We start from the raw sequence: 115,343 nt of genomic DNA, 5'->3' as shown, positions 1-115,343 counted from the left end.
GATGTTGTTGTATTTGTGGCAATAATTCCATCAATTTGGGTTTGTGCAACAATTTCAATTACTTCATCTAATTGAGAGTCGTTTAAATCTGGAGCAATTTTTAGTAAAATTGGCTTGGGTTTATTTTTGGCTGCATTTATCTTTTTCAATTCACCTAACAAAGAAAGTAGGAAAGGAGTGTCTTGTAGTTTTGTTAAATCCTTCACGTTAGGACAACTAACGTTTACCACAAAATAATCAACATAATCGTGAAGTGTATTGAAGTTGAACATATAGTCTTCTAAGGCTTCTTCATTAGGTGTAGCGGTGTTTTTACCAATGTTTCCACCAATAATGATGTTGGTTTTTCTATTTTTTAAGCGTTTTATAGCATCTTCTGCACCAAGGTTGTTGAATCCCATTCTGTTAATTAAGCCTTCGTCTTCAGGTATTCTAAATAAGCGGGGTTTAGGATTTCCTATTTGTCCTTTTGGAGTAAGTGTTCCTATTTCAATAAATCCAAAACCTAAGTTACTTAATTGATTAAACCAGCGAGCGTCTTTATCGAATCCGGCTGCTAAACCAACTGGATTTTTAAATTTTAAGCCAAATAACTCTCTTTCTAATTTAGGGTTGCTATAATCGAACAATCCTTTTAGTAAAGAATTTCCTCCAGGAATTTTAGATAAAAATGTTAAGCAATCAGTAGCAAAATAATGAGCTTTTTCAGGCTCCATCATAAATAGTAAAGGTTTAATTAACAGCTTATACATATTACCTTAAATTTTATGCAAAAGTAACAATACTTTAATTTTTTTATGGAATTATCGTCTCTATAAATTATCTTTAAGCTGTTTTTATTTATCCTTCTATGATAAAAAGAGAATTATATTCAGCATCTATTACCTTTGATTCCAATCAAATTTTGTTGGTTACATTTAAGGATAAGGTAGATGTTGACTTGGTAGAAATGATTAAGTTGGTTGATGTTTCTCTCGAAATAGTTAATAATACTCCATTTTATTTAATTGTTGATGCTAGAAATATATTAGGCAATATTAACCATGAGGCAAGAGATTATATTACTAAGCATGAAGCTTATAGCAAGTTAAATATTGCTCAAGCTATTATTGTAAATAATATGCCTATTAAAATTTTGGCTAACTTTTATATTAAATTTTATGCTCAACCCAACCCAGTGAGAATGTTTTCTGATTTTGAAGAGGGAAGAGAATGGTTGATGTCTCAGTAAATTATGTAGGTTTTGTCTTAAGCCAAGTTTTAAATCTTAAGGTCACCAATATTTCTTTTGTTTTTTTATAATAATCATGTTGAGCAATTTTGTGATAAACAGTTTTTAAACTCTTTTTTACAACTTTTAAGTTTTTAGTTATCTTTTTTCCAATAAGTTTTTGATAGATTATAAATAGAACGTTAAATACACTTATTATCCATGATGGTGTAAACTCAATTATTTTTCGATCAAAATCGCTATCAATTTCTTTTTCCTTTCTAGTACTTATATGATCTAGTTCTAGCTGGTTTTGATCTTTAAAAATAGGATTAAATACTTTATAAGTTTTATCCAAAATATTTTCTAAAACCTTATCTGTTTTGTTAAGTACTATTTTGCTTGAATTTAAGTTTTTTTCTTCATTTTTTAAACTAGAATAATATTCTCTTGAAGAGGTGTATTGAGTCTTTTGCTGGTAGTTTCTCATGATTAATAGTATTTATTATTACAAATAAACTAGCAATATCAATACGTGTTGTTCCGTTTAAGTTTAAGTTTTTCTTGAATTTAAATTTAAGTTTATATATTTTTGCTTAACTTAAATTTAAGTTTTATATTTAAGTCAATTCTATTTAAGTAATGATTAAACGGTACTCATTTTTAAATCATCCTTTTTATTTTGTGTTAGCCAATGCAAATCAAATGGTTGCGGGTATTGACAAGGTTGTTGCTGTATATTATAATCAAACCCAAAAGCAATTAGAAGTGCTTGAATATACTGATAAGTTAGATTCGCTGACTTTTGATGATGATTATATAAATGATTTAAGAAAAGCGAAAGAAAAGTATAATTGGATAAATCAAAGTCAGGTGCCTTTTGAAACTTCTAAAGTAGATTTTGGGCAATTAACATTTGATGATGAAAAGAATAATTCTGTTTTGGAGTTAAGATTCAAAAATAAGTACGACAATCGATATGATGTGTTGTACCTTTATTTTAAATCGAATATTGGAAATTTTAAACTGTCTAGTATTGATGAAGCTATGGCTGTTGCGGTAAAAGAGGTTATTCAGCGGTTATTGCATCAGCAAATAGAATTGATAATTAAGGATAATGATTTGAATTCGGAGATACATGAAAAAATCTCCGCTTCTTTTAATCATGTTGATTTACAATTAGAGATAGATCGAGTAAAAAAAGAAAAGTTTAATCAGTCTAAGGCTATATATAGTTATATTTTAAATAAGCTTATTCATAAAGAGGCGTTTGAAATGGTGTTATCTAATAATGCTATTGAAAAATTATTGCATTTAAATGTGTCGCTAGAGAGTGTTGAGCAAATTTTATTAGATAGTATAGAGGTTGTAGTAAATAAGCATCGATTTTTTGACTTCTTTGAAATCACTGCAGAAGATATATTTATTAACTCGGCTGTTGAAAGAAAAACAACAACATCAATTAAACAAGAGCAATTACTTAAAACAGTTCAATTTTTAGATAAATATGAGTCTGCTGCAAAACTTTTAATTTCTAAAAACGAAAAAATAACGGGTTTAAATATTGGAGCTTACTGTTCTCCAGAGGTTTCTCCTGCAGCAATTTCAGATGTTTTAAAAAAGCATAGTAAGAAAATAATTGTATTGCTTAATGCTCATCCCGAAAAGTGGCTTACCATTCGTAAGCAATTTAAGCCATTACGAAATATATATGAAAAACAAGCCCAGTCTTATCATGGTTTAATGGGGGCTTAGATTTATTACTTAATAATTTCTTCAAAAGTATTATCAGTATAAAAAATCACAATCTTTTTTATTTGTTTATCACTATTGGTGGTTGGAGTAGGAGTGTGTTCGATTTTAATCTTAGAGTTGTTTGATTTTGGAGGATTCTCTTCTAGTGTTTGTTGTATAACTTCTTTTTTCCCGTTTATAAGCCAATCTGCACTTGTTTTAGGGAAAGCTACTAAAACTTTATTTACAAATTCTAAACTTGGTTTATTTCTGCCAGAAAGCAAATGTGACATACTAGATCTTTGTACGTCAATTTTATCAGCAAAAGCTGATGCTGATAAATTATTTATTTTCATTAAATATTGAATTCTATCAAGTAAATCCATTAGAAAGAAATTGTTTACAAACGTAAATGTTAAATCTATTTACAAATGTAAATATAATGTTTTAGATTTGATGTTTACAAATGTAAAAATATGCAATATCAACACAAAATTGATAAACTTAAGCTTTAAATAAATATTATAAATTACTCATAATCATCATTTTATTTGACAACTGTTTAGATATAGCTCTTTTGTTATGTAAAACTATTGCAATTTGATTACAAATGTAAATTTCAAAATGAAATTACATTTGTTTATAATGGTAAGTGTAGTTTACTTTTGTAATATCATGTGTTTGTGAGGTCTAATTATTTTAAAAATTTTGAGACCAATTATTATTCTTTTTAGTGTGAAAAAATGTAGCGCTGAAATGGGTTAAATATATTTTATTGAATATAAAGTCAGATTAATAATTATTATCCCGAAAACTATTCTACTTTTGCAGGCTTAAAATATTAATATGGAATCGATTAGAAATATTGCAATTATTGCTCACGTTGACCACGGTAAAACAACCTTAGTTGACAAAATTATTGACCAATGTAAAACATTGGATGACAGAGTTGAAAGAACAGAGTTATTATTAGATAACAATGATTTAGAGCGTGAGAGAGGAATTACAATACTTTCTAAAAATGTAAGTGTTACTTATAAAGGTGTAAAAATTAATGTTATTGACACTCCTGGTCACGCCGATTTTGGTGGTGAAGTAGAGCGTGTACTTAAAATGGCTGATGGTGTTTTGCTTTTGGTTGATGCTTTCGAGGGAGCAATGCCGCAAACTCGTTTTGTATTAGGTAAAGCAATTGAATTAGGTTTAAAACCAATTGTTGTAGTAAATAAAGTAGATAAAGAAAACTGTACTCCTGATATCGTTCAAGATTCAGTATTTGACTTAATGTTTAGCCTAGATGCTTCAGAAGAGCAATTAGACTTCGTAACAATTTTTGGTTCATCTAAACAAGGTTGGATGAGTCACGATTATAAAAAACCAACTACAGATATTATTCCTTTATTGGATACTATTTTAGAAGTTATTCCAGAGGCTCCTTATCATGAAGGAACCCCACAAATGCAGATTACTTCTTTAGATTACTCTAAGTTTGTTGGTAGAATTGCTATTGGTAGAATTTTTAGAGGTGATTTAGAAGAAAATAAAGACTACATGCTTTGTAAAAAAGATGGAGTTAAGAAAAAGGTAAGAATTAAAGAGCTTTATGTTTTTGAAGGAATGGGTAAAATTCGTGTTCAAAAAGCAAGAAGTGGAGATATTTGTTCTATCGTAGGTATTGAAGGTTTTGAAATTGGTGATACGCTTGCTGATGTTGAAAACCCAGAAGAATTACCAAGAATTTCAATTGATGAGCCAACAATGAGTATGTTGTTCACAATTAACAACTCTCCTTTTTTTGGTAAAGAAGGTAAGTTTGTTACATCTCGTCACTTAAGAGATAGATTATATCAAGAATTAGAGAAAAACTTAGCTTTAAGAGTTGAGGATACAGATACAGAAGATAAGTTTAATGTTTTTGGTAGAGGTATTCTTCATTTATCGGTTTTAATTGAAACCATGAGAAGAGAAGGATATGAATTACAAGTGGGTAAACCTCAAGTGTTATTTAAAGAAATTGACGGAAAGAAACATGAACCAATGGAAACATTAGTAATTGATGTTCCTGAAGAGTTTTCTGGCAAAGCAATTGAATTAGTAACTCAACGTAAAGGTGATATGTTGATAATGGAACCTAAAGGTGAATTACAACATTTAGAGTTTGATATTCCTTCAAGAGGATTAATTGGATTGAGAAATAATATTTTAACGGCTACTTCTGGAAATGCTGTAATGACACACCGTTTTAGAGAGTACGGTGAGTATAAAGGAGAAATTGCCGAAAGAAATAAAGGTTCATTAATTTCAATGGATGCTGGTCAATCTACTGCCTTTGCTATTAATAGATTACAAGATAGAGGAAGATTCTTTGTTGCTCCTGGAGATGTAATTTACAAAGGACAAGTTGTTGGTGAGCACACTAGAGATAATGACTTAGAAATTAACCTTGTAAAAGGTAAGCAATTAACTAACATGCGTAAGTCAGGAAGTGATGAAGCTGTTAAGATTGCTCCTAAGACGGTATTCTCTTTAGAAGAGGCAATGGAATATATACAAGCCGATGAGTACTTAGAAGTAACTCCAGAAAGCTTAAGAATGAGAAAAATCTAAGATTAGATTTTTAATGATAACAAAAAAAAGGCTCAGTTAATCTGAGCCTTTTTTATTGAGTAATGTTTTTTTTGACTAGAAGTCAACTTTTCCTTTTGCTCGAATACCTAAACCTTTAACTCCAAAGGTAGAACCAATATCTTGGTTATCTAAATAGGTAACACGCTGAAGCAATTCAATTCTTAATATTTTAAAGATGTTAGCAACACCAGCACTAGCTTCGATATAAGGTACAGCGTTTTCAAACTTATATGTAATTGGTACACCATCATCATTTGCAGGAAAACGGAATAAATCTGGGTTTTGTGCAGGATCATTCCTGTCAGTTAGTCTTCCGTATAAAACTTTACAAGAAACAACTTCTCTAAGCTTTAAATGCTTAAATAATGGTATTCTATTAAATATTGCTCCATTAAAGTTGTGTGTTACTTTTAAACTAACATACTCGTCACTCATAAATTCCATAAAGTTCATCATGTTAAACGAAGCTTCTTGTAAAAAGAATGATTGATTGGCTTGAGGCATATTTAAAAGAGGAAAAGGAACTTTTCCGAATATTTTACCACCTTCTAATTCAGTATCAGTAAAGCCAAGTTGAGCTAAGTAAAAACGTTTAAAAATATTACCTGATAGTCTGTAGTATTCAATGTCTCCTTGAATTACATCTTTTAACCCTTGCGTATACCGCAATTGGAAAATAGGGTATTTATTGTAAAGCGGTAGCCTAAAGTTTTTTCCTTGATAAAACTGCTCGTTAGGCGCAAAACGTAAATTAACACTTACATTGTCAGTTTGAATATTATTTGAGTATTGCGTGTTTGCAGTATCACCAGAAGCAAATTCAAGAATACCAACAGGTCGTTGTAATTTATTTTCGTAAACAAAATTGTAAGAAAAACCACTTTGAGACTCATGTATGTAGTCTAGTTTGTACGAATCATAAAACAGCATACGATTAGAGTTACCTCTTCTAAATGATAATAAAAAGTTGTCATCGTTTAAGAATTGTAAATCTTGCCCCGGGAAATTAGTTTCCCGCTGATAAGTAGCTGTAATTTTATGTTGTGGATTGGTGAGGTACTCTTTGTTAAAAGAATAGGTATATGCGAGAAGGTATTTAAACTCTTTATCTTTAAAACCATAAGCTAAATAGGTATCAAAGAACATGTTTTTCTTTAAACCTGGAGTTGTTCTAAATCCACCTCTTAATCGAAATCCTTCAACGTCATTAAAGCTATAAAAAGCGGTAATCGGACCAACTTCTAAGTAAGGTCCAACTTTTTGCCATCCAGAAACTAAAAGCATTGTGATGTCCATAAAACGTCTAAAAGCTTTAATGTTTTGAACACTATCAATCATTACATAAACATCCTTCTCCGATTGAGTAAGTGTGTCTGGACGTGCGGTATCCCAAAATTCATCATCTTTTTCTTTAGCGTCTTCTTCTTTAATAATTTTCTCTACACGGTTATAGGTAGAGTCGGGTTGTGGCTTGTTAAACTCATAATCAGAAAAAGTAACATCTTTTTTACCATAAAAACCTCTACCTTTTCTAGAGAAGTTGTAATCAATTATCAATTTATCTCTAGTTAACATCCAAACGCTATCGTTGTATTGCGTAAATTCTTGTTCTAAACTAAGATCTTTTACAAAGTTGATGTTGATTTGCTTAGGAACTCCAAGGCTAACTTTAATAACGTTGTAAGATGAATCGTTAATAATAAAAAGGTTACCAGTAAAAGCAAAATCTAACTTATTACGAGGAGTAAAGCCAAGGTTTATGCATTCGTGCCCATTTACCTCAGTAGTATCAATAATAAAAAACTTGTAAATAGTTGGAGCCAATGTAGATATTGGACTAGTAAATTGGTTAGATAATAAGTTAATATTATTGTCATAAATATCAATGTCTTGATAGAGCTTATCCATTAAAAAAGACATACCATCTTCATCTACATAACCTTCAAAACCAGTTTGTTTTACGCCAGATTGGTATTCTTTTTCCGACTTAGGATTTTTACGGTAATATACATTACTTGCAGTTTCTCTTAAGTAAATAGGAAGGAAAGGTTTTCCATTAACCTCAGAAGTATCTATGTTATCAATTACAATTTGGAAATGCTTTTTTAACCAACCTTTTTCTAAAAAGTCTTCAGTAATATTGTTAAGGTCAATCTCAATTTTCTCGTATTTTTTATACTCATAAAAATCCAAAGCTTCTTTACGGTTTTGGTCTTTATGGTCAATAACCTGTTTAATTAAATCAACAGCTGGGTTGTCTTTGTTTCTGTATCTTTCCTTTGTGGCTACAATATCTACAGCCTCCATAGTAATTCCAGCAGGATTTAACTTGAAATTGATAGTTTGTGTTTTTCCAGAAGTTACTCTAACGGTATCTGTTTTGTAGCCAATAAATGAAGCTAATAGTTTCGGTTTAGCCCATTGTGTTTCAAGAAAATAATTACCATCAAAATCTGTAGTAGTACCAATATTGGCTCCAACAAAAGTAATGTTAACAAATGGTAAGGGTTCGCCAGTTACTTCGTCTGTTACATTACCTTTAACAATTGTAATGTCTTGAGCCATTGCAAACACTGATGTTAGTGCGAGCAAAAACGAAAGCATTATATGTTTAAATTGTATTGGCAACATTTTTGAAAGATTGCAAAAGTAGCTATTTACACTTTATTTAAAGGGTTTTAAAACTTATATATTATAAACGAATTAATAATTTTATTCACAAAAAAGAAAAAATATGAAGAAGTTGATTTTAACAGTGTTTTCGGTATTTACAATTGGTATTGGATTTTCGCAAAATGATTTAGGTTTTGGTATTGATATGGAAGGGAATATTCCAAAAGGTTTAAATGTAGGTGATAAAGCTCCTGCCTTTGTTTTAAAAGATGTAGATGGTAATGAAGTTAGTTCTGAAAAACTTTTAGCTGAACAAGAAATCGTGGTTATTTTTTACCGTGGCGAATGGTGTCCGGTTTGTACCAAATACCTTAGCAATTTAAACGACTCGTTAAAATACATTACCGATAAAGGCGCTAAAGTTTTGGCAATAGGTCCAGAAACACTAGAAAATTCAGCAAAAACAAAAGAAAAGACTGATGCCGATTTTACAATATTATCTGATTCGGATCAAAAAGTTGCTGTAGCTTACGAAGTGTTATTTGATGTAACTGATAAATACGCCAAGAAGGTAAAAACCTTTTTAAGAACAAGTATTGCTGAAAATAACAACAGTGATAAAGCACAATTACCTGTTCCAGCTACTTTTATTATTGGTAAAGATGGAGTAATTAAGTTTAAGCAGTTTGATTACAACTATAAAAATAGAGCTTCAATAAAAGCAATTATTGATAATTTAAACTAATCTACAACCATAAAGTGGTATAAAGAAAATGGCGAGACAACCTTGAGTTGCTCGCCATTTTTAATTGTACTAAATGATATTCGAAACTATTTCCCTTCCATCATCAATTTTTTAATATATCTCACAGGCGAACTACCATAACTTAAAAATTCTTCGTGGAATTTCTTTAAACTAAATTGGTCGCCTTGTTTTGCTTTAAGTTCCGAACGTAAATCGTAAATCTCTGTAAAACCAGTAAAGTAAGAACACAGCTGAACTTGCGATAACGTAGCACGTTTCCATTTACCATCAGCTTCGGCTTGTTCCTGAAAAGCTTGGTTCATTAATAAGTCCATAGCATCTTCTTTGCTCATATCAAGTGAGTGAACCGAATAATCCAAAATGGTATTGCAAACCACTCTTAAATGCCATTTGCTGTACATCAACCACATTTCTGGTGAGTTGTTGTAACCTTCTTCCAACATCATTAGTTCGGTGTAAACTGCCCAACCTTCAATCATGGCACCATTACCCAATAAGCTTTTAATTAACGATGGCGATTCGTTAGAATAAACCAACTGCGTGTAATGTCCAGGAATAGCTTCGTGAATGTTTAATACTTGCAACACGTAATGGTTGTATTCTCTTAAATAACTTTCTGCTTGCTCGTCGGTGTAATCATCTAAAGGTGTTACATTATAATAAGTATCTGCATCTTTATCGTAAGGACCAGGAGCAGAAACCGATGCTCCAGCACCGCCACCACGCATGTATAATGGTGTTTCACGAACTACCAATGGTTTGTCAGGGTTTTGCGTTAGCAAGTCTTTTTCGTTTACAAAAGCTACCAATTCAGGCAATTGCTTTCTAATTTCTGGAATAAACTCATCACGAGCAACGTGCTTTTTAGAAATCTCTGTAATCAACGCACTCACCATTTTTAGTTTATCTTCTGGTTTTGGTGTAGCAGCCAAATAAGTATTCCAAAGTGTATCGGCAATGGTAATCATTTGCTGATGCAATTCTTCTTTACGTTTTAGGGCTTTGTTGTAAATTTCTTCGGCAGTGTAATCAGAGTTAATGTCTAACTCAAACTTTTTAGCAAACACTTCTTTTCCAATTCTAAAACTTTTAGCCGTACCAGTAGTTTCTAGCATGTCTTTTTTGTTTTCTAAAAAAGCAATGTAATCGTTTAGTGCCGTTTTCGATTCTTCAATGCGAGTCATAAACAACGCTTTTTCATCATCGGTTAGGGTAGAAGCATTTACCGAATCAATTAGGTTTTGCCCAAAACTATACAAACCACCTTTACTTTGCCCAATGGCTAACGTAGTATGCTCTAAAGTTGGCGTAGTAATGTTTTGTTGTGCTTGTTCGTAATAAGCTTTTGTATGTGCTAAACGAGCCAAGATAGCACGCAAACGAACTTCTAACACATCGTATCTGCCATTTAACAAACGAGAAACCGAACCCGCCACACCATAATTAGCAGGATTCCACTCGCCAGATTTAAACTCGCTATCGTACCAAAGGGTAGAAGCCAACTGATTTTCGATTAAGTAATAATCGGTTACGTTGGTGGTGTTTAAGTTTGCCACATCAAAAGCAGCCAACTCAGTTTGTAAAGCTTTAAAAGCGGCTACTGTTTTTTGCTGATTGGCTTCGTTGGGGATAACCACTATGCTATCGTACTCGTGCAAACCTGCATACGAAGCCCAACCTGGGCTAGTTTCCCACAATTTGGCTATAAAATGTTCTTTATAGGTTTCAAACTCCGCATCTTGCGATACTGGTGTTGCTACTTGTTTTTCTTCGTTGTTACCACAAGCCATCATAAAGGCTAGGGGAATAATGTATAGGATGTTTTTCATTGGTTTGTTTTATCTTTTTCGTTTAACGCTGTTCTTGGAAACGTTTTAATGTTTCTTAAAACTGTTGTTAAACGAAGGTAGCTGATTTTTGAATAAAAACAACCGCTTGTTGAAAAGTGTTTAAAAGTTTAATAAGCGTCATTGCGGAAGTAGCGGAGCGGATATCCGCAATCTCAGTTTGTTTTGGGAGATTGCGGGTCAAGCCCGCAATGACGTACTCATTTTTGAGAGATTGTGGGTCAGGCCCGCAATGACGTGTTTATTTTTTGGAAGATTACGGATAAAATTTCATTCTTCAATTTTTCCGCAAAGACGATAGGTTGAAAAAGATTAAGGTTAACACCTGCAATGACTTAAGAATTACTACCTTTGCAGCCGTTAAAAAAACACAAGAATTATGATAGCAGCACACAATGTATCGTTACAATATGGTAAACGAATTTTATTTGATGAAGTAAACATTAAGTTTAACCATGGCGAGTGCTACGGAGTTATTGGTGCCAATGGTGCTGGTAAATCTACCTTTTTAAAAATATTAAGTGGCGAAATAGCACCAAACTCTGGTAACGTAACCATAGAGCCAGGCAAGCGTATGGCGGTTTTAAGCCAAGACCACAACAAATACAACGACCAAACCGTGTTAAATACCATTATGATGGGGCACGAAAAGTTGTGGAAAATAATGCAAGAGAAAGATGCTATTTACATGAAAGAAGATTTTAGCGAAGCTGATGGTATTAAAGCCTCAGAACTAGAGGCTGAATTTGCTGAAATGGATGGTTGGAATGCAGAATCAGACGCAGCTAGTATTTTAAGTGGTTTGGGCATAGGAGAGGAGTTTCATTATACCTTAATGGCTGATATGAATGGTAGCCAGAAAGTAAGAATATTATTAGCGCAAGCTGTTTTTGGTAATCCTGATATTTTAATACTAGATGAGCCTACTAATGATTTGGACATTCATACCATTGGTTGGTTAGAAAACTTTTTATTGGATTTTAAAAACACTGTAATTGTGGTTTCTCACGATAGACACTTTTTAGATACTGTTTGTACGGTAATTGCTGATATCGATTTTAATAAAATTAGCTTGTTTACGGGTAACTATACCTTTTGGTACCAAAGTAGCCAGTTAGCATTGCGTCAAAAACAATCGGCTAACAAAAAAGCTGACGAAAAGAAAAAAGAATTACAAGAGTTTATTGCTCGTTTTAGTGCTAATGCTTCTAAATCGAAACAAGCAACTGGTCGTAAAAAAATGTTGGAGAAAATTAACGTGGAAGACATTAAACCTTCATCACGTCGTTATCCGGCAATTATATTTAACCAAGTGCGTGAGGCTGGAGATCAAATTTTACACATTACTGGTATGAGTAAAGCTGGTTTGTTTTCTGGCTTAGATTTAAATGTAAACAAAGGCGATAAAATTGCTATAGTTTCTAAAAACAGTATGGCGGTTACGGCTTTGTTCGAAATATTAAACGGCAACATGAAAGCCGATAGTGGTGAGTTTAACTACGGACAAACAATACACACCTCTTATTTACCAACCAACAACGATGGTTTCTTTAATGGCGATGATAATCTAATTGATTGGTTACGTCAGTACTCTGAAGAGAAAGACGAGGTTTACATTAGAGGGTTTTTAGGTAAAATGTTGTTTTCTGGTGAGGAAGTTTTCAAAAAATCTGATGTATTATCGGGTGGAGAAAAAGTACGTTGTATGACATCTAGAATGATGTTGGCTGAAGGTAACTTATTAATGTTAGATGAGCCAACCAATCACCTTGATTTAGAGTCGATTACTGCTTTTAATAATTCGCTAATCGATTTTAAAGGAACAATATTGTTTACCTCTCATGACCACGAGTTTACACAAACGGTTGCAAATAGAATAGTGGAGCTTACACCAAATGGTTGTATTGATAAGTTAATGACTTATGATGAGTATTTGGAAAACGAAAAAGTAGCAGAGCAACAAACAAGCTTATATGCTTAAAACCGAAAGCACTATAGATTTAGGAAAACTCACCAAAAAACTTAGAAGAGAAGTTTGGCGAGCAATTACTGATTTTAAGATGCTTGAGAATGGCGACAAAATTATGGTTTGCCTTTCGGGAGGTAAAGACAGTTATACGATGTTGGATGTTATGATGCATTACCAACAAACTTCTGATATAGATTTTGAGATTATTGCAGTAAACATGGACCAGAAACAACCTGGTTTCCCTGAAGAAGTATTGCCAAATTACTTATCAAAACTAGGAGTTCCTTATCAAATTGTTAGTCAAGATACTTATTCTGTGGTAAAAGATAAAACACCCGAAGGAAAATCGACTTGTAGCTTGTGTTCACGTATGCGAAGAGGTAAGTTGTACGCAACTGCTGCCGAATTGGGTTGTAATAAGCTGGCTTTAGGCCATCATCGAGATGATATTATTGAAACCTTTTTGTTGAATGTATTTTTTGGTGGTAAGCTAGAAGCAATGCCTCCTAAATATAGAACCGACGATGAACAATTTGTGGTTATTCGTCCGTTAGCGTATTGCAAAGAAGAAGATATAGAAGTATTTGCAGAGGAAATGCAATATCCAATAATACCATGTAATTTGTGTGGTTCTCAACCTAATTTACAGCGTCAAAACATGAAAAAAATGCTTAAAGATTGGGAGCAAATTTATCCTGATCGCTCTGCGGTAATTTTTAATGCGTTGAAAAATGCATCGCCATCGCACTTACTCGACCCTAAGTTGTTTGATTTTACGGCTATTTAGCAAATAAGCTATCTAAATTATTAAAGGCTTTAAATTCGAGTGCATTTCCACTAGGGTCTAGAAAAAACATGGTAGCTTGTTCTCCAGGCAGTCCTTCAAACCGAATGTAAGGTTTAATAATAAATTCAATATGTTGGTTTTCTAGCTTTTTAGCCAATTGTTTCCAATCTTCCATTGTTAGCACAACACCAAAATGAGGAATAGGTACTGCGTGTTCGTCAACACTATTGCAATAATTTTCTGGTTTATAATTGGGATTTAGATGCGTTACAAACTGATGTCCGTAAAAATTCCAATCTATCCATTGTTTATCGCTACGGCCTTCTTCAAAACCTAAAAAATTACCGTAAAACTCTCGTGCTTTAACTAAATCGTTAACTGGCACAGCCAAATGAAAAGGTCTTAAGTTGCTCATTTATAAATCTTTTAATGTTTCTCCGTTTTCATCGGTAGTTAACACATAACTCATATAATCAAAAAATGGACGCATAGCTTTAAATGTATCACTAGCAACCTTATAAAAATCGGGAGCCATTACTTCTTTATCGGTAAACGATTTAGAAATTAAAAATTGTTTGTATTGTAACAAATCCAACGCAGGGTCTTCTTTATCAAAGCCTTTAGGGCAAGTTTTTAGTTTTTCTCCTTGTAAAGTTCCAAATACGCTTTTAAAGGCTTTGCTATTTATAATGTTTCTCAATTCGTCAGGGTTACTAGAAATGTCTTTTCTAATTTTTAGTAAGTCTGCCGATTCGGGTGACCAAAATCCACCACCAACAAAACAAGCTCCTGGTTGTATGTGAAAGTAATAACCGCCTCTTAATAGTTTGGTAGCTCTTTTAAATCCGCCTCCCCAGTTGGTTTTGTATGGCGATTTATCTTTACTAAAACGTACATCTTTATAAATGCGCATTAGGCTTTTTTTACCAGTAGGAGTTTCTATATTATCATGCTTTTGCATTTCACTTAATACTGCATCGGCAAAGGCTATTGTTTCTTGATGTTGAGTTAAATAAAGGTCTTTGTTTTCGTTAAACCATTCTCTGTTATTGTTCTTTTGAAGTGTTTTTAAAAAGTCAAAATTTGCCTTGGTAATTGCTGCCATATTATTGTTTTGTGTTAAGTTCAACTAAATTAAATAAATTTTGAACGAGAACTAAGTTATTGCGTTAAGATTAAAGTTACTTTTGCCTCATGGCAAAAAAAGATCCCTATCAAGCATTAAGGTTTCGTGAGTTCAACTTGTTTTTAATCATTCGTTTTGCAATGGTTTTTGCTTGGACAATGCAATTTATTGTAATAGAATGGGAAGTTTATAGTCTTACCAAAGACCCATTATCATTAGGTTTAATTGGGTTGATGGAAGTGATTCCTGCAGTTTCCCTAGCCTTATTTGCTGGCCATATAGTTGATCAAAAAGAAAAAAGAGGTTTATTGATGAAATGCTTATTGGCATTTTTTACAATTAGCAGTTTATTGTTTATTGTTTGTTTACCAGAGTTTCAAGAATCTGTAGCAACTAATTTGGTGGTATGGTCTATTTACGGATTGGTGTTTTTAGGAGGAATTGTTCGTTCATTTATAAGTCCAACAATATTCTCTCTATTTTCATTAGTTGTTCCTAAAGAAGCGTATGTAAACGGGGCTACTTGGAGTAGTTCGGTTTGGCAAATCGGTTCTGTTGTTGGGCCTGCTTTTGCTGGGTTCTCTATTTTATGGTTTGGAGTGCATTGGTCTATGTTTGTAATTGTTGGGTTTACCATTTTTGCATTTTTAATGCTTACCCAAATAGAGAAGAAACCAATTTTAAACAAAAAAATAGGAGAGAAGGTTAGTGATAGCTTAAAAGAAGGTTTACGTTTTGTATTTAAAACCAAGGAGGTATTAGGAGCAATTACCTTAGATATGGTTGCTGTTTTATTTGGTGGAGCTGTTGCATTATTACCTGTTTTTGCGCAAGATATTTTAAAAGTTGGACCAACTGGATTTGGTTTTTTAAGAGCAGCGCCAGCAATCGGTTCTTTCTTAACTATTATTACAATTGCTTATTTTCCAATTACAGTAAAAGCTGGAGTTAAGTTATTACTTTCCATTTTTGGATTTGGGCTAAGTATTATTGTTTTTGGATATTCAGAATGGTTTATATTATCATTAATTGCCTTGTTCTTTAGTGGCGTTTTTGATGGTGTTTCTGTTGTTATTCGTCAAACCATATTGCAATTAAAAACACCAGACAACATGAGAGGTAGAGTAGCTTCAGTAAACTCGATGTTTGTTGGCTCATCAAACGAATTAGGAGCTTTTGAAAGTGGATTAACTGCTAAAATAATGGGTTCAGTAAATGCGGTAATATTTGGTGGAGTTATGACCTGTATAATCGTCGCTTCTTCTGGTTTTGTTTTTCCAAAGTTGAGAGATTTAGATTTGTCTAAGTCTGATGAGAATGAATAAAACTATTTAATTACAACTACAGAATCAATAAAAATATCTGTTCTTGGCCATTCTCTTGAATCTGTTTCTACAACTGTAATTTTTGGAACCACATTATACCCACTAATTATTTCTCCAAAAACAGTGTGCTCTCCATCAATATGGGCAGCACCAGGATTTTTAGTGTAGTAATCAATTTGTTTTTGATTGTAAGTGTAATTGTTTTGCATTTCGTAATGCTTCAATAATTCCTTTTTGTATTTCATGCCTTCAACAAAATAAAAAGCATATGGATCGGATCGTTTATCAGGATTACTTAAATAACTTCTGGCTGCACCTAAAGTTCCTCTTTTGTGCGTTCTGTTTCGTTTAATTTCATTAGGTATAGTGTAGCTTCCAATTCCTTTTTTAACTTCAACTTGCTCTTTTCGAGAAGTTCCGCCACCTTGAGCAATAAAATGCTGAACAGCACGAGTAAAAACTGAACCTTTAAAAAATCCTTTTTTAGCTAACATAACAAAGTTTGCTCTGTGCAATGGAGTATCTTTATATAATTTAACTCTTAGCTTTCCGTAAGTAGTGTATATGTCTAATATGGTTTCTGGGTTTTCCTCACCATAAGCTAATAGCTTTTCGGTTACATTATCGTTGTTTATTAAATCTGGTTTTACAATGGGCTCAATATCAGTTTTTTTAGGAGCTACTTTTTGGATTATTTTTTTAATAGGGGCTTTTTTTTGTTCTTCAGAGCAAGCCAACAGTAGAAGTGAGAGCGATAAAATAAGTGTTATTCTTTTTTGCATACCTCAAAAATAGTAAAATCAAAATAGCTAAAAATACATGAGAAAGATTATGTTCTATAAAATCATAATTGCCTAACCTTGCTTTTAAAAAAGAAGATTGTTGCAATGAAATCAATAAATTTAAAACAAGAATTGTTAAACTATTTGTTTATTATTTCGGGGAGTTTTGCCTTGGCTTTTGGAGTTGTTGGGTTTTTATCTCCTAATAAAATTGCTACTGGTGGTACTGCTGGTTTGGCTATCGTTTTTCATTACTTAACTAATTTACCTACAGGTACTTTGTTGGCTTTAATTAATATCCCACTATTGCTAGTTAGTGTTAAATACTTGGGTAAGTATTTTGCTATTAAAACAATTGTGGCCATTATTTTAATAGGTGTTTTTATTGACTTGCTAGCTGAATTTATTGGCTTACCTGCTTTAAGTAATGAACCATTATTAGCAACACTTTATGGAGGAGTAATTATTGGAATAGGCTTAGGGTTAATTTTTAAAGGCGGGGCATCAGCAGGAGGAGGAACTATTATTGCAAAAATTGTTACTTCTAAAACAAATATGAAAACAGGAAATGTAATCTTGTTTTTAGATGTAATTGTTGTTGTGCTAGCAGGTATTGTGTTTAAAAGTGTTGAGTTAGCCTTGTGGAGTATGATAAGTATTTTTGCAGCATCTAAGCTTATTGATACGGTTTTAACGGGGCGTCAAAGTGAAAAAATAGTTCACATTTCATCATCAAAAAACCTTTCTGATTTAAGTACCTTAATTGATGAAGCCTTACACATTTCTGGTACAATTGTTAAAGGAAATGACCTGGCCTTAAATGAGAATAAAGACATCATTTTTATAGTTGTACCTAATAATAGATTAAATACTTTAAAGAATTTAGTTTTTGTTTACGACAACAATGCTAAGATGATTGTAATGGAAGCAACAGAAATGTTAAGTCCAACTAGGAAATAAAAAAAGCCACTTTAAAAGTGGCTTTCATTTTATTAATTTTCGTCTTCTTCAATTTCTTCTTTTATCACCACTTTTGTTTCGACTGACATGTGTTGTTTACCATCTTCACCAATGATAACTGTTTTAGTTGTTCCTGATTTTTCTTTAGCAAATTCAGCAATTTTAGTTTCAGCTTCATCTCCAGTATAAACTTCAGTAGTCGTATTTCCATCAATGGTATTTGTAATGGTTAACGTTTTTACGCCATTTTCTTCTTCAATACTTACTTCTTTACTAACTGATTTCGATTTTTGAGCTTGAGCAAAGGTTTCGTTTGAAATTGCAATTAATGCAAGTATTGCAATTGATAAAGTAATTTTTTTCATAAGATATAGTTTTTTAGATTACAAGGTAAAACTAAAAAATAGTTTGCCTAATTAATGTTACTTGCTGTTAATGTTAGTTAATAAAAGTTAATCTTCTTTTTACAGCTTTTAAAATATTATTTAGAAAGTTAATCATTTAAATTTGTAGATATATTAAAACTTAACATGAATAATAGTAAGGTGATGTTAAAAATCAGGATAAAAGATAAGATAGACCTTTTTACGAAGGAGTTATTTTATTATTTATTTGAAAACGATAAAGTTCAGTTCAAAAAGATAAAACGACTATATGATGAGTTTACAGCTACTTTAAGCATTGCTAATAGTGATGAAATATGGGATCAATTTATTTTACAAATTGAGACTATTAGAACAAAAATAAACTTAGACGCAAAAGCAATTGAAGAAAATGATCCAGCAGCTAAAAGCATAGAAGAAGTTTATTATGCTTACCCTGGATTTTATGCAATTGTTATTTATAGATTAAGCCACGAATTTCACAAATTAAACTTACCTATAGTACCAAGAATTATGTCTGAATATGCGCACAGCAAAACAGGTACAGATATTCATTCTGGGGCACAAATCGGAGATTCTTTTTTTATTGATCACGCTACAGGAACTGTAATTGGTGAAACTGTGATAATTAATAATAATGTTAAAATATATCAAGGAGTAACTTTAGGGGCATTCCATATTTCAAAGAATTTAAAAACCAAAAAGAGACATCCAACAATTGGAGATAATGTTATAATTTACGCAAATGCAACTATCCTTGGAGGAGAAACTATTATTGGAAAAAACTCTACTATAGGTGCAAATGTTTGGATAACAGAATCTATACCAGAAAATTCTTTCGTTTACCACGAATTCAAATCAATAGTAAAACCTAAAAACAAATAAGTATGAAATCAATAATTGACTTAATAGGAAATACTTCGCTAATTGAGGTGTCTCATCTTTATAAGAAAGAAGGGGTTAAAATTTACTTAAAGTTGGAAGGTAATAATCCAGGAGGAAGTGTTAAGGATAGAGCTGCTTTTAATATGATAAAATCTGCTTTAGATAGAGGTGAAATTAAACCTGGAAGCAAATTGGTTGAAGCTACTAGTGGTAATACTGGAATTGCATTGGCATTAATTGCTCAACTTTTAGGTGTTGATATGACTTTGATAATGCCTGAAAACTCAACTGAGGAAAGAATAAAAACAATGAAAGCTTATGGTGCTAAAGTAATTTTAACATCATCTGATTTGGGGATAGAAGGAGCAAGAGATTTAGCTGAAAAAATGGAGAAGGAAGAAGGATATTACATGTTAAATCAATTTGCAAATGAAGATAACTGGAAAGCTCACTATAAAACCACAGGTCCAGAAATATGGAGAGATACGAACCAAGAAGTTACTCACTTTGTATCTGCTATGGGAACAACAGGTACTATAATGGGAGTGTCTACATTTTTAAAAGAAAAAAACAAAAACATACAAATAGTAGGTGTTCAACCAACAGATGGTTCTAAAATTCCGGGGATAAGAAAATGGGAAAAAGAATACCTACCAAAGATTTTTGACTCAACAAAAGTTAATCAAGTTATAGAGGTTTCTGAAGGTGAAGCTAGAGAAACTGCAAGCTTAATGGCAAAGAAAGAAGGTGTTTTTGCTGGAATGAGCAGCGGAGGTGCTTTTTATGCAGCTATGAAGTTAGCATCAACAATAGATAAAGGAGTAATTGTTTCTATAGTTTGTGATCGAGGTGATCGTTATTTGTCTTCAGATTTGTTTGAATAGGGCTTAATTTTGATGATTAAGTCTAATAATGAGGCATAAATAGTATATTTTAAAATGTAAAAACTATCTTTGCAAAAATATTCTAATAACTTAATTACCGAATGGCTAAATCACAACAAACCTACAACAAAAAAGAAAAAGAAAAAAAACGTTTAAAAAAGCGTAAAGATAAATTAGAGAAAAAAGAAGAGCGTAAAGCAAATTCAACAGGAGGAGATTTTGACAGCATGATTGCTTATGTTGATGAAAATGGAATGATTACAGATACTCCACCAGATCCAACAAAAAAGAAAAGAGTAATTAAAGCTGAAAACATTGAAATTGGTGTTCCTAAAAGAGAAGAGGAAGCTGAAGAAGATAAAATTAGACAAGGTAAAGTCTCTTTCTTTGATGGATCTAAAGGGTTCGGTTTTATTTTAGATATGAAATCTCAAGAGAAATTCTTTGTGCATGTTAGTGGATTGATTGATGAAGTTGGTGAAGATGATAAAGTTACTTTTGAATTAGAAAAAGGAATGAAGGGAATGAATGCCGTAAAAGTAAAATTGATGTCTTAATTTATTAAGCCACAAATAGATATTAAAAAGAGATGTAAGCTGCATCTCTTTTTTTATGAAATATATTTAAGGTGAAGTATCAGAAATATATGCCTTACCTTTACAAAAAAAAATAAACGAATGGAATATAGTTTTGAGCAGTTGAATTTATCTAAACATTTGCGCTATGCAATTGAAGATTTGGGCTTTGAAAAACCAACACCCATTCAAGCTGAAGCATTTCCTGTCATCTTATCTGGTAAAGATGTAGTAGGTATTTCTCAGACAGGAACAGGAAAAACATTAGCTTTTATGCTTCCTTTATTGGACGAATTAAAGTTTTCAAAACAAACAACTCCAAGAATTGTCGTTTTAGTACCTACTCGCGAATTGGTAATTCAGTTAGTTGAGCAAATTCAAGAATTCTCTAAATATATGGACTTACGTGTAGTAGGTGTATATGGTGGAGTTAATATGAACCCTCAACGTGAAGCAGTTGCTCAAGGATGTGATATAGTAGTAGGAACACCAGGTAGGTTGTATGATTTAACATTAACTAGAGCTTTACAATTAAAAGCTGTAAAAAAGTTAGTAATTGATGAAGTTGATATTATGCTTGACTTAGGGTTTAGGGTTCAGTTAACTAATATTTTTGAACTCTTGCCAGAAAGAAGGCAAAACATCATGTTTTCGGCAACAATGACAGAAGAAGTTGATGCTTTAATTGATGACTTTTTTATTGCACCACATAAAATAGCAATAGCCTTAAGTGGAACACCTCTTGAAAATATCTCTCAACAATGTTATGCTGTTGAAAATTTTTATACCAAAGTAAATTTATTGGCTCATCTTTTAGAAGATAAAGAGGAGTTTAGAAAGGTATTGGTTTTTACATCAAACAAAAAAACTGCAGATAGGTTATTTAGCAAACTTGAAGAAGATTTCAGTTCTGAGATGAGTATTATTCATTCTAATAAAACTCAAAATTACAGGATAAAATCAATTGAGGCTTTTGATGAAGGAACACATCGGGTATTGATAGCTACCGATATAATTGCCAGAGGGTTAGATTTTGATAAAGTATCGCATGTTATTAATTTCGATACACCAACTTATCCTGAAAACTACATGCACCGAATTGGTAGAACTGGTCGTGCAGAAGAAGAAGGAAAAACTATTCTTTTTTACACAGAGAAAGAAGCTAGTGCTAAATTGGAAATTGAAGATTTGATGGATTATAAAATTCCTCAGATGGATTTTCCTAGTGATGTTGAAATTTCAAAAGATTTATTGCCTGAGGAACAGCCGGATGATTTTGAAGGAAATCATAACCGAAATTTAAAGAAGCGAAATTTAAATCCTGGCTTTCATGAAAAGAAAGAAAAGAATAAGAAAACCAATCAAGGCGGTTCTTATTATAGAGAACTAGCCAAAAAATATAAAAAGCCTAAAACTAAAGGCGATAAAAATTTCAATAGAAGAAATAAGAAAAAATAGTAGTTGAGTTTCGATTATCAATCAATAGACTTACCAGTTAAAGAGGTTATTCCTAATATTCAAAAAGGATTAGCTAATTCTTCTACGCTTATAGTAAAAGCACCTCCAGGAGCAGGAAAAAGTACATTAGTCCCTTTAGCATTACTAAATGATACTTGGCTAAAAGGTCAAAAAATTATAATGCTTGAACCAAGGAGATTGGCAGCAAAAACAATAGCAAACCGAATGGCTGATTTACTAGGAGAAAATGTAGGTGAGACTGTTGGTTACCGTATTCGTTTTGAAAATAGAATTAGTGATAAAACTAAATTAGAAGTTGTTACAGAAGGAATTTTAACCAGAATGATTCATCAAGATAATGGGTTAGAAGGTGTTGGGTTGGTTGTTTTTGATGAGTTTCACGAGCGTAGCATACATGCTGATGTTGCAATGGCTTTATGCAGAGAGGCTCAGGAAGTATTAAGGCCTGACTTAAGAATATTAGTAATGTCGGCAACATTAGATATGCCTGAATTAGCTAAAATGCTAACAGCAGAAGTTGTTGAAAGTAAAGGGAGGCAATACCCTGTAGAAATAAAATATACGGGAGATAGCGACTCTTTTTTACTACCTGAATTAGCTGCAAGAGCAATTAAAAATGCTTTGACTGAACAAAAAGGGGATGTATTGGTTTTTTTACCTGGGCAAGGAGAGATTAAAAAATGTGAGCAGATTTTAAAACAAAGTTTAAGTGGAGTTATGATTCACCCGCTTTATGGACAATTACCTCCATACCAACAAATGGCAGCCATTATGCCAAACAAAGAAGGTAAAAGAAAAGTAGTTTTAGCTACCAATATTGCAGAAACTAGTTTAACTATAGAAGGAATTAAAATTGTGATTGACTCCGGTTTTGAACGAGTTGCTAAATTCAATCCTAATTCTGGTTTATCAAGATTGGAAACGGTACAAATTTCAAAAGATTCAGCCGACCAACGTGCTGGTAGAGCAGGAAGATTAAGTGAAGGAACTTGTTATAGAATGTGGACTACAGCAACTCAATCTCGATTAGATGAGCATGGAATACCTGAAATTGAACAAGCTGATTTAAGTTCTTTGGTTTTAGATATGGCTCAATGGGGAATAAGTGATCCGCAACAGCTAACATGGTTATCACCTCCTCCAAAAGGACATGTCGCTAAAGCATCTGATTTGCTTCATGAATTAGAGGCTTTAGAAGAGGGGAGAATTACACAGCATGGAAAGCAGCTTCATAACTTACCAACTCACCCAAGGATTGCACAAATGTTAGTTAAAGCACAAGAAAACAATCAATTAGCTTTAGCTACAGATATAGCTGCAATATTAGAAGAACGAGATCCTTTGCCAAAAGAATCAGGTATAGACATCAATTTAAGAATTGAAGCTTTAAGAAGATTTAGAAGAGATAAAATAGGTGGAAAACAATTTTCAAGAATAGAAAAGATTGCTAATCAATACCGACAATTATTTAAAATCGAAGCAAATAATAACTCTATTGACGATTTTGAGACAGGTTTATTATTAGCTTATGCTTATCCGGAAAGAATTGCATGCGCTCGACCTGGAAATAATGGGCAATTCCAAATGGCAAATGGAAGATTGGCTTCTGCTGGTCATAAGGATGATTTAGCACACGAACCCTGGTTGGCTATTGCTAATGTAAATGATAAGTCTGGAATGGGTAAAATATTTATGGCTTCACCTATCGACCCTAAAGATTTAGTAAGTTTAGTAAAGACTAAAGAAGTTATAACTTGGGATACTCGCTTAGGTGGATTAATAGCAAGTAAAGATTTAAGAATAGGAAGTATTATTTTAAAAAGTACGCCTTTAGCAGCACCGGATGAAAGTCAGTTAATAAAAGCTATTACAGAAGCCATAAAAAAAGAAGGCAAAACATTATTAAATTGGGATGAAGACATTGAGCAATGGCAAAATAGAATATTATCGCTTAGTCAATGGGATAAATCTGAACAATGGCCAGATGTTTCTGTAGAGAAATTATTAGAAAACAATGAAGTTTGGTTAAGTCCCTATTTAAATAAAGTTAAAAAACCAGAAGATTTAAAGAAAATTAATCTAAAAGAAGTTTTGCAATATAGTTTAGATCAAAAATTACAAGAAAAGCTAAATTTATTAGCTCCTTCAAAAGTTGAAGTTCCTAGTGGTTCTATGATAAAGTTAAATTATCAAGCAAATGCTTCTGCACCTGTGTTAGCTGTTCGTTTGCAAGAGTGCTTTGGATTAACTGAAACACCTACAGTTAATAATGGTAAAACAAGTGTTTTGATGCATTTGTTGTCACCCGGATTTAAAATTGTGCAAATTACAAGCGATTTAAAGAGCTTTTGGAAAACTGGTTACTTTGATGTTAGAAAAGATCTTAGAATGAAGTATAAAAGACATTATTGGCCTGAAAATCCATTAGAGGTAGAAGCTATTAAAGGTTCAAGAAAAAGAAATAACAATTAAGAAATATGAGTAAAAATAAAGTATCTATTGCAAGTGTATTCAAAACTATTATTTGGCCACGTAAAAAATTACTTTTTGTAGGGTTATTACTTATTGTAATAAGTCGTTTGGCAAGTTTGGTATTGCCTGGAGCATCAAAGTACTTAATGGATGACGTAATTGTAAACAAAGATTTTGATAAACTCTACACCATTATTTTATGGGTTGCAGGCGCAATTGTGGTTCAGGCTATTACTTCATTTGCTTTAACTCGGTTACTAAGTGTTGAAGCACAACATTTAATAGCTCAATTAAGAGTTAAAGTTCAGCAAAAGGTATTGAGCTTGCCAATTAACTTCTTTGATAATAGTAAATCTGGTGAATTAGTTTCTCGAATTATGAGTGATGTAGAAGGAGTGAGAAATTTAGTAGGAACAGGATTGGTTCAATTAGTTGGAGGGTCATTAACTTCTATTATTTCACTTATTTTATTAATTAAAATAAGTCCAATGATGACGGCTTACGTGCTAATTCCTGTAGCTATTTTTGGTTTTGTAGCTATGAAAGCTTTTGGTTTTATTCGTCCAATATTTAGAGAGCGTGGTAAAATAAATGCAGAAGTTACAGGCCGATTAACGGAAACATTAAACGGTGTAAGAGTTGTAAAGGGCTTTAATGCAGAACAACAAGAAATTAAAGCCTTTGAAACAGGAGTGAATAAATTGTATAACAATGTAAAAACCAGTTTAACATCTACTGCAATTGTAACTAGTTCAGCTACTTTATTGCTAGGTTTAGCTTCTGCTGGAATTATGGGGATAGGTGGTTATATGATTATGAATGATGAATTAACTTTTGGAGACTTTTTAGCATTTACCTTGTATTTAGGATTTATGATTGCTCCAATAGTACAAATGAGCAATATTGGTAGTCAGTTAACAGAAGGCTTTGCAGGATTGGATAGAACGGAAGAAATTATGAATATGGAATCTGAACATGATTTAGCGCAACGTGTCCATGAGTTAAAAGACTTGAAAGGAGATATTAAATTTGAGAATGTTTCTTTTGCTTACGAAGAAGATAAAGAGGTAATTAAAAATATTTCTATAGACGCGCCTCAAGGTTCAGTAACAGCTTTGGTTGGCTCTTCTGGTTCGGGCAAAAGTACTATTGCAAGCTTAGTTTCCTCTTTTTTAATTCCAGATTCAGGAAAAATTACAATAGATGGACATGATTTAGCTACAGCTACTTTAAATAGTTACAGACAACATTTGGGAGTGGTGTTGCAAGACGACTTTTTATTTGAAGGAACTATCCGAGAGAATATAACTTTTCCAAGACCAAATTCTACTGAGGAAGCAATACAGGAAGCTGTAAAAGTTGCTTATGTAAATGAATTTACAGACCGTTTTGAGTTAGGTTTAGAAACCGTAATTGGAGAAAGAGGTGTTAAACTTTCTGGTGGGCAACGCCAACGTATTGCTATTGCTAGAGCTGTTTTAGCAAATCCAAAAATATTAATATTAGATGAAGCGACTTCTAATTTAGATACCGAAAGTGAAGCATTAATTCAAGAGAGCTTGTCTAAATTAATGGAGGGTAGAACCACTTTTGTAATTGCTCACCGATTAAGTACTATTCGTAAAGCTGACCAAATTTTGGTTGTTGAAAATGGCGAGATTAAAGAGAAAGGAAATCATAATGAGTTGATAAAGTTGAAAGGTAGATACCATGAGCTATTTACTTATCAAGCAAGGATTTAATGAATAAAAAGTTTGAAGAAATAGTTGAGAAGTTATTTAATGCTTCATCAATAAAAGAACTTGAAGTTGTACAATCGCTTTGGAGTGGTTATGGTAAACTTTCAAGACTTGAATTAATAGGTAGTCAAACTAAAACGGTAATTGCTAAAAACATTATTCTTCCAATTCAAGCTAACCACCCTCGTGGATGGAATACAAATAACTCACATCAACGAAAAGTAAAATCTTATAAAGTAGAATCCTATTGGTATACTAATTATGCAAACAACAGCAATGAAGATTGTCGTATTGCAAAGCACTATTATTCTGCTGAAGAAAACAATGAACTGCTCATCCTTTTAGAGGACTTAGATGCTTCTGGATTTCCTATCAGAAAGTCAAGTTTAAACAAAAATGAAATAAAGATTTGTTTAAAGTGGCTGGCTAATTTTCATGCCATATTTATGAATACAAAACCAACTAATTTATGGGAGGTTGGAACGTATTGGAATTTAGCAACTCGTCCAGATGAGTTAGAGGTGATGAAGAATATTGAACTAAAAGAAGCAGCGCATTTAATTGATGAAAAATTAAACAGCTGTAAGTTTCAAACCTTTGTTCATGGCGATGCTAAAGTTGCCAACTTTTGTTTTAGTAAAGATTTGAAGTATGTTGCAGTAGTTGATTTTCAGTATGTAGGTGGTGGTTGCGGAATAAAAGATGTCATCTATTTAATGGGAAGTTGTTTAAGTGATGATGAGTGTGAAAAACATGAATCTGAATTACTTGATTTCTATTTTAAAGAATTAAAACAAGCTTTACTAAAAAATAATAGCTCAATAAATTTTAGTGAACTAGAAAAGGAATGGAGGTATTTATATCCAATTGCTTGGACTGATTTTACACGGTTTTTGTTAGGTTGGATGCCAACTCACCAGAAATTAAACCGTTATAGTTATCAATTACTAACTAAAACGCTTGAGTTAATTTAGTTTTTCTTCTAAATCGAACAGAGTACACAATTAATCCTAATAAAATAAGGCTTGCCCCAAAGTATTCTCTATCAGTAAATCCTTCAGCTAAAACAAAGTAATTGGTAATTGAAGCAAAAAGAGGTTCTAAAGAAAATATTAAAGCCGTATAAACCGTGCTGACATATTTTTGAGCCCAAACAGTTACAAAAAAGCAAAATGTTGTACCTAAAATACCTAGATACAAAACATTAAATATTGCTTCTTGTTTTAATAAAATTGGAGGGAAATTTTGAAAAGATTGGCTGATAATTAATCCGATAAGTGAAGCTAAAAATGCAAAGAAAAATTGGTAAAATATTAATCCCATAAAATCGACCTTACGCACATAATGACCAGATAAAACAAGATGAAAAGCACAAATAATTGCTGCTACAAAAGTAATTATGTCTCCAATATTAATTTCTCCAAAAGTTGATTTTATAGTTAAATAAAATAACCCAACAGTCACAATAGAAATTGAGACAACTTGCTTCTTGGTAAACTTTTGCCATCCTAAAAAATACATTAAAATAGGAGCCATAATTACAGCTGAACAACTAATAAAAGCACTATGGTTTGATGAAGTGAAAATTAAGCCTGTTGTTTGAATTACATAAATTGCTCCCAATAATACTCCTAAAATAAAGCCATATATAAGTGAAGTTTTATTAAGAAAAGGTTTGTAATCTTTTTTTAAAAATAGATAAACTCCTAAAATTAAAACGGCAATTAAGTTTCTTAAAATAGAGAGTAAATAGGGGTCAATTATAGTTGAAGCTCCTTTAACAATACTAAAGGTTGTACCCCATATTAAACAGCATAAAAATATGGCTCCAATGGGTAAAAAATTCGTATGTTTTTTAAGCAATTCCATTTTGCTGCGAAAGTAAACATATCCGGATTTGATTTATCATTAAATAAAAAATATAATTATAAAGAAGGATATAGTTTTTTGTGTCGTCTAAATAATTATAAATAAAAATAATTATGAAAAAAACTTTGTTAAAGGGACTGTTGATTGGCTTAATATCAATTTCTTCCAATTTAAAAGCACAAGATTTATATGATCTAGATAATGTAACTTCAATTGAATTAACTTTTTGGGATGCAAATTGGAATTCAACTTTAGATACTTATTACAATAATGATCTTGGTGAACGACTATTAGCAACAGCAATTATAAATGGAATTACGTTTGACAGTGTAGGTGTAAAATATAAGGGAAACAGTACTTATAGTTCATCAAATTTTAAAAACCCTCTAAATATTGATTTAGAATATACCATTAAACAAGATTATGATGGATTTACAACATTAAAATTGTCCAATATAGGTAAAGATCCATCTTATGTTAGAGAAGTCTTATCATATAAGATAGGAAGACAATATATGGATATGCCTTTGTCCAATTTTGCTACAGTTACAATAAATGGAACTTATTATGGTGTTTATAGTAGTTCAGAATCTATTAACAGTGATTATCAAAAAAGATATGTACATGCAGGTAAAAATAATACTCGTTTTAAATGTAATCCTCCAGCAGGGGCAGGACCAGGTGTGACAACATTACCTACATTAGAATATTTAGGAACAGATAGTAGTTTGTATTATGATAGCTATGAATTAAAATCTGATTTTGGTTGGGCTGAAATGCCAACTTTTACTAATAACCTACTAAATAATACTTCAAATTTAGAATCCTTTCTTGATTTAGATCGAGCAATTTGGATGTTAGCTTTTGATAATGTAATGGTAAACTTAGATAGTTATATTGGTGCATTTCAACAAAACTATTACTTAATAAAAGATGATAACGATAGAATGCTTCCAATAATTTGGGATTTAAATGAAAGCATAGGTGGATTTACAATGATTTCTAGCGGAGTTGGTCCTGGAGGAGGAGGTGTTACTTCTTTAACTCAAATGGATATGTTTTTAAGAGATGGTGATACTCAATTCCCACTAGTAAAAGCTATTCTTGATAATCCATCTTACAAAAAAATGTATGTTGCGCATGTTAAGACTATAGTTGAAGAAAACATAACAACTAACAACTATTTTACAGATGGGCAAGCACTGCAAGCATTGATTGATGTTGATGTTCAAAATGAACCATCTCCATTTTATAGTTATTCTTACTTTAATACAAATCTTACTTCGGCTGTTGGAACAGGGCCAAATGCTAAATATGGTATTTCTCAAATTTTAGATGGGAGAAAAAGCTATTTACAAGGATTAACGACATACAATTATGTTGCACCAACAATCTCAAACATAACTACACCAGCTACAGTAAATGGAAATTCAACAATAACAATTACTGCAGAAGTTAATAATACGCCAACTTATGTTTATTTAGGATACAGATTAACAAATCCTGATGTTTTTCAAAAGGTAGAAATGTTTGATGATGGAGCTCACAATGATGGTGCTGCTGGTGATGGTGTTTTTGGAGCAGATATTACAATTGGAGCGTCAGAAGTTGAATACTATATTTATGCAGAAAATAGTCAAGCAGGAATGTTTTCTCCAGAAAGAGCTGAGTTTGAATTTTATACTTTAGCGGTAGGTTCTGATGTTGTAATAAATGAATTATCCGCTTCAAATGCTACAATTCATGCAGATGATAATGGAGAGTTTGATGATTGGATTGAGTTTTTTAACAATACAACATCAAGTATTGATATTAGTGGTTATTATTTATCAGATGATGCATCTAATTTGACACAATGGACTTTCCCTACAGGAACAGTAATTAGTGCAAATGATTATCTAATTGTTTGGGCTGATAAAGACACTTTACAAACAGGATTACATGCTAATTTTAAATTATCGGGGAGTGGAGAATCTCTTTATTTATCTGATGCTACTGGGAATGTGATAGATGAAATTTCATTCTCAACTCAAACAACTGACGTAACTTATGGTCGATTTCCAAATGGAACAGGTCCTTTTACACAAATGAATCCAACCTTTAGTTCTTTTAATAACAATAATCCGATAGGGATAATTGAAAATGAAGTTATGAAAAATGATTTTGAAATATACCCTAATCCAACAAATGATATTTTAAATATTGTTTTTGAAAATAACGAAGATACTGAATTTGAAATATACAATTTATTAGGAACAAAAGTTTATACTTCAAAATCTATAAGTCAACAATATCAAATTAATATTGCAACATGGGGTAAAGGTATTTACCTAGTTAAAACAAAAACTAAAGTTGGAAAGGTAATGGTTAATTAAACTTAACTTTTAGTTAGTAATAAAAAAGACGCACAATTGAGTGCGTCTTTTTTATTTTATGATAAATATTTTATCAAAAGTTTGATTGTAAACCGTTTTTGGTTTCTTCAAAAAGTATAATCGATATTCACTAATATCTTTTTGTAAGAAATGATCTTCAAATAATTGTTCTTCTTTTTTCTTAAAATAATTACCTCTTCCTACAAACTTTAATTTCTCAAAAGTAACTACGTATTCTTTTTCTTTAGCTAGATAAACAATTGAAACATCTCCTTTAAAATCGTTATCGTTCACAATTTTATGAACTCCAGCAACACCCGTAATTTTAGGGTTTGTAGCATGTGGTTTTAAAACTGCAAAAATTTGATCGTTTATTATTTTGAATTCGTTAAACAATTCAGAATCTTCAAAATATTTAAACACTTGCTCTTTAGTTTTATCTGTTTTATAAGCTTTACTCCAGCTAATTTTACTGTCTGCTAAATAAAAGTTTTCATCTTGAGCTTGACTAAGTAACGATAACGTTAAAAATAATAGGGTAGACGTTAAAATAAATTTCATAATGTGAGTTTGAATATAAACGAAGTTAACAAAAAAACTTCTTGTTCAAATTTTAGATAGTATATCTAAGAATATCTCTAAATTCGCAAAATTGAACAATCAACAGACCTGAAAAGGCAAAATAATATCTATGAAAAGTTCATTTTTTAAGCTATTAGCAAAACTAAACAAAGCTTTGCTGCCTAGTTTTACTAAACAACGTCTTGATTTAAGTAAAGCATCTAAAATTCAACTTGCTATTTTTGGATGGAGACTTTATGTTACAAAAAGAGCTTTAGATTAATTTTTCTTTAAAATATAAAATATGATTTCAGTTGACGGGCTATGCGTAGAATTTAGTGGAGATACTTTATTTAAAGATGTTTCTTTTGTTGTAAATGAAACAGATAAAATTGCCTTAATGGGTAAGAATGGTGCTGGAAAATCTACAATGATGAAAATTATTGCTGGAGAACAAACCCCTACAAAAGGTAAAGTAAATTGTCCAAAAGATGCAGTAATTGCTTATTTGCCTCAGCATTTATTAACAGAGGATAATTGTACTGTTTTTGAGGAAGCTTCCAAAGCCTTTAAGCACATTTTTAAAATGCGCGACGAGATGGATGAATTGAACAAGCAACTTGAAACCAGAACCGATTATGAGTCTGATGAATATATGTCGCTTATTGAAAAAGTAAGTGACTTAGGAGAAAAGTATTATGCCATTGAAGATATAAATTACGATGCTGAAGTTGAAAAAGCTTTACAAGGATTAGGTTTTAAACGTGAAGATTTTCAAAGACAAACTAAAGAATTTAGTGGGGGTTGGAGAATGAGAATTGAATTAGCAAAAATACTTCTTCAAAAACCTGACTTAATACTTTTAGATGAGCCAACTAACCATATTGATATTGAATCAGTTATATGGCTTGAACAATTTTTAATTAATAAAGCAAAAGCTGTAATTGTAATCTCTCACGATAGAGCATTTATAGATAATATAACTAATAGAACAATTGAAGTAACAATGGGTAGAATTTATGATTATAAAGCAAATTATAGCCATTATTTACAATTGAGAGAAGATAGAAGAGCTCATCAAATTAAAGCTTACGAAGAACAGCAAAAAATGATTGCTGAAAACATGGCTTTTATTGAGCGTTTTAAAGGAACCTACTCAAAAACTAATCAAGTAAACTCTAGAGAAAGGATGCTGGAGAAATTGGAGATTATAAAGGTTGATGAAATAGATACTTCAGCTTTAAGATTAAGATTTCCTCCTTCAATAAGATCTGGTGATTATCCAGTAAAAGTTGAAGGATTATCTAAAAAATATGAAGATCATGTAGTTTTTAATGATGCCAATTTTTCTATTTCTAGAGGAGAAAAAGTTTCGTTTGTAGGGCGAAACGGTGAAGGAAAATCAACAATGATTAAAGCCATATTAGGGGAGATAGATTATGATGGAAAATGTGAGTTGGGTTATAATGTTAAGGTTGGTTATTTTGCTCAAAACCAAGCATCTTTATTAGATCCTGATTTAACTATATTTCAAACAATAGATCAAATTGCAGAAGGAGATATAAGAACACAAATAAAAAACATATTAGGTGGTTTTATGTTTGGAGGTGATGATATTGATAAAAAAGTAAGTGTGCTATCGGGCGGTGAAAAAACAAGGTTGGCAATGGTTAAATTATTATTAGAACCAGTTAACTTGTTAATACTTGATGAGCCTACAAATCATTTAGATTTAAAATCGAAGGATGTACTAAAAGAAGCATTAAAAGCTTTTGATGGTACGTTAATATTAGTTTCGCACGATAGAGATTTCCTTAAAGGATTGTCAGAAAAAGTGTTTGAATTTAAAGATCAACGTGTTATAGAACATTTTGAAACTATAGATGCTTTCCTGCATCGAAATAGAATTGAAAGTTTAAAACAAATTGATTTAAAATAGTTTTCTAGACTAATTCATTGTCTTTTTTCGATTTTCTATAAACAAACGAATTAAAAATGTTTCTTTTAGCAAATCTAAATTGCTTATCAGAATTTATTAGCTTGGTGTAAAGATTTTTTGAGATACCAAAATACTCATATGTAGTTCCATCTAAAAAAGAAACCTCCAAAACTTGACCTTTAAGTTTAAAGTCAGCAATACCAGAAGTGGATAGTGTTGTGTTGTATGAATCTAAATTACTAGCAATAGTTTCAGGAGCAATGCTTATTAAAAAATGGTAACCATCAATAATTTGACGACTTTTTGTTTCAGCTTCAATTGCTTTTTCATCCCCTTCCTGAAACTTGTCAGGATGCCATTCCTTTACTAAATTTCTATAGGTTTTCTTTATTTCAGCTAACTCTATAGCTCCTTCAACTTGAAATAATTTTTTATATTCAGTAATACGTTTCATCGCAATTTTTTTATGGTCGGTAAAACTAGTGTTTTTAATTACTATAATCGTATATATCCTTTATAATAGTAACAACCTTTATTTTAAAGTTAAAGCATTGTCTTGATTTATTATTTTTGATACATGAAAATGCAGAAATCTACTTTAGCTCACTTAGAGGCCATCATGTCAATTATCGATGATGCTCAGAAGCATTTAGCTAGCTTAAATATTGATCAATGGCAAGATGGGTACCCTAGTGAAGAACAAATAAAACTTGATATTGAAAATAATGACAGTTATATTGTGATTGATGAAGCTGAAAAAATAATAGGCACAACTGTTTTTACTACTACATTAGAACCAACTTACAATAAAATAGAAGGTAAGTGGTTGACAGAAGGTAACACAAAATATGGTGTAATTCATCGACTAGCAGTTAGTGATGATTATAGAAAATCTGGATTTGCAAGATTTGTATTTGATTATTGTGAAAAAAAATTAATCGAACAAAGAATAACTAGTATGCGAATTGATACCCATAAAGACAATATAGGAATGCAGGGATTATTGAAGAAAATGGGGTACAAGTATTGTGGAGTTATTATCTTAACAAGTGGTGCTGAACGATTGGCATTTGAAAAAGTGTTTTAAATAGTTTATTTCAACTAAATTGTATAAGCCATACTTGTTTTTATAGTGTTATTACTAATCAATCTATATAAATAGGTTAAAGTTTGAAAGTGTTTGTTTACAAACTTAATAAAGCAAGAGATGTATAATAAAAAACATCCTATTACTTCTAGTAAAGCTCTTTAAAACAACTTCATATAATGAAATTGTTCGGTATAAGTTTATTAAATTTGAAATATGTCTGAAATTCAAGATCTCATATCGAAAAACAATGATTTAATAAAAACCAATCAAAGGTTAAATGAACAAATTAAATCCCTAATTCTTAAAAATGATGAATTAACTGTATCTGTTAATGAACTAGAAAAGCAACTTAAAAAAGGAAAAAAGAATGAAGACGAGAATAACTTTAAGGTAAAAGGAATTACAGCTTTATTTATCGAAATTCAAGGGCATAAAGATATTATTGATGATGCATCATCATCAGAATCGCTATACGACAAATTGGATGAAATTTATATTAAATTCAATGAAATTGCCCAAAAACATAAAGCAGAAAGAGTTAAAGTAATTGGTGATTATTATGTTTGTGCTGGTGGAATTGCAGAGAAAAACTCAACTAATTCTATTGACATTGCGCTAATTGCATTAGAGATTAGTGATTATTTAAATACGATTTATCAATCTTATGAAGAACAAGGCAAGGCCTTTTGGAACTTAAGAATAGGTATTCATTCAGGCAATGGAATTGTAAATGTAAAAGGGCAAAACAATAAATCTTATACCTTAACAGGAGAGGTTATAAATACTTTGCCAAGAATTGCATCAATGAGCGAACCGGGTGAAATTTATATTTCAGACTATACTTATGAGTTAATTAAAAGTTATTTTAATTGCGATTATGTAGCCGAATTACCAGCTAAATATAGAGGTAGTTTAGGTTTGTATAAATTGAAAAGAATTAAAAAAATATATTCAGAAGACCGTAAGGTTGGTATTATTCCAAATAGGGATTTTATGTTAAAATACCTTATGCGTCAGTTTACTGATATTGAACGAAAAGTGTTGGATTTTTTACAAGAGAAACTACCAGAACATTTACATTATCATAATTACTGTCACACTATTGATGTAGTTAATCAAACCGAGTTAATTGGCATAGGAGAGGGGGTTTCTGATGAACATTTATTATTATTAAAAACTGCTGCTCTTTTCCATGATAGTGGTCATGTAATACAAAGTCCTAATCATGAGTTTTATAGTACAGAAATAGCTAGAGAATGGTTGCCAAAATATGGGTATTTACCCAACCAAATAGATACCATATGTGAAATAATTATGGCAACTCAATTACCACCAGAGCCTAATAACTTATTAGAAATGATTATCTGCGATTCTGATTTAGATTATTTAGGAAGAGCTGATTTTATTCCAGGTTCTAATGCTTTATTTGAAGAATTAAAAGCACAAAACATTCTATCAGATTTAAACGAATGGAATAAACTTCAAGTAAAATTTTTGAGTAATCATCAATTTTTTACTGCAACCTCACAACGATTAAGAGAGGTAAATAAACAAAGTCAAATAGAAAGAATTGAAAAATTAATTGTTTAAAACAACATAAGCATTTAGAGAAGTAGCAATTAATAGCCAAATAAAGTAGGGGAGTATAAGTAAGGATTTAAGCTCTATAGTAGACCAGTAATTGATAAGAAAATAGGTTATAACTAAAGTAAGACTTATTATAATTACTAATCCAAGAATTGCATTATGGAAATAAAAGAATGTTGGATTCCATCCAACGTTAAGCAACCATTGAATAATAAAAATTCCAATTAATAAGTTTTGATTGTCTACAGCTTTCCATAAATAAGCCATATAAAAAGAAAAAAGGATCATAATTAAAGTCCAAGCAGCTCCAAATGCCCAGCCTGGAGGAGTCCATGGTGCTTTATTTAGTTCTTGATACCAATCAGAGGGAACACCTTTACCAGTAAACAAACCTCCTAAACCCAATGCTGCAAAATTAATTACCAAAAAAATTAATATTCTTATAGCCATATTTCAAATCTAATTATTATAATTTATTTAAAAAACTACTTATATTACTAATTAAATATATTGAATTATCATTAATATATATTTATGTCAAAAAAAATTAATTTAATATTAAATGAAGGCGAAACGCTATTAAACACTTCTAAGGCTTCTTTAAATAAAGCACTTCCTTTTATAGCGAATACTATTTTTTCATCTGCAAAATTTGTAGCAACAGGTATACCTTCTCATTCTAAAAGAAAAAAAATTGATAGATCATTGTTAGAAATCTATTTAAGTCTTACAAATAAAAGACTATTAATATGGAAAACTACTTGGTATGGTCAACCAAAAGAATTATGGTTATCTATTGATTTAAATCAAATCAAAAAAGTTGAGTTAAAATTCACAAAAATATTTTGGGAATTACCATCTATAAAAATTGAGTTATATTCTGGAGAAAAAATTAATTTTTGGAGTGCTAAGATTTATAAAAGAAGGACAACTAATTTAATTACCAAATTAAAAGAATTGATAAGTAATTCTTAGTCTTGTATTAAAAATAAAAGATGATATAATAGTTTAATTTATAGTTATTTACCAATAAATTTTAGCAATAAAATAACTACGGCTAACATTCCAATAGCCATAAAGATTAGCAACACAAAAGTACGTCGCTGGTTCCATAATAATTTTCGATTAATTTTCCGCCCTATATAATACCAAACTCTCATTCTACTAATTTACATAAATCATTTGTCATTTTTTGATTAAATGTCTAGCTATAAGTTAGTAGGGGAGTGTAGTTAATTTATTACCTTAGCTACATCAAAAACTTAATCTACATATTTCTCTTTCTAATCTCCTTTAATGGGTTTAGCCAAAATGATTCGTTAATCAATGAGTTATTTAACAAAAATATTAATAAAATTGAAGAGGCAAGTGCGACAAAGAATAAAGAGTTAATAAATGAAGTACTAAAAACTCCGCTTTATGGAAGTGAGAAAAACGATTTTATTGACTTCACTAAAAAGCAGTTACAAAAACCTAACTTAAGTTTTACTCAAGAGGTTTATTTAAATCATCAATTAATGAGGTTTTATGTAGCGGTAGAAGCTGATTTTGATGAGTCATTTACCTATTTAGTTCATATATTAAAAATATTAGAGAACAAAGAAGATCATATTTTATACCCTTTAATTATTGGAGATGCTTACTTTATAGCTTATTGGATTAATCAAATACAGTACGACCTTGTTAAGGCTGAAGATTACATTACAAAATTGATAAAGCATGCCACTAAATTTGATATGAAAAAGTTGTTGATTAAGGCAAAAATGGGGGATGCTGAATTAACACAACATAAAGGTAATTTAGAGCAAGCGATAAAAAAGTTTAAAGCCATTGAAAAGGATATTATTTCAGCAAATGATTCAATTCAATTAAATAGGCTTTATTTACTATTATCTAACTCATATACAGTAAAAGAAGATAATGATTCTGCATTTGTTTTCGCTAGAAAAGCATACGATGCTGTACCTACAGATAACATTCAATTAAAAGCTTTTAGCACTATCCATTTAGCTCGTGGATATTTAAAAAACAATAAAATTGAGCAAGCAATAGAATTAGGAAAAGAAGCCTTAAATGTTGTAGAAGATTTAGAAGCTAAAAAAGAAATAAAGGATATAAATTACTTTTTAGCTGAAGCTTATAAAAACAATACCAACTACAAGTTGGCTTTAATGCATTTAGAAAAATACATGGAATTAGATAAAGAGCAAGCTTCTTTATTATCGGCAGCTAATATATCTAATTTAGAGGCTCAATTATCTAACGAAAGGCATGGCTACGAACTTGAAATTAAACAAGTAGAATTAGACAAGCAAGAGCTAGAAATTGAAACCAAGAACAAACAATCCCTTATTTTAATCGTTATCTTAATTCTAGCTGCAGGATTTATTATTGCAATTGTTCGTAGTTATGTTTTAAAGAAAAGAGATGCTGAAATTATTTATCAGCAAAAAATAATAGTAGAAGAAAAAAACAGAGAAATAACCGATAGTATAGCTTATGCAAAGCGAATTCAATCGGCAATTTTGCCCCCTGTAAAACTAGTAAAAGAATACCTCGAAGAATCATTTATCTTGTACAAACCTAAGGATGTAGTGGCGGGAGATTTTTACTGGATGGAGCATACTAATGGAAAAGTTTTATTTGCCGCTGCAGATTGCACTGGACATGGTGTTCCGGGAGCTATGGTCAGTGTTGTTTGTAACAATGCTTTAAATAGAAGTGTTAGAGAATATGGATTAACAGATCCGGGTGAAATTCTTACCAAAACAAGAGAAATTGTAATTCAAGAATTTGAAAAGTCGGAAGAAGATGTAAAGGATGGTATGGATATCGCTTTGTGTAGTTTGAAGCAAGAATTTAGTGGATGGAAGCTTCAATATGCAGGGGCTCATAATCCGTTATGGATTATTAGGAACAATGAGATAATCGAAACCAAAGCAAATAAACAACCTATAGGGAAGTTTGATAATCCAGAACCCTATACAACCCATATTTTTGATTTGCAAGAAGGAGATACCATTTATATCTTCTCGGATGGATACGTAGATCAATTTGGTGGAGAGAAAGGTAAGAAATTTAAAGCTAAAGCTTTTAGAGAGTTACTGCTAGGTATTCAAGATAAAACTATGGAGCAACAGAAAACCATTATTGATGAAACCTTTGAAGAATGGAGAGGTGCTATAGAACAGATTGATGATGTTTGTGTGATAGGAGTTAGAATATAATTATTTTAAAAAATGTCGATTTTAGAATTATTTAAAGTCCTTTATTTGAAGGATGCTCAACTTGGGATGGAAGAGAAGGTATTGTTGGAAGTAGATAAAACAAGGGTTGAATCTTACGGTAATGGACCTCAAACAACTGTATTTAATAACTGTAAAATTATTGTAACAACAGAGCGCCTAATAATTGCACAAAAAATGCTTTGGAGCAAGAAGTACAGAGTACATTATTTTGTAGAGCGCCTAATAATTGCACAAAAAATGCTTTGGAGCAAGAAGTACAGAGTACATTATTTTGTATGGTTTAACCTTGCTGAACAAAATAATGGAGTTAAAAAAGGCATGGTCAATTTAAGTTGTGCAAAAGAAAAATGTATTTCTGAAAATAACTCCATTACAATAATACCTATCGATACTTCGATAATAACTAAACTACAGATTTTGAACTTCAACACTAAGTTGCCCTAATCTTAATGGGTTACTTCATTAAAGTAGAAGCTTGTTGGTAAAGATCAAGGTCTTTCATTAGTGGTTGTAATTGTTTAATATAAGCACCTAGTTCACTTAGTTTTTTCTGATCTTTTTTACTAGGAGCATTGATGTTAGGCACAACAATTTCGCCCATTTGAGAAACCAACCCTAAAATAATTTCGGGAGCTTTAGCAGTTACTTTAAAAGTAGATGCTTTAGTATCCTGGTCTTTTACAATTTTAATTCCTTTAGCTTCAGCAGCCAATTTGCTCATTTTTGTAAAAGAAACACCACATCTTGGTATTTCATAAACTTGAGCTTTCTTGAACCTAGTTTTAAACTGAACCAGTAATAATTTTGAAAATATTTTAAGCTTTCCCAATGTGTTGTTTTTATAGATAGTTTACAAAAATATAAGAAATTGAATTATTACAACTTATTTTATAAGGTATTTGAGTTTTTTTAAATTAATAGTTTAAAAACATATTAATGAGATTAATAATATAGATTCATTCTTAGCATAATGAAACTTAAATTTATAAAAAATGATAAATTATGTTAAAGATATTTATTCCAACAATATTAGTTTGTATACTAACAATTTCATGCAATAAAAATAATTGTAAAGAATGTACAGGATGTAAAGACTTGCCAAATGCAACTTTATGTGAGGATGATTTTGAAAAATCATCTGATTATAATGACCAAGTAGATAATTATGTATCTAATGGTTGTAATTGTAAAGACAAGTAAAATTCACTTTAAATAAACTGTTGTAATATTTTGATATTTTATATCAGGCAGTTAATTATGTTTAAGATTTAAGCTTTATCTTAGAAGTACTTATTGTATTTTATGTCTAATTATTAAGAGTAAGTATAATATCCTCTAAAATTATTATATTAGCTATATTATACGCTTCATCTCCATATTATTAATATTCATCTCTTTTAATGGAGTATGTCAAAATTTTACTAAAGAAGAACAATACCAAATAGATAGCTTAAATTCTGTTATAGCAAATCCTAATAGTTTGGATACATCATTAGTAACAGCTTATGTTAACCTAAGTGAATATTTATATATTTCTAATTTAGATACAATTATTCCTTTATGCAAAAAAGCTGTTCAAATTGGTGAAGATGCCTTGAAGAAAAACTATTCTTTAACAACAAAAAAAAATCTTAAAATAAGTATAGCAGGAGCGTTAAACAACTTAGGTTTTATTAATAATAGAAAAGGTAAAGTATCAGAAGCTTTAAAGTTTTATCATCAATCACTTAAAATTAAGGAGGAAATAGATGATAAATTTGGTATGGCTGCCACATATAATAATATTGGAGTAATTCATAATACGTTAGACAACCTAGACTTGGCTCTTAAATACTTCTCTAAATCTGTGGAGCAATTAAGTATTATTGGAGAAAAAAAAGGAATTGCATCTACCTATAACAACATGGGCTACATATATAAAGTGAAGAAAAAGAATGAACTTTCACTTAGCTACTACCAAAAAGCGCTTGAAATTAGAATTGAAATTGATGATAAAAAAGGAAGTGGCTATTCTTATAATAATATTGGTACGTTTTATTATGAGCAAGGCGATATAGAAAAAGCTAAACTAAACTACCAAAAAGCCTTTAAACTTTACCAAGAAGTTGACTATTCTAAAGGTATTGTTTTAAGCTTATGTAATTTAGGTAGAATTAATATTATTGATGATAATATTTTAGGAGCAAAACAAAAAGGACTTGAAGCTTTAGAATTGTCAAACAAAATTGGGTCTCCTGAATTAATTGAAAAATCTGCATCTATTTTAAGGCAAGTTGCTCAAAAACAAAAGGACTGGCTAAATGCTTTTGAAATGCATATGCTTGAAATTGAAATGCGTGACAGCTTAAACAATTTGAGTGCTTTGAAAACTAGCGCAAACTTACAAGCCAAATATGAGTATGAAAAAAGTAAAGAAATAGATGATATTCAATATGAGAAAAATTTAGCTTTAGAGAAAGAGAAAAAAGAAAAGCAACGAATTATTAGTATTGCTATAACTATTGTTTTAGGATTGTTAGCAATCTTTTTAATCATTGTTTTAAATAGGCTTAAAGTAACTAAAAAGCAAAAACAAGTTATTCAACAGCAAAAAGAAATTGTAGAAGAAGCACACCAAGACATTAAAGATAGTATTGTTTATGCTAAGCGTATTCAATCTGCAATTTTACCATCTAACAAAGTTGTAAAAGAATATTTACAAGAATCTTTTATCTTGTACAAACCTAAAGATGTTGTTGCAGGAGACTTCTATTGGATGGAACATAAAAATGGCAAAGTATTATTTGCAGCTGCAGATTGTACAGGGCATGGAGTTCCAGGAGCTATGGTTTCTGTTGTTTGTAATAATGGTCTTAATAGAGCGGTTAGAGAACATGGTCTTACAGACCCAGGACAAATTCTAGATAAAGCTAGAGAAATTGTTATTCAAGAGTTTGATAAATCCGAAGAAGATGTTAAAGATGGGATGGATATTGCTTTATGCTCTTTAGAAGGAAAAAAACTACAATACGCAGGAGCACATAATCCGTTATGGATTATTCGAAATGGAGAATTAATTGAAACTAAAGCTAACAAACAACCTATTGGTAAATTTGAATACCCAGAACCTTATATAACGCATAGTTTTGATTTAGAGCAAGGAGATTCAATCTATATCTTCTCAGATGGGTATGTAGACCAATTTGGTGGTGAGAAAGGAAAGAAATTTAAAGTAAAAGCGTTTAGAGACTTATTATTAAGCATTCAGGATAAATCTATGGAAGAACAAAAAACTATCATAAATGAAGCGTTTGAAACTTGGAGAGGCTCTTTAGAACAGATTGATGATGTCTGTGTAATTGGAGTTAAGATTTAATAATACACTTAAAAAAATAACTGCATCAAACACATAATCTGCATATCATTATTTCTAATCTCAATAAAGGGAATTGCTCAATTTAATAATGAGGAGCAGCATCTTGTTGATAGTTTAAGCAATGTAATAAATAACAAAAATAGCCCCGACACCTCAATAGCAGCTTCATATTTGCAATTGTCAGAATTGTTTTACTCTATTAATCAAGATACTGTAATAAATTTGTGTAAACAAGCTATTTTAATCTCTTATAATTCTTTTAAAAAAACTTCTTTACCTGACAAGTTAAATCCTAAAACACTTAACTTATTGAATGTAGTAGCAAATTCATTTAACAACATTGGAGCTGTATATAATAGTAAAGGCAGTGCTTCTGAAGCTATAAAATATTTTTTGAAAAGCTTAGCTATAAAAGAAAAAATTAAAGATAAGGAAGGAATAGCCGTAGCTTTAATTAATCTAGGATATATTTATGTAAATCAAGGAGATATACCTTTAGCAATAAAATCATACCACCGAAGCTTAGTTATTAACGAAGAAATAAACGATAAAAATGGGATTGCATATTCACTCAATAATTTAGGTTTTATTTATAATAGTCAAGGAGATTTTGAAAAAGCATTAGAGTATTTCCAGCAAAGTTTGGCTATTAGAGAAGAATTTGGAAATAAGAAAATGATAGCTGTTAGTCTTAATAATATTGGGGTTTTTTATGATGATCAAGGAAATTTATCTGCAGCGTTAGATTATTTTAAAAGGAGTTTAGTTATAAGAGAGGAGATTAAGGATAGGAAAGGAATAGCTGTCTCTTTAAATAATATAGCTGGAGTATATAAAAAATGGGAAGATTATGATAAAGCGTTAGTTACTTATAAAAAAAGTTTAAAAATTAAAGAGGAAATTGGAGATTGGCAAGGAATGGCAACATCTATGAATAATATTGGAGGGGTTTTATTAATTAAAAATAATTTACACGATGCACAAGGTTACATAACACAAAGTTTAAAAATAGCAAGAGAAATTGGGTCCCCTAAAAAAATTAAAGCCTCGGCCTTCATTTTAAGTGAATTATATGAGAAAAAAGGGAGTGCGTTAAAAGCATTAGAAATGTACAAGCTTTATATTCAAATGCGAGATAGTTTAAACAATGAAGAAACCCAAAAAGCATCAGCACAACAACAAGCAAAATACGAATATGAAAAACAAAAAGTTGTTGATGATGCAGAACATGTTAAACTCATAGCTATAGAAAAAGAAGAAAAAGAAAAGCAACAAATAATAACATTAGCTACTACAGGGGGGTTAGGTTTGGTAGTTATTTTTTTAATCTTTGTATTTAATAGACTTAGAATTACCAAACAACAAAAACTGGTAATTGAAACTCAAAAACAAGAGGTTGAAATGCAAAAGGTAGTTGTTGAAGAAGCTCATGCTGAGTTAGAAGAAAAGAATCAAGAAATTATGGATTCTATTACCTATGCTAAGCGTATTCAAAATGCTATATTACCACCAACTAAACTGGTTAAAAAATACCTAAAAGAATCATTTATCCTATACAAGCCTAAAGATGTAGTTGCAGGAGATTTTTATTGGATGGAGCATAACAATAATAAAATACTTTTCGCAGCAGCAGATTGTACAGGACATGGAGTTCCTGGAGCTATGGTAAGTGTTGTTTGTAACAATGGTTTAAATAGGTCAGTTAGAGAATATGGATTAACAGACCCTGGACAGATATTAAATAAAACAAGAGAGATTGTTATTCAGGAGTTTGATAAATCCGAAGAAGATATTAAAGATGGGATGGATATAGCATTATGTAGCTTAGAAGGAAATAAACTACAATATGCAGGAGCACACAATCCTTTATGGATTATACGTAATGGTGAGATAATAGAAACTAAAGCTAATAAACAACCTATTGGAAGATTTGATAATCCTGAGCCTTATATAACACATAGTTTTGATTTAGAGCAAGGAGATTCAATCTACATCTTTTCTGATGGTTATGTAGACCAGTTTGGTGGAGAAAAAGGAAAGAAATTCAAGGCTAAAGCTTTTAGAGATTTATTACTCAGTATTCAGTATAAATCTATGGAGAAACAAAAAGCAATTATTGATGATGCTTTTGAAGCTTGGAAAGGAAATCTAGAACAAATTGATGATGTCTGTGTTATTGGTGTTAGAATTTAACCAATAGTCAATTATAATAATCAAAACAAAAGTTCATTTGGATTTACTATATTAGCTGTATCAAACACTTTATTTACATAATATTAATGCTTTCATGCTTAAAGAGCTTTACTCAAAGTTATAGTGTGAAAAGCAATAATAAATTAGATTCTCTTTATGATATTGTATACAATAAGAATAGTCATGATACTTCATTAGCTGGAGCATGGCTTAGTTTAAGTGAAATATTATATGTAAGTAATCTTGATACCATTATTCCTCTATGTGAAAATTCAAAACTAATCGCAGAGAAAGCTTTATTAAAAAATAATTCCTCAAAAGTAAAAAAAAGCTTACTTAAATCTCTAGCTGGTTCAATTAACAATATTGGTTATGTATACTCTAAACATGGAGAGATTTCAATAGCTTTAGAATATTATAATCAAAGCTTACAGCTTTTAGTTGAAGCCGGAGATCAAAAGGGTATTGCAAGTGCCTTAAATAATATGGCAGCCATTTATGAAGATCAAGGGGATATTTTAAAAGCTTTAGAGTTTTATCATTTAAGTTTAAGGAAAAGAGAAAAACTTAATGATAAAAAGGGAAAAGCTACCTCTCTCAATAATATAGGTATGATTTATATAAATCAAGATAATATAAATCAAGCTTTAGATTATTATCAAAAAAGTATAGAAATTTATACGGAAATCAATGATTTAAAAGGTCAAGCACATGCTTTGAATAATATAGGTACAGCCTATGAGAAAAAAGGAGATATAGATCAGGCTTTGAGTTATTATAGTAAAAGTTTAAAAATTAAAGAGGAATTAGAACATCAAGCAGGTATATCAATATCACTTACTAATATTGGTAGGATTTACTTAAGGAAAGAAGATACTATAAGTAGCCTAAAATATAATATGAAAAGCTTAGAAATTAGCAATAAAATAGGAAATTCTAAAGGGCTTGTAACTTCATTAACTAATATTAGTAAAATTTATCTTTCTCAAGGGAAATTAAATATTGCAAAAGAATATGCATTAAAAGCTTTTAAAATTGCTAAAGAAATCGGACAACCCGATAAACTGAAAACAGCAGCAGAGATTTGTAGTGATATTTATAAAAAACAGGGAGAAGGAATGAAAGCTTTAGACATGTTTAAGCTACATATTCAAATGCGTGATAGTATCAATAATAAAGAAAATCAAAAAGTAACTATTCAACAACAAGCAAAATATGAATATGAAAAACAAAAGACAATTGATGATGCTTTCAATGAAAAACAATTAGAAGTAGAAAAAGAAGCTAAAGCAAAACAACAAGTAATTACTTATGCTACAGGTTGTTTACTAGGTTTGGTTGCTATCTTTTCAATTTTTGTAATGAACAGATTAAAAGTTACCAGAAAGCAAAAAAAAGTTATTGAACAACAAAAAGAAGTTGTAGAGATGGCTCACCAAGAAATTAAAGATTCTATAACTTATGCAAAACGTATTCAAAATGCGATATTACCATCATCTAAACTAGTAAAAGAATATTTGCAAGAATCTTTTATTTTTTATAAACCTAAAGATGTTGTAGCAGGAGATTTTTATTGGATGGAGCATAAAAATAATAAAATACTGTTTGCAGCTGCAGATTGTACAGGGCATGGAGTTCCAGGAGCTATGGTTTCTGTAGTTTGTAATAATGGTCTTAATAGAGCCGTTAGAGAATATGGCTTAACAGATCCTGGGGAAATCCTAGATAAAGCAAGGGATATTGTAATTCAAGAGTTTGAGAAGTCTGAAGAAGATGTAAAGGACGGTATGGATATAGCATTATGTAGTCTTGAAGGAAATAAACTACAATATGCTGGAGCACACAATCCTTTATGGATTATACGTAATGGTGAGATAATAGAAACTAAAGCTAACAAACAGCCAATAGGTAAATTTGATAATCCAGAACCTTATACAACGCATAGTTTTGATTTACAGCAAGGAGACAGCTTGTATATCTTCTCAGATGGTTATATAGACCAATTTGGTGGTGAGAAAGGAAAGAAATTTAAAGTAAAAGCTTTTAGAGATTTATTACTGAGCATTCAGGATAAAACTATGGAAGAACAAAAGACTATCATAGATGAAGCATTTGAAACTTGGAGAGGCTCTTTAGCACAAATTGATGATGTTTGTGTAATTGGAGTTAAAATTTAATAATACACTTAAAATTAACTTATAGCTATAATGCAATTAAGATTATATATAGGTAAATTTGAATTCACTTTAATCAAATTATTATGAAAAAAATTATATCACTGATTTTCCTTATTACAATATGCTCATTAACTTTTGCTCAGGGAAAAGGAAAAGGTAAAACAAAAGAGAAGCAAGAGAAGATTGATAAAGATAAGGGTAAAGCTTACGGAAAAAATAAAAATGGGCTATCAGGCAAAGAGTTTGGCCAGCAGAGATCAATTGATGCAAAATCAAAAAAACAAGAAAAAGAAGCTTCTATATTAGAACATGAAAAAGAAATAGCTGAAAAAGAAGAAGAAATAAAACAAGCCGAACAAGTTTTAAATAATACTGATATTAAAGATAAAAGTAATATTGATAAAGCTAAAGAGACCGTTAAGAATGCCTCTGTAAAAATAAAAGAAACTAAAGCAATCATAGAAAAAGAAAAAGAAGAGTTGAAAGAGTTAATTAAAATTATTTCAGATAGTTCTTCAAGTAAAAAAGAATAATTATAGTTTTCCCTTTAAATACCCTATAATAGCAAAAATATCGTTTTGTCTTATAATGCTCTCAGCGTTATGTTAAATAAGTTTTGTAGGAGGGGATGTGTATCTGATTAAGAATTAGCAATATAATAAACTCATACATATAAAAAATAAAAAAAATATGATAATAAATGTTTTGAAACCACTTGAAGCATCCTCAGTTTTTTTTATAGGGGCAACTTTATTCTGATTACTTTTAATGGCCTTGGTATTCTTACCCGATATCAAACTTCTAATTAGAAGAATAACCCCAGCAATTCCCAAGATTAAAGAAAGTGGTAAAATAAAAACTATAGCGGTTATTGATTCTTGTTGCATAGATTCAGTCGAGTTACCTGATCCAGATATATTAAATAAATATATCCATAAGATGCTAATAACCGCAAAACATATAATAGACCATATAAAAGCTTTATCATTAGTTGATTTTTTCATACAGTGAAAGTAACTTAATTAACCGGATTTACACATAATGGCTAATTATAAGACAACCAGTTTAAGCTGTAAGGTATGATAATACTACAATACAGCTACAAACTGTATCATCTCCTTTTGTCTTATAATTTATATTATGTTAAATAGAAATAATTAAACAATAATATAAGTTCCTATTCTTAAGGTTTAATTACATTTGATTTATGCGTATTGATAAATACATTTGGGCAATTCGGCTATTTAAAACCCGTACACTTTCTTCTAAATCTTGTGCTGACGAAAAAGTAAAATTAAACGGTGTATTTATTATAAAAGGATCTAAAGCAGTAAATATAAACGATGAAATTGCAATAAAAGTAATTCCCATTTGGCGTACGTTTAAAGTGTTGGATATTCCTAAATCAAGACTTGGTGCTAAATTAGTTCACGAATATGCTATAGAAACTACATCAGAATTTGATTTAAAACAACTAGAACTAATTCAGCTCGAAAATCGACAAAATAAGCTATTAGGAATTAAAGGACGCCCTACCAAAAAAGACCGTAGAGATTTAGATGATTTTAAAACATAGAAACAATTTTATTTAATTACTTCAAAAACACATCTAAAACCTAACCAACTTTCAGGTTTAGTATATGAAATTTCTAATTCTAAATTAGCTTCTTCTTCTGTATGAATCCAAGAACCTCCTTTTGCAACTCCTTCTTCTTGCGTCATTTCAGCTACATTGCCAATAATATTGTAAACACCATAATCATTTGGCCAATATGAATCTATTGGAGCAGTAACATCTGCGTTTTCAGGAAGTTTACTGGCAACCCCCATAAAGTATTCTTTATTTTTTTTCAGATTAAACTTTTGTTTCTCACCATCTTTTTTAATGTTAATACTACTATAACCAGCTTTTGCAATATTTTCCCATTCAGCTTGCGTAGGAAGCCTATATTCAAAATCATTACCTATTTCATTATTTATTTTATAAAGCTCTTTTACTCGTTCTGTTCTCCATTTACAAAAGGCTACAGCCTGATTGTATGTAATTCCAACTACTGGGTAGTTATTGTATGCAGGATGATTATAATAATGAGTTGTATAAGCCTTATTTAATCCATCCCAAACAGTTGTATCTGGTAAAGCATCTTTGTGTTCTTTCGAATTTTCACCATAAGTATTTGCTTGCCAAAACACATATTCTTTCCAACTAATATTACTTATTTCGGTTGCATCAAAATACAACTCATTATTTATTTGCACTGTTCCTGGAGGTTTATCAGTAGTTGTTTTCCCTAGCACACCAACTAAAGGCTTTCTATCATCTAAATAAGTAATAACAACTCTAAATCCAATTTCAGCACTTGGTTCTCCAGCATTTTCAAAATCATTATCAGCTTCAATTTGTAATTGTTGTCCTACACTATTCCATCCTCCACCTTTAGCAACTATTTTCTTATCATTATTAATTGTCATTTCAGCTACATTTCCACTCATGCAATACAACCCAAAATCGTTTGGATTATAGCTACTTACTTTTACCGTGAAATAACCACCATCAGCACTGTATAAATCTTTACTTTCTTTAGGAACAATAATATTGTCAGCAGTTTTATAATAATTAGACAGACTATCTTTATTAGCTGTTCCTTCTAATTTGCTTAAGGTACTTTCGCAATTATTATTTTTAGTAGCTCCTGGTTTAAAATTAGCTAAAAAACAACCTTTACTATTTCTTAAATATGGCCCTCCCCATGGGTAAGGTGATTTTTCATTTTTTCCAATAGCTGCATACATCCATTCCTCTTTAGATGGCAATCTAACATCATTTATTATTTTTCCATATGCTTTTGTTTGTTCCTGATTTAGCCATTTACAATATAGTCCCACTCCTTCTTTGCTAACATTATTCATTGGATAATCATTATAAGCTTCGCTCGAAAAGTAATTTTTTTCCATTGGTTGTAAAGCATCTCCATATTCCATCCATTTCGTTTGGTCTGGTTTAGCAATTAAAAATTCATCTTTTCTATCCTGAATTAATAAATCAAACAAAAAGGTACGGTATTCAACTACAGAAACTTCTGTAGTTTGCATGTAAAAGGCTTGTATTGATAATTGCTCACCTTTTATTGTTGATGTTCCTGATGGAATAAAAGCATATTTCTTTTTATCAAACTTTGATAACTCTTTCAACATTTTTTTCTTTTGCTTATGATTGTCGTCTATTTGTTGCTTTGTTAAATTCGGGAAAATATAATTTTCAGTTTCATTGCTTTTCTTTAATTGTTGAGCTGCTATTGGATTTTCTTCTTTCAATACAACAGTTTTTTGGGTAAGTACAACTTCATTTTTCTTTAAGTCGATAAGTGGTTTATCAGTATTATTTTCAGCTTCAACCGTTGCTATTTTAGGTGCTATTTTTTCAATGGTTTCAACCTCTTTTTTTGTTTTATTTAATTCGTTTTCAAGAATTAAAGTAGCATTTTTTTCGACTGTAGGATTGAATAAATAAATTAAACTAATACTTATTGTTGTAATACTTAACATCATAATTAATAGAGTTTTAAATGTTTTTACTTTAAGAATAGTTTTTTGAATAAATGAAGACTTACCTGCTCCTTTTAATGAAGCATTAAATCGTGCTTTAGCTTCATTAAAACTAGTTTTAGGTTCCTGAACTCGTGCTTGATTAAAAAGCTCGTTTAATCGTTGTGAATCATCCATTTTTCACCTCCTTGGTATTAATGTAGTTATTTTTAAAAGTTAAAAGTTCGGTTAGTTTTTCTCTCCCCCTTTTTAATCGTTGTTTAATAGCCGATTCGCTTGCTTCCTCTATCTTGGCAATTTCTTTAATAGAAAAGCCTGATATTTCAAACAATATAATTGCTTCTCGTTGTTCGTTAGGTAACTGCGCTAAAGTTTGGTGTAATAAATAAACTTCAGCATCAGTTTCAGTTTGATTTTTCACATCTAAAAAACCATAAACTTGCTGGTTATCTTCATAAGAAGACTCTTTTAGCTTACGATTATTATTAGCTAATAAACGAACACTTATTCCAAATAAAAACGATAAAAAAGAATGCTCCGATTTTAAACTGTCCATTTTTTGATAAGCAACCAAAAGGGTTTCATTCATTAAGTCTTTATAATCCATATCACCATAAGCTCTTGCTCTACAAAACCTTTCGAACCTATTATGAATAGGCTCGTATAGTGCTAAAAAATTATCTTGTTTCGACTTACTCAAATTTTATTCTTAATTGTTTGTTTAATGTTAAGTGTTGCCAAATTAAAAAAAGTTACATCAGGGTTTATTTATTTAATTTTTTGCTTATCATAACTTAATAACATTAGTTAATCCTAAATTTTATACTTTTGTTATATGACAGCCTTTTTACATGGTTTTTTAATAGGACTTTCCTTTGTTATTTTCTTAGGGCCTGTATTTTTCTATCTGCTAAAAAGTAGCTTAGAAAAAGGTTTCTGGGCTGGTCTTTCTGTTGCATTAGGTATTGTTATTGGAGATTTAATTTGCATCCTGATTTGCTCTTTAGGCGCTATTCCTTTTTTTAAAAATACAGAAAATCAATTTTGGCTAGGTGTTGTCGGAAGTATCTTATTAATCGGTATGGGATTAAAATTTTTATTCAGACCAGAAGCTAAAAAAGCAAAGGATGAGGAGATTTCTACTAAAATGTCAAAAGCCAACTATTTAGCTTACTTTTCTCAAGGTTTTTTAATCAATTTTGTAAATCCTTTTGTTTTTGTAGTTTGGATTGGAATTATTGGTTATGCCGAAACCGAATACGGATTTACAACTTCTATGTTTGTTTTTTTAGGGGCATCCTTAATCGGTATTTTTTCTACTGATATTACTAAGGTTTATTTTGCTCAAAAAATTAAAAGATTTCTTACTCCTATTTTCTTAATACGCTTATATCAATTCTTTGGAATCGCTTTAATCATATTTGGCATCCGTATTGTCTTTTATATTTTCCGTTAGCAATAATATTTTTTGTTATATATTTGGTTAAACTTTAAATATATAATATTATGGAAATGAATTATTTAATTTTATTTGTAGCTGCTTTAATTCCTATGCTTATTGGCTTTATATGGTACAACCCAAAGACTTTTGGAAATACTTGGATGAAAGCCGCTGATATGACCGAAGAAAAAATTAACAGTGGTAAAATGGGGGTGATTTTTGGCGTAAGTTATATTTTTAGCATTCTTATAGCTTCAGCATTAATGGGTTTTGTTATTCATCAAATGGGTGTGTTTTCTTTAGTTGGTGGTAATGCTGAATTATTAAAAACAGGAAGTGCTGCAGCATTTATGGCTGAATATGGAAATGAGTTTAGAACCTTTAAACATGGACTACTGCATGGCGTTATTGCTGGATTCACAATCGCCTTACCTATTTTGGGTATAAATGCCTTATTCGAAAGAAAAGGATTTAAATACATTGCTGTGAATGCTGGTTACTGGATAGTAACATTAGGTTTAATGGGCGGTATAATTTGTCAATTTATGTAAAAAACATAACCTCAATAAAAAATTAAAAGCCGTCTCGATTGAAACGGCTTTTTTTATATTCCTTTTATTCGTTCAAATAAAGAACCAATTAATGCTCCACCCTGCTTAAAAGTTCTAGGTTGCTCTATCACTTCAAACTCTCCTTTATCGTTATATTTCAATTCAAAACTAAAAATAAACTTAGAATTTTCTGCGTCAATACCATTTTGTCCAAATCTTAAATCATTGAGTAATAATTTCCCTTCCCTCTCTTCTAGAGTATACCACCCCTCAGAAATCTTTATTAATTGCTTTACCTTCTTTTCATTAATCATGTTTCCAAGCAAATGTAAGTTTTGAGGAATAAATTTAGAGTAAATTACATCTTCTTGTTTATCAAGTAATGAATAGTAGCCTGTAATAAAACCATCTTTTAATTTCACATTAGCACTCCATAATATAGAATTAAGTGGTGTTGGTCTAGTTTTCACTTCTAAATATTCGATTTTTTCTTTATTGAGTGTATTTATAAATTTAGGATAAGCTAACCACTTAAAACCAACAGTTAGTAACATATAAAAACTACTAATTATTAATCCAAATTGATTTATTCTTTTACGCTTGAAACTCTCTTTTTTGTAAAACATAAGAGCAATTACACAGGCTAAAAAGGGCAACGTATATAGCGGATCTGCAACAAAAATATTTTTATAAGCTATTCTATACTCAAATGGCCAAAAAAGTTGAGTACCCCATGTTGTATGAGCATCCAACAAAGGATGTGTGAATAAGCCTAAAAACATCAATAGCGTCCAATCTTTCCATGTTGCGTCTAGCTTCTTATGAATTTTAGTTAAAATCCAACCAAAAATGGGTGCAAAAATTAAACTAAACAAAATGGAATGTGAAAAACCTCGATGAATTTCTAATGCAGTTACATTGTCTGTAAAATATTTGGCAAACACATCTAAATCTGGAATAGTACCAGCAACTCCACCCCATAAAATAGCCCAATTACCTACCTTTTTTCCTACAGCCACCTCCCCTACAGCTGCACCTAATACTATTTGAGTCAATGAATCCATTAACTAAAATCAGCTTTAAAAGGTTTTCTTAATTCAAATTCACTTGGTGAGATAGATTCAATTATTGGTTTTATTAATTTATTAGAAACAGTATTTCTTAACTTAATATAAAGTTTCATATTAGTTGGCTCTGCACCCAAACAACTTTTTATTTCTTCTGCAGTTCTACCTAATCTTAATTCAGTTACATTTTTATTAATAGCCAGGGCTACAAAATCGTACAACATTTTTTGATAAACAGCATAATCATAATTATAGTTATAATCTATACCTATATAGTTTGCATCAATATTTCCATTAGATATAAAGGCTGAACTAAAACCAACTAATTCATCTTTAAAGAAATACCCTTTTATGATAAACTTATCTGTTAAGTTCTTTTTTAAATTATAAAAAGCTTCACCATTTAATGCCCCAACACTAAAATCTGATTTTTCTAAAACCAATAAATACAACTCCTCTATCCTATCTTTATATTTTAACACATCTATCAAGTCAAACTCTTTGATAGTAATTTGGGCTGATTTTTTAAATACTCCTTTAGCCTTTGTTCTAAATTTGGCTGTCATGCTATTCAGATAATCATCAATAGTTTTCCAACTTGGATGAATCTTTAAAATCATATTTACATCAATCATAAACTCTCTATACTTGTTTTGTTTAATATGATCGCTGTATTGAAAGTTTGATGGCCAGAACTCTTTAAGTAACACCATTGATGTTTGCCCATTTATTTTTTCTGATTTTCTTAACCGATATAAAGCTATGTTTAAGTTGTCGTAAGCTTCTTCGTGGCTTATTTTATCATTATACATAAAACCGTTCTCTCCACAAGCAAAAACGTTTCCGCAAACCAAAACTTTTATATCTAAAGAGTTTAAAATCTTAGTTTTTAGATGACTACTTAATATACATAATTGCTCACTATATTTCGAACCCTTGTCTACAAATCTTACCATTTGAGCAATTGCTATGGCTACAGGCTCGTCTTTATCGTTGTAAAATTGAATGTATCTAAAAGGAATATCATGTTTCAAAGCACTTTCTAAGGCTTTTAAATAGTTTAATGATAAATAAATATTTTGGTTATTATTTATTGCTTCCCAATGCTTTTCATTAATTAAGTTTGCTGAATCATAAAAAATAAGTTTTAATTTATTTTTATCATTTAGTTCAGGAATTGAAAAAGTCATGAATTTAATTGTATATACATTTAATAAAGTAAAAATATTGATAATTAATATACTGAACTTAAAAACACTCCTTTTCTTCTCATTTTTTAACTTTTTTTATGGCTATTGAAATTTTACACGAGGATGATTATATTGTTGTGGTGAACAAGCCAAATGATGTTTTAATGTATCCCTCTTATTACGCAAGGAACATAACAGACCCTACACTAGTTGAATTATTAAATGAACAGCTACTATTTAAAGTTTCTCCACTCCATCGTTTAGACCGAAAAACTTCAGGTGTTGTAATTTTTGGTAAATCATCAGAAGCAGCAAAAGCTTTTGAAAAATTGTTTTCTAATCAGCAAATAGAAAAACTTTACATCGCAATTGTTAGAGGTTTTTGTAGTGATGAAGGTGTAATTGACACCCCAATTAAAAATAATGATACTGGCGTTTATAAAGAAGCTTTAACCCTATACAAAACACTTTCCACCTACGAATGGGATATGCCCGTTACTCCATACGATAAATCAAGATATAGCTTGATTGAATTAACTCCAAAAACTGGCCGTATGCATCAGCTTAGAAAGCATTTGAATAAAATTAATCATCCGATAATTGGAGATCATAAATATGGCGACAGAAACTACAATAAAACATTTACCAATGAATTTTCCTTTGATAAGCTGTTACTCCATGCAAAACAATTAAAATTTATCCATCCTTTTACTAACCAAGAAATTGAGGTAAATGCAAGCACTCCTGAAAATTGGAATATAGTTTTACAAACCTTTAAATGGAAATTATAGAAAACAAAAAAGAGAGCTAATCGCTCTCTTTTTTGTTTTCTATAAACAGTAATATCAATTATTGATATTTAGCTTTAATTGCTTTTGCTTTGTCGTATTGTTCAGTTTGAGTATAAACTTTAATCAACATATTAGCTGTATCAACATCTTCAGGTTTAATTTCGTTAGCCTTTTCGATGTGAGGAATAGATGCTTCGAAAGCAACTTTAGCTTCTGCTTTTACTGCATCAAACTTCTTAGTTTCATTGTAAGGTAATGCATTTGCTTCATTTACTTTGTCAGCTCCTTTATTAAAGTAATATGCACCTAAATTAAATACCGCATCAAAATAATTTGGCTTTAATTCAATTGCTTTTTTATAATCGGCAACAGCATTATCTTCATTTTTTAAAGCTTCATAAACAGTCCCTCTAGCAAAATATAACACTTCGTTAGATGAGTTGTTTTCAATAGCTAAATTTAAGTTTTGTAACGCTTCCTCGTATTTTTGTTCTTTTAAGTAGCCATCTAATTCAGCTACAATTAAATTATAATCACTTGGGTAAGCTGCTCTTCCTTTTTTAATATATTCAGCAGCTTTTTCTTCGTTACCCTCTTTTTTATATAAGTTAGCTTGAGAACGATATAAGTTTGGTCCATTACCATCAATGTTGTATTTCATCATGATTAAACCATCATAAATCTGCTTTGCTGTTTCTGTATCATCAGAATATTCAGCAGCTAAAGCAGTATTATACATCATCATTGTATCTAACTTACCTCCTAACTGATTTAACATCAATGATTTTCCAAAGCTCTCCTTTGCACCAGCATAATCTTTGTTTTGGAATTTATCAATTCCTGCATTTCCATGTTCACCAGCTAAACCAGGTAATTTTCTACCCATAATATCCATAGTGTACATTTCATCATCAACTTTACTTTTGTTTTGTAAAGCACCATAAAACTTCATAATATCAGATCCATCCTCTTTTTCTAAATCTAATTTTTTCAATTCAGGATCCTCAAAATTAAGCACCAAGGCTTTCATGTAAGAATCGGTTGCTTTATCCAATGCTTCTGCATCTATATCTTTACAAGCATCTTTACTTGCCAAAATATTAAAGTATAAATTACCTCTATAATACCATGTTTTAGCCCATTCTTTAGTTTGCTCATGATCAATAGCCATATTAATAGCATCCAATCCTTCTTTTAACTCTGAACATTTTTGAGAACGTTCAAAAGCCTTATTATAATTATAAGCACTAACTACTTTTGCCTTTTGAGCATAACTTAATGATGCTATAGCAACAGTTGTGATTGTTAAAATAGTTTTTTTCATCTTTTCTTTTTTATTGTTTTTATTCTTGATCATCAGTATCAAGTTCCTTGCCATTTTCGTTGTTATCTGTGTCTTCGTTAGTTGGGTTTTCTTTTATAGTCCCGTCTTCATTTAATTCAACAACCTCTTCATCTTCTGAATGCTCAACTTTTGCAACTGCAGCTATGCTATCATTATTTCTTAAACTAATTAAACGAACACCTTGAGTTGCTCTTCCCATTACTCTTAAGCTTTTTACAGCTAAACGTATTACAATTCCAGATTTATTAATAATCATTAAATCATCATCATCTGTTACGTTTTTAATAGAAATAAGATCTCCTGTTTTCTCCGTTACATTAATTGTTTTAACTCCTTTCCCACCTCTATTTGTAACTCTATAGTCTTCTATTTCAGAACGTTTACCATAACCATTTTCTGAAACTACAAGTACTTCATTACTTGAATCAGGAACAGTTATCATTCCAACAACTTCATCTTTATCGTTTGCTAAAGTTACTCCTCTTACACCTGAAGCATTTCTACCCATAGGTCTAACTTTCGATTCGTTAAAACGAATAGCTCTACCTGAACGAAGTGCCATCATGATTTCATCTTCTCCAGATGTTAATTTCGCTTCTAATAATTGATCTTCTTCACGAATTGTAATGGCATTAATACCATTAACACGTGGTCTAGAATAAGCTTCTAAAGTTGTTTTCTTAATAATACCTTTTTGAGTACACATAATAATGTAATTATTATTAATGTATTCTTCATCTTTCAGGTTTTTAACATTGATGTAAGCTAATACCTTATCATCAGGTTCGATGTTAATTAAGTTTTGTATTGCTCTTCCTTTCGATTGTTTACTTCCTTCTGGTATTTCAAATACACGCATCCAGAAACATTTTCCTTTAGCGGTAAATACCAATAGGTAGTTATGTGTAGTAGCAACAAATAAGTTTTCTAAGAAATCAGCATCTCTTGTAGCTGTCCCTTTAGAACCTACTCCTCCTCTATTTTGTAGTTTATATTCGTCTAATGATGTACGTTTCATATAGCCTAAGTGAGAAATTGTAACAACAACTTCTTCGTCTGGAATCATGTCTTCAATACTAAAGTCTCCACCAGCGTACTCAATCACACTTCTTCTTTCGTCACCGTACTTATTTTTTATCTCAAGTAATTCATCAGCTATTATTTGCATTCTTCTACCTTCGTTTGCAAGAATATCTTTTAAATCTTCGATGAATTTCATGATTTCTTCATATTCACTTCTAAGCTTATCTTGTTCAAGACCTGTTAATTGTCTTAATCTCATTTCAACGATAGCTCTAGACTGAATATCAGATAAATTAAATCTTTCGATTAAGTTTTCTCTAGCTTCGTCTGGGCTTGAAGAAGCTCTAATAATTTTAATTACTTCATCAATATTATCAGAAGCAATAATTAAACCTTCTAAAATATGAGCTCTTTCTTCAGCTTTCTTTAATTCATATTTAGTTCTTCTTACAACTACTTCATGTCTAAATTCAACAAACTCACGAATTAAATCTTTAAGATTTAACATCTCTGGCCTGCCTTTAACTAAAGCAATATTGTTTATACTAAATGAAGTTTGTAAAGCAGTATATTTAAATAAGTTGTTTAAAACAACGTTAGCAATTGCATCACGTTTTAGTTCATAAACAATACGCATTCCATTTCTATCCGACTCATCTCTAATATCAGAAATTCCTTCAATTTTTTTATCATTAATTAAGTCAGCAGTTTTCTTAATCATTTCTGCTTTATTAACTTGATATGGAATTTCAGTAATAATAATCTGCATTCTTCCTGAATTAGTTTCTTCTAGTTCAGTTTTTGCACGCATTACAATTTTACCTCTTCCTGTTTCAAAAGCGTCTTTAACACCATTGTAACCATATATTATACCTCCAGTTGGAAAATCAGGAGCTTTAATGTATTTCATTAAACCTTCGATATCTATGTCTCTATTTTCAATGAATGCAATTGTTCCATCTATAACTTCGGTTAAGTTATGAGGGGCCATATTCGTTGCCATACCTACAGCAATACCAGAAGCTCCATTAACTAATAAAGCAGGTACCCTTGTTGGTAAAACGGTGGGCTCTTGTAAAGAATCATCAAAATTCAACCTAAAATCAACGGTATCTTTATCTATATCAGATAACATTTCTTCAGCAATTTTTCGCAACCTTGCTTCAGTATATCTCATCGCAGCAGGACTATCTCCATCAACAGAACCAAAGTTACCTTGTCCATCAACGAGCATATAACGTAATGACCATTCTTGAGCCATACGTACCATAGAATCATAAACAGCAGTATCTCCATGTGGGTGATATTTACCTAAAACCTCTCCTACAATTCTAGCAGATTTCTTGTGTGCACTATTTGAACGTACTCCTAAATCTAACATTCCATATAATATTCTACGATGAACTGGTTTTAAACCATCTCTTACGTCTGGAAGTGCTCTAGAAACAATAACTGACATTGAATAATCAATGTAAGCTGACTTCATCTCATCCTCAATGTTTATCTGAATAATTTTTTCTCCGTCTGCCATATTTTTTACTTAATTATTTTGTGCGTTTTGCTTTTTTTTTCAATCTCTCGAAAGTACACAAAATTGCTAGTTTTAGACCGCAAAAAAACACCTTACTTACTAACAAATTTTTGTTGAAAAAAGGGGTGTTTATTTAAGACTTTAATAATGACGTTATAATTATTTTTGAGATATACCATTAAGTCTTAACTTTAATAAGATTTAAATAAATTTCAGATTATGGATGCAAATTTTTCGACTAAGGTTAAGGATGTAATCACCTACAGTAAAGAAGAGGCTTTAAGACTTGGACATGACTATATAGGTGTAGAACATTTATTATTAGGAATTATAAGAGAAGGTGATGGCCTAGCTGTTAAAATATTAAACTCTTTGGGGGTTGATTTAAAGGTTTTAAGAAAACAAATTGAACAGTCAACCAAAATTGGTGATGGAACTGCTAGTCATTTAACTAATATACCTTTAGTAAAGCAAGCTGAGAAAGTGCTTAAAATCACTTATTTAGAAGCTAAGGTTTTTAAAAACAACATAATTGGTACTGAGCATTTATTACTTTCTATTTTAAAGGAAGAAAACAACATAGCAGCACAAACGCTATCAAAATTTAATGTATCTTATACCGATATTAAAGAAGAAATAATGATGATGAATCTAATAGAAGAAGATAATCAGCCAAGAGCTGAATTCCCGAATTCAGATAATGAAGAAGATGATGATGGAAAAGGTTTTATGGGTGGTTCCGGTGGAGCTGGCGCTCAAAAGGGTGGCGATGTAAAATCAAAAACTCCTGTTTTAGATAACTTTGGTAGAGATTTAACTAAATATGCTGAAGAAGGAAAATTAGATCCTATTGTAGGTCGTGAAAAAGAAATTGAAAGAGTTTCTCAAATTTTATCAAGACGTAAAAAGAACAACCCTATTCTTTTGGGAGAACCTGGAGTTGGTAAATCTGCTATTGCAGAAGGTTTAGCGTTAAGAATTACTCAAAAGAAAGTTTCTAGAGTTTTGTTTGGAAAACGAATTGTTACGCTTGATTTAGCTTCTTTAGTTGCTGGAACAAAATATAGAGGTCAGTTTGAAGAGCGTATGAAAGCTGTAATGAATGAATTAGAGAAATCTCCAGATATTATTTTGTTTATTGACGAAATCCACACTATTATAGGTGCTGGAGGTGCTTCAGGTTCTTTAGATGCTTCTAACATGTTTAAACCTGCACTAGCAAGGGGTGAAATACAATGTATTGGAGCAACTACTCTTGATGAGTACAGACAATACATAGAAAAAGATGGAGCTTTAGAAAGACGTTTTCAAAAAGTAATTGTTGAACCTACTTCTGTTGATGAAACCATTACTATATTAAACAACATTAAAGATAAGTATGAATCTCATCATAATGTTAACTATACTGACGAAGCAATTGAAGCTTGTGTGAAGTTAACTGATAGATACATGACTGATAGACACCTTCCTGATAAAGCAATTGATGCTTTGGATGAGGCTGGTTCTAGAGTGCATATTACAAACATAAAGGTTCCTAAAAACATTATTGAAATCGAGAAAAAAATCGAGGAAATAAAAGAGAAAAAGAACCATGTTGTTCGTAGCCAAAAATACGAAGAAGCAGCTCAATTAAGAGATACTGAACGTAACTTACTAAAAGATTTAGATGTTGCTAAAAATGCTTGGGAAGAAGAAACAAAAAACAACAGAGAAACCGTAACTGAAGACAATGTTGCTGAAGTTGTGGGAATGATGACTGGAATTCCTACAAGAAGAATTGCTCAAGCTGAAGGAGATCGTTTAGTTAAAATGTATGACGAAATACATGATAAGGTAATTGGACAAGATGAAGCAATTAAAAAAGTTGTAAAAGCAATTCAACGTAATAGAGCAGGATTAAAAGATCCTAACAAACCAATTGGCTCATTTATATTCTTAGGTCCAACAGGCGTTGGTAAAACTCAGCTTGCAAAAGTTTTAGCTCGCTACTTATTCGATTCTGATGATGCTTTAATTAGAATTGACATGAGTGAGTATATGGAAAAATTTGCTGTTTCAAGATTGGTTGGAGCGCCTCCGGGATACGTTGGTTATGAAGAAGGTGGCCAATTAACTGAAAAAGTTAGAAGAAAGCCCTACTCTATTATTTTATTAGATGAAGTAGAAAAAGCTCACCCAGATGTTTTTAACTTATTGCTACAAGCACTTGATGATGGTATTTTAACTGATAGCTTAGGAAGGAAAATAAACTTTAAGAATACGATCATTATTATGACATCTAATATTGGAGCTCGTCAACTAAAAGACTTTGGTCAAGGTGTAGGCTTTGCAACTTCTGCTAAAAAAGAAAGTGCACAAGAGCATAATTCATCAGTTATCCAAAACGCACTTAAAAAAGCCTTTGCTCCTGAATTCTTAAATAGGATTGATGATGTTGTAATGTTTAACTCATTAAAACTTGAAGATATTCACAAGATTATTGATATAGAATTAGATAATTTATATAAGAGAGTTGCTGACTTAGGTTACACCATTGATTTAACTGAAAAAGCGAAAGATTATATTGCAGATAAAGGATATGATGAAGCTTATGGTGCTAGACCATTAAAGAGGGCTATTCAAAAATATTTAGAAGATCCATTAGCTGAAGAAATTATTCAATCTACTATTCATGCAGGGGATACAATTAAAGTTGAATTAGATGATGTAACAAAAGAGTTAATATTCTCTGTAGTAAAAGGAAAAAAGAAAAAAGACAACTCTAAGGAAGAAGATAAATAATATTAAAAAAGCAACTTTAAAAGAAAAAGGCTACCATTTGGTAGCCTTTTTTTTATATCTTAAATAATTAAATTTGAATTATTCAAATCCTAATTTATGCATCATCTTATCTGTAACTCCAGTTCTAGAAAAACCTCCATCATGGAAAAGGTTTTGCATAGTTACATATTTAGTTAAATCGGAGAACATTGCAATACAATAGTTCGCACAGTCTAATGCCGGTGCATTTCCTAAAGGTGAATTTAAATCAGCATAATCATATAAAGAGTTGAAACCTTTAATTCCACCACCAGCTGTTGTTTTAGTTGGCGATTGAGAAATGGTATTTATTCTAACTTTTTTATCTACTCCATAATAATAGCCAAAAGTTCTAGCTATAGATTCTAATAATGATTTCGCATCAGACATGTCATTATAACCAGGTATAGATAATTGAGCCGCAATAAATGAAAGTGCTAAAATAGAACCCCATTCATTCATTATATCTTTTTGCTTAGCTACTTTCATTACTTTATGAAAAGAAATGGCAGAAATATCCATTGCTTTATGGTAGTATTCATAGTTAGCTTCAGTGTAATGTATTTTTTTTCTAACGTTAATCGACATTCCAATAGAATGCAATATAAAATCAATTTTACCAAACTTTTCTTCAGCCTTATTAAAAAGGTTTTCTAAATCTTCAATTGAAGTTACATCTGCTGGTACTATGTCAGAATTAGTTTTTTGAGCAAGTTCATTTAACTCTCCCATTCTTAATGCTATTGGAGCATTTGTTAAAATAAATTCAGCACCTTCTTCGTGTGCTCTTTCTGCAACTTGCCATGCTATTGAATTTTCATTTAATGCTCCGAAGATAATTCCTTTTTTACCTTTTAATAAATCGTTTGCCATTTTTATATTTTCTTAATTATACTTGCTTGTTCTTCTTCTTTTGGCAGAAGCTGGTGTTCTATGATACTTCTTTCCTCCTCCTGCACCTATTTGCCCAGCAGTACTTCCTCTTCTGTGAGGATTACATGATGGTAATGAAATTGAAACTAAAAATACCAGGACAAAAGAGAGTACTATATATTTTTTATTTTTCATAATAATTGCAAATATATTAATTTGAAATAAGATTTTTAGCATTTTCTCTAGCTGCTTTAGTTAATTCTTTACCACTTAACATTTTAGCTAATTCATTTATACGATCCTCCTTAGATAAAACTGATAATGTAGTTATTGTTTTATCATTAGTAATTTTCTTTGAAATTTTATAATGATGATTACCTTTTGCTGCAACTTGGGGTAAATGAGTAATTGCTATAACTTGCATCGAACTACTCATCTGTTTCATTATGCTCCCCATTTTATCAGCAACATCACCAGATACTCCTGTATCAATTTCATCAAATAAAATAGTAGAAATATCTGTTGTTTTACTTAAAATTGATTTAATGGTTAACATTAATCGGGAAAGCTCTCCACCTGATGCCGCTTTATGCAACTCTATTGGTGAAAAACCTTTGTTGGCTGAAAATAAGAATGTAATTTCATCTAAGCCATGTTCATTTAATTTATCACTCAATGTTTGCCTAACTTCAAATGAAGCTTCTGCCATTCCTAATTCCGATAAGTTGGTTAATATTTCTTTTGATAGTTTAGCAAAAGATTTTACTCGTTTAGCTGAAAGTTGTTTTGCTATATCTCTTAGTTCTTTTTCTTTTAATTCTAATTCTTTTAAATGATTTTCAATTTCTTCATCAAAAGAATTGATTTTAGCCAATTTATCTTTTAACGTTTCTTGAAGATGAATCAATTCATTTGAATTAGATAAATGATGTTTTTGTTCTAAGCTATAGATCGAATTTAGCCGAAGGTTTATATATTCTGCATTATCTGTATCAAAATCAGAATTGTCATTTAACAATTCTATTTCTCTAGCTATATCGGCAACTTCAATAAATGTAGAGTTTAATCTCTCCGAAATATTTTTATAATCTTCTGAGCAATGACTTAGTTTGCTAAATGATTGTTGTATAGATTTTATTGTGCTTACTATATTATTGTCAGAATTATTAAATGCTTCAACAGAAAACTGTAAAACTTCTTTAATTTCTTCTGAATTATTAATTATTTCTAACTGTGCCTCTAGTTCTTCTTGCTCGTTTTCTTTTAATGAAAGTGCTAATAATTCATTTAATTGAAAAGTTAAATAATCAACATCCGATTTTGCTGTTTTTTCTTGGTTAACTAAATTCTCATAAGCTCTTTTTAAAGCAATATATTTTTTGAATTCTTTTTTATAAAGGATTACTTTATTAGATAATTCAGCATAAGAATCAACAACATTAAGTTGAAAATCAACATCTTTCACTTGAAGCGTTTGGTGTTGAGAATGAATATCAATCAATAATTCAGAAAACTCTTTAAGTACAGTTAAATTTACTGGGGTGTCGTTTATAAAAGCTCTAGATTTACCCGTAGGAGATATTTCTCTTCGAACAGTCGTTTCATTATCAATATCTAAGTCGTTTAAACTGAAAAAAGAAGCATGTTTCTCCTCAATTATCTTAAAAACTCCTTCTATCACACATTTTTTTGATTTATCGTTTAAAACAGATGTATCAACTCTTTTCCCTAAAATTAACGACAAAGCACCCAGGAGGATAGACTTCCCTGCTCCTGTTTCTCCTGTAATTACAGTAAAACCATCATTAAAGTCCACTTTAAGTTCTTCAATAATAGCGTAGTTTGCTATATATAAATAACTTAACATTATTTTTTTAAGATTTTTTCGTAATCATTTCCATTTGCAGGGTTAATTCTTTTGAGCAATAGAACTACTTCTGCTTTTTCAGAAGGTTGAGCTTCTTTAAATAAATCAATCAACTCATCTTTTTTAGCATTAAAAAAAAGTTGTAATTGAAAAGAATTCATGTCGTAGTTAAATACGCTTTCCAAATTTTTTAATGAATTAAATACTACTTTTCTTCCTTCACTTGCATCTTTAGTCATTATATCAAAACCTAATCTATGGTAATTATAAAAGGTTTTTCTAAGTTCAGCATAGTTTGGCTTTAAATAATTTTCAGCCATCCAGTATCTATTTTTAGTATCTTCAAAAGCCTTCCATCCTGTATTTGGTGCACTTTGTGCATTTGTAACAATAGTTTGTGCTTTAATTAAGTTTTGAGTACCTCCGTTCAACTCAAATGAATCATAATCTAATGCTAAAATCATGTATGCATAAAATGAGAGCGTTGACGTTAAATTAGAAATAAAAGTAGTTTCTGAATAGTCTAATTGATCAAATTCATTAAAGGTAAATTCAAAATCTCTATCAATATGGTTTAGCAAAGTTGAGTTGTAAGAAGAGTTAAACACTGGTCTTCTTGATTGAACTTGAATTGTAGCTTTAAATGAACCAACTGATACCTGTTCTGTAATATTAATAAGTATAGTACACTCTATTCGTTCTTGATTACTATATACATGATTAGTCCATTTACGGTTATTCATAAACTCATAAATAGCCTTTTGCATTACATCAAAAATACTTTTATCAGAACCTGTAACCTGAGAAGAATTTACTTGAACATTACAGTTTAACTCTTGAGCATTTACTAGTGAATTGAAATAAAGAGAGAATACAAAAATTAATATTATTCTTAGTAAATGATTCATTAAAAATGTATTTATTACTGTTTAAGTAAAGATATGATTTTATTAAAAATATCAGACGCAACTAATGCTTTAGATTTTAACTCAAAATCTTCTACATTATTGTTTTTATCGATAATTGTAACTTTGTTTGTGTTATGTCCAAAGCCTGCACCTATGTCATTAAGTGAGTTTAAGATAATCATATCCAAGTTTTTAGAATTTAACTTTTTAATAGCATTCTCTTTCTCATCATTAGTTTCTAAGGCAAATCCAACTAATAATTGATTTTGCTTTTTAATTTCCCCAACAGATTTTAAAATATCTTTTGTTGGTGCAAGCTCTATAGTTAGTGAATCTGTTTTCTTTTTAATCTTTATATCGCTAACATTTTTCGGACTATAATCAGCAACAGCGGCTGACATTATAATAATATTAGCATCGTCAATATTATTATGAACTGCATGATACATTTGCTGTGCCGATTCAATTTTAATAGAATTAATTAAAGGATTTATATCAAGATTGTTTGGTCCAATTACTAAAGTAACTTCGGCTCCAAGTTCTAATGCCTCCTCAGCTAAAAATAATCCCATTTTTCCTGATGAATTATTTCCAATAAATCGAACAGGATCAATTTTTTCAAAAGTTGGTCCAGCTGTTATTAAAACTCTCTTACCAAACAATGATTTATCTTTTCTGAAATTTTTTTTAATATCTTCAACTATTTGTTCTGGTTCTTCCATTCTACCCTTTCCTACTAAACCACTAGCCAACTCTCCTTCTTTCGCATCAATTATAACATTACCATAACTCTTGAGGGTCATTAAATTTTTTGTAGTAGAAGGATGTATGTACATATCTAAATCCATTGCTGGAGCAATATACACTTTGCTTTTACATGATAAATAAGTAGCAAGTAATAGATTATCAGAAATACCATTAGCCATTTTAGCTATAGTATTTGCTGTAGCTGGAGCTATAACAAATAAATCAGCCCACAAGCCTAAATCAACATGATTAGTCCACTCTCCAGTGATTTCATTAAAAAAACTTGAATTAACTGGGTTTTCAGAAAGAGTTGCTAATGTTAAAGGAGTTACAAATTCTTTAGCAGCAGGTGTTAAAATTACTTTAACATTTGCTCCATTTTTTTTAAACAGCCTAACTAATGAGGCTGTTTTATAAGCAGCTATACCCCCAGTTATTCCTAGGAGTATATTTTTGCCAGCAAGCATATTGTCGCTTATTTTTCTTCTGTTTGTTGTTCTTGTTTTCTAAAATAAACTTTACCGTCGATAAATTCTTTTAACGCCATAGCGTTTGGCTTTGGAAGTTTTTCGTAGAATCTAGAAATTTCAATTTGCTCTCTATTTTCAAAAATTTCTTCTAAATTATCAGTAGTAGATGCAAATTCAGCTAATTTACTAGTCAACTCTTCTTTTAAGTCAACAGAAATTTGATTTGCTCTTTTAGCAACAACTACACATGACTCGTAAACGTTACCTGTAACGTTTTCAATCTCATCCATATTTCTTGTAATAGTAGAATTTTCTGCGTTTGTAGTTTTGAAATTCATAATTATAAATTTTCTTGTTTAAATTTATTTAACTCCTCAGTCGTTTTTGTATAATAATTTTCAGCTTCTTTTAAATACTTACTTTCTTTAAAAGAATCTACAAAGGTATAATAAGCTTCGATAGTATTGTTAAATCTTTCCAGTTTTTTTTCTTTAATACTGTTAATTGCTAAATAATAATTGGATTTTAGTATTAAAAGAGAGATTTCTTCTCGATGTTTTGTATCAGGAAAATCATTTAAAGTATTATTTAAAGCAATTATTGCCGCTTTGTAATCATATATTTTATAATACTGTTTAGAATTATCGAAAGACTTCTCTTCCAATTTAACTCTTAATTTATCCATCAAAGTATTAGTCGAATCTATTAATTCATGTTGGGGGTATGTATTTGCAAAAAATTGGAGTTCATTAATTGCGTTAAATGTATTTGTTGGGTCTAATGAAGGTATTGGAGAAAGTAAATAATGACAATAAGCATTCATAAACAATGTCTCTTCGGCATGTTTACTTGAAGGGTAAGTAGTTGAAAATTTCTTAAAATGATACGATGCTTCGTATAAAAAATCAAGATAATAATTTGAGTAACAATAGTAATAGTAAACCTTTTCAGCTCTGTCTGTACCTCTAAACAAAGGTACTAACTCTTCGAATAGAGGTAATGCACGCTCATACTTTTCATTTTCAAACAAAGAAACAGCTGTTTCATATTTTAAATCAAAGTCCTTCCCTTTTAAAATTTTCTGATACTTACTACACCCTGTAATGAATAGTAACACAATTAAAACTAAAAAAAGTTGCCATTTTTTAAACATTCGGCAAATATAGTATTTTATCAACTTTGAAAACGTTAAAATATGCTAATAATTAATCTTTAACTTTTAAAAAGAATACAATTGTAAACCTTCTATCACTAGATTGATAATACTGAATTTTTTGAAATTTAGGATCATTTTCATAAAATTCATATGGCTGGCTTCCTGGTCTTAATTTTGGACGATTTCCATAATGTGAATCCCAAACAACTAAATCTCCAACTTTTAAAGTGTCTGTAGCCTCCTTAACAAGAGAAACTGGTCTATTTTTAAATTCGGCCTCATTCTTACCTGCATAAAAATAAAATAAAGTATGAGAAACTGCTAACCTTGAATTTTCAGTAATTAAAACTTGTTGTCCAGGCTGAGGATTTTTTGATATTTTAACTTGGTCATTAAACCATTTGGCTGCTTTTTTTACAGTTTTTTCTTCGGGTTCAATTTTTCTAGTATCTATTATAGAAAAGCCAACTGCTATTGCTAAAAGAGAAATAATTAATACCAATCGTTTAATTGGAATAGGTATTAAGATAAGACCAAAAGTTAATAATGCAAAGATTAGCGATGACCAATTTCTAATTTCTTCATTTAGTTTAATAAAATTATGATCATATGTTTGATAAACTGCAATTAGTATAATTAATGGAATTAGAAACAAACCAATTTTCCATCTAGGTTTTAATAAAGCTAAATTATCAAAAGAAAGAACTCCAATAATTGCAAGAAAAGGTGATATTGTTAAAAGATACCTTAAATTACCTCCATTGCCAATACTAAACTCCATAAACTGAGCATTAAAAGCACAATTTAAAAGAAAGACAACTAAAACGGGAATTAACAATATCCATACTGGTTTAATTTTTTGTAAAATTAAACTACCCAAATAATTAAAAAATAAAACAACATTTAATGAACCAAAAATAACACTTGACATCAAGAAATAATGATCAAAACCTTGCCTAGGATATGCATCTTTTAATTGCTCCGAATAAGTCTTAATTTCATTAACAACATGAAGAAAATCTCCAGTTTGTACAAATCCTATTATAAAATTAATTACTGTAAAAGTTCCTGTTAAAACTGCTGGTAACCATTGCTTTTTAGCTACCAAGTATATAAAATATAATCCTGATAATACATGTAACTCTTGTCGGGTAAATGCGACATATGAAAGAATAAGAGCTGCAAATACATATTTTTTATTAAAATGTTGAAAAGTAGCTAATACTAATAAAAAAGCAACTAATATTTCTGCATAGCTCCTAAAAGAAAGCATAAACCATAAAGGCTGAATCCCTAGTAGGAAAAAGATTATTAAAGAATATTTACTTTTAAGCTGTTGTAAAATTTTATAGGAGAAAAAAACAGTGAAGCCAGCTAAAAAACTATTAAAAAGTTGAAGTACAGAATAACCTCCTAAAGCTGGTAAAACAAAAAATAATTTATATCCTGTTTTTGAATTTGCCCCTAGGATTGACATTGGATTTCCCCAAAAGTTTTGCATTCCATTAAAGTTTGCAATTTCATCATGCATATAAAACCCATCAGAAAAACGAGAAAATCCAAAGTAGACAAGTGATAATACAAATGTTAATATTAACAAAGTCGTATTTGACAAGTAATTATCTATTTGAATATTGATATTTGTTTTTTGATTTTCTTTTGTTGCCATCAATTTAATTTTTTTCTAACCAAGTTTTCAAATCATTTTTGTACTGATATGCTGTTAAACTCAGTAATTTTTGATCATCAAATATGGTATCGCCTGATTCTATTTTTAAAGCCATTTTAGGCCAATCAATTAATTCAATTTCAATATTGTATTTTTTTGCAAAAAAAGCTGCAACTTCATAGAGACTAAAATTATCCTTGCTACCTATGTTAAATGTTGAATTTTTATCTGATTGTATTTTTAATGTTTCAATTATTGATAAACAAATGTCTTCCACATGAGTAAATGTTCGTTTTACCTCACCTTTACCAAAAAGTGTAATATTTTGATTGTTTTTTGCTTTATTTAGAAAGAATCCTATTGTTCCGTAAGAATAGTCATCACTAAAAACATTGCCATACGGAACACAAACACGAAAAATGGAGTAATCTATGTCAAAATTAGTAGCATACATTTTTAAATAACTTTCACAAGACAACTTATTCTGTGCGTATATTGTTAAAGCTTCTTTCTCATCTTCTTCTTTTAAAAATTTATTTTTCACTCCTTTATAAACCAAACGAGTTGAAGGGTAAATAATTCTAGCTTTAGAATTTGTTTGGCGATGATGATTAAGGATATTTAATAAGCCTTTCTCGTTAACATCAATAAATTTATTTGGATTATCAAAAGCGACATTAGTTCCTGTTAATCCTGCAAAAACAAATATGTAATCAACATTAAAATCTATTTGTTCAACTTCTTCTTCATATGAAATGTCAGCTTTAAAGTAATTAACTATTGAATCGATAGATTTATCTCTAACTCCAGAAGCTAAAACATTATGTCCATCTTTTTGTAAATAATGAACTAAATGCCGACCTAAATAACCGTTTGCACCAAAAACAATTGATTTTTGCATAAGGTAAAAGTAATATCTTATCTAAAAAAAACCAATTTAATAATTTAATAATTAAATCTTAATACCTAACACACACACATCATCTACTTGCTCCATATCTCCTTTCCACTCATTAAAAAATTTATTTAATAAGTTTTTTTGATCGTCCATTTTTTGCGTACAGTTTAGCATTAATAATTTTTTGAATGTTTTATACTTTAACTTTTTTCCTTTTTCACCACCAAACTGATCAGCGTATCCATCTGTAAATAAATAAATCATATCATTTTTATGGATAGATATTGTGTGAGTTTTGAATGGAGATAATTCATTTGTATAACTCCCTATTGGTTGTTTATCTCCTTTAATTTCATATAAAACGGTATTGTATCCTTCTTCTATTTTGCAACTAATAGGCAAGCTAGAAATAGTATTATTATTTGTACTCAATATATACAAGGGGTTATTTGCCCCTGAGAATTGAACTGTTTGATTTTTATAATTAATTGCACAAATTGCAATATCCATTCCATCTCTAACATTAAACTCATTGTTTTGAGCAAAAGTATCAATTACAAATTCACGTGTTTTATCTAATATTAATCCAGGTTCTGTTAAATTATATTCTCTTACAGATCTATTTAAGGCATGATGGCAAACAACACTTACCATTGCACCCGGAACTCCATGGCCAGTACAATCTGCAACCGCTATAAGTACAGTGTCATTTTCTAATGGGTGCATCCAATAAAAATCTCCAGCAACAATATCTTTTGGCTTATACAAAACAAAACCATCTATTAAATGTTTATTCAATAAGCTATTTGCAGGTAAAATAGCTTCTTGAATCCTTTTAGCATAAGTAATAGAATCTGTAATTTCTTTATTTTTCTCTTCAATTAATTTATTTTTTTCTTCTAACTGATAGTTACTTTTCTTTTTTAAGCGGTATCCCCTATAAATAACTAATGCAACAATTCCCATAAGTAATAATCCTATAAAACCTACCAAAACATAGGTTTGTTGTTGTTTTATTTCTTGATTATACTTTAAATCTTTAATTTTTTCAGCTTCTGCTGTGGCTAGACTATCTTTTATAAATTTCTTTTGATATTCATATTGATATTGTTTCTGTATAGTAACTTCTTTAACAGACTCACTACTTATACTATCTTGCATTTGATAAAACAATTCTTGCATTAAATATGCTTCTTCAAAATCTTTTTTAATTACAGCTATATTTTTTAGAATATTGGCAGCACTTTTTATAGATTCAGGATAGCCTATTTCTTTTGCAATTCTGAAACTTTTTTCAGCATATTTTTTTGCCCCAGTAAAGTCTTTTAATGCTTCTAATGTTAAACTTATATTACACATAGAATAAGCCCTGCCTTCATTATCATCTAACTCATTAAATATTTCATAAGCTTGTTTATGTTTTGTTAAAATTTGATTTAAAGTCTTTACATCATTTTCACCATTGAGTTCACTTAATTCTATAGAAGCTTTTTTACTTAGAGATGTAGCAATACCTTTTGAATAACCAATCTCTGTATAAATTTTAATACTTTGATTAAAGTAATCAATTGCTAAGGTATTTTTATTTTGCTCTTTGTAAATTGATCCTATATTGCTATATAATCTTGCAACTCCTTTTTTAGAGCCATGTTCTTTCTCTATCATTAAAGCATCACGATAGTAGTTTATAGCCTTTTCATATTCTTTTTGATAATAATATATGCTTCCTATATTATTTAATGATAAAGCAACCTCCTCTTGTTCATTTAATTCTCTATTAATCTTTAACGAACGATGGTAATACTCTAAAGCTTTTAAAACATCTCCCTGCTGTTTAAATATATATCCAAGATTATTTAATGCTGTTGGAATTACAGCTAAATCATCTATTTCAACACTTAGTTGTATAGCTTTTTCAAAATTGCTTATCGCTTTAGTTATATTATCGTTATTGTAATAATAAAATCCATAATTATTATAGCCTGATGCTAAATGTTTTTTATAAATGTTTTTTGATTCTTTATTTATTAATTGCTTTGATTTAGTAATTAATAAATTATTGTATTGAACCCATATTTCATTATCACATTCAGAAATTAAAACATTTAAACAATTTAGTTTTGAAGTGTCTTCTTTCGATTCATGATATTCTTGTAATAAAGTATCAATTAAAACTTTATCTTTTTCTGTAAGTGTTTTTAAATCTAGAGAATCTATTAAATAAAAACTTTTATCAGCAAATGTTTGTGCACCAATATTTTGTAATAAAAATACAATGAACGTTAGAAATACTAAAAAGTGTTTTTTACACATAAAAAATAAAATCTTGTTTAAGATAATCTTAATAAACAAAATGTGCAATTATCTTCCTGAAAAAATAGCTTGAAATTTTAATTTTTTGTTTTATGAACTATGTATGTTGGTCGTTGCTTTACGCTCTCAAATGTTTTACCAACATATAAACCAACCATACCTAAAACCGAAATAATTGTACCCGATAAAAAAGTAAGCAACAATAAAATACTTGACCAACCTTCTACTATTATATCGCTATAAATGTAAAGAACAACCATAACTATTGCAGCTATAATGGATAGAAATGAGAGTAACACACCAAACTTAACAGCTAGTCTAAGAGGTTTGTCTGAAAATGTTAAAATTGTATCCATAGCCAACCTCAATCTTTTTCCAAAAGAATATGAAGATTTTCCATCCTCACGCTCCGCATGTTCAATATCTACTTTAGTGTAATTAAAACCAACTAGTTGTTGTAACATTGGATAATATCTGTTGTGATCTTTAACTTGAGCCATAGCATCAACAGCAATACGGTGATAACATGCAAAATTTGCGACAGTTCTATCTTGCTTAGTTTCGGTTAAATAACCCAAAGTGCTATAAAAAATTCGGGAGAGCATTCTTTTAAACGCATCATCCTGCCTATTTTTTCTACTGGCAACAACTATTTCATATCCGTCTAATGCTTTGGTATAAAGTTTTATAATTTCTTCTGGTTGATCTTGCAAATCACAATCCATCGTAATTATAAAATCTCCTTTACTAGCATCCAAACCGGCTTGTATAGCATGCTGTTGTCCGCAATTATGACTAAGTTTAATTCCTTTTACTTTTGAGTTTTTTGAGCAATTCTCTAAAATTTTATTCCAAGAATTATCAGGACCACAGTCTTCAACTAATATTATTTCATAACTGTCAGTTATTTTGGATATTGCATTAACAATGCGTTCAACCAATTTATCTACAATATTTTCAGCTCTGTATACCGGGCTAACAACTGATATTTTAACTTGTTCACTCATTTAATTGACCTAATATAATACTGTGCTCCTATTGGACACCAAGTTAAAATTTTTTCTAATCCTAATAATGGTTTAAAAAACTTATGTCTTGGTAAGAACAAAGTGAAGTTAAGATTTTTTAAATTTAAGCCACTTTTAATGGTTATCATCTTATGGTAGCTAGGCTTTAAAAGAACTGCATCTTCATCAAAAGGACACTCGTTAACAACCTTTCTTGTTAAAGGATTATTAGGATTATGTTCAAAATTATAAAATCTACCTCCTGGTTTTAAAACTCTTCTTATTTCATTTAAAATGTTTTCATGCAATTTATGTTCAATATGATGAAAAACCATTGATGTAAATATTAAATCGAACTGGTTATCGTCAAATGGTATTGTAGAACCATTAAAGGATTGAAATATGGCATTTTCAATTTTTTTCTGATTAGCTTCTTTTATACTTTGCTCAGAAACATCTATTCCTACTATCTGTGAATTATTAAAATATTTTCTAAAATACTTCGAACTATTCCCGTCACCACATCCAAAATCTAAAATTCTTATTGAATCATTAGCTTGTTCATATTTTAAAACTTCTAATATTTTATACTCACTGAAATAATCACTGTCAGCACCACTTATTTCTACAGATTTATCATGTGTAGCTCTGTAATCTTTTGCAAATTCATCAAAATTATCAAACTCTCTCTTCATAGTATTTATCTTAACTTAAGGCTTTTAGCTCACTTAGTAATCTACTCTGATTAAGTATTTCTTCATATTTATTTTCTTTGTCATTTTCGTTTACACAACGTTTAAATTCGTTCAGTAAACTTACAAAATGATTTTCAGCATCTACCTCATAATTAAATACTTCTCCTTGCTGTTCTAAAGTTATTGTTGGCTTATAATTTTCACCAGGAGTAAAAGCTCTTTGAGCTATTATCTTACCTTTACTTCCCCATATTTCATAATTACACTGATAAAAATTATCAAATCCAAAAGCAACTTCAGCAAAAAAACCAGATTTAGAACTTAAATATGCTCCACCATAAATATCAACTTCTTTACCTTCAAAATTTAAGTTAGCTGCTTTTACACATAAATCATTTCCTAAAAACAACTGACTAGCCCTAACAGTATAGGCAGCAGCATCTAGAAGAGAACCACCTCCTAAAGCATTATTATATCTAAAATTATCTTCTTCTAAAGGAGGAAATCCAAATGAACTTCTAAAACAACGAATTTCACCTATTTTATTTTTATTTATTAAGTTTTTTACAAATTGATGTTGACCATGATATAAAAACATAAAATTTTCCATAATCAACAAATCTTTTTCCTTAGCTTTTTCAACCATTTTTATGGAAGATTCATAATTCATAGCTAAAGACTTTTCAATTAAAATGTGTTTACCTGCATCTAAAGCTTTTAAAACCCATTCTTCATGAAGACCTGTTGGTAAAGGCATATATATTACATCTATGTCTTTTCTATCTAATAATTCTTGATAACCAATGATGTACTCACAGTTAAAAAGACTTGCGTATTCATTAGCTTTTTCTTTTGTTCTACTCGCTACAGCAATTAATTCATAATCAGGAATTGATAAAATTGCAGGAATAACACTCCTTTTTGCAATATTCGCACAACCTAATACTCCTAATCTTAATTTCATTTTGATTTTAATTTATAAACCTTACTACAGAAAGCAAACTTCTTGATTGAATATTTAAGTAATTATTAAACTTTATAAATGTTTTAATTTGATTCAAAGTCATCCAATTATACTTTTCGGGTAAATCAACACTAAAATCATCACCAACTTCAATAATCATATTCTTATTTTGTTCTTCAAAAAAACGACCACCTTCTTCAGACTGAAATGATGAATAAAGAACTTTGGCTTTGTTTTTTTCTGGTTCTAACACATAATCAATAAATTCAACTTCATACTCATTTAATCCTTTTCTGTAATTACCTGTTAAGCATTGAACAGATGGAGCTAACTCAATAATATCAAAATTACCCGATTCCATTTTTGCCTGAACTAAAAAATGATACACACCATTAATTTTTTTAATGATAAAGGCAATAATTCCTTCCTGAGCTGATTTAACTAAAGGTTGAGTCCATGATGCAACTTCTCTATTTCCAATTTCGGCTCGTACACCAATTACAGAAAAATATTTTTGTTGAAGGTGATGAATACTGAATTCATCTTTTGTCCATTCATTTAAATCCTTCAATGGAATTTTATCAACTTCTAATTCAGCAAAAGCCTTAAGACGGGTTATCCAAGAAATAATATCTTCAACTGTATTCATTGCATTTTTGGTATCCAATTCAGAAATCAAAAAGTCATATTCAACTGTTGATGAATTAGTTAATGCAAATTGTTTTAATGTAGATAAATCTCCATATGAAATACCTGAAATAACTGTTCTTGTATCCATATTAATAACATTATCTAACTTCAATAATTCTTTAATTTGTCCTAAAGTTAGCCAACAAAAATCTTCATTAACCTGAATATCACTAGTCACTTCTATAATAATATTTCTGTTTCTTTTTCTTAAAAAACGAGCACCTTGTTCAGATTGTAGTTGATCAAGAAGAATATTAACATCTTCTCTTTTTTCGATAAAATATTCCAAATACAATGGTGGATTCCCCTTATGTACTTGTGTGTAATTACTTTTTGTCGCTTGTAATGTTGGTGAAATTTGAACAGTATTAATGTTACCAGGTTCAATTTTGGCTTGCATTAAAAAATATAGAACACCATCTATTTTTTTAGTGATAATACCCAAAAATCCAATTTCAGGTTGATTTATTATAGGCTGTGTCCATTCCTTTACATTTCCCCAATTTGTTTTTATCTGAATTCCTTCAATAGAAAAAAATTTACCAGAGCTATGAACAAGATTTCCTGTTTCTCTTTCAAACTCCCAATTTTCTAACTCTGCAAAAGGAATTTCTTGAATATTATGGTGTGTTGAAGCCTTTTTCTCTTCCAACCACTTCATAAAATCATCTAGACTCATGTATGGATTGGATAGCGTTATAGCTGATTTTAAAAAGTTATATCCAACATCTTTATTCATAAATGCTAAAATAATAATAATAACCGTTTAGAATGGCATGTAAACAAAAAAAGCTCCCCATTTGGAGAGCTTTTATTTCTTTAAATAGGATAAGACTATTTAACTGTATCAGCTAATGCTTTACCTGCTTTAAATTTAGCAACTTTTTTAGCAGCAATTTTAATTTCTTTACCAGTTTGAGGATTTCTTCCTGTTCTAGCAGCTCTTGAAGAGATAGAGAAAGTTCCAAAACCAATTAATTGTACACTATCACCTTTTTTTAATGATCCTGATACTGCTCCGATAAAAGCATTTAATGCATTTCCTGCGTCAGCTTTAGTTAAACCTGCTTCTTTAGCAATTGCGTCTACTAATTCACCTTTGTTCATAATTTTTAAATTATTAAGTTAATAAATATTGTTATCAATCCAAATATAGGAGTTTTAGTAAATGATTTAAAATGAATGAAAGATAGTTATTAACAAGCTATTAACATTGCTATCATTGAGTTTCCTTAATTTCAAAAACGGAATTTTCCAAAGCTAGTTCAGTATTTTTAAAAACAAATCTAGCTTCATTTAATAAGTTGTCTAATTTTAAATATCGATTAGAGAAGTGACCGATAATCAACGACTTAGCCTTAGCTTTTAAAGCAACTTGTGCGGCTTGTTCAGCCGTACTGTGATAGGTTTCTTTAGCTCTTTTTTCTTCACTCTGCATAAAGGTTGCTTCATGATATAGTAGGTCTACATTTGTAATTTGAGGTATAATTGACTCGCAATATTTAGTATCTGAGCAAAAAGCATAGCTGCGAGATTTTGCAGGTTTTAATGTTAGCACTTCATTTTTTATCACTTTTTTAGTGTCAAACACAATATAATCTTCTCCATTTTTCAACTTATTGATGGCGTGTTTGGGGACACAATGCAGTTTTATTGCATCAGGATTAATAACTCTTGGTTTTGACTTTTCTTTAAAAAGAAAACCTGTACAAGGAATTCTATGTTTTAAAATTATAGTTGAAACCTCAATTTGATTATTCTCAAATATAATTTCAGATTGAACTGCTTGTGTTGGATGAAATATTAAAGGATACCTTAAAGCACTATAAGAGTATTTTAAATGAAGATCTATTATTTCTTTTAATTGAGGCGGTCCGTAAAGATGTAAATCTATTGTTCTACCTAACAAGTGCATGGTTTGCAATAAACCAATCAAGCCTAGATAATGATCTCCATGCAAATGACTTATAAAAATGTGATGTAATCTTTGAAATTTAACCTTATGCTCACGCAATTTTGATTGCGTTCCTTCTCCGCAATCGATTAAATAATACTGTTCATTAATATTTAAAAGTTGTGATGTTGGGTTTCTGTTTAGTGTTGGAGAAGCTGAAGCACTTCCTAATATTAAGACACTAAATTTAGTCATCTAAATCACCCAAATCTAAATCACGCTCGATCTCTTCCATAAACAAAAGATCTATTGCTTCTGGTAAAGTTGGTGTAATAGTTAAAACACTATCTAATTGAGAAATTACAATAAGCTTTTGTACAGATGCTTGTAGACAGCTCAATATAAAAGATCCAGAAGCTTCTTTACATAAACGATTACCTATTAAAAGTGCACTTAATCCGGATGAATCACAATACTTAACTGAAGTTAAATCAATTAAAATGTTTTTTTCTCCGCCTTTATTAATAAGTACTAGTTCTGCTTTTAAATCAGGAGAAACCACAGCGTCTAATTTATCGGTACTAAACACAATTAAAGTATAGTTATCGTATTTTTTAGTGCTAAAACTCATTCTGATATTGTTTTTTATAAATTTTAAGTAAAGGTAAAATATTTTAATTCTTATGAAAAATAATATCTACTTATCCTCATCTTTTTTGTAAGCAATTATAATTTTCTTAACTAAATCGTGTCTTATCACATCTTTCTCGTCAAAGCGAACAATTCCTATTCCCTTAACTCCATCTAAAACATCTACAGCGTGAGACAAACCACTTTGTTGATTTTTTGGCAAATCTATTTGAGATGCATCTCCATTTATTATGAATTTAGCAGACTTACCCATTCTAGTTAAAAACATTTTAAATTGACTTCTAGTTGCATTTTGAGCTTCATCTAAAATAACATAAGCCCTATCCAATGTTCGTCCTCTCATAAAAGCTAATGGAGCAATCTGAATTGTTCCATCTTCCATGATTTCACGAAGTTTTTCAACAGGTATCATATCCCTTAAAGCATCATATAATGGTTGTAAATAAGGATCTAATTTTTCTTTAAGATCACCTGGCAAAAAACCTAAATGTTCTCCAGCTTCTACTGCAGGTCGAGTTAAGATTATTCGTCTAATCTCTTTATTCTTTAAAGCTTTTACTGCTATTGCTACAGCAGTATAAGATTTACCTGTACCAGCGGGTCCTATTGCAAAAACCATATCATTTTGTTCACACTCTTTAACTAGTTTACGTTGATTGGCAGTTTTAGCTTTTACTATTAATCCAGCATTTCCATAGACTAAAACATCATCATTATGCTTTAAAGTTTGACTCTCTACCCCATCTTCTTCATCCATTAATCTTTCTATATTATTAGAAGTTAACTCCTTATACTTCAATAAATGTTGTATTAATAAGCTTATTTTGTGAGCAAACAAATCAATCTCATTATCACCACCTATTACCTTTAGTATATCTCCTCTAGCGATTACTTTTAAGTTAGGAAAATAGGTTTTTATTAAGTTTAATTTAGACTCATTAACACCATATAATTCTAATGGATTAATCTTTGATATTTCTATTAACTTTTCGCTCAAATGTTAATTTTTTAATTTATAACTTTGGTTTTATATATTTTGATACGTTAAATATCAAAATTAAGATGCAAAATCCACGAAAAGTGGCTTACTATTTATTAACTAAACATCTTTAATTTGTTTAAAAGTTAAAATGGCAATTATAACACTAACATCTGATTTAGGTTTAAAGGATTACTATGTAGCCTCTTTAAAGGGAGCTATTTTATCTCAAACACCTAATGTTAAGATTGTTGACATAACACATGAAGTGCCTTCATTTAACTTTTCTAAGGCTGCATTTATTATAAAAAATTGTTACAAAGATTTCCCTCAAGGAACTGTACATATAATTGGTGTTAGTGCAGAGTCGAGTATTGATATTCCACATATAGTTGTTTTTGAAAGAGGTCATTATTTTATTGGAGCTGATAACGGAATGTTTTCTTTAATTTTTGACAGCCCTCCCGAAAAAATTATTGAACTAAATATTAACCAAGATACTGACCGAATAACTTTCCCAGCGAAAGATGTTTTTGTTAAGGCTGCTTGTCATATTATAAGAGGTGGGACTTTAGAAGTAATTGGAAAACCTAAAGCTGAACTTGAAGTTCGAACTCTTTTTAGTGCGGTTTCTGAAAATAATACAATTAGAGGAATGGCTTCATATATTGACCATTATGGAAATATAATAACAAACATTACCGAAACCTTATTTAAATCTTTTGGTAGAGGTCGTAAGTTTGGAATCTTTTTCAGGAATACAAATTACGAAATCAATCAAATAACATCTTCTTACAACTCTGTAATTGAAGGTGAAAGAGTGGCAATGTTCAGCTCTACTGGATTTATAGAGATTGCAGTAAATAAAGGTAACGCAAGCAAACTATTTGGTATAAAAGAAAATGACATTATACGTATAGAATTTTATGATTAGAATAGTAAAAATGGTTTTTAAACCTGAAATGGTTGATGAGTTTTTAGCAAACTTTAAAGAAGATAAAGCCAAAATCAGAAATTTCGATGGTGTTGAACATTTGGAACTTTTACAAGATAAAAACCATCCAAATATTTATTTTACTTACAGTAAATGGAAATCTCCAAATCACTTAGAAAAATATAGAAATTCAGATTTATTTAAAGGAATATGGGCTGTTACAAAACCTATGTTTTCTGAAAAAGCACAAGCATGGAGTGTTGACTCAATTGAAAAATTACTTTAACAATGTCTTCAAACAGAATAGCTACATTTTTAAACCTTCAAGGACAAACTAGTCCTTCTCCTTATTTAATAGATGTTGACAAAGCTCAAGGCATTTATTTTTGGGATAAAAATGGTAAAAGATATATGGATATGATTGCAGGTGTTGCTGTTAACAACATCGGTCATAGTCATCCAAAAGTAATTTCTGCTATAAAAAATCAGTTAGACAAACATTTACATGTAATGGTTTATGGAGAGTATTTACAAGATGCTCAAATAGATTTAGCTGAGAATTTAGCTTCGATTTTACCTTCAAACTTAAATTGCTCTTACATTGTAAACTCAGGAACAGAAGCAAATGAAGCTGCGCTTAAACTAGCCAAAAGATATACTGGAAGACAAGCATTAGTAGCTTGTAAAAATTCTTACCACGGAAGCACACATGGAAGCTTAAGTGTAACAGGTAATGAAACTAAACAAAGTAATTACAAACCTCTATTACCTAACATCCAATTTATTGAGTTTAATAATATTGATTCTTTAGATATAATTACAAACAAAACGGCAGGAGTATTAATAGAAACCATTCAAGGAGATGCTGGATTAATAAAACCAACTCAAGAATTTCTGGTTGCTTTAAGAAAAAAATGTACTGAAACTGGGGCTTTATTAATTTTTGATGAAGTGCAAGTTGGCATGGGAAGAACTGGAAAGTTCTTTGCTTTTGAGCATTATAATATCATTCCAGATGTATTAACTTTAGGTAAAGCCTTAGGTGGAGGAATGCCTATTGGAGCTTTTATTTCATCTACTGAAATAATGCATTGTTTAACCCATAATCCGATGCTTGGCCACATTACAACATTTGGTGGTCATCCAGTAATTTGTGCTGCAGCAAATGCATGTATAAATGTTTTGAAAGAAGAAAGCTGGATTAAAGAAACTGAAAGTAAAGGTCAGTTTTTAGAAGATATATTAATTCAATCTTCTGCTATAAAAGAAATTAGAAGAGCAGGGTTATTTTTTGCTATTGAAATGGACTCTTTTGAAACAGTCAAAAAAGTTGTAGAAAATTGTTTAAAAAAAGGATTAATTGGGTTTTGGTTTCTATCTACTCCAAATGCATTTCGCCTATCTCCCCCTCTATCTATAACAACTAAAGAATTAGAACAAGCTGGTAAAATAATTTTAGATAGTATTAATACTATCTAAAACCTATTATCACCATCCAACAAATCACCTAAACCCCCTAAAATACTTCCTTCTCCTTTCCTACTTCCTCCCATTCGTGGAGCAGATGCAATAATTCTATCGGCTAATCTACTAAAAGGTAAAGATTGCACCCATACTTTTCCAGGTCCTTTTAATGAAGCAAAGAAAACACCTTCCCCACCAAAAAATGTATTTCTTATTCCTCCAACAAATTCGATGTCATAATCAACATCTTTAGTTAAAGCTACCAAACAACCAGTATCTACTTGTAGTTTTTCTCCAGGATTTAAAGTTTTTTCAACTATAGTTCCCCCAGCATGAATAAATGCAAATCCATCACCTTCTAATTTTTGCATAATAAACCCTTCTCCCCCAAAAAATCCAGCTCCTAATTTTTTCTGAAACTCAATTCCAACAGCAACTCCTTTTGCTGCACATAAAAAAGCATCTTTTTGGCAAATAATCTTTCCTTGATATTCTGTTAAATCAAAAGGAATAATTTTGCCCGGATAAGGTGCCGCAAACGTAGCATGTTTTTTACCCTGCCCTTCATGTGTATAAGCGGTTAAAAACAAACTTTCTCCCGTTAATAAGCGTTTTCCTGCAGAAAATATTTTACCAAAAACACCTGTATCTTGCCCTGAGCCATCACCAAAAATGGTTTGCATTTTTATGTCTGTGTCTTTCATCATTAAACTTCCAGCTTCAGCTATTACAGCTTCTTGTGGATCAAGTTCAATTTCAACGCACTGCATGTCGTCTCCTAATATTTTATAATCTATATCGTGTGCACTCATAATTTTAAATTTAAATGAGCTTAAAAATACAAGATTTGAAATAAAATGAAAAGTTAATTATTCTAAAAAAAAGGCTATTAATCCATCTGGATGTTCAGTGGCTTTTACATCAAAATCAAACCAATCAGATAAAGGCACATCATAACCTAAACCATTTAAATAATTATGTAAAGCTAGTTTTAATCCTTCAGAATATTTTAAGTGATCAGCTCCAGTTGGGTCTTCATGAAACAAATCATTTTCGGCAAAACCTTTAAACTTTGGACCAATAATTTTAATGCCAAATTCTTCTGGATTTTTACCAATAGGACTATGAGCTGTTGCAGTAAATTGATGCCAAAATGCTGATTGAATGCAATTAGATTCAAACAGCTGACGAACTATTTCTAAAGCGTCTATTGTTTCTTGTTCAGTCTCTGTTGGAAAACCATACATTAAGTAAGCGTGCACCATTATATTGCTATTCGAAAAAGATTTGGTTACTCGAGCAACTTGAGCAATATCAACTCCTTTCTTCATTTTTTCTAACAATCTATCTGACGCTACTTCCAATCCTCCAGTTACCGCTATACAACCAGATTTTGATAGCAATTCGCATAATTCGGGGGTAAAAGTTTTTTCAAATCGAATGTTAGTCCACCAAGAAATATAAACTTTACGTTTGATTAATTCTTCCGCTAAAGCTCTAAGCATTTTTGGAGGTGCAGCTTCATCCACAAAATGAAAACCATAAGTTCCTGTTTCTGCTATAATTTTTTCAATTTTATTTACTAAATCAACGGCTGTTGTGTTTTGGTACTTACTAATATAGTCGAGATTAACGTCACAAAAACTACACTGTTTCCAGTAGCAACCGTGAGAAACCGTTAGTTTATTCCACTTTCCATCACTCCATAAACGGTGCATAGGATTCATTACATCTAGAAAGGATAAATATTGATTATGCAATAATCCTTTGTAGCTTGGAGCAGGTAAATTTGAATGATGATAAATAGTATTTGGTAATTTGTTTTGATAAACAACTTTTCCGTTTTCTATTAAATAGGTACGTTCTAAATCTTGTTGTTCTATTTTACCCGCAATAAATTCGGTTAATTTTAAAAGAGGTCCTTCACCATCATTTAAGGTAATAAAGTCAATATATTTAAAAATTCTTGGATCCGATAATGATAACAACTCTGTATTACAATATCCTCCACCAAAAGCTACTTTAATATTTTTATGATGTTTTTTTAAGTATTGACCACATCGTAATGCTGAAAATAAATTACCTGGAAAAGGTATTGTAAAACAAACCAAATCAGGATTATGAGTAGCAATTTTATTGGCCAACAACAATAATAACTGATCTTCAACAATGGTTGTTTCATAACCTAAATATTCATCTATTTCATCAAAACTACTTGCTGCAGTAGCAATATGTTCAGCATATTTTGTAAATGAAAAAAACTCGTCAACATTAGCTTTTATAAAATCGCCTAATTCTTCAATAAACAATGTTGCTTTATGTTTGGCTTTATCAATAATACCTAAAGCACCAAAAGCCCAATCTAACTCCTCATCTTCTGGTAATTCACGATGCGATTGAGGCAAAAAACCTTCTTGTAAAATTTGATAAGCCTCAGTAACTTGATGATGTTGCAAAAACTTAATTACTCGCTCTACCTTATTAATATATTCCTGTTTCTGTTCATAAACTTTAGGAAACTGAAAGCTATTATGCTGTTGAGCTATGTTAAAAGCATTTGAAATAAAATCTTTAGTAAAAACCTTATTAAATAATTCGATACTTAAATCACACTGCTCAACCTCTAAATTTTGCGCATCTAAAAACCCTTTTAAATAAGCTGTTGCAGGATATGGTGTGTTTAACTGAGTAAACGGAGGAGTTATTAATAAGGTCTTTATTGACATGGGCTAAAGGTAATATTGAAATTGTTTTATCACAACTAAAATTCGCTAATTTTAGCTTTTTATGAGCCAACAATCAACAAAACATATTTTCTTAGTTAAACCAGCTAATTTTGGGTTTAATAATGAAACTGTTCAATCAAATGCATTTCAAAATACCATTAAAGAAAGTAACACATCTTTAAATGAGGTGGTATTAGCAGAATTTAATGATTTTGAAAACACTTTAATTTCAAATGGTGTAAACGTTATTGTTTTTAATGATACTTCCACTCCTATTAATCCTGATGCTATTTTCCCGAATAATTGGATTTCACTGCATGAAATTGGAAAAGTAATTATCTATCCAATGTTAGCACCAAATAGAAGAACTGAAGTAAATGAAGATTTTATAAATCAAATTGCTACTTGTTTTGAAATTAAAGAGCTTGTAGATTTAAGGCATTATGAATCTCAAAATAGATTTCTAGAAGGAACCGGTAGTATAGTTTTTAATCATAAAGCTAAAATTGCTTACGCTTGTTTATCGGAAAGAACCGACAAAAAAATATTTGAAGAAGTGTGTGAAATTTTAGGCTATCAACCCATAAGTTTTAAATCAGTTGATAGTAATAATAATCCTATCTACCATACAAATGTAATGATGTGTATAGGAACTAAGTTTGCAACTATTTGTTTGGAAAGCATAAAAGATATTCCTGAAAAAGAAAAAGTTATTTCTTCATTAAAAAAATCAGGTTTAGCAATAGTTGATATTGATTATCAGCAACTAAAAAGCTTTGCGGGGAACATGTTAGAATTAACTAATAAAGACAACAATAAAATAGTAGCACTATCGCAAAGTGCATTTAACAGCTTAACAATTACTCAAAAGCAAGTAATAGAAAATAATGCGAAGTTGCTTCCTTTAAAAATACCCACTATTGAAACTATTGGTGGCGGTAGTGCTCGCTGTATAATTGCTGAAATTTTCTTGGAAAAGAAATAGCTATTAATTTCCTAAATGAGACTTCATTTCTGCAACAAGCTCATTTCTTAAGCCGGCAAATTCGGTCTTGTTCAACTTATGATCGGCTTCATCAATAACCATTTCTAAAAAACGATTATAAAAAGCTAAAGACTTTTCGTCTTCTTTATTAATAATTGCTTTTAAAACCTCACGGTCTTCCCTATCAATTAAGTCTTTATATTTAAATATTTCATCTATTTGAAATAATGCTCCTGTTTTATCTATAACCTCCATATTTTATAAATTTAAAGTAGTTTACTAAAATTAATAAATTAGTCTAATAAAATAAACAAAAAGGTGTTATTATCTTTAAATATATAGTTAAAAGAATAGTACTCTATTTATTTAATTTCGTCGAAATGAGATTTATTATTTTTATTGCTTTCTTATTATTTAGTGTTTTATTAAAAGCAAATACCAATACTTTTATTATTGACTCAGATTCTTCTTCAACTGAAGAGATTACATCTGCAAAGAAGAAAGTAAATACAACTAAAAACGAAATTCAACTTGTGAATCGTTTTGACTGGTTTGTTGATTCAATAAACAATACTCTAAACGATACGGTTTCTCATTACGATTGGATTACAAATGATATCCATTTTAGAAAGTTTGATTTCTCAAAAGTTGAAGATACTTTAATGGTTTTATTAAATGATAGTAATGATTATTTTACTCCTCCAGTTAAAGGAAATGTTACCTCAGAATTTGGAAAAAGGCGTTGGCGATACCATTACGGAATTGACATTGATTTAAATACTGGAGATACAGTTCAGTCTGCTTTTGGTGGGAAAGTAAGAATATCAACCTATAGTAAAACATATGGAAATGTGGTTGTAGTTCGCCATAATAATGGTTTAGAAACTATTTATGCTCATCTTTCAAAACGATTAGTAGATATAGATTCTAACATTACTACTGGAACAGTAATCGGTTTAGGAGGAAATACCGGTAGAAGTTATGGGAGCCACCTACACTTTGAGGTTCGCTATTTTGATGAAGCATTAGACCCAAGAGATATTATTGCTTTTGAAGATTTTACCACGCACAACGATACCTTAGCAATATCTGAATGTAGTTTTGCTTATCGAGATGAATTAAAACTGCTTAATGCAATTAAATACCACAAAGTAAGAAGTGGTAATACCTTAGGACATATTGCCGCTAAATATGGAACTTCTATCTCTACCTTATGCCGATTAAATGGTATTCGTCGAACAAAAATATTACAAATAGGTGAACGTATAAGAGTTAGATAGAATGGAACTCACAAGCGATAAACATTATATCAATCATAATCTAAACGTTTATTACAACGAAATTAAATCATTCTCTAAGAAAAAAACATTTCTTAACTCCCCTTTTTATTCATCTCATCATCAAGAATTAAATGAGGTAATTAATGGTTTAGAATGGGATAATACGCTCTCTAAAACATTTCCCAATAAGGAAATATTACGTATTGTTTCATGGAACATTGAACGAGGCAAACAGTTGGATTATCTTATTGATTATTTTAAGACAGAAAAGGAACTTACCAAAGCAGATGTGATTTTAGTAATAGAAACCGATAACGGTATGGGCCGAACCAAAAATAGAAATGTTGCGAAAGAACTTGCTGAAGCTTTACAGATGAATTATTGCTTCTCCCCTTCTTATTTAGTTTTAGGAAAAGGTGCCATTGGAGAAACGGAACATTCCGACCAAAACACATTAGCTCTTCACGGAACAGCTATTTTATCAAAATATCCTATACAATTTGCCGAAGGAATTGAAGTTCCTCCAGTAAAAGAAGTGTTTCATAGTTCTGAAAAACGCTTAGGTTGTAAAAAAGGATTAGTAGCTCAAATTGAAGTAAACAATAAGACGATAAGTTTCGGAGCAATTCATATTGATTTAAGTTCAACTGCACAAGACAGAGCAAAGCAGTTGGGAGCAATAATAAGCGCATTACCAAAAAGTGATATTCAAATTGTAGGAGGAGATTGGAATTGTGGCACATTTAACTTAAGAAGAAAGTGGGAAATCATTACTCAGTCTTTTAGTAAGTTAGTAACTATTGGTTTTGCTGGAGCTATACAGCATTACATGACTCCAGAACTAAAATTTGAGAAGCCTTTATTTAATCTTTTAACTGAAAAAGGATTTGATTATAATACCTACAATGACAGAACTAAAGGCACATTGTATTTCGATATGAATGATATGCTAACCAATGAGAAAACAGCTAAGTTTATTCCTAATTTTTTAGTTAAAGAGTTAGAAAGAAGATTAAAACCATGGAATGGTTGTGTTCCATTAAAAATTGACTGGTTGGCTGGTAAGGGCGCTAAATCAATTAACGCTCAAACCATAGAAAAACCTCAAATTAATAACACTCGATTGTCAGACCATAATCCCATTTATGTGGACATAGGAATTTAAATTTTGTTATTAACAAACCTTGTTAAAATTTAGTTTAAAATGAAGCTGTTTTAGTACTTAAAATACTGAGGTTAATCTGTATTTTGCATTAAAAAGAATTAAAAGAGCTAAATGAAAGTTTGTATTGCCGAAAAACCAAGTGTTGCACGAGAAATTGCTAGTGTTTTAGGTGCCAATACTAAAAGGGATGGTTATTACGAAGGGAATGGATATGCCGTAACTTATACTTTTGGTCATTTATGCACACTTTTAGAACCTAACGATTATAGACCTGAGTGGAAAAGTTGGAACCTGAACAACTTACCCATGTTACCCGATAAGTTTAAAACAAAAGTTGTTAAAAATTCAGGCATTCAAAAACAGTTTAAAATTGTAAAAAGTTTATTCGATAAAGCAGAATTAGTTATCAATTGTGGGGATGCTGGTCAAGAAGGAGAATTAATACAACGCTGGGTAATAGACCAAGCTGGATATAAAGGTAAGGTTCAACGATTATGGATATCTTCACTTACAACTGAAGCTATAAAAGAAGGCTTTGAAAATTTAAAACCCTCAGAGAAATATGATAATTTATATTATGCCGGTTTTTCAAGATCAATAGGCGATTGGTTGTTAGGCATGAATGCCACCAGACTTTACACTTTAAAACATGGTGGGTATAAGCAAGTTTTATCTGTTGGCCGTGTTCAAACACCTACGCTTGCAATGGTGGTAAACCGGTTTAAGGAAATAGAAAACTTTAAACCTACTCCCTTCTGGGAATTACAAACCCTTTACAGAGATACATTGTTTAACTGTGAAGAAGGACGATTTACCAACAAAACAGATGGAGAAAAACTAGCAAACAAAGTAAAAGCAAGCGATTTTGAAATTGTATCTGTAGAAAAAAAGAAAGGAAGCGAATATGCACCAAAATTATTTGATTTAACAGGTCTTCAAGTTTATTGTAATACTAGATTTGGTTATTCCGCTGATGAAACCCTTAAAACAGTTCAAAAACTATATGAGCAAAAAGTGGTTACTTACCCAAGAGTAGATACTACCTTTTTACCAAATGATGTTTATCAAAAAGTTCATGGAATTTTAGAAAAATTAACTAATTACCAACAACTTACTCAACCATTATTGGGTAAAAAAATACGAAAATCAACTAAAGTTTTTAATGATAAAAAGGTTACTGACCACCATGCAATTATTCCAACTGGTGTTCAAAACCATATGAATCAACATGAAGCAAAGGTTTACGATACAATTGTAAGACGTTTTATAGCAGTCTTTTACGAAGATTGCTCAGTAAGTAATACTGCTGTAATTGGAAAAGCAGACGAAGTAACTTTTAAAACAACAGGCAAAGAAATAACAGCTAAAGGATGGCGAGTAGTTTTTGAAACTTCTAATAGCGATGAAGATAAAGAACCAGATTTACTACCTATCTTTACCAAAGGTGAAAAAGGGCCTCATCAGCCTACATTTTTAGAAAAAGAAACCAAACCACCTAACATGTTTACTGAAGCAACTTTGCTTCGAGCAATGGAAACAGCTGGTAAGCAGGTTGATGATGAGGAACTACGTGATTTAATGAAAGATAATGGTATTGGGAGACCTTCTACTCGTGCAAACATTATTGAGACTTTATTTAGGCGTAAATACATTGTAAGAAATAAAAAACAGTTAGTTCCTACATCAACAGGAATACAGCTGATAGATATTATTCAAAATAAACTATTGACATCAGCTGAATTAACTGGTACTTGGGAAAAGCAATTGCAGGAAATTGAAAAAGGCAATTACAATGCAGGCACATTCATCAAAAACATGAAACAAATGGTTGATGAATTAGTTTATGAGGTAAGAATGGAAAGAGATAGTGCTCAAATTTCTCATGTAAACCATGTAGCAGAGAAGAAAACAAAATCATCTAAGAAAGGCAGAATAACCAACGAAAAATGTCCTAAATGTAAAGAAGGATCAATTTTAAAAGGTAAAAAAGCTTACGGATGTAGTAATTATAAAAATGGCTGCAATCTATTGTTACCATTCAATTTTAAAGATAAAAAATTAACCGAAAAACAAATTATTAGGCTTTTACAAAAAGGGAGTACAACTACAATAAAAGGATTTAAAACTAAAACTGGACAGATTGATGGTATATTAAGCTTTAATGACAATTTTGAATATCAACTCACTCAAAAAGCTTCAAAAACAATCAAACCCAAAACAGACACATTAGTTTGTCCAAAATGTAAAAAAGGAGAAATAATAAAAGGTAAAACAGCCTATGGTTGTAGTGCTTACAAAACAGGATGTAATTTCAGATTTACTTTTGATGAAGTTAGAACAAAAGCAGCTAACCATAAGCTTACAAAAGAATTAGTTTATAATATATTAAGCGGTAAAGTTTAAGCTATGTCTAAAAAAGAAAAAAACACAAAGAATAAGGCTAAACACTCCAAATTAATGGACCGAAAGAAAAACAAGAAAAAACTGGAGAAAGAAACAACCAAACAACGTCTAAAAGAAATTTTAGAAAAATCAAAGTCTAATTAACTTACAATTTTATAAAGCTATTTAATTTAGATAAATAGTTACTATACCCCATATATATTTGAATTTCACCATGGTCAGCTCCTTGTATTTTATGAGCTTCTTTATAGATTCCATTATAATTATTATAAACAACCTGACCATGAGTTTCTATATTCAAAAACAGGTCATTTGTCCCATGCACCCACATTAATGGTTGATTAACTTTTTTTATTTCTTCGGCATTTTCAATTTCTAGCGAAGTAACGAAAGAACCTGGAAGATTCAAGACACTTGCATCTTGCACCATTACTTCTATTGATGCGTATGGAGCTTCTAAAATTAATTTTGAAGGAGTTAATGACCTAGGGTTTGCAGTTAATTGAGTTGCAGGACCAGTCCCCATACTAAAACCATACATTATTAATCTATCATTAGTTAATCCTTTCCCTTTTAACCATTGTAAGCCAGCATCAATATCTGCATATAAACTTGCTTCTGAAGATTTACCATCACTTAATCCATAACCTCTATAATCAATCATTAAAACTCCATAATTGTTTTTTCCACCAGTATGAGCTAATAATTTTGCTCTTTGCCAATAAAAATCCATATGCCATTTATTACCATGGCAATACATAATTACAGTATCTGTATTTATTGTATTTAAATCACCAATATAAAGAGCATAAATATTTGTTGGAGATGTTTCTGAAGGTGCTAAAGAATTTAAAGTGAAAATATTAATATAATTATTAGAAATATTAAAACTATTATCTAAAACAAAATCTTGCTCACCATTATAAGCATCTAATTTATACTCATCAATACTATTATCTGAATTGAAAAAATTATCATCTAATTTAAAACAACTAGAAAATGTAAAACCGATAATAATAAGTAATAACCTATATTTCATAGTTAAAATTTACGAGTTAACGTTAGATAAATCCCTATCGCACCTTTCCCATTTATTCCTTTGTAATCAACTACATTAGGAGTGTTATTTAAATAAGGAACCAAATACTTTGATTCAATATTATAATTCCATTTTTTTCTTACATATCTAAACCCAATTTGAGGACTATATAACCATCTATTTTCTTGAGTTTCTTCGTGGGCTTTAACTCCTGAAAATTCAAACCAATTATCTATACCAACATAAATAAAACTAAGTTGAGGTTTTAATTCCCAATACAAATTAACATCAAGTTGAGGCCAAACTTTAAAGTTATTTTCTCTCAAGTCTGTTGCGATATTTAAAGCAGGAGTAACACTTAATCCTATTCTTAAGCTATCACTATAATATAATCCATAACAAGCACCAATATCTGTTTGTAAAACTCCAAACAATAAAGATGTTGTATGAATACTTCCAAAGCCTGTTAATTTATCTGTAATGCCTTGAGCGTAATTTAATGAAGTAAGAGGCATTGGTATTGTTTTACCTGCAAATCCAATTAAAGGCCCTCCTAAATGAAAATCTACCGTTTTTTGATTTTTTTGCAAAGGTCTAACCACCCTAGATGGCATGCACCCTACAAACAAAAGGCTGACTATAAATATTATATATAAAATTGAAGCTTTAATCCCTATATTTTTCTGCAATATATAAAATATAGTGGAAATATTACTAAATTATTTATTTCCATGAAATAAATAATGACTTTTGCAATACGTATGAAAAAGAAAGTTGAAATACTCGCTCCTGCAAAAAACTTATTTCAAGGAATGGCCGCAATTAATGCTGGTGCAGATGCAGTTTATATTGGAGCTCCTCAATTTGGAGCTAGAACAAATGCTACCAATTCGGTTGAAGATATTGCTGAATTAGTTGAATATGCTCACCTATTTAAAGCTCAAGTTTTTGTAGTGATTAACACTATTTTATACGATAAAGAATTAGAAGCTTGTAAAAAGTTAATTCATGAACTTTACAACATAAAGGTAGATGCATTAATTGTTCAGGATATGGCAATCATGGAAATGGACTTACCTCCTATTGTTATTCATGCAAGTACTCAAGCAAACAATAGAGATCCAAAGCATGTTAAGTTTTTAGCTGATGCTGGAATGAAACGAGTGGTTTTAGCTCGTGAATTAAACCTAGATCAGATTAAAGAAATACATGAAGCTACCGATGTAGAACTAGAATTTTTTGTTTCTGGTGCTTTGTGCGTTTCGTTTAGTGGGAATTGCTACATGAGTATAGCTGGTGGCGAACGAAGTGCTAACAGAGGCTCTTGTGCACAAAACTGTCGCTTACCATACAGCTTAACTGATGGAACTGGAAAAACATTAATTTCAAACAGCCATTTATTATCCATTAAAGATTTAGACTTAAGCGATCAACTACCTAATCTTATTGAAGCTGGTGTTACTTCTTTTAAAATTGAAGGTCGTTTAAAAGACTTAGTATATGTAAAAAACAACGTTTCTTTTTTAAGAAAAAAACTGGATGCTTTTCTTGAAAATAACGATGAATTTCAAAAAGCTTCTTCGGGTAGAACCTTTTATAATTTTGAAGCTGAGATGGATAAAAGCTTTAACCGTGGTTATTCCGATTATTTTGTAAATAAGCGAACAAAAAAAATTGGTTCATGGGAAAGCCCTAAATCACAAGGACAAGTAATTGGTAAAGTAGTTGAGTTGACCAAAAAAGGTTACATCATCGAAAATGCTGACAAGCTAAACAATGGCGATGGTCTTTATTTTATAAATGAAAATAATGAGGCCGATGGTGTTCAAATAAATACGGTTGCTAATGGATTGGTTATACCAAATAACTATAAGTCAATAAAAGTTGGCACCATGATTTACCGTAATGCTGATGCAGAGTTTACCAAATTGGTTGAACGTGAGGACAGTGCAATTCGTAAAATTGGCGTAACATTATCGTTTACTGAAGCAGCTAATGGATTTGAATTAATTGCCATTGACGAAGATGGTCATAAAAGCACATCAACACTTGAAATAGCAAAAGAAGTAGCGAAGAACGAACAATCTACGTTACCAAATATTGAGAAAAACCTTAAAAAAACGGGAAACACACCATTTATTGTTGACGACATTAAAATTGAGTTTTCTGAAAATTGGTTTTTACCAATTTCTAAAATTAACGACATTAGAAGAACAGTTTTAGAAAATTTAGTTGAAACAAGAGTTAAAGAGTATCATGTAGAAGTATTTCAGATTACAAAAACAGACCATCCCTACCCTGTTAAAGAATTAGACTTTACCTACAATGTAGCCAATAAACTATCGAGAGAATTTTACAAACGCCACGGTGTTACCGAAATTGAAAAAGCATTTGAATTGCAATGGGACCCGGGAAAGGCTCGTGTAATGGTTACCAAATATTGTGTGAAATACGAATTGGGTAAATGCCCTCGCTTTCAACGAGAAACCATGGGCGAAAAAGTGATTGAACCATTAACCTTAAAAAATGGACCAAATGAATACAAGCTTAAATTTAACTGCAAGCCTTGTGAAATGGAAATTTGGGAAAAAGATGCTGAATTAGAATTTGAAGAGGAAGAGTTTTAGGTTATTTGCCGATACAAAATTTAGAGAAAATATTATCAAGCAAATCATCGGTAGTAATCTCACCAGTAATTTCACCCAATTGATGTAAAGCTTGGCGAATATCCATTGCTAAGAAATCACCAGTAATGTTCACATCCAACCCTTCTAATACTTTTATAAGCGATTCGTTTGCTTTAGATAAGGCTTCAAAATGACGAGCATTGGTAACAATTACATCTGTATTTTGTAATACACCATCCTTTACAAAATGGTACAATTGTTCTTTAATGTTATCAATATTTTGCAGTTCTTTTGCAGATGTGAAAATCACATTTTCTATTCCCTCAAATTTTGCTTCAATTGTTGTTAAATCACTCTTATCAATTTTATTGGCAATAACTATTAATCGTTTATTCTTTCCTTCTATTCTATTTTCAATGTTGTTTACATCTTTTTTTAGCTGCTCTTTAGAAATACTAGAAGCATCAACCAACAATAAAATTATAGAAGCACTATCAATTTTCTCAAACGATTTTTTAATTCCTAAGCCTTCAATTTCGTCAGTGGTTTCTCTAATTCCAGCAGTGTCAATAAATCGGTAACTAATTCCATTAATTACAATTTCATCTTCAATGGTATCTCTAGTTGTTCCTGCAATGTCAGAAACAATTGCACGCTCTTCATTTAATAAAGCATTCAACAAGGTCGATTTTCCTACATTAGGTTCTCCAACAATTGCAACAGGAACACCAGTTTTAATTACGTTTCCGTAATCAAAAGAGTTAATTAAAAGTGTTAACGCTTTATTTAGTTTTAATACTAATTCTTTTAAATCATCTCTATCAGCAAACTCTACATCTTCTTCTCCAAAATCTAATTCTAATTCTATTAACGAAGCAAAATGAATTAATTCGTTTCTTAATTTTTGAATTTCATTACTAAAACCTCCTCGCATTTGGCTCATTGCCAATTCATGCGAACTTTCTGAATTTGCAGCAATAACATCAGCCACAGCTTCTGCTTGACTTAAATCCATTTTACCGTTTAAGAAAGCTCTTAAAGTAAATTCTCCAGGACCAGCAGCTTTTGCTCCGTTTTTTAATAAAAGTTGTAAAACTTGTTGTTGAATATAGGGAGAACCATGTGTAGAGATTTCAACCGAATTTTCTCCTGTAAATGATTTTTTACCTTTAAAAACAGTTACCAATACTTCGTCAACTATTTTTTCTCCGTCTCTTATTGTTCCAAAATGTGCAGTATGAGATTCAACTTGTGTGATATCTTTACCAAAAAACACTTTATTACTAATATTTATAGCATCTGCACCAGACAAACGAATAACAGCTATTGCTCCAATTCCTGGAGCTGTAGCTATGGCACATATTGAGTCTGATATTTGGTTATGAGTTTGCACGATGCGAAATTAGGAAATATTACTCAAGCGTTAACCTTGCTAAAAAATCAAAATGACTACCAGCTATTACTTTTTCAGTTTTTAAGCCAAGTTTTTTTGCTTCATTTTTTAAGGTATTAAAATCTAAAAACAACCAATTAAATTTTTCTGTGATTGTATTTTTATATTGCATTTGATAAACAACTTCACCATGATAGTTTTTGTTTACATCGACCCATTTCGAACCATCTTCCTCTTCAAACATATAAGCTATGTCTGACGAATCTAATAATACCTGACCTTTAGGATTTAGTAAGCTTTTACATTGATTTAGGAATTCTGGTAATTTCTCAATTGTTCCAGCAATCCCTATCCCATTCATTAACAATAATATTGTGTCGAATTTCTCTTCTTTCAACTCAAAAAAATCAATCAATTCAGCATTTTCTATATTTCTTGCTTTCATCACATCAATTGCTCCTATTGAAATATCAATTGCTTTAACTTTTATCCCTTTTTCTTGCAAGTACAAACTATGACTTCCGCTTGCTGCTCCCACATCAATAACATCACCAAAACATAAATCTAAAGCTTTTCGCTCTAGTTTAGGCATTTGTTTGTAATTTCTAAATAAATAGTCTGTAGGTATAATATCATCTTCAGCAATGTCCGATATTACAATTATATCTTCTCCTGCAGAATTAAAATAAACATCTTTTAAGGCTTCACCTAAAGCGTCTGTGGAATTCATTTTTTAAAACTAAAAAAGGATTTCTTCTCCTTTTTCATCCATAAAACGATACTCTAAAAGGCTATAAGCAGTAGTTGGAACTACATCTATTAAACAACTCAACTTCTTTTCCCATTGTTTTCTTAATGAGCCTTTAAAAAAGCCTTGAGACTTATTAATGTAAGCTTCAACATATGGATGAGTATTGATTCTAATCTTTTTAATTTTTTGTTGTTGAGTAATGTATTTCAAATTACTCTCAATATCATCTACTAATAAAATAGTAGAATGTACTTCTCCGTTTCCTCCACAACATGGGCATTTCTCAGCTGTTTTTATATCCATTTCAGGACGAACACGCTGACGAGTAATTTGAACTAATCCAAACTTTGATGGAGGTAAAATATTATGTTTTGCCCTATCACCTTCCATAAACTCTTTCATTTTGTCAAATAAAAGTTGTCTATTTTCAGCTTCTTTCATATCAATAAAATCAACAACAACAATACCACCCATATCTCGCAATCTTAATTGACGGGCAACTTCTTCTGCAGCTTCTAAATTAACTTCTAAAGCATTTTGTTCTTGTGTACTATCTTTTTTCTTACCTCTTTGCCCACTATTTACATCAATAACATGTAAAGCTTCAGTATGTTCTATTATTAAATAAACACCCGATTTTAGTGTGACATTTTTACCAAATAAAGACTTAATTTGTTTTTCAACACCAAAATTATCAAGTATTGGCATTTTTCCATTATAATCCTTTACTATGCTTTCTTTGTCAGGAGCAATAGTTTTTAAGAATGAACGTAATTCGTTTGCAACCGTATTATCGTTAACATGAATAGTATTAAAATCCTTATTTAATAAGTCACGAAGTAAAGCGGATGTTCTATCTAATTCTCCTAAAACTTTTTTAGGTGCATGAGCGTTTTTCAGTTCGTTGTAGCATAATTCCCATCGGCTTACTAAATCATTCATATCTGCATGAAGATCAGCAACTTTTTTATTTTTTGCTACTGTACGAACAATAACTCCAAAACCTTTAGGTTTAATGCTTTTAATTAAACGGATTAATCTCTCACGTTCATCTACATCTTTTAATTTCTGGGAAACAGAAACTTTATTTGCAAATGGAACTAAAACTAAATAACGGCCTGCTAATGATATTTCAGCACTTAATCGTGGGCCTTTTGTAGATATTGGTTCTTTTGCAATTTGAACCAGTATTTGATCATTAGTTTTTAATACTTTTTCAATCTTACCAGTCTTTTCTATTTCAGGTTCGAACTCAAAATCAATTGAAGAACTATTTAATGATCCTCCTGCAACACCCCTAGTATATTTAGTAAACGAATTAAACTTCGGTCCTAAATCCAAGTAATGTAAAAAGGCATCCCTTTCGTAACCAACGTTTACGAAAGTTGCATTTAACCCAGGCATAATTTTTCTAACCTTAGCTAAATAAATATCACCCACAGAAAAGCTATTATTGTTTTTTTCTTTGTGAAGTTCTAACAACTTATTATCACGAAGAATAGCAATAACAACCTCTTTAGGCGAAGAATCTATTATTAATTCTACACTCATTAAAGTATTTTTACACTTATACTAGAAAACCTTTTAAGGATATCTTAAAAGGTAACCGGCAATTAAAAAGATTAAATATAGCCAACGCCAAAGGCGCTAGCTATAAATACTATGAAAAATTATTTCTTTTTCTTATGTCTGTTTTTTCTCAATCTTTTTTTACGCTTGTGAGTTGACATCTTATGTCTCTTTCTTTTTTTTCCGCTTGGCATAATTTTTATTTTATATTTTTAATATCTTATTATTTTTCAATAAAGCTTGTATTAAGCTTTCACATTCTTTTTCACTTTCTCTGCAAAAGATTTAGCAGGCTTAAATGATGGAATGAAATGTTCTGGTATTATAATTGTTGTATTTTTAGAAATGTTTCTTCCTGTTTTCTGTGCTCTTTTCTTCACTACAAAACTTCCAAATCCTCTTAAATATACGTTATCTCCACTTTCTAAAGATTTTCTTACTTCCTTCATAAATTCTTCTACAGTTCTTTGTACTGCTAGCTTTTCTATTCCTGTTTTGTCCGAAATCTTTGAAACAATATCTGCCTTTGTCATTTTAAAATATCTTTTTAACTATTTAAATTTCAATTAATTATCTTTTTGAGGGCTGCAAATATACAAGTTTAAATCAATTCAAGAAAAAACATTCTCTAATTTTAGCTAAAATTTATATAAACATCGACTAGTTAACAATTTTAATGGACTTCAGCAGCTTATTAATTAAATGGTATAAAGAAAATAAACGTGATTTACCCTGGAGAAACACTACTGATCCATATAAAATATGGTTATCTGAGATTATCCTCCAACAAACACGTGTTGATCAGGGTTTAAATTATTACTTGAAATTCATAGAAAATTTCCCTACAATAATTGATTTAGCTAACTCAAAAGAAGAGAAAGTATTAAAACTATGGCAAGGTTTAGGCTACTATTCAAGAGCTAGAAACTTACACTTTACTGCAAAATACATACAAAAAAATTACAATGGAACGTTTCCAGTTAATTATAAAGAAATATTAGCTCTTAAAGGTGTTGGAGAATATACTGCTGCTGCCATCTCTTCATTTTCGTTTAACATGTCTTATCCTGTAGTTGACGGAAATGTATATCGTGTTTTAGCAAGGTTTTTTGATATAAACACTCCTATTGATAGCACTTTAGGAAAAAAAGAATTTAAGGCATTAGCCGAAGAATTAATAGATAAAAAAAATCCTGCTGAATACAATCAAGCTATAATGGAATTTGGTGCTTTACAATGTAAGCCTAAACAACCGAATTGTGAAAACTGTATTTTTAATTCAAAATGTTTGGCATTAAAAAACGATAATATATCTATTCTACCTATAAAAGAGAAAAAGACAAAAGTTAAAAACAGGTTCTTTAATTATCTTGTATTTTCAGACAAAAAGCACACCCTTATAAAAAATAGAACTGAAAAAGATATATGGCAAGGATTATTTGATTTTCCTTTAATTGAAACAGTTAAACCTATCCATCAATTTGAAAAATTAAATTTAGAGCAGTATAAAATACTTAATACTCTTACTGATAAATCTATCCAAAAATCAATTGAATACATACATATTTTATCTCATCAAAAAATACATGCAACTTTTTGGTCAATTCAAATAGATGACATTAGTTGTGTTCAAAATGATGAATTAAAAATAATTAAGGAAGAGATTGTTAAATACCCCGTTCCTAAATTGATAGAAAATTTTATCTTTAAAAAGTAAAAATGAGTACATTTGATAATCTATAATATGTAAAATATGGCAGGAATAAATAAAGTAATATTAGTAGGTAACCTAGGTAAAGACCCCGAAGTAAGATACTTAGAGGGTGGAACTGCTGTTGCAAACTTCCCTATTGCTACTTCCGAGACCTATAAAGACAGAAATTCAGGTGAAAAAAAAACAATTACCGAATGGCATAATATTGTAGTATGGAGAGGTTTAGCTGAAATTGCTGAAAAATACCTTAAAAAAGGCAATCAGGTTTATATTGAAGGTAAATTAAGAACTCGCCAGTGGCAAGATAAAGACGGAAGCAATAGATACACTACAGAGGTAGTTGGAGAAAATATGCAAATGCTTGGAGGAAAAAGAGATGATTCTACTCCTAGTAACACAAACTCTCCCACATCTAATGAACCTCCTATTGACAAAAGCAATGATATTGCTGATGACTTGCCCTTTTAGTTTAATTAATTAACAATGAAATTGGACGATCCCTCCCAGAATTTAATTATTTTATCTCAACTCAATCAATCTTTTAATATTGAAACCTTAGCGTATCTTTTATCGCTAATTGTTTTAATTATTTTCTCTGCACTTATTTCTGGTTCTGAGGTGGCTTTATTTTCTTTAAGCCCAACTGAAAAAGATTTAATCAATAATGGAGAAAGCAAGCCTTTATTAAGGATTAAAAAATTATTGACAACACCAAAAAAATTACTCGCTACAATATTGGTAGCAAATAATTTTATAAACATTGCTATCATTTTACTTTCAACTGTCATTATTGAAAGTTTAATTGACTTTAAATCTTTACCAGACTGGTTAGTTTTCTTAATTCAAGCGATTGGTATCACATTTATAATTTTATTATTTGGAGAGGTTGTTCCTAAAGTTTATGCTACTAAAAATGCATTAACATTAGCTCAAATCATGTCTTCTCCATTAAATATTTTAATGAAAGTATTTAGCCCATTAAGCAAACTCCTAATTTTTTCTACTAATATTTTTGACAAAAGAATAAAACGAAAAAGTCATGACATTACAGTAGAAGAATTATCTCATGCTCTAGATTTAACCGGAGATATTATTAATGACAATGAAGAACATCGAATTTTAAAAGGTATTGTTCAATTTGGTGAAACAAATGTTTCAGAAGTAATGAGAGCTCGTGTAAATGTTATAGCTGTTGAAAAATCTACTCCTTTTAATACTATTATTTCTACAATACTAAGTAGTGGGCACTCACGAATCCCAGTCTATGATGATTCTTTTGACAAAATACTAGGAGTACTTTATATTAAAGACTTAATTCCTCATATAAATAATAATGATGATTTTGATTGGCTATCCTTAGTACGTTCTCCCTTTTTTGTTCCTGAAAATAAAAAACTTGATGACTTATTAAAAGAATTTCAAGAACGAAAAATACATCTTGCAATAGTTGTTGATGAATATGGAGGAACTTCTGGAATTATAACCCTCGAAGATGTTATAGAAGAAATTGTTGGTGAAATTAGTGATGAATTTGACGAGGATGATATAGCCTACTCAAAAATTGACGATAAAACCTATATTTTTGATGCTAACACATCAATTAATGATGTTAGCAAGGTTATTGATATAGAGGATACTACTCCTTTTACTGAAATGAAAAAGGAAGCTGACACTTTAGCTGGTTTAATTATTGAGGTTTCTGGTAAAATACCTCAGAAAAATGAAAAAATTAATTTCTTAAATTTTAGTTTTATAGTTGAGGCTTCGGATAAAAGAAGAATTAAACGTGTAAAAATGGTAATTAATGAATAGAGAACTTACTTTAAAGACTATAGGCTTTTTTTTAATTTCATCATTATTATTAACTTCATGTGATGAAGAAAATTATACACCAAAACCAAAAGGCTACTTTAGGATAGATTTACCTGAAAAAAACTACCATAAAATTGAAAAAGATTGTCCTTTTATCTTTGAAGTTCCAGATTATGCAAATATTGAGCAAGATCCTAGAAACCCTAACAACAAATGTTGGTTTAATATAAATTTCACTTCATTAAACGCAAGTATTTATTTGAGTTATAAACCAGTAAATAATGATCTTAATATTTTTCTTGAAGACTCTCGAACACTCGCTTTTAAACATACTGTAAAAGCAATAGATATTCAACAAAAAACAATTAACAATCCTGACAAAAACATGTTTGGGTTAATTTACGATATAAAAGGTGATGCAGCTTCTGAATACCAATTTCACTTAACTGATAGTACAAATCATTTTTTAAGAGGATCTCTATATTTCAATAATGCTCCTAACCAAGATTCAATACAACCTGTATTAAATTTTATTAAACAAGATATTGAGCATTTATTTGAAACTTTTGAATGGAAAAACTAAATCTTAAGAGTTTTTCTTAAAAGTATTCATTACAAATACTACTGCTGTTAACAATAAAAATGCACCTAATTGGTGTGTTACTCCTAACCAAATAGGAACAGAAAACAACAAGGTAAAAACACCCAATACAAACTGAAATAATACTGCAATTAATAAAATATTTACACCTTGTTTTTGGATAATCGATACCTCCATTTTTCTGGTTTTAAACCATAGATAAGCAACAATAGAAACTACAAAATAAGCTAAATAACGATGTACAAATTGAACTCCAGCCAGCCCCTCAATTAAGCTTAACCATATTGGTTTAATCGCAAAAACAGATTCACTAATCCATTCACCACCCATTTTAGGCCAAGTATTTAGAATGAAACCTGCATTTAAACCTGCAACAAAAGCCCCATAAATAATTTGCAAAATGGTAATCCCAAATAGCAAATAAATCACCCTTCTTAATCCTTTATAATTAGAGCTGTTTTTAGGATAAATAAGATTTAATGCTACCCAAAATGTATATGCAAAAGTTAAAAATGCAGTAATTAAATGAGTTGCCAACCTAAAATGACTAACATCAGGATCTTTTACTAAACCACTTTTCACCATCCACCATCCTATTGCCCCTTGCAACGCACCCATTCCTAAAATTATCAAGCATTGTAATGTTAATTTTTTAGACAATTTCTTCTTTAATAAAAAGTACAAAAATGGAATAATAAATACTAAGCCAATTAACCTACCTAATAAACGATGAAAATATTCCCAAAAGAAAATAGACTTAAACTCAGATAATGTAAAATGGTAATTTACCATTTGATACTCTGGAAATTTCTGGTATTGCTCAAAAGTTTTTTGCCATGCCTCATCTCCTATTGGCGGAATTACCCCCATAATCAATTTCCAATCTACCATTGACAAACCTGAGTTAGTAAGCCTCGTAATCCCTCCAACAATTACCATCAAAAAGATTAATAAACATCCTGAAAGCAACCAGATTATTACTGGCTTATTTTTAGTCTCTTCCATATAAAATATTTAAATTCAAAGTTAACAATTGAATTCTAATTTTTTCCTACAAAAAAAGCCTCGATAAAATCGAGGCTTTTAATTATTTTAAACTCATATTATAAACTTTTAACTAATAAAGTAAATAAATTAGGTATCTCAAAATTTGAAAAAGAAACTTCTACTTTATCACTTAAATCAGACGTTTCATCAGATGACTCTTCTATATTTTCAGACTCTTCAGTTTCTTTAACCTCTTCTTCAGACCATTCACCAACAATGTATTGTCCATCAGCTAAAGTTGCAATTTTAGCTTTGATATCAGCTTCAGAAGTTTGAGTTTTGTCAAATTCAAAATGAGCTTTTCCTGACTCAAAATCAACATTACTAACCGTAACACCATTCATCCCTCCAATTTCATCTTCAATAGTTTTAGCACATCCCATTGCGCATACCATTCCATCAACTTTATAATCTGCAATTACTACATTTTCTTGCAATACTTCTAATGCTTCAGCACTAACTTCATCATTATTAGAACTAGTTCCGCATGCAGCAAGCGATAATATTAATGAAATACTCGCTATTTTAATTACCTTTTTCATTTTATAATACTTTATAAATTTCTGAATCGTTTATTGCTTTTTTCAATTCTTCTAAAGAAACCGCATTTTCATCAAACTCAACAAATGCTAAATCAGGAAGAGAAACCATAGCGTTTTCAACACCTTTCATTTCATTTAAAATTGTAGTAACAGCATTAACACAATGCCCACAACTCAATCCTTCTATCTTTAATTCAACTCTCATATCTTTTAAAATACAAAAATACAAAAAATCACTTTCAATTAAGTTACATTTGCGCGAATTATTCGCCATGAAAATATTCGATTTAAGCAAACCTCTTGGACAATGGCTAGTGTTAATTTTTTTGGCATTCATTTGGGGTAGTTCATTTATCTTAATGAAACGAGGTTTAATTGCATATTCTCATGATGAAGTGGCAACTTTACGATTAGTTATTTCATTTATTTGTTTCCTTCCTTTAATATTTAAGAACCTTAAAAAGGTTAATAAAAAAGATTTAAAATATTTTTTTCTGGTTGGTTTATTTGGAAATGGTATTCCTGCATTTTTATTCACTAAAGCAGAAACAGGTATTTCTAGCTCTTTAGCTGGCATGCTAAACTCCTTAGTTCCGTTATTTACTATTTTATTGGGGGTTGTAGTTTTTAAAATTGCTACTAACAAAATAAAACTTATTGGTGTTTTTATTGGTCTTATTGGTGCTATTACACTTTTAAGCTCTAATGGCTTAAATTTTAAAAATGATGAGTTTGGTTATGGCGCCTATGTTGTTTTAGCAACTATATGTTACGCGATTAGTGTAAACACTATTAAAAAATACCTACAAGATGTCAGTGCAATTATTGTTTCCTCTTTTGCTTTCTTATTTATTGGTCCTCCCTTAGTAATTTATCTTTTTACTACAAATTTTGTCTCAACAACTGTAAATGATCCACTCGCCTATAATTCTCTTTTTTATATATCTATACTTTCAATTTTCGGAACAGCCTTATCTCTAGTTTTATTTAACGTACTAGTAAAACATACTACAGCTGTATTTGCATCAACGGTAACTTATTTAATACCAATTTTCGCTATATTTTGGGGTGTTATTGATGGAGAAACAATTCATTTTATTCAGATTTTTGGCATCTTCATCATCCTTATTGGAATTTACTTTGTAAATAAATTTAAATAAGTAAAAAGATTAACAATTTCAATGTTTAAATCTTTCTAAAAAAAACCATTTTTATACTTATCAGAACTACTAATATTTATACCTTTGCACCTTTATTTTTCAGTATAAAAGAAACTTATGTCAGCATCTACAAAGTATATATTTGTAACAGGAGGAGTAACATCATCATTAGGAAAGGGAATAATTGGAGCTTCATTAGCAAAACTTTTACAAGCTAGAGGTTACTCTGTAACGATTCAAAAATTAGACCCATACATTAATGTTGACCCTGGAACTCTTAACCCTTATGAGCATGGAGAATGTTTTGTAACCGATGATGGAGCTGAAACTGATTTAGATTTAGGGCATTATGAGCGTTTCTTAAATGTACCAACATCTCAAGCAAATAATGTTACAACTGGTAGAATTTATCAATATGTAATTAACAAAGAGCGAGAAGGAGCATATTTAGGTAAAACAGTTCAAGTTATACCTCACATTACAGATGAAATTAAAAGAAGAATTAAACTTTTAGGTGAAACTGGTAAATACGACATCGTAATTACTGAGATTGGTGGAACTGTTGGTGATATTGAGTCATTACCATACATAGAGGCTGTACGTCAATTAAAATGGGAACCAGATTTTGACTGTATCGTTTTACATTTAACATTAGTGCCTTTCTTGGCTACCTCTGGTGAGTTAAAAACTAAACCAACTCAACACTCTGTAAAATCATTGCTAGAATCAGGCGTACAACCAGATATTTTAGCATTGAGAACTGAACATAAACTACCTAGCGATGTTAAAGAGAAAGTAGCTTTGTTCTGTAATATAGCTCCAAAAGCTGTAATTGAAGCAATAGATGCAGAAACTATTTACGATGTTCCTCTTTTAATGTTAGAAGAAGAATTAGATAAAGTTGTTTTAGATAAATTAGGATTAGAATACAACGAAGAACCTGAACTTATTGCTTGGAAACAGTTCTTATTTAAACTTAAAAACCCTAAGACTGAAGTAAATATTGGTATTGTTGGAAAATATATTGAGTTAAAAGACTCTTACAAATCAATAACAGAATCAATTATACATGCTGGAACAGTAAACCAAATCAATGTTAATCTTGTTTGGATACACTCTGAAGATGTTAATGACAAAAATGCGAAATCTTTATTAGGTAAACTAGATGGTGTTTTAGTCGCACCAGGTTTTGGAGAAAGAGGTATTGAAGGTAAAATAGCTACAATTAAATATGCTCGAGAAAATAAAATACCATTTTTAGGAATTTGTTTAGGAATGCAATGTGCTGTTATTGAATTTGGTAGAAATGTTCTAGGCTTAACTGATGCTCATTCTACTGAAATGTATCCAGACACTCCCTACCCTGTAATTTACTTAATGGAAGAGCAGCGTTCTATTACTAAAAAAGGTGGAACAATGAGACTTGGAGCTTATCCATGTGAAATTAAAGAATCATCAAAAGCTTTTGAAGCTTATAAAAACAAAAATATTTCTGAACGACATAGACACCGTTATGAGTTTAATAATAAATATTTAAACGAATACGAAAAAGAAGGAATGAAAGCTACAGGTATAAATCCTGAAAATAATTTAGTTGAAATAGTTGAAATACCTTCACACCCTTGGTTTGTTGGTGTTCAATTCCATCCTGAATATAAAAGTACGGTTACTGAACCACATCCTCTATTTATTGATTTTGTAAAGGCTACTACTTTAGCTGAAAAATCAACAAAAAAAGAAGGTAATTTAAAAACACAAATAAACTAAATGAGTAAAAAAGGATTAGATAAAAATTCGATAATTGGACTAGTTCTAATTAGCGCTATACTATTAATATTTAGCTATATAACAAGTCCAACTGAAGAAGAACTTAAAGCAAAAGAGTTAGCTAAAAAGAAACAAACTGAACAAGTTGAAAAAGAAAATACAACTGAAAATGCTGTAGTTCCGGCAGAACAATCTGAAGAAATTCTTTCTGTTGATAATCAATTTGTAGAAAAAGACTCCTTACATGAAATTGCCTTACTTACTCAATATGGTCCTTTTACAAACTCATTAAAGGGAGAAAGTAAAAACTTTACATTTGAGAATGAAAAAATAAAAGTTACTATAGCTAATAAAGGTGGACGTGTTAGTTCTGTAGAACTAAAAGATTTTCATACTTACGATTCTCTACCATTAATGTTGTTTAATGAAGATTCGTCTCGTTTTAATATTGAATTAACTATCCCAGGAATAACTGGAGGAAACAGTATTCGCCAAATAAACACTGAAGACCTTTATTTTGAAACAGCTGAAACTGAGTTTAACATTAGTGGTACTGATGAAAAAAGTATATCATTTAAATTATATGGAAATTCAAAAAACCAATATATTGAATACTTATACACTTTAAAAGGTAATTCTTATGTTGTTGATTTTAATGTAAATACTGTTGGATTTGATAAAATATTATCCCCTCACTCTAATCTATTTTTGAATTGGAGTATGTTTACACCAAGTCAAGAAAAGACTATTGCAAATCAAAAAAACATAAGTACTATTTATTTCCAGTATAATAATAGTGATATGGATTACATCAATCCAATGAAATATGAAGAGCAAAATTTAGATGCTACTGTAGATTGGATAATGTTTAAACAACAATACTTTAACACTACATTAATTGCAACTGAAACTCCGTTCTTAAAAACTGATGCAAAAATTAAAACAATAGAAATCGAAGAAGGTCAATCTGAAAATTATGTTCAAGGCATGGGGACAGACTTAACTATTCCTTTCAATGGTGGTTCTCAAGAAAGTTTTGCCATGCAATTTTATTTTGGACCAAATAAATATGAGATTTTAGAAGATGTTGGTTATGGAATTGAAAATTCTATAGATTTTGGTTGGCCAGTAATTAAACAAGTTAATAAATACATAATACGTAACGTATTCTTGTTCTTTAATTCATTTGGATTACAAATTGGATTGGTGATACTTTTATTGACTTTTACAATTAAACTTCTTCTTTTTCCTATTACATGGAAAACTTATTTAAGTAGTGCAAAAATGAGGGTGTTAAAACCTGAAATTGACGCACTAAAGGAGAAGATAACAGACAAAATGAAGCTTCAACAAGCTACAATGAGTTTATACAGGCAAACAGGCGTTAATCCATTAGCAGGATGTATTCCAATGTTAATTCAAATGCCTATTCTTTTTGCATTATTCCGATTTTTCCCTGCTACTTTTGATATGCGTCAAAAAAGCTTTTTATGGGCAGAAGATTTATCTACATATGATTCTATTTATGAATTACCTTTTAGCATTCCAATGTATGGAGACCATGTAAGTTTATTTACTTTATTAATGGCAATATCTATGATATTCTATACTAAGGCTAATAGTCAGATGACAGCTGGAGCTATGGAAGGCCCAATGGCAGGTCAAATGAAAATGATGACTTATTTAATGCCAATAATGATGCTATTTTTCTTTAATAGTTATGCCGCAGGTTTAAGTTTTTATTACTTAATAGCAAATATTATTACTATTCTTCAACAATGGGTTATTCGAAAATGGATCGTTGATGAAGATAAAATATTAGCAAAACTTCAATCTAACAAAGTAAAACCTAAAAAGAAATCAGGTTTTGCAGCTAAACTTGAAGCAAAAATGAAAGAGGCACAACAATTGCAAGAAAGAAAAAAGAAAAAATAAAGATTATGAGACTATTACTTATTCTTACCCTAGCAATTAATTTATTTGCTTGCAAACAAACTGAAAAAACAAAAGTGATTACCGAAGATAAAATTGATAATCCGTTTGTATCAATGAAAAGAACTCCATGCTATGGAAAATGTCCAGCTTACATGGTTGATATTTATGATAATGGAAATGTTGTTTTTAATGGAAAATCTTTTGTAGATTATATTGGAGAACACAACGGAACAATTAGCCAAGAAGATATTAATAGCATTAAAGAAAAAATTAATTCAATTAACTTTTTTGAATTAGATGATAAATACGACAGTAATGTTACTGATTTTCCATCATGTATTATTGATGTGAATATGGATGGTAAAACAAAATCTATACTCGATAGAGTTGGTGGCCCAAAAGAACTAAAAGAATTAGAAACGCTAATTCATGAATTGGTTTTAAATTCATCTTTAACTAAAGTTGAAAAATAAAGCCCTAAATTTGATTCTATATTTTTTATTATAATGGCGATTGAAGTTAGAGAAGTTAAAACTGAAAAAGATTACAAAGACTTTGTAAATGTTCAGTTTACAATTTACAAAAACAACAAGTTTTGGGTACCTCCTATTAAAAAAGACGAAATAAAAGCTTTAAAAGCAGAGCATAATCCAGCTTTTAGATTTTGTAACGCAAAATTTTGGAATGCCTATAAAGATGGTAAATGCGTTGGAAGAATTGGAGGGATAATCAATGATAAATACAACGAAAAAACGAACACAAAGGTTGGTCGGTTTTCTAGAGCTGAATTTATTAATGATAAAGAAGTCGTAGATAAATTATTTACTACAGCTGAAAAATGGCTAAAAGACCAAGGAATGACCGAAGTTCAAGGTCCTTTAGGATTCACAAACCTTGATCATCAAGGAATGTTAGTTGAAGGATTTGATCATTTACCTTCTGCCGCTTCTGAATATCACCTACCCTATTACCAAGAACATTTAGTAAGATTAGGTTACGAAAAAGAAATTGACTGGATAGAATTTCGTTTGTTTTTAGAAGGGATGCCTGAAAAAGCAAAAAGAGGTGCTGAAATTGTAAAGAAAAGAAGCAATCTTACTGTTAAAAGTTTTACAAAGAATTCTGAATTACAAGAATACGCAGTTCAATTATTTGAAATTTTAAACGAAGCTTTCAAAGATTTACATAGTGTTGTTCAATTAGACAAAGAAATGATTGACTACTATGTAAAAAGATATTTAATGCTACTTAATCCTGAATTCGTTAAATTAGTATTTGATGAAGAGGATAATTTAATCGCTTTTATCATTGGTTTACCTAGCCTTTCTGAAGGTTTACAAAAAGCAAATGGAAGCTTATTCCCTTTTGGATGGTATCATTTAAATAAAGCATTAAAAAAACCTAAAGTAATAGACTTAATGCTTACAGGTATTTTACCTAAATACCAAGCAAAAGGCGTAACAGCAGTTTTATTTTATGAGTTACATGAAGTAATGGAAAAATACGGTGTAACAGAAATGGAAACAACTGGTATTTTTGAAACAAATCAAAAAGTAATTCAAAACTGGAAAAACTATGAAAACATTCAGCACAAAAGAAAAAGATGCTGGAAGAAATCACTATAATTAATTTATTCATATGAAAATAATTACACTCACACTTGCTTCATTTTTATTTATTGGAACTTTTCAAGCTCAAGTAAATAAAGACAAAGGAAACCACACCTTACCGGAAGATAAAATTCAAAACGATACCATTAAAAATAAAGAAGATGGTCATTATTATTTTACCGTTTTAAAAGATATTGAATCACTTGATGTTCAAAGTCAAGGTAGAACTGGTACTTGTTGGTCATTTTCATCATTATCATTTTTAGAGTCAGAATTAATTAGAACAGGAAAAAAACCTGTTTCACTTTCTGAAATGTTTATTGCAAGAAACGCATACTTAGAAAAAGCAATTACTTATGTAAGAATGCATGGTAATTTTAATTTCGCTGCAGGTGGAGCATTTCATGATATTCCACACATTATTAAAAAATATGGAATTGTACCAGAAGAAATTTATAAAGGATTAAACTATGGTGAAGACAAACATAACCATGCTGAAATGGATGCAATCCTTAAAGCAACAGTTGATCAAATTGTAAAGAATCCTCAAAGAAAATTAACTACATCATGGCAAACTGCCATTGAAGGAATATTAGACGCTTATTTAGGTAAGATTCCTGAAGAATTTGAATTTAATGGTAAAAAGTATACCCCTAAATCTTATGCCGAAAGTTTAGGATTAAATATGGATGATTACGTTGCTATTGGTTCATTTACACATCACCCATTTTATGAAACTTTTGTATTAGAAGTTCCTGACAACTGGGGTTTTGGTACAATTTATAATGTACCTATGGATGAAATGGAACAAATTATGAATGATGCAATTATGAATGGATATTCTATTGCTTGGGGTAGCGATGTATCTGAAAAAGGTTTTTCATTTAGCAATGGTTTAGCAATTGTTCCTGAAGATGAAGCTACAATTCAAGTTAAAGGAAAAGACAATAAACATTTTAGTGATGCAGGAGCAGATAAAGTAAGTAATGCCTTTGACGAGCCTGTTGAAGAGAAAAAAATTACACAAGAAATGCGTCAAGAAGCATTTGACAATTATCAAACACAAGATGATCATGGAATGCATATAACAGGTATTGTTTATGATCAGAAAGGAAATAAGTATTATATTGTTAAAAATAGTTGGGGTAAAGAAAACTATTCAGATGGTTACTTCTATGCTTCTGCTGCTTATGTAAAATACAAAACAATAGACTTTATGATTCATAAAGACGCATTATCTAAAGACTTAAAAAATAAACTTAACATTAAATAATTTTTTCTAATGAATGAAACACAAGAAATATTAATTGGTAAAGGGCTTAATGCCATCCGATTTGGTATTCATCGAGAAACTCTAAAAAAACAACTTGGAGAACCAACTGAAATAGAACAATTAAGTTCTGATGAAGATGACGATGAAAATGAATATTTTATTGAAGTTTGGCACTATGATGACATAGACACTTCATTTTCTTTTGATGAAGAGGATGATTGGAGATTAACCAACATTGCTTCAAATGCAGACAACTTAAGTTTTCAAGGAAAAAATATTAAGGATATGCCTCTTGAAGAATTTAAAACGCTAATTGATGAATCTGAAGTCGGTGAAATGGAAATTGAAGAATTAGAAGAAAATCAAAAGCTTTTATCAATATTAATTTCTAGCATCAATTTTTGGTTCGAAGATGGCTTACTTTCTGAAGTTCAATGGGGTGTTTTATGGACAAATGAAGACATTCCTAAATGGCCTTTATAAACTAACAACTTAAATAAATCTAAAAAGCATCCTATTAGGATGCTTTTTTGTTATTATCATTATTGAAACAATAAAACTAACCCATTTTGATAAATTATAATTATTCCTTTTAAGAACAAATAAACCAAATTACATCTTGTAAATATTAACATAACAGCACTATTATTTTATTAACACAGGTCCTTTTTTAATAGCATTATTTGTTAATTTTACACCTATAACATAAAACTGATTTACATTTAAAACTTTTCAAGCAACTTTAAGTTATTTATTACGTCTTGTTAAGTGTTAACACTTAAACTTACAAAATGAAATATTTTATAACATTTATATTTTTTTTAAGTCTCTCTTTTATTGGTTTTTCTCAAACCCAAAAAATTAAAGAGAAATCAAAGTTTGACAAAAGACATAAAAATCCTAAACCAACAATTTTTGATAAAAATCTTCGTATCGGAGAAGTAAACACTATAAATTTTTCATACAAAAAATATGGATTATTAACAATAGAAAACCTAAAAGAAGAGTTATTGAAATACGATGATAAAATTGATTCTATTGATTATAACGAACAATTATTAACATTCTCTTTTACATATAACTATCTTATGCAAAAAGAGGACCTTATAATGGAATTTGAAAAATTTGGTATTAATTATTTAGTAAAAAAAGATACTATTACTCCTAATCTTGCAAATGAATGAAAAATATATTTACATTATTTCTTTTTGGATTACTCTATATTAACAATGTATACTCTCAAACTTTTACATCTACAACAAATGTAACTATTCCTGATGCAGGAGCACAAGTTTGTTCAGGAATTGCAGTTACAGGAGTAGGCACAATAGATGGAACTTATGGTCTCACCTCAGTTTGTATTAAAATTAATCATACATATGATGGAGATTTAGATATTTTTTTAGTTGCTCCTGATGGAACTCCAATTGAATTAAGTACTGATAATGGTGGGGGTGGAAATAACTACGGTGATGGAGCAGCAAACAATGGAGGAACCCCTACTTGTTTTGAAATGACAGCTAGCGCTCTTATCACATCTGGTTCTGCTCCATTTCAAAACACATATATACCCGAAGGTAATTTATCTGATGCCAATAATGGACAGAATGCTAATGGTACTTGGAACTTGTGTGTTACCGATGACTCTGGTGGTGACACTGGTTTTATTAATGCCTGGCAGCTAACTTTTGATACTCCTCCTGCTCCACCAATAAATGATGATTGTGGAAACGCAATATTATTAACAGTAAATGCTGATGAAAATTGTACAACAACAACCTCTGGAACTGTTTTTCTAGCTACGGGATCAAGTGATGCAAACAGTTGTGGTGCAACAATAGATGATGATGATGTTTGGTTTTCTTTTGTTGCATTAAATTCTACTCATTATATTGACTTAACAAATATATCAGGAAGTTTTACTAACTTATACCTATCTGTTTACACCGGAACTTGTGGATCTTTAGGTAATGCCATTTTGTGTAGTAATGCTGATTTAGGGTCAACATTAACATCATTAACACCTGGTACAACTTACTATGTTCGTGTTTATACCAACACAACAACAGGTGGTCAAAATACGGACTTTGATATTTGCGTTTACTCAGACCCTCCTCCTATTTCTACTTGTACTGGTAATTATTATGACTCTGGTGGTGCCGGAGGTCAATATTCGGACAGTGAACTTATAGAACAGACTTATTGTTCTGATGCTGGAAATTGTATACAAATAGACTTTAATAGCTTTAATACAGAATCCGGTTATGATTATTTAGATATATACGATGGACCAAACACATCTTCTACTTTAATTGGAAGTTATTCAGGGACAAGTTTACCTAATGGTGGAACCATAACTTCTTCAACGGGTTGTTTAACTTTTGTTTTTGATTCAGATGGTAGTAGTGTGAGAGATGGTTGGGATGCTTCTATTAGTTGTGTAGCTTGTCCAACACCACCAACAAATGATGATTGTGGCTCTGCAACTGCATTAACAGTTAATACTGATGAAAACTGTACAACAACAACTTCTGCAACCTTAAACCTTGCAACTGCATCAAGCGATGCTAATAGTTGTGGCGCGACAATAGATGATGATGATGTTTGGTTTTCTTTTGTTGCTGTAAATTCTACTCATTATATTGACTTAACAAATATAACAGGAAGTTTTACTAATTTATACCTCTCTGTTTACACTGGAACTTGTGGATCTTTAGGTAATGCAATTTTATGTAGTAATGATGATTTAGGATCAACATTAACATCTTTAACACCAGGTACAACTTACTATGTTCGTGTTTATACAAACACAACAACAGGTGGTCAAAATACGGACTTTGATATTTGCGTTTACTCAGACCCTCCTCCTATTTCTACTTGTACTGGTAATTATTATGATTCTGGGGGATCTGGAGGTCAATATTCAGACAGTGAACTTATAGAACAGACTTATTGTTCTGATGCTGGAAATTGTATACAAATAGACTTTAATAGCTTTAATACAGAATCCGGTTATGATTATTTAGATATATACGATGGACCAAACACATCTTCTCCTTTAATTGGAAGTTATTCAGGGACAAGTTTACCTAATGGTGGAACCATATCCTCTTCAACGGGTTGTTTAACTTTTGTTTTTGATTCTGATGGTAGTAGTGTGAGAGATGGTTGGGATGCTTCTATTAGTTGTGTAGCTTGTCCAACACCACCAACAAATGATGATTGTGCTAATGCAACTTTAGCAACAGTTAATCCTGATGAAAATTGTACATCAACAACACCAGGTACTGTTCTTCTAGCATCTGGTTCAACAGATGCTAATAGTTGTGGAGCTACCAGAGACGATGATGATGTTTGGTTTGAATTTGTTGCCACAAATACTACTCATTATATAGACTTATTAAACATTTCTGGTTCAACTGTAGATTTATACCATTCTGTTTTTGAAGGAACTTGTGGCTCTCTAGGTAATGCTATATTATGTAGCGATCCAAACAGCAGCACATTAAATGGACTTACTATTGGTAACACTTATTATGTTAGAGTATACACCTATACTTCAACAAGTGGCCAAAATACGACATTTGATTTATGTGTAACTAGTCCTCAACCTCCACCTGTAAATGATGAATGCTCTACTCCTACCGTTGTAACTGTAAATAATGATGAGACTTGCACATTTACTACAGCAGGAACAATTCATGGAGCTACTGGATCTTCTGACGGAAATACCTGTTTTGGTACAGATGACGATGACGTTTGGTTTTCTTTTGTTGCCTTAAATGCAACTCACTATATAGATTTATTAAATGTTACAGGAAGTGTTACTGATATGTATCATGTTTTATATTCTGGTAGCTGTGGTTCACTTAATCAGATATATTGTAGTGATGCTAATTCAAGTACCGCATCAGGTTTAACAA

106 protein-coding genes (2 of these 106 cut by a window edge) are annotated in these 115,343 nt (G+C 30.5%); 55 read left to right on the top strand and 51 right to left on the bottom strand.

The features are described 5' to 3' along the window. On the bottom strand, nt 1–752 hold the 5' portion of the coding sequence (locus FRY74_RS04730) for a quinone-dependent dihydroorotate dehydrogenase (protein ID WP_147099139.1). 286 nt of this gene lie to the left of the window's left edge; only the first 752 of its 1,038 coding nucleotides appear in the window; it begins with the start codon at nt 750–752; the stop codon falls past the left edge of the window. Between the two features lie 98 nt (nt 753–850). Here FRY74_RS04730 and FRY74_RS04725 point away from each other — a divergent pair, with 98 nt between their 5' ends. Next, nucleotides 851–1,231, top strand: coding sequence for a DUF7793 family protein (locus tag FRY74_RS04725; protein ID WP_147099137.1), 381 nt, complete (start codon nt 851–853; stop codon nt 1,229–1,231). 1 nt (nt 1,232) lies between these two features. Here FRY74_RS04725 and FRY74_RS04720 read toward each other — a convergent pair whose 3' ends face one another. After that, nucleotides 1,233–1,700, bottom strand: a complete 468-nt coding sequence (locus FRY74_RS04720) for a hypothetical protein (protein ID WP_147099135.1) — start codon at nt 1,698–1,700, stop codon at nt 1,233–1,235. A gap of 152 nt (nt 1,701–1,852) precedes the next feature. Here FRY74_RS04720 and FRY74_RS04715 point away from each other — a divergent pair, with 152 nt between their 5' ends. After that, nucleotides 1,853–2,965 (top strand): hypothetical protein, encoded by a 1,113-nt coding sequence (locus FRY74_RS04715; protein WP_147099134.1) that lies wholly within the window; start codon nt 1,853–1,855, stop codon nt 2,963–2,965. Nucleotides 2,966–2,970: 5 nt separating this feature from the next. Here the strand turns inward: FRY74_RS04715 and FRY74_RS04710 are convergent, their stop codons facing one another. Continuing rightward, nucleotides 2,971–3,330: a helix-turn-helix domain-containing protein gene (locus tag FRY74_RS04710; protein ID WP_147099132.1), complete on the bottom strand. Its 360-nt coding sequence runs from the start codon at nt 3,328–3,330 to the stop codon at nt 2,971–2,973. A 460-nt stretch (nt 3,331–3,790) separates the two neighbouring features. Here FRY74_RS04710 and typA point away from each other — a divergent pair, with 460 nt between their 5' ends. Continuing rightward, complete coding sequence (gene typA, locus FRY74_RS04705; RefSeq protein WP_147099130.1) at nt 3,791–5,551, top strand: translational GTPase TypA; 1,761 nt, start codon at nt 3,791–3,793, stop codon at nt 5,549–5,551. Nucleotides 5,552–5,626: 75 nt separating this feature from the next. Here the strand turns inward: typA and FRY74_RS04700 are convergent, their stop codons facing one another. Beyond that, nucleotides 5,627–8,164: a DUF5686 and carboxypeptidase-like regulatory domain-containing protein gene (locus FRY74_RS04700; protein WP_170227948.1), complete on the bottom strand. Its 2,538-nt coding sequence runs from the start codon at nt 8,162–8,164 to the stop codon at nt 5,627–5,629. 142 nt (nt 8,165–8,306) lie between these two features. Here FRY74_RS04700 and FRY74_RS04695 point away from each other — a divergent pair, with 142 nt between their 5' ends. Beyond that, on the top strand, nt 8,307–8,930 hold the full coding sequence (locus FRY74_RS04695) for a peroxiredoxin-like family protein (protein ID WP_147099127.1): 624 nt from the start codon (nt 8,307–8,309) through the stop codon (nt 8,928–8,930). Nucleotides 8,931–9,016: 86 nt separating this feature from the next. On the opposite strand, the gene FRY74_RS04690 is transcribed toward FRY74_RS04695, so the two are convergent. Continuing rightward, nucleotides 9,017–10,780, bottom strand: coding sequence for a DUF885 domain-containing protein (locus FRY74_RS04690; protein WP_147099125.1), 1,764 nt, complete (start codon nt 10,778–10,780; stop codon nt 9,017–9,019). A gap of 397 nt (nt 10,781–11,177) precedes the next feature. Here FRY74_RS04690 and FRY74_RS04685 point away from each other — a divergent pair, with 397 nt between their 5' ends. Together FRY74_RS04685 and ttcA are read left to right on the top strand one after the other, a co-directional pair. Beyond that, the gene (locus FRY74_RS04685) at nt 11,178–12,779 is read left to right on the top strand and encodes an ABC-F family ATP-binding cassette domain-containing protein (RefSeq protein ID WP_147099123.1); all 1,602 of its coding nucleotides are present in this window, start codon (nt 11,178–11,180) and stop codon (nt 12,777–12,779) included. Further along, a complete protein-coding gene (gene ttcA, locus FRY74_RS04680; RefSeq protein ID WP_147099121.1) occupies nt 12,772–13,554 on the top strand; it encodes a tRNA 2-thiocytidine(32) synthetase TtcA in 783 nt (260 codons plus the stop codon). The genes FRY74_RS04685 and ttcA overlap by 8 nt, the downstream gene beginning before the upstream one ends. Here ttcA and FRY74_RS04675 read toward each other — a convergent pair. Then, nucleotides 13,547–13,969: a VOC family protein gene (locus FRY74_RS04675; RefSeq protein ID WP_147099119.1), complete on the bottom strand. Its 423-nt coding sequence runs from the start codon at nt 13,967–13,969 to the stop codon at nt 13,547–13,549. The two genes, ttcA and FRY74_RS04675, sit on opposite strands and share 8 nt — an antisense overlap. Then, on the bottom strand, nt 13,970–14,659 hold the full coding sequence (locus FRY74_RS04670) for a DUF2461 domain-containing protein (protein ID WP_147099116.1): 690 nt from the start codon (nt 14,657–14,659) through the stop codon (nt 13,970–13,972). 89 nt (nt 14,660–14,748) lie between these two features. Between FRY74_RS04670 and FRY74_RS04665 the strand changes: the two genes are divergently transcribed. Beyond that, nucleotides 14,749–16,005 (top strand): MFS transporter, encoded by a 1,257-nt coding sequence (locus FRY74_RS04665; protein WP_147099114.1) that lies wholly within the window; start codon nt 14,749–14,751, stop codon nt 16,003–16,005. Between the two features lie 2 nt (nt 16,006–16,007). On the opposite strand, the gene FRY74_RS04660 is transcribed toward FRY74_RS04665, so the two are convergent. Then, complete coding sequence (locus FRY74_RS04660) at nt 16,008–16,787, bottom strand: peptidylprolyl isomerase (protein WP_147099113.1); 780 nt, start codon at nt 16,785–16,787, stop codon at nt 16,008–16,010. A gap of 105 nt (nt 16,788–16,892) precedes the next feature. Between FRY74_RS04660 and FRY74_RS04655 the strand changes: the two genes are divergently transcribed. Then, nucleotides 16,893–17,747, top strand: coding sequence for a YitT family protein (locus FRY74_RS04655; protein WP_147099112.1), 855 nt, complete (start codon nt 16,893–16,895; stop codon nt 17,745–17,747). Nucleotides 17,748–17,779: 32 nt separating this feature from the next. Here FRY74_RS04655 and FRY74_RS04650 read toward each other — a convergent pair whose 3' ends face one another. Then, complete coding sequence (locus FRY74_RS04650; RefSeq protein ID WP_147099110.1) at nt 17,780–18,112, bottom strand: hypothetical protein; 333 nt, start codon at nt 18,110–18,112, stop codon at nt 17,780–17,782. 165 nt (nt 18,113–18,277) lie between these two features. On the opposite strand from FRY74_RS04650, the gene epsC reads away from it, so the two are divergent. The 7 genes from epsC to FRY74_RS04615 all read left to right on the top strand — a co-directional run bounded on the left by epsC (nt 18,278) and on the right by FRY74_RS04615 (nt 27,138). Then, nucleotides 18,278–19,015: a serine O-acetyltransferase EpsC gene (gene epsC / locus FRY74_RS04645; protein WP_147099109.1), complete on the top strand. Its 738-nt coding sequence runs from the start codon at nt 18,278–18,280 to the stop codon at nt 19,013–19,015. Between the two features lie 2 nt (nt 19,016–19,017). After that, a complete protein-coding gene (cysM, locus tag FRY74_RS04640; protein ID WP_147099107.1) occupies nt 19,018–19,899 on the top strand; it encodes a cysteine synthase CysM in 882 nt (293 codons plus the stop codon). Nucleotides 19,900–20,000: 101 nt separating this feature from the next. Next, nucleotides 20,001–20,456, top strand: coding sequence for a cold-shock protein (locus FRY74_RS04635; RefSeq protein ID WP_147099105.1), 456 nt, complete (start codon nt 20,001–20,003; stop codon nt 20,454–20,456). Between the two features lie 120 nt (nt 20,457–20,576). Beyond that, nucleotides 20,577–21,932: a DEAD/DEAH box helicase gene (locus FRY74_RS04630; RefSeq protein ID WP_147099103.1), complete on the top strand. Its 1,356-nt coding sequence runs from the start codon at nt 20,577–20,579 to the stop codon at nt 21,930–21,932. A 3-nt stretch (nt 21,933–21,935) separates the two neighbouring features. Further along, nucleotides 21,936–24,425 (top strand): ATP-dependent helicase HrpB, encoded by a 2,490-nt coding sequence (gene hrpB / locus FRY74_RS04625; protein WP_147099102.1) that lies wholly within the window; start codon nt 21,936–21,938, stop codon nt 24,423–24,425. A gap of 5 nt (nt 24,426–24,430) precedes the next feature. Continuing rightward, entirely contained in the window at nt 24,431–26,167 is a 1,737-nt protein-coding gene (locus FRY74_RS04620; protein WP_147099100.1) for an ABC transporter ATP-binding protein, read from the top strand. Beyond that, nucleotides 26,167–27,138: an oxidoreductase family protein gene (locus tag FRY74_RS04615; RefSeq protein ID WP_147099099.1), complete on the top strand. Its 972-nt coding sequence runs from the start codon at nt 26,167–26,169 to the stop codon at nt 27,136–27,138. Before FRY74_RS04620 ends, FRY74_RS04615 begins: the two co-directional genes overlap by 1 nt. On the opposite strand, the gene FRY74_RS04610 is transcribed toward FRY74_RS04615, so the two are convergent. Beyond that, complete coding sequence (locus FRY74_RS04610) at nt 27,116–28,033, bottom strand: DMT family transporter (RefSeq protein ID WP_147099097.1); 918 nt, start codon at nt 28,031–28,033, stop codon at nt 27,116–27,118. The genes FRY74_RS04615 and FRY74_RS04610 overlap by 23 nt on opposite strands. A 113-nt stretch (nt 28,034–28,146) precedes the next feature. On the opposite strand from FRY74_RS04610, the gene FRY74_RS04605 reads away from it, so the two are divergent. Next, nucleotides 28,147–30,408: a CotH kinase family protein gene (locus FRY74_RS04605; RefSeq protein ID WP_147099096.1), complete on the top strand. Its 2,262-nt coding sequence runs from the start codon at nt 28,147–28,149 to the stop codon at nt 30,406–30,408. A gap of 51 nt (nt 30,409–30,459) precedes the next feature. Here the strand turns inward: FRY74_RS04605 and FRY74_RS04600 are convergent, their stop codons facing one another. Further along, nucleotides 30,460–30,969: a hypothetical protein gene (locus tag FRY74_RS04600; protein ID WP_147099095.1), complete on the bottom strand. Its 510-nt coding sequence runs from the start codon at nt 30,967–30,969 to the stop codon at nt 30,460–30,462. A gap of 130 nt (nt 30,970–31,099) precedes the next feature. Here FRY74_RS04600 and FRY74_RS04595 point away from each other — a divergent pair, with 130 nt between their 5' ends. Continuing rightward, complete coding sequence (locus tag FRY74_RS04595; protein WP_147099093.1) at nt 31,100–31,252, top strand: SsrA-binding protein; 153 nt, start codon at nt 31,100–31,102, stop codon at nt 31,250–31,252. A gap of 21 nt (nt 31,253–31,273) precedes the next feature. Beyond that, nucleotides 31,274–32,908 carry an ABC-F family ATP-binding cassette domain-containing protein gene (locus FRY74_RS04590; RefSeq protein ID WP_147099092.1) on the top strand — a complete coding sequence of 545 codons (1,635 nt, stop codon included), beginning with the start codon at nt 31,274–31,276 and terminating at the stop codon, nt 32,906–32,908. A gap of 4 nt (nt 32,909–32,912) precedes the next feature. On the opposite strand, the gene FRY74_RS04585 is transcribed toward FRY74_RS04590, so the two are convergent. Then, complete coding sequence (locus FRY74_RS04585; protein ID WP_147099091.1) at nt 32,913–33,362, bottom strand: KTSC domain-containing protein; 450 nt, start codon at nt 33,360–33,362, stop codon at nt 32,913–32,915. Between the two features lie 129 nt (nt 33,363–33,491). On the opposite strand from FRY74_RS04585, the gene FRY74_RS04580 reads away from it, so the two are divergent. Together FRY74_RS04580 and FRY74_RS04575 are read left to right on the top strand one after the other, a co-directional pair. Further along, nucleotides 33,492–33,995 (top strand): GNAT family N-acetyltransferase, encoded by a 504-nt coding sequence (locus FRY74_RS04580; protein WP_223265824.1) that lies wholly within the window; start codon nt 33,492–33,494, stop codon nt 33,993–33,995. Nucleotides 33,996–34,211: 216 nt separating this feature from the next. After that, on the top strand, nt 34,212–35,588 hold the full coding sequence (locus FRY74_RS04575) for an adenylate/guanylate cyclase domain-containing protein (protein WP_147099088.1): 1,377 nt from the start codon (nt 34,212–34,214) through the stop codon (nt 35,586–35,588). Here FRY74_RS04575 and FRY74_RS04570 read toward each other — a convergent pair. Next, entirely contained in the window at nt 35,577–36,035 is a 459-nt protein-coding gene (locus FRY74_RS04570) for a TspO/MBR family protein (RefSeq protein WP_147099086.1), read from the bottom strand. The two genes, FRY74_RS04575 and FRY74_RS04570, sit on opposite strands and share 12 nt — an antisense overlap. An 84-nt stretch (nt 36,036–36,119) precedes the next feature. On the opposite strand from FRY74_RS04570, the gene FRY74_RS04565 reads away from it, so the two are divergent. The 3 genes from FRY74_RS04565 (at nt 36,120) to FRY74_RS04555 (ending at nt 39,277) form a co-directional block, all read left to right on the top strand. Further along, complete coding sequence (locus tag FRY74_RS04565; protein WP_147099084.1) at nt 36,120–36,560, top strand: hypothetical protein; 441 nt, start codon at nt 36,120–36,122, stop codon at nt 36,558–36,560. 542 nt (nt 36,561–37,102) lie between these two features. Then, nucleotides 37,103–38,812, top strand: coding sequence for a SpoIIE family protein phosphatase (locus FRY74_RS04560; protein ID WP_147099082.1), 1,710 nt, complete (start codon nt 37,103–37,105; stop codon nt 38,810–38,812). Nucleotides 38,813–38,824: 12 nt separating this feature from the next. Further along, the gene (locus tag FRY74_RS04555; RefSeq protein ID WP_147099080.1) at nt 38,825–39,277 is read left to right on the top strand and encodes a hypothetical protein; all 453 of its coding nucleotides are present in this window, start codon (nt 38,825–38,827) and stop codon (nt 39,275–39,277) included. 10 nt (nt 39,278–39,287) lie between these two features. Here the strand turns inward: FRY74_RS04555 and FRY74_RS04550 are convergent, their stop codons facing one another. Continuing rightward, the gene (locus FRY74_RS04550) at nt 39,288–39,662 is read right to left on the bottom strand and encodes a hypothetical protein (RefSeq protein WP_147099078.1); all 375 of its coding nucleotides are present in this window, start codon (nt 39,660–39,662) and stop codon (nt 39,288–39,290) included. A gap of 173 nt (nt 39,663–39,835) precedes the next feature. Between FRY74_RS04550 and FRY74_RS04545 the strand changes: the two genes are divergently transcribed. From FRY74_RS04545 to FRY74_RS04525, 5 genes are all read left to right on the top strand, one after another. After that, nucleotides 39,836–40,033, top strand: a complete 198-nt coding sequence (locus FRY74_RS04545) for a hypothetical protein (protein ID WP_147099076.1) — start codon at nt 39,836–39,838, stop codon at nt 40,031–40,033. 280 nt (nt 40,034–40,313) lie between these two features. After that, nucleotides 40,314–42,188: a tetratricopeptide repeat protein gene (locus tag FRY74_RS04540; RefSeq protein ID WP_147099074.1), complete on the top strand. Its 1,875-nt coding sequence runs from the start codon at nt 40,314–40,316 to the stop codon at nt 42,186–42,188. A gap of 177 nt (nt 42,189–42,365) precedes the next feature. Continuing rightward, on the top strand, nt 42,366–44,381 hold the full coding sequence (locus FRY74_RS04535) for a tetratricopeptide repeat protein (RefSeq protein WP_147099072.1): 2,016 nt from the start codon (nt 42,366–42,368) through the stop codon (nt 44,379–44,381). Nucleotides 44,382–44,506: 125 nt separating this feature from the next. Next, nucleotides 44,507–46,558 (top strand): tetratricopeptide repeat protein, encoded by a 2,052-nt coding sequence (locus FRY74_RS04530; protein WP_170227947.1) that lies wholly within the window; start codon nt 44,507–44,509, stop codon nt 46,556–46,558. 83 nt (nt 46,559–46,641) lie between these two features. Next, the gene (locus FRY74_RS04525; protein WP_147099068.1) at nt 46,642–47,091 is read left to right on the top strand and encodes a hypothetical protein; all 450 of its coding nucleotides are present in this window, start codon (nt 46,642–46,644) and stop codon (nt 47,089–47,091) included. Between the two features lie 114 nt (nt 47,092–47,205). On the opposite strand, the gene FRY74_RS04520 is transcribed toward FRY74_RS04525, so the two are convergent. Beyond that, a complete protein-coding gene (locus FRY74_RS04520) occupies nt 47,206–47,562 on the bottom strand; it encodes a hypothetical protein (protein ID WP_147099066.1) in 357 nt (118 codons plus the stop codon). 203 nt (nt 47,563–47,765) lie between these two features. On the opposite strand from FRY74_RS04520, the gene FRY74_RS04515 reads away from it, so the two are divergent. Beyond that, nucleotides 47,766–48,134, top strand: a complete 369-nt coding sequence (locus FRY74_RS04515) for an RNA-binding S4 domain-containing protein (protein ID WP_147099064.1) — start codon at nt 47,766–47,768, stop codon at nt 48,132–48,134. An 8-nt stretch (nt 48,135–48,142) separates the two neighbouring features. Here the strand turns inward: FRY74_RS04515 and FRY74_RS04510 are convergent, their stop codons facing one another. Then, nucleotides 48,143–50,281: an SUMF1/EgtB/PvdO family nonheme iron enzyme gene (locus FRY74_RS04510; RefSeq protein WP_147099062.1), complete on the bottom strand. Its 2,139-nt coding sequence runs from the start codon at nt 50,279–50,281 to the stop codon at nt 48,143–48,145. Next, the gene (locus tag FRY74_RS04505; protein ID WP_147099060.1) at nt 50,274–50,804 is read right to left on the bottom strand and encodes an RNA polymerase sigma factor; all 531 of its coding nucleotides are present in this window, start codon (nt 50,802–50,804) and stop codon (nt 50,274–50,276) included. Before FRY74_RS04505 ends, FRY74_RS04510 begins: the two co-directional genes overlap by 8 nt. Nucleotides 50,805–50,939: 135 nt before the next feature. On the opposite strand from FRY74_RS04505, the gene FRY74_RS04500 reads away from it, so the two are divergent. Both FRY74_RS04500 and FRY74_RS04495 read left to right on the top strand, forming a co-directional pair. Beyond that, nucleotides 50,940–51,560 carry a LysE family translocator gene (locus FRY74_RS04500; RefSeq protein WP_147099058.1) on the top strand — a complete coding sequence of 207 codons (621 nt, stop codon included), beginning with the start codon at nt 50,940–50,942 and terminating at the stop codon, nt 51,558–51,560. Nucleotides 51,561–51,616: 56 nt separating this feature from the next. After that, nucleotides 51,617–52,096, top strand: coding sequence for a DUF1761 domain-containing protein (locus FRY74_RS04495; protein WP_317132191.1), 480 nt, complete (start codon nt 51,617–51,619; stop codon nt 52,094–52,096). 53 nt (nt 52,097–52,149) lie between these two features. Here FRY74_RS04495 and FRY74_RS04490 read toward each other — a convergent pair whose 3' ends face one another. Further along, a complete protein-coding gene (locus tag FRY74_RS04490; protein WP_147099054.1) occupies nt 52,150–53,160 on the bottom strand; it encodes a metal-dependent hydrolase in 1,011 nt (336 codons plus the stop codon). Continuing rightward, on the bottom strand, nt 53,160–54,353 hold the full coding sequence (locus FRY74_RS04485) for a hypothetical protein (RefSeq protein WP_147099052.1): 1,194 nt from the start codon (nt 54,351–54,353) through the stop codon (nt 53,160–53,162). Before FRY74_RS04485 ends, FRY74_RS04490 begins: the two co-directional genes overlap by 1 nt. A 98-nt stretch (nt 54,354–54,451) precedes the next feature. Between FRY74_RS04485 and FRY74_RS04480 the strand changes: the two genes are divergently transcribed. Beyond that, on the top strand, nt 54,452–55,144 hold the full coding sequence (locus tag FRY74_RS04480; RefSeq protein WP_147099050.1) for a pseudouridine synthase: 693 nt from the start codon (nt 54,452–54,454) through the stop codon (nt 55,142–55,144). A gap of 58 nt (nt 55,145–55,202) precedes the next feature. Here FRY74_RS04480 and FRY74_RS04475 read toward each other — a convergent pair whose 3' ends face one another. Together FRY74_RS04475 and gyrA are read right to left on the bottom strand one after the other, a co-directional pair. After that, nucleotides 55,203–56,468 carry a tetratricopeptide repeat protein gene (locus FRY74_RS04475; protein ID WP_170227946.1) on the bottom strand — a complete coding sequence of 422 codons (1,266 nt, stop codon included), beginning with the start codon at nt 56,466–56,468 and terminating at the stop codon, nt 55,203–55,205. A gap of 19 nt (nt 56,469–56,487) precedes the next feature. After that, the gene (gene gyrA / locus FRY74_RS04470; RefSeq protein ID WP_147099046.1) at nt 56,488–59,043 is read right to left on the bottom strand and encodes a DNA gyrase subunit A; all 2,556 of its coding nucleotides are present in this window, start codon (nt 59,041–59,043) and stop codon (nt 56,488–56,490) included. Between the two features lie 219 nt (nt 59,044–59,262). Here gyrA and FRY74_RS04465 point away from each other — a divergent pair, with 219 nt between their 5' ends. After that, nucleotides 59,263–61,824: an ATP-dependent Clp protease ATP-binding subunit gene (locus FRY74_RS04465; protein ID WP_147099044.1), complete on the top strand. Its 2,562-nt coding sequence runs from the start codon at nt 59,263–59,265 to the stop codon at nt 61,822–61,824. Nucleotides 61,825–61,902: 78 nt separating this feature from the next. On the opposite strand, the gene FRY74_RS04460 is transcribed toward FRY74_RS04465, so the two are convergent. The 18 genes from FRY74_RS04460 to FRY74_RS04375 all read right to left on the bottom strand — a co-directional run bounded on the left by FRY74_RS04460 (nt 61,903) and on the right by FRY74_RS04375 (nt 79,641). Beyond that, the gene (locus FRY74_RS04460) at nt 61,903–62,715 is read right to left on the bottom strand and encodes an enoyl-ACP reductase FabI (RefSeq protein ID WP_147099042.1); all 813 of its coding nucleotides are present in this window, start codon (nt 62,713–62,715) and stop codon (nt 61,903–61,905) included. A 12-nt stretch (nt 62,716–62,727) separates the two neighbouring features. Beyond that, a complete protein-coding gene (locus FRY74_RS04455; RefSeq protein WP_147099040.1) occupies nt 62,728–62,910 on the bottom strand; it encodes a hypothetical protein in 183 nt (60 codons plus the stop codon). Between the two features lie 16 nt (nt 62,911–62,926). Continuing rightward, nucleotides 62,927–64,582: a DNA repair protein RecN gene (gene recN / locus FRY74_RS04450; protein ID WP_147099038.1), complete on the bottom strand. Its 1,656-nt coding sequence runs from the start codon at nt 64,580–64,582 to the stop codon at nt 62,927–62,929. After that, nucleotides 64,582–65,490, bottom strand: coding sequence for a type IX secretion system protein PorD (gene porD, locus FRY74_RS04445; protein WP_147099036.1), 909 nt, complete (start codon nt 65,488–65,490; stop codon nt 64,582–64,584). Before porD ends, recN begins: the two co-directional genes overlap by 1 nt. Before the next feature lie 14 nt (nt 65,491–65,504). Beyond that, on the bottom strand, nt 65,505–66,704 hold the full coding sequence (coaBC, locus tag FRY74_RS04440) for a bifunctional phosphopantothenoylcysteine decarboxylase/phosphopantothenate--cysteine ligase CoaBC (RefSeq protein WP_147099034.1): 1,200 nt from the start codon (nt 66,702–66,704) through the stop codon (nt 65,505–65,507). 8 nt (nt 66,705–66,712) lie between these two features. Then, nucleotides 66,713–67,045, bottom strand: a complete 333-nt coding sequence (locus FRY74_RS04435; RefSeq protein ID WP_147099032.1) for a DNA-directed RNA polymerase subunit omega — start codon at nt 67,043–67,045, stop codon at nt 66,713–66,715. Nucleotides 67,046–67,047: 2 nt separating this feature from the next. Next, nucleotides 67,048–67,860, bottom strand: coding sequence for an outer membrane protein assembly factor BamD (locus FRY74_RS04430; protein WP_147099030.1), 813 nt, complete (start codon nt 67,858–67,860; stop codon nt 67,048–67,050). A 52-nt stretch (nt 67,861–67,912) separates the two neighbouring features. Beyond that, nucleotides 67,913–69,532: a hypothetical protein gene (locus FRY74_RS04425; protein ID WP_147099028.1), complete on the bottom strand. Its 1,620-nt coding sequence runs from the start codon at nt 69,530–69,532 to the stop codon at nt 67,913–67,915. 4 nt (nt 69,533–69,536) lie between these two features. Beyond that, the gene (locus FRY74_RS04420) at nt 69,537–70,433 is read right to left on the bottom strand and encodes an NAD-dependent epimerase/dehydratase family protein (protein ID WP_147099026.1); all 897 of its coding nucleotides are present in this window, start codon (nt 70,431–70,433) and stop codon (nt 69,537–69,539) included. Nucleotides 70,434–70,484: 51 nt separating this feature from the next. Continuing rightward, nucleotides 70,485–72,743, bottom strand: a complete 2,259-nt coding sequence (locus FRY74_RS04415; RefSeq protein WP_147099024.1) for a tetratricopeptide repeat protein — start codon at nt 72,741–72,743, stop codon at nt 70,485–70,487. Between the two features lie 77 nt (nt 72,744–72,820). Beyond that, nucleotides 72,821–73,750: a glycosyltransferase family 2 protein gene (locus FRY74_RS04410; RefSeq protein WP_147099022.1), complete on the bottom strand. Its 930-nt coding sequence runs from the start codon at nt 73,748–73,750 to the stop codon at nt 72,821–72,823. Then, nucleotides 73,747–74,445: a class I SAM-dependent methyltransferase gene (locus tag FRY74_RS04405; RefSeq protein ID WP_147099020.1), complete on the bottom strand. Its 699-nt coding sequence runs from the start codon at nt 74,443–74,445 to the stop codon at nt 73,747–73,749. Before FRY74_RS04405 ends, FRY74_RS04410 begins: the two co-directional genes overlap by 4 nt. A gap of 10 nt (nt 74,446–74,455) precedes the next feature. Beyond that, entirely contained in the window at nt 74,456–75,409 is a 954-nt protein-coding gene (locus tag FRY74_RS04400; protein ID WP_147099019.1) for a Gfo/Idh/MocA family protein, read from the bottom strand. 7 nt (nt 75,410–75,416) lie between these two features. Further along, on the bottom strand, nt 75,417–76,838 hold the full coding sequence (locus tag FRY74_RS04395; protein WP_147099018.1) for an NDP-hexose 2,3-dehydratase family protein: 1,422 nt from the start codon (nt 76,836–76,838) through the stop codon (nt 75,417–75,419). Between the two features lie 95 nt (nt 76,839–76,933). Further along, complete coding sequence (locus FRY74_RS04390) at nt 76,934–77,206, bottom strand: HU family DNA-binding protein (protein WP_147099016.1); 273 nt, start codon at nt 77,204–77,206, stop codon at nt 76,934–76,936. 112 nt (nt 77,207–77,318) lie between these two features. Beyond that, nucleotides 77,319–78,248: a ribonuclease Z gene (locus tag FRY74_RS04385; protein ID WP_147099014.1), complete on the bottom strand. Its 930-nt coding sequence runs from the start codon at nt 78,246–78,248 to the stop codon at nt 77,319–77,321. Beyond that, nucleotides 78,241–78,624 carry an STAS domain-containing protein gene (locus FRY74_RS04380; protein ID WP_147099013.1) on the bottom strand — a complete coding sequence of 128 codons (384 nt, stop codon included), beginning with the start codon at nt 78,622–78,624 and terminating at the stop codon, nt 78,241–78,243. Before FRY74_RS04380 ends, FRY74_RS04385 begins: the two co-directional genes overlap by 8 nt. Before the next feature lie 66 nt (nt 78,625–78,690). Continuing rightward, a complete protein-coding gene (locus tag FRY74_RS04375) occupies nt 78,691–79,641 on the bottom strand; it encodes a PhoH family protein (RefSeq protein ID WP_147099011.1) in 951 nt (316 codons plus the stop codon). A 133-nt stretch (nt 79,642–79,774) separates the two neighbouring features. On the opposite strand from FRY74_RS04375, the gene FRY74_RS04370 reads away from it, so the two are divergent. Genes FRY74_RS04370 through FRY74_RS04360 form a run of 3 tightly spaced genes read left to right on the top strand, consistent with a single transcriptional unit; the run spans nt 79,775 to nt 82,036 of the window. Beyond that, complete coding sequence (locus FRY74_RS04370; protein WP_147099009.1) at nt 79,775–80,557, top strand: SAM hydrolase/SAM-dependent halogenase family protein; 783 nt, start codon at nt 79,775–79,777, stop codon at nt 80,555–80,557. Continuing rightward, nucleotides 80,550–80,843, top strand: a complete 294-nt coding sequence (locus FRY74_RS04365) for a putative quinol monooxygenase (protein ID WP_147099007.1) — start codon at nt 80,550–80,552, stop codon at nt 80,841–80,843. The genes FRY74_RS04370 and FRY74_RS04365 overlap by 8 nt, the downstream gene beginning before the upstream one ends. Before the next feature lie 2 nt (nt 80,844–80,845). Then, nucleotides 80,846–82,036, top strand: coding sequence for an aspartate aminotransferase family protein (locus tag FRY74_RS04360; protein ID WP_147099005.1), 1,191 nt, complete (start codon nt 80,846–80,848; stop codon nt 82,034–82,036). Here the strand turns inward: FRY74_RS04360 and FRY74_RS04355 are convergent. Beyond that, nucleotides 82,033–82,833 carry a TIGR00266 family protein gene (locus FRY74_RS04355; RefSeq protein ID WP_147099002.1) on the bottom strand — a complete coding sequence of 267 codons (801 nt, stop codon included), beginning with the start codon at nt 82,831–82,833 and terminating at the stop codon, nt 82,033–82,035. The genes FRY74_RS04360 and FRY74_RS04355 overlap by 4 nt on opposite strands. 57 nt (nt 82,834–82,890) lie before the next feature. Beyond that, complete coding sequence (locus FRY74_RS04350) at nt 82,891–84,747, bottom strand: B12-binding domain-containing radical SAM protein (RefSeq protein ID WP_147099001.1); 1,857 nt, start codon at nt 84,745–84,747, stop codon at nt 82,891–82,893. A gap of 61 nt (nt 84,748–84,808) precedes the next feature. On the opposite strand from FRY74_RS04350, the gene ctlX reads away from it, so the two are divergent. Then, nucleotides 84,809–85,732, top strand: coding sequence for a citrulline utilization hydrolase CtlX (ctlX, locus tag FRY74_RS04345; RefSeq protein ID WP_147098999.1), 924 nt, complete (start codon nt 84,809–84,811; stop codon nt 85,730–85,732). Nucleotides 85,733–85,735: 3 nt separating this feature from the next. On the opposite strand, the gene FRY74_RS04340 is transcribed toward ctlX, so the two are convergent. Continuing rightward, nucleotides 85,736–85,987, bottom strand: coding sequence for a hypothetical protein (locus tag FRY74_RS04340; RefSeq protein WP_147098998.1), 252 nt, complete (start codon nt 85,985–85,987; stop codon nt 85,736–85,738). A 125-nt stretch (nt 85,988–86,112) separates the two neighbouring features. Between FRY74_RS04340 and FRY74_RS04335 the strand changes: the two genes are divergently transcribed. The 4 genes from FRY74_RS04335 (at nt 86,113) to FRY74_RS12865 (ending at nt 90,724) form a co-directional block, all read left to right on the top strand. Beyond that, nucleotides 86,113–87,012 carry a M23 family metallopeptidase gene (locus FRY74_RS04335; protein ID WP_147098995.1) on the top strand — a complete coding sequence of 300 codons (900 nt, stop codon included), beginning with the start codon at nt 86,113–86,115 and terminating at the stop codon, nt 87,010–87,012. A 1-nt stretch (nt 87,013) separates the two neighbouring features. Next, complete coding sequence (locus FRY74_RS04330) at nt 87,014–88,177, top strand: endonuclease/exonuclease/phosphatase family protein (RefSeq protein WP_147098993.1); 1,164 nt, start codon at nt 87,014–87,016, stop codon at nt 88,175–88,177. A gap of 111 nt (nt 88,178–88,288) precedes the next feature. After that, entirely contained in the window at nt 88,289–90,580 is a 2,292-nt protein-coding gene (locus tag FRY74_RS04325) for a type IA DNA topoisomerase (protein WP_147098991.1), read from the top strand. Nucleotides 90,581–90,583: 3 nt separating this feature from the next. Next, nucleotides 90,584–90,724, top strand: coding sequence for a hypothetical protein (locus FRY74_RS12865; RefSeq protein ID WP_170227944.1), 141 nt, complete (start codon nt 90,584–90,586; stop codon nt 90,722–90,724). A 1-nt stretch (nt 90,725) separates the two neighbouring features. On the opposite strand, the gene FRY74_RS04320 is transcribed toward FRY74_RS12865, so the two are convergent. Together FRY74_RS04320 and FRY74_RS04315 are read right to left on the bottom strand one after the other, a co-directional pair. Beyond that, the gene (locus FRY74_RS04320; RefSeq protein WP_147098989.1) at nt 90,726–91,619 is read right to left on the bottom strand and encodes an alpha/beta hydrolase; all 894 of its coding nucleotides are present in this window, start codon (nt 91,617–91,619) and stop codon (nt 90,726–90,728) included. 2 nt (nt 91,620–91,621) lie between these two features. Then, on the bottom strand, nt 91,622–92,209 hold the full coding sequence (locus tag FRY74_RS04315) for a hypothetical protein (protein WP_147098987.1): 588 nt from the start codon (nt 92,207–92,209) through the stop codon (nt 91,622–91,624). A 171-nt stretch (nt 92,210–92,380) separates the two neighbouring features. Here FRY74_RS04315 and FRY74_RS04310 point away from each other — a divergent pair, with 171 nt between their 5' ends. Further along, nucleotides 92,381–94,246, top strand: a complete 1,866-nt coding sequence (locus tag FRY74_RS04310) for a peptidase U32 family protein (protein ID WP_147099765.1) — start codon at nt 92,381–92,383, stop codon at nt 94,244–94,246. Between the two features lies 1 nt (nt 94,247). Here the strand turns inward: FRY74_RS04310 and mnmE are convergent, their stop codons facing one another. The 4 genes from mnmE to FRY74_RS04290 form a co-directional block, all read right to left on the bottom strand. After that, nucleotides 94,248–95,639 carry a tRNA uridine-5-carboxymethylaminomethyl(34) synthesis GTPase MnmE gene (mnmE, locus tag FRY74_RS04305; protein WP_223265823.1) on the bottom strand — a complete coding sequence of 464 codons (1,392 nt, stop codon included), beginning with the start codon at nt 95,637–95,639 and terminating at the stop codon, nt 94,248–94,250. A gap of 19 nt (nt 95,640–95,658) precedes the next feature. Then, nucleotides 95,659–96,369 carry a class I SAM-dependent methyltransferase gene (locus tag FRY74_RS04300; protein ID WP_147098984.1) on the bottom strand — a complete coding sequence of 237 codons (711 nt, stop codon included), beginning with the start codon at nt 96,367–96,369 and terminating at the stop codon, nt 95,659–95,661. 9 nt (nt 96,370–96,378) lie between these two features. After that, nucleotides 96,379–97,941 (bottom strand): Rne/Rng family ribonuclease, encoded by a 1,563-nt coding sequence (locus FRY74_RS04295; protein WP_147098982.1) that lies wholly within the window; start codon nt 97,939–97,941, stop codon nt 96,379–96,381. A 263-nt stretch (nt 97,942–98,204) separates the two neighbouring features. Beyond that, nucleotides 98,205–98,492 (bottom strand): HU family DNA-binding protein, encoded by a 288-nt coding sequence (locus FRY74_RS04290; RefSeq protein ID WP_147098980.1) that lies wholly within the window; start codon nt 98,490–98,492, stop codon nt 98,205–98,207. 143 nt (nt 98,493–98,635) lie between these two features. On the opposite strand from FRY74_RS04290, the gene mutY reads away from it, so the two are divergent. Genes mutY through gldD form a run of 4 tightly spaced genes read left to right on the top strand, consistent with a single transcriptional unit; the run spans nt 98,636 to nt 102,068 of the window. Then, a complete protein-coding gene (mutY, locus tag FRY74_RS04285; protein WP_147098978.1) occupies nt 98,636–99,676 on the top strand; it encodes an A/G-specific adenine glycosylase in 1,041 nt (346 codons plus the stop codon). 36 nt (nt 99,677–99,712) lie between these two features. After that, nucleotides 99,713–100,141, top strand: a complete 429-nt coding sequence (locus FRY74_RS04280) for a single-stranded DNA-binding protein (protein ID WP_147098976.1) — start codon at nt 99,713–99,715, stop codon at nt 100,139–100,141. A gap of 15 nt (nt 100,142–100,156) precedes the next feature. Next, entirely contained in the window at nt 100,157–101,485 is a 1,329-nt protein-coding gene (gene gldE, locus FRY74_RS04275) for a gliding motility-associated protein GldE (protein ID WP_170227943.1), read from the top strand. Continuing rightward, on the top strand, nt 101,478–102,068 hold the full coding sequence (gldD, locus tag FRY74_RS04270; protein ID WP_147098974.1) for a gliding motility lipoprotein GldD: 591 nt from the start codon (nt 101,478–101,480) through the stop codon (nt 102,066–102,068). The genes gldE and gldD overlap by 8 nt, the downstream gene beginning before the upstream one ends. Before the next feature lie 3 nt (nt 102,069–102,071). Here the strand turns inward: gldD and FRY74_RS04265 are convergent, their stop codons facing one another. The 3 genes from FRY74_RS04265 to FRY74_RS12860 all read right to left on the bottom strand — a co-directional run bounded on the left by FRY74_RS04265 (nt 102,072) and on the right by FRY74_RS12860 (nt 103,880). After that, nucleotides 102,072–103,091: a COX15/CtaA family protein gene (locus FRY74_RS04265; protein ID WP_147098972.1), complete on the bottom strand. Its 1,020-nt coding sequence runs from the start codon at nt 103,089–103,091 to the stop codon at nt 102,072–102,074. 98 nt (nt 103,092–103,189) lie between these two features. Beyond that, complete coding sequence (locus tag FRY74_RS04260; RefSeq protein WP_147098970.1) at nt 103,190–103,675, bottom strand: heavy-metal-associated domain-containing protein; 486 nt, start codon at nt 103,673–103,675, stop codon at nt 103,190–103,192. A 1-nt stretch (nt 103,676) separates the two neighbouring features. Beyond that, a complete protein-coding gene (locus FRY74_RS12860) occupies nt 103,677–103,880 on the bottom strand; it encodes a heavy-metal-associated domain-containing protein (RefSeq protein WP_170227942.1) in 204 nt (67 codons plus the stop codon). A gap of 67 nt (nt 103,881–103,947) precedes the next feature. On the opposite strand from FRY74_RS12860, the gene FRY74_RS04250 reads away from it, so the two are divergent. The 9 genes from FRY74_RS04250 to FRY74_RS04210 form a co-directional block, all read left to right on the top strand. Further along, nucleotides 103,948–104,835, top strand: coding sequence for a DMT family transporter (locus tag FRY74_RS04250; RefSeq protein ID WP_147098965.1), 888 nt, complete (start codon nt 103,948–103,950; stop codon nt 104,833–104,835). A 117-nt stretch (nt 104,836–104,952) separates the two neighbouring features. Beyond that, the gene (locus tag FRY74_RS04245; RefSeq protein WP_147098964.1) at nt 104,953–106,602 is read left to right on the top strand and encodes a CTP synthase; all 1,650 of its coding nucleotides are present in this window, start codon (nt 104,953–104,955) and stop codon (nt 106,600–106,602) included. Then, entirely contained in the window at nt 106,603–108,537 is a 1,935-nt protein-coding gene (gene yidC / locus FRY74_RS04240; RefSeq protein WP_147098962.1) for a membrane protein insertase YidC, read from the top strand. A gap of 5 nt (nt 108,538–108,542) precedes the next feature. Continuing rightward, nucleotides 108,543–109,010, top strand: a complete 468-nt coding sequence (locus FRY74_RS04235; RefSeq protein ID WP_147098960.1) for a DUF6438 domain-containing protein — start codon at nt 108,543–108,545, stop codon at nt 109,008–109,010. Nucleotides 109,011–109,043: 33 nt separating this feature from the next. Then, nucleotides 109,044–110,162, top strand: coding sequence for a hypothetical protein (locus FRY74_RS04230; protein WP_147098958.1), 1,119 nt, complete (start codon nt 109,044–109,046; stop codon nt 110,160–110,162). A 13-nt stretch (nt 110,163–110,175) separates the two neighbouring features. Then, on the top strand, nt 110,176–111,420 hold the full coding sequence (locus tag FRY74_RS04225) for a C1 family peptidase (protein ID WP_147098956.1): 1,245 nt from the start codon (nt 110,176–110,178) through the stop codon (nt 111,418–111,420). 9 nt (nt 111,421–111,429) lie between these two features. Beyond that, on the top strand, nt 111,430–111,903 hold the full coding sequence (locus FRY74_RS04220) for a hypothetical protein (protein ID WP_147098954.1): 474 nt from the start codon (nt 111,430–111,432) through the stop codon (nt 111,901–111,903). A gap of 308 nt (nt 111,904–112,211) precedes the next feature. Next, nucleotides 112,212–112,604: a hypothetical protein gene (locus FRY74_RS04215; RefSeq protein WP_147098952.1), complete on the top strand. Its 393-nt coding sequence runs from the start codon at nt 112,212–112,214 to the stop codon at nt 112,602–112,604. Beyond that, nucleotides 112,601–115,343 carry the 5' portion of a CUB domain-containing protein gene (locus FRY74_RS04210; protein ID WP_147098950.1) on the top strand. Its footprint extends 1,499 nt past the window's final position, so the window shows 2,743 of its 4,242 coding nt (coding positions 1–2,743); the start codon lies at nt 112,601–112,603; its stop codon lies off the right edge, out of view. The genes FRY74_RS04215 and FRY74_RS04210 overlap by 4 nt, the downstream gene beginning before the upstream one ends.

This window comes from Vicingus serpentipes, assembly GCF_007993035.1.
Taxonomy (GTDB): domain Bacteria; phylum Bacteroidota; class Bacteroidia; order Flavobacteriales_E; family Vicingaceae; genus Vicingus; species Vicingus serpentipes.
The sequence above is the reverse complement of the archived record's forward strand: the minus strand, read 5'-3'. Positions and strand labels throughout refer to the sequence as shown.

What these genes read in the sequence shown, in the direction of transcription:
- FRY74_RS04220 (WP_147098954.1), top strand. Translation starts at nt 111,430, where the DNA reads ATGAATGAAACACAAGAAATATTAATTGGTAAAGGGCTTAATGCCATC.
- ctlX (WP_147098999.1), top strand. Translation starts at nt 84,809, where the DNA reads ATGAGCCAACAATCAACAAAACATATTTTCTTAGTTAAACCAGCTAAT.
- FRY74_RS04460 (WP_147099042.1), bottom strand. Translation starts at nt 62,715, where the DNA reads ATGGCAAACGATTTATTAAAAGGTAAAAAAGGAATTATCTTCGGAGCA.
- FRY74_RS04265 (WP_147098972.1), bottom strand. Translation starts at nt 103,091, where the DNA reads ATGGAAGAGACTAAAAATAAGCCAGTAATAATCTGGTTGCTTTCAGGA.
- FRY74_RS04400 (WP_147099019.1), bottom strand. Translation starts at nt 75,409, where the DNA reads ATGAAATTAAGATTAGGAGTATTAGGTTGTGCGAATATTGCAAAAAGG.
- gldE (WP_170227943.1), top strand. Translation starts at nt 100,157, where the DNA reads ATGAAATTGGACGATCCCTCCCAGAATTTAATTATTTTATCTCAACTC.
- FRY74_RS04320 (WP_147098989.1), bottom strand. Translation starts at nt 91,619, where the DNA reads ATGAAATATAGGTTATTACTTATTATTATCGGTTTTACATTTTCTAGT.
- FRY74_RS04560 (WP_147099082.1), top strand. Translation starts at nt 37,103, where the DNA reads ATGAGGTTTTATGTAGCGGTAGAAGCTGATTTTGATGAGTCATTTACC.
- FRY74_RS04405 (WP_147099020.1), bottom strand. Translation starts at nt 74,445, where the DNA reads ATGAAGAGAGAGTTTGATAATTTTGATGAATTTGCAAAAGATTACAGA.
- FRY74_RS04520 (WP_147099066.1), bottom strand. Translation starts at nt 47,562, where the DNA reads ATGAAAAAATCAACTAATGATAAAGCTTTTATATGGTCTATTATATGT.
- FRY74_RS04430 (WP_147099030.1), bottom strand. Translation starts at nt 67,860, where the DNA reads ATGTTTAAAAAATGGCAACTTTTTTTAGTTTTAATTGTGTTACTATTC.
- FRY74_RS04545 (WP_147099076.1), top strand. Translation starts at nt 39,836, where the DNA reads ATGTTAAAGATATTTATTCCAACAATATTAGTTTGTATACTAACAATT.
- FRY74_RS04595 (WP_147099093.1), top strand. Translation starts at nt 31,100, where the DNA reads ATGAAAAGTTCATTTTTTAAGCTATTAGCAAAACTAAACAAAGCTTTG.
- FRY74_RS04630 (WP_147099103.1), top strand. Translation starts at nt 20,577, where the DNA reads ATGGAATATAGTTTTGAGCAGTTGAATTTATCTAAACATTTGCGCTAT.
- FRY74_RS04555 (WP_147099080.1), top strand. Translation starts at nt 38,825, where the DNA reads ATGTCGATTTTAGAATTATTTAAAGTCCTTTATTTGAAGGATGCTCAA.
- FRY74_RS04575 (WP_147099088.1), top strand. Translation starts at nt 34,212, where the DNA reads ATGTCTGAAATTCAAGATCTCATATCGAAAAACAATGATTTAATAAAA.
- FRY74_RS04370 (WP_147099009.1), top strand. Translation starts at nt 79,775, where the DNA reads ATGGCAATTATAACACTAACATCTGATTTAGGTTTAAAGGATTACTAT.
- FRY74_RS04420 (WP_147099026.1), bottom strand. Translation starts at nt 70,433, where the DNA reads ATGCAAAAATCAATTGTTTTTGGTGCAAACGGTTATTTAGGTCGGCAT.
- FRY74_RS04290 (WP_147098980.1), bottom strand. Translation starts at nt 98,492, where the DNA reads ATGACAAAGGCAGATATTGTTTCAAAGATTTCGGACAAAACAGGAATA.
- FRY74_RS04500 (WP_147099058.1), top strand. Translation starts at nt 50,940, where the DNA reads ATGACAGCCTTTTTACATGGTTTTTTAATAGGACTTTCCTTTGTTATT.
- FRY74_RS04390 (WP_147099016.1), bottom strand. Translation starts at nt 77,206, where the DNA reads ATGAACAAAGGTGAATTAGTAGACGCAATTGCTAAAGAAGCAGGTTTA.
- FRY74_RS04570 (WP_147099086.1), bottom strand. Translation starts at nt 36,035, where the DNA reads ATGGCTATAAGAATATTAATTTTTTTGGTAATTAATTTTGCAGCATTG.
- FRY74_RS04295 (WP_147098982.1), bottom strand. Translation starts at nt 97,941, where the DNA reads ATGAGTGTAGAATTAATAATAGATTCTTCGCCTAAAGAGGTTGTTATT.
- FRY74_RS04235 (WP_147098960.1), top strand. Translation starts at nt 108,543, where the DNA reads ATGAGACTATTACTTATTCTTACCCTAGCAATTAATTTATTTGCTTGC.
- FRY74_RS04510 (WP_147099062.1), bottom strand. Translation starts at nt 50,281, where the DNA reads ATGGATGATTCACAACGATTAAACGAGCTTTTTAATCAAGCACGAGTT.
- FRY74_RS04685 (WP_147099123.1), top strand. Translation starts at nt 11,178, where the DNA reads ATGATAGCAGCACACAATGTATCGTTACAATATGGTAAACGAATTTTA.
- FRY74_RS04485 (WP_147099052.1), bottom strand. Translation starts at nt 54,353, where the DNA reads ATGACTTTTTCAATTCCTGAACTAAATGATAAAAATAAATTAAAACTT.
- FRY74_RS04250 (WP_147098965.1), top strand. Translation starts at nt 103,948, where the DNA reads ATGAAAATATTCGATTTAAGCAAACCTCTTGGACAATGGCTAGTGTTA.
- FRY74_RS04230 (WP_147098958.1), top strand. Translation starts at nt 109,044, where the DNA reads ATGGCGATTGAAGTTAGAGAAGTTAAAACTGAAAAAGATTACAAAGAC.
- FRY74_RS12865 (WP_170227944.1), top strand. Translation starts at nt 90,584, where the DNA reads ATGTCTAAAAAAGAAAAAAACACAAAGAATAAGGCTAAACACTCCAAA.
- FRY74_RS04650 (WP_147099110.1), bottom strand. Translation starts at nt 18,112, where the DNA reads ATGAAAAAAATTACTTTATCAATTGCAATACTTGCATTAATTGCAATT.
- FRY74_RS04620 (WP_147099100.1), top strand. Translation starts at nt 24,431, where the DNA reads ATGAGTAAAAATAAAGTATCTATTGCAAGTGTATTCAAAACTATTATT.
- FRY74_RS04415 (WP_147099024.1), bottom strand. Translation starts at nt 72,743, where the DNA reads ATGTGTAAAAAACACTTTTTAGTATTTCTAACGTTCATTGTATTTTTA.
- FRY74_RS04670 (WP_147099116.1), bottom strand. Translation starts at nt 14,659, where the DNA reads ATGGCAGCAATTACCAAGGCAAATTTTGACTTTTTAAAAACACTTCAA.
- epsC (WP_147099109.1), top strand. Translation starts at nt 18,278, where the DNA reads ATGAATAATAGTAAGGTGATGTTAAAAATCAGGATAAAAGATAAGATA.
- FRY74_RS04385 (WP_147099014.1), bottom strand. Translation starts at nt 78,248, where the DNA reads ATGACTAAATTTAGTGTCTTAATATTAGGAAGTGCTTCAGCTTCTCCA.
- FRY74_RS04310 (WP_147099765.1), top strand. Translation starts at nt 92,381, where the DNA reads ATGAAAAAGAAAGTTGAAATACTCGCTCCTGCAAAAAACTTATTTCAA.
- FRY74_RS04355 (WP_147099002.1), bottom strand. Translation starts at nt 82,833, where the DNA reads ATGAGTGCACACGATATAGATTATAAAATATTAGGAGACGACATGCAG.
- FRY74_RS04660 (WP_147099113.1), bottom strand. Translation starts at nt 16,787, where the DNA reads ATGCAAAAAAGAATAACACTTATTTTATCGCTCTCACTTCTACTGTTG.
- FRY74_RS04665 (WP_147099114.1), top strand. Translation starts at nt 14,749, where the DNA reads ATGGCAAAAAAAGATCCCTATCAAGCATTAAGGTTTCGTGAGTTCAAC.
- FRY74_RS04395 (WP_147099018.1), bottom strand. Translation starts at nt 76,838, where the DNA reads ATGAATAAAGATGTTGGATATAACTTTTTAAAATCAGCTATAACGCTA.
- coaBC (WP_147099034.1), bottom strand. Translation starts at nt 66,704, where the DNA reads ATGCTTGCTGGCAAAAATATACTCCTAGGAATAACTGGGGGTATAGCT.
- FRY74_RS04410 (WP_147099022.1), bottom strand. Translation starts at nt 73,750, where the DNA reads ATGAGTGAACAAGTTAAAATATCAGTTGTTAGCCCGGTATACAGAGCT.
- FRY74_RS04690 (WP_147099125.1), bottom strand. Translation starts at nt 10,780, where the DNA reads ATGAAAAACATCCTATACATTATTCCCCTAGCCTTTATGATGGCTTGT.
- FRY74_RS04495 (WP_317132191.1), top strand. Translation starts at nt 51,617, where the DNA reads ATGAATTATTTAATTTTATTTGTAGCTGCTTTAATTCCTATGCTTATT.
- FRY74_RS04720 (WP_147099135.1), bottom strand. Translation starts at nt 1,700, where the DNA reads ATGAGAAACTACCAGCAAAAGACTCAATACACCTCTTCAAGAGAATAT.
- FRY74_RS04260 (WP_147098970.1), bottom strand. Translation starts at nt 103,675, where the DNA reads ATGAAAAAGGTAATTAAAATAGCGAGTATTTCATTAATATTATCGCTT.
- FRY74_RS04480 (WP_147099050.1), top strand. Translation starts at nt 54,452, where the DNA reads ATGGCTATTGAAATTTTACACGAGGATGATTATATTGTTGTGGTGAAC.
- FRY74_RS04710 (WP_147099132.1), bottom strand. Translation starts at nt 3,330, where the DNA reads ATGGATTTACTTGATAGAATTCAATATTTAATGAAAATAAATAATTTA.
- FRY74_RS04435 (WP_147099032.1), bottom strand. Translation starts at nt 67,045, where the DNA reads ATGAATTTCAAAACTACAAACGCAGAAAATTCTACTATTACAAGAAAT.
- FRY74_RS04475 (WP_170227946.1), bottom strand. Translation starts at nt 56,468, where the DNA reads ATGAAAAAAACTATTTTAACAATCACAACTGTTGCTATAGCATCATTA.
- FRY74_RS04215 (WP_147098952.1), top strand. Translation starts at nt 112,212, where the DNA reads ATGAAATATTTTATAACATTTATATTTTTTTTAAGTCTCTCTTTTATT.
- FRY74_RS04350 (WP_147099001.1), bottom strand. Translation starts at nt 84,747, where the DNA reads ATGTCAATAAAGACCTTATTAATAACTCCTCCGTTTACTCAGTTAAAC.
- FRY74_RS04340 (WP_147098998.1), bottom strand. Translation starts at nt 85,987, where the DNA reads ATGGAGGTTATAGATAAAACAGGAGCATTATTTCAAATAGATGAAATA.
- gldD (WP_147098974.1), top strand. Translation starts at nt 101,478, where the DNA reads ATGAATAGAGAACTTACTTTAAAGACTATAGGCTTTTTTTTAATTTCA.
- FRY74_RS04635 (WP_147099105.1), top strand. Translation starts at nt 20,001, where the DNA reads ATGGCTAAATCACAACAAACCTACAACAAAAAAGAAAAAGAAAAAAAA.
- FRY74_RS04525 (WP_147099068.1), top strand. Translation starts at nt 46,642, where the DNA reads ATGAAAAAAATTATATCACTGATTTTCCTTATTACAATATGCTCATTA.
- cysM (WP_147099107.1), top strand. Translation starts at nt 19,018, where the DNA reads ATGAAATCAATAATTGACTTAATAGGAAATACTTCGCTAATTGAGGTG.
- FRY74_RS04245 (WP_147098964.1), top strand. Translation starts at nt 104,953, where the DNA reads ATGTCAGCATCTACAAAGTATATATTTGTAACAGGAGGAGTAACATCA.
- gyrA (WP_147099046.1), bottom strand. Translation starts at nt 59,043, where the DNA reads ATGGCAGACGGAGAAAAAATTATTCAGATAAACATTGAGGATGAGATG.
- FRY74_RS04715 (WP_147099134.1), top strand. Translation starts at nt 1,853, where the DNA reads ATGATTAAACGGTACTCATTTTTAAATCATCCTTTTTATTTTGTGTTA.
- FRY74_RS04600 (WP_147099095.1), bottom strand. Translation starts at nt 30,969, where the DNA reads ATGAAATTTATTTTAACGTCTACCCTATTATTTTTAACGTTATCGTTA.
- FRY74_RS04455 (WP_147099040.1), bottom strand. Translation starts at nt 62,910, where the DNA reads ATGAAAAATAAAAAATATATAGTACTCTCTTTTGTCCTGGTATTTTTA.
- FRY74_RS04655 (WP_147099112.1), top strand. Translation starts at nt 16,893, where the DNA reads ATGAAATCAATAAATTTAAAACAAGAATTGTTAAACTATTTGTTTATT.
- FRY74_RS04365 (WP_147099007.1), top strand. Translation starts at nt 80,550, where the DNA reads ATGATTAGAATAGTAAAAATGGTTTTTAAACCTGAAATGGTTGATGAG.
- FRY74_RS04585 (WP_147099091.1), bottom strand. Translation starts at nt 33,362, where the DNA reads ATGAAACGTATTACTGAATATAAAAAATTATTTCAAGTTGAAGGAGCT.
- FRY74_RS04580 (WP_223265824.1), top strand. Translation starts at nt 33,492, where the DNA reads ATGCAGAAATCTACTTTAGCTCACTTAGAGGCCATCATGTCAATTATC.
- FRY74_RS04590 (WP_147099092.1), top strand. Translation starts at nt 31,274, where the DNA reads ATGATTTCAGTTGACGGGCTATGCGTAGAATTTAGTGGAGATACTTTA.
- recN (WP_147099038.1), bottom strand. Translation starts at nt 64,582, where the DNA reads ATGTTAAGTTATTTATATATAGCAAACTACGCTATTATTGAAGAACTT.
- FRY74_RS04490 (WP_147099054.1), bottom strand. Translation starts at nt 53,160, where the DNA reads ATGGATTCATTGACTCAAATAGTATTAGGTGCAGCTGTAGGGGAGGTG.
- FRY74_RS04465 (WP_147099044.1), top strand. Translation starts at nt 59,263, where the DNA reads ATGGATGCAAATTTTTCGACTAAGGTTAAGGATGTAATCACCTACAGT.
- FRY74_RS04695 (WP_147099127.1), top strand. Translation starts at nt 8,307, where the DNA reads ATGAAGAAGTTGATTTTAACAGTGTTTTCGGTATTTACAATTGGTATT.
- FRY74_RS04300 (WP_147098984.1), bottom strand. Translation starts at nt 96,369, where the DNA reads ATGAATTCCACAGACGCTTTAGGTGAAGCCTTAAAAGATGTTTATTTT.
- FRY74_RS04325 (WP_147098991.1), top strand. Translation starts at nt 88,289, where the DNA reads ATGAAAGTTTGTATTGCCGAAAAACCAAGTGTTGCACGAGAAATTGCT.
- FRY74_RS04225 (WP_147098956.1), top strand. Translation starts at nt 110,176, where the DNA reads ATGAAAATAATTACACTCACACTTGCTTCATTTTTATTTATTGGAACT.
- FRY74_RS04380 (WP_147099013.1), bottom strand. Translation starts at nt 78,624, where the DNA reads ATGAGTTTTAGCACTAAAAAATACGATAACTATACTTTAATTGTGTTT.
- yidC (WP_147098962.1), top strand. Translation starts at nt 106,603, where the DNA reads ATGAGTAAAAAAGGATTAGATAAAAATTCGATAATTGGACTAGTTCTA.
- FRY74_RS04565 (WP_147099084.1), top strand. Translation starts at nt 36,120, where the DNA reads ATGTCAAAAAAAATTAATTTAATATTAAATGAAGGCGAAACGCTATTA.
- FRY74_RS04360 (WP_147099005.1), top strand. Translation starts at nt 80,846, where the DNA reads ATGTCTTCAAACAGAATAGCTACATTTTTAAACCTTCAAGGACAAACT.
- FRY74_RS04280 (WP_147098976.1), top strand. Translation starts at nt 99,713, where the DNA reads ATGGCAGGAATAAATAAAGTAATATTAGTAGGTAACCTAGGTAAAGAC.
- porD (WP_147099036.1), bottom strand. Translation starts at nt 65,490, where the DNA reads ATGAATCATTTACTAAGAATAATATTAATTTTTGTATTCTCTCTTTAT.
- FRY74_RS04335 (WP_147098995.1), top strand. Translation starts at nt 86,113, where the DNA reads ATGAGATTTATTATTTTTATTGCTTTCTTATTATTTAGTGTTTTATTA.
- typA (WP_147099130.1), top strand. Translation starts at nt 3,791, where the DNA reads ATGGAATCGATTAGAAATATTGCAATTATTGCTCACGTTGACCACGGT.
- FRY74_RS04330 (WP_147098993.1), top strand. Translation starts at nt 87,014, where the DNA reads ATGGAACTCACAAGCGATAAACATTATATCAATCATAATCTAAACGTT.
- mutY (WP_147098978.1), top strand. Translation starts at nt 98,636, where the DNA reads ATGGACTTCAGCAGCTTATTAATTAAATGGTATAAAGAAAATAAACGT.
- FRY74_RS12860 (WP_170227942.1), bottom strand. Translation starts at nt 103,880, where the DNA reads ATGAGAGTTGAATTAAAGATAGAAGGATTGAGTTGTGGGCATTGTGTT.
- FRY74_RS04425 (WP_147099028.1), bottom strand. Translation starts at nt 69,532, where the DNA reads ATGGCAACAAAAGAAAATCAAAAAACAAATATCAATATTCAAATAGAT.
- ttcA (WP_147099121.1), top strand. Translation starts at nt 12,772, where the DNA reads ATGCTTAAAACCGAAAGCACTATAGATTTAGGAAAACTCACCAAAAAA.
- FRY74_RS04610 (WP_147099097.1), bottom strand. Translation starts at nt 28,033, where the DNA reads ATGGAATTGCTTAAAAAACATACGAATTTTTTACCCATTGGAGCCATA.
- FRY74_RS04515 (WP_147099064.1), top strand. Translation starts at nt 47,766, where the DNA reads ATGCGTATTGATAAATACATTTGGGCAATTCGGCTATTTAAAACCCGT.
- FRY74_RS04675 (WP_147099119.1), bottom strand. Translation starts at nt 13,969, where the DNA reads ATGAGCAACTTAAGACCTTTTCATTTGGCTGTGCCAGTTAACGATTTA.
- FRY74_RS04615 (WP_147099099.1), top strand. Translation starts at nt 26,167, where the DNA reads ATGAATAAAAAGTTTGAAGAAATAGTTGAGAAGTTATTTAATGCTTCA.
- FRY74_RS04725 (WP_147099137.1), top strand. Translation starts at nt 851, where the DNA reads ATGATAAAAAGAGAATTATATTCAGCATCTATTACCTTTGATTCCAAT.
- FRY74_RS04605 (WP_147099096.1), top strand. Translation starts at nt 28,147, where the DNA reads ATGAAAAAAACTTTGTTAAAGGGACTGTTGATTGGCTTAATATCAATT.